Source organism: Corynebacterium sp. CCM 9203, from assembly GCF_041357675.1.
Taxonomy (GTDB): Bacteria; Actinomycetota; Actinomycetes; order Mycobacteriales; family Mycobacteriaceae; genus Corynebacterium.
On sequence record NZ_JAUERY010000003.1, the window covers coordinates 1 to 115,343 of the forward strand.

Genomic DNA, 115,343 nt, shown 5'->3' on the forward strand with positions numbered 1-115,343 from the left:
CTACGGCCCGCCGCGCTGACTCGAATGAATCTACACACACCACTCAACACACGCAAAACCCCAGGTAAAAGACACAGGAACCATTGTGTGGAGAGAATCAGGCCGCTGATGTATCCCGTATCTCCACTGCGGACAAGAATCGAAATCACACCATGAAATAAACCCCTACGCCACCGGGAACTCGGTAGACACAGGGGTTTCAGATAAACAGTGAACGGCGGGTTACGGCGTCCCGGTGAAGTGAGCACCTCCGAAGTTCTTCTTTCCTCGGCGCAGAATGAGCCAACTCCCGTACAAGAGGTCGGATTCTCTGGGTTCCCATCCCTCATCAGTAATCCGAATGTTGTTGGCGTACGCACCGCCCTCTTTGATGGATCGACGTGCCGCTCCCCTGGAATCAGTAAGCCCGGTAGCCACGAGAAGATCGACAATGGTCCTCGGCTCACCGGGGGCAACCTCGGCGACACCTGTCTCAGAAAGAGCACCTTCGAGGGTGCGTTCATCAAGAGCGCCCAATTCAGCTCGACCGAACAAAGCTTGGGCAGCAAGCTCAACAGCGACGGTCGCTTCCTCGCCATGGACCAGCGTCGTCATTTCGCGTGCCAGTCTGCGCTGTGCCTCACGCTTATGCGGGCGCTCGGCAACCTCGACCTCGAGTTGCTCGAGTTCATTCTTATCCAGGAACGTAAACCAACGCAGGAACTTGATGACATCGGCGTCGTTGGTGTTGAAGAAGTACTGGTACCAGCTATACGGGCTGGTCATTTCAGGATCGAGCCAAAGTTTTCCACCACCGGTGGACTTACCGAATTTGTTCCCCTCGCTGTCGGTCACCAACGGGACCGTCAGGGCATGGACACTCACGCCGTTGACGCGACGGTTGAGATCAACACCAGACACGATGTTGCCCCACTGATCGCTTCCCCCGATCTGAAGGACACAGCCGTGGGTCCGGTTGAGCTGTACGTAGTCGTTCGCCTGCAGAAGCATGTAGGAGAACTCGGTGTAAGAGATACCATCGGCGTCGAGACGCCGCTTGACGGTATCCCGGTTCAGCATGGTGTTGAGGGAGAAGTGCTTGCCGACGTCCCTGAGGAAGTCAATCACACTGAGCCCCCTGGTCCATTCAGCGTTGTTGACCATGACCGCAGCATTGTCGCCCTCAAAATCAATGAACCGGGCAAGCTGATTCTGGATCCGCTCAAGATTCCCGGCAACCGTTTCTTCGGTGAGCATCGACCGTTCACCAACGTCCCGTGGATCACCGATCATCCCGGTGGCACCACCGGCGAGAGCCACCGGCCGGTGTCCGGCCCGCTGAAAGCGGCGCAGGAGAAGGAGGGGAACGAGGTGTCCGGCGTGGAGCGAAGGTCCCGTCGGATCGAAACCACAATAGAGGGAAATCGGGGAATCGGTCTCCCCACGGAGCTTGTCCAGGTCAGTGGACTGGTTGATCAGCCCACGCCAGTTCAATTCATCAATGATGTTCATCGTCAGTTCCTCTTCGTTGAAAGACCGCTCGGATTCAGTGTCACAGGACATCACTCGGCGGACGGCCAGGAGACCGCCTCGTCGATGAGAAGCACGGGAATGTCGTCGTCGATGCGATAGGCGAGTCCGAGCCTCTTGTTGACCAGGAGCTGATCATCCTCGAGATACTCAAGGGGCCCTTTATCTTTCGGGCAGGCGAGCACATCAAGCAACTGTGGGTCGATACTCATAGCGGATAATTCTACCCGCTCAAATGATCCCAGCCTTTTCCGGCCTCGAGGCTACCCGCGAAGGTGTCCCCACGAACCGCCACATCAACCGTTTTCTGGAGGGATCGGCTACAGCACCAGCGGCCAACACCATGGGGCGATGACTTCTCTTACGGGGTGCAGGCGGCGGAGCACCCGAGGAACGGCGATGAAGGCATCCGCACCGTACGGATCGCCCTGACCAAGGCCGTCTCAGCCCCGTCACACCTCGTCATGCGGGTAGTGGCCTACAGTGACTGGACGACGAACAACCTGCACATCCGGCTAGACTTGATCCCCATGTCACGCCTCGTATCCCGACTCGACCATTTCCCGGAAACCATCTTCGCCACGATGACAAACCTGGCCGTCGAAAAAGGCGCGGTGAATCTCGGACAGGGATTCCCCGATGGCGATGGGCCCCGGTCGATGCTCGATGAGGCGATCCGCCAGATTCGGGAAGGAAACAACCAGTACCCTCCCGGGCGAGGGTTCTCGGGCTTGCGGGCTGCCGTAGCTGCCGACCGAGAAAGAAGTCTCGGACACAGACTTGACCCAAACTTCGAGGTACTGATCACGGTCGGAGCCACTGAGGCAATCGCGGCAACGGTTCTCGCGTTGGTGGAGCCCCGAAGTGAGGTGATCGTTATCGAGCCTTACTATGACGCCTATGCTGCAGCAGTCGCCCTCGCAGGTGCGAAACTCGTACCGGTTCCCCTACTCCCAGATGTCGACTCGGACACCGGTTGGCGGCTGGATCACCGAGCTCTCAGCAGCGCCGTGAGTACGTCCACCGCAATGATCATCATCAATACGCCGCACAATCCCACAGGCCACGTGTTCGACGCTGATGATTTGGGAATTATCGCCGAGCTGTCCTGTCGCCATGACCTCATCGTTTTGGCTGATGAAGTGTACGAGAAACTGGTCTACGATGGCCGCACGCACACCCCGATCGCGATGTTGCCCGGCATGCGGGAACGCACGGTGACGGTGTCTTCTGCAGCGAAGTGCCTGAATGTCACCGGTTGGAAGACCGGCTGGGCGATGTCCACACCGGAGATCATCGACGCCGTGACGAAGGCGAAGCAGTTTCTAACCTTCGTCGGGGTCGGTCACGTCCAGCCCGCTGTCGCACACGCCCTCGATAATGAACAGGCCTGGATAGCAGGACTCCGCGATGACATGCAACGGCGCCGTGATCTGTTGATCGACGGTCTGGATCGCGCGGGGTTCAGGGTAAAACCCTGTGCCGGCGGGTACTTTGTCATCGCGGACGCCACGCCACTCGGGGTAACCGACGCGGCAGAATTCTGTACCGGTGCGCTCATTGAGCGTGGAGTGGTCGGGATCCCGGTGTCCGCATTCGCAACGAGCGGGAACACCGGGCACCTCGATCCCCTGGTCCGTTTCGCATTCTGCAAGCGAGAGCACCTGATCCGGGACGCTGTCGCACGTCTCGTCTGACACCCTCGGCGCTGAGCTGAATGGAGCGAGGTCGTGATCAGCGCCGGATCGGCGTCCCGGCCCAGGAGCGGTACTCCGCTGACTTCGCCACAACGCGTTGACGCTGTTCGACCACCCGCACACCGGCAGTCCCGCCGCGCGTAGCCCGGGATGCAACGGCTCCTTCGACTGTGAGGACTCCCCGGACCTCGGGGGTGAGTCGGGCGTCGACACCCGCGAGTTCGTCATCGGTCAGCTCGTCCAGCCCGACGCCCCGGGCCTCGGCGATCCGGACGCAGGCTCCGGACGCCTCATGCGCCTCACGGAACGGAACGCCCTGGCGGACCATCCATTCGGCCAGATCGGTGGCTAGGGTGAACCCCGCGGGTGCCAGTTCCGCCATCCGCTCCGGATGGAAGGTGAGCGTGGAGACGAGGCCGGTCATGGCGGGCAGCAGGAGGTTGAGCTGCGCGACGGAGTCGACGATCGGCTCCTTGTCCTCCTGCAGGTCCCGGTTGTAGGCCAGCGGCTGTGCCTTGAGCGTCGCCATCAGGCCAGTGAGATTACCAATGAGACGGCCGGTCTTGCCTCTGGTGAGCTCGGCGACATCAGGGTTCTTCTTCTGCGGCATGATCGACGAGCCGGTGGACCATGCATCATCGAGCGTGACGTAGCCGTACTCGGGCGTGCACCAGTAGATGATCTCCTCTGCTAGGCGTGACATGTCGACGGAGATCTGCGCGAGCACGAACGCCGTCTCCGAGGCGAAGTCCCGGGAGGAGGTACCGTCGATGGAGTTGTCCGCCGCCGAGTCGAAGCCGAGCTCCTCGGCGATCGCCTCAGGGTTGAGGCTCAGGGAGGACCCGGCAAGCGCACCGGAGCCATATGGTGACACCGCGAGACGTTTGTCCAGGTCACGGATACGGTCAACATCCCGAAGCAGGGGCTGCGCGTGGGCGAGCAACTGATGCGCGAGGAGTACGGGCTGCGCGGCCTGCGAGTGGGTCTTGCCAGGCATGATGGCGTCGGGGTGCGCTTCCGCCTGTCCCACGAGGGCATCAACGAGATCGGTGACACCCAGGGCGATGTCCCGGACCGCATCCCGGACCCACATGCGGAACAATGTCGCGACCTGGTCGTTGCGGGAACGACCGGCACGGAGGCGACCGCCGACCTCGGGACCGACGATGCCGATGAGCCCCCGTTCCATGGCACCGTGGACATCTTCGTCGGTGGGTTCGGGTCCGAATTCACCTGCGGCGACCTTCTCCCCCAGTTCGTCGAGACCAGCAAGCATGGTCTCGAGGTCCGGGTCCGACAGCAGCCCGGCGGAGTTCAGGACCTTCGCGTGGGCCTTACTGGCCAGCACGTCATAGGGAGCAAGCACCCAGTCGAAGTGGGTGGACACGCTCAGTGCGAACATCGCTTCGGAGGGGCCCCCGGAGAAACGGCCGCCCCAGAGGGCACCTTCATTTGTCTTGTGCTGTTCCACGGTTATCGTCGGCTCCTTCGGGAGTGTGTTCTGGCGGTTTCTTGGGGTGATAATGCCCGATATGATTTCTGGTTACTGATCCGGCACGGCGAAAACCCTTCCGCTGGTGGCGTCATACCCGGTTCGGGTGACGTCATCGGCGGAAGGGCTCGTGCATGATCGTGGATTCTACTTGCCGGCCTCGCGGTCGCGGCGACAGGCGATCTTCGAGGACAGACCGTGCAGCTCGACGAAGCCGCGGGCGAGCGTCTGGTCGAAGGTGTCGCCGGTGTCGTAGGTGGCGAGGTTGAAGTCGTAGAGGCTCGACTCGGAGCGGCGGCCGTTGACCGTCACGCGGCCACCGTGCAGAACGACCCGGATGTCACCGGTGACGTTCTCCTGGGTGGACTCGATGAAGGCGTCGAGGGAGCGCTTCAGTGGCGCGAACCAGAGACCGTCGTAGACCTCCTCGGACCAGCGGGCGTCGATGAGACGCTTATAGCGGGCGAGTTCCCGCTCGACGGTGACATCTTCGAGTGCCTGGTGAGCGGTGATGAGAACCATCGCACCCGGGGCTTCGTAAACCTCGCGGGATTTGATGCCGACGAGTCGGTCCTCGACCATGTCGAGTCGACCAACGCCCTGGGCACCGCCACGACGGTTGAGCTCCTCAATGGCCTCCAGAACGGTGACCTTCTTGCCGTCGATGGCGACGGGAACTCCGCCTTCGAAGGAAATGATGAGTTCGTCGGGCGCATTGCCCATCGCCGGGTCCTCGGTGTAAGCGTAGAGGTCCTTCGTCGGCGGGTTCCAGAGATCTTCGAGGAATCCGGTCTCGACAGCACGCCCCCAGACATTCTGGTCGATGGAGAACGGTGACTTGGTGGACTGCTCGATCGGGAGGTTGATGTCCTCGGCGAAGGCGATGGCCTTGTCACGGGTCCAGGCGAAGTCACGTGCCGGGGCGATGATCTTCAGATCCGGGTTCATGTCCGCGAAACCGACCTCGAAGCGGACCTGGTCATTGCCCTTACCGGTACAGCCGTGGGCGACGTGGGTTCCGCCGTGTTCCTCGGCTGCCTCGACGAGGTGCTTGACGATCAACGGCCGGGAGATGGCGGAGACCAGCGGGTACTGCTTCATGTACATGCCGTTGGCCTTGATGGTCGGCAGGCAGTATTCCTCGGCGAACTCGTCCTTCGCGTCGACGACGACAGCCTCAACCGCGCCACAGTCGAGCGCACGCTGACGCACACTCTCCATGTCCTCGCCGCCCTGTCCGAGATCGAGGGCCACGGCCACGACCTCACCGCCGGTCATCTTGGCCAGATACGGGATGGCCACAGAGGTGTCGAGGCCGCCGGAATAGGCGAGAACTACGCGATCAGTCATGTCTTCTCCTTGAGAGGTGCTTCATCGTTTGTATGTGGGTTCTACCAGCGAAAATCCTGACGACTGGCGACTCAGGTGTGCACCACACCCTAACAGTACGGTTGGTGCAGGTGCAGCAGGCACCCGCGTGGCAACGCGGATCACTGCTCGACGTCCGCCACCCTAGCCTATTTATTCACTTGTGTGCAAATTATGCACAGGGCTGGGTTTTCATACCTCAGTGGGACCACATCTCACCAGCATCAGCGACGCTCGAACATCTCTCCGAGTTGCTGACCAGTTAACGGTTCACGGGCTATGACGAAGATCGTGTCATCACCCGCGATACAGCCCACAACCTCGTCCATCTGGACCCGATCAATGAAGCTAGCCAGGTACTGTGCTGCCCCCGGTGGAGTCCGAAGGACGGCGGTATTACCGGAGGAATCGACACTGACGAGGAGGTCATCGAGCATCCTCCGTAGCTTCTCAGCCGGACCGCGCATCTGCTCGGTGAGCGGCGCCTCGGCAGGTCCGATCATGTAGAACGCTCGCCCGCCGTCGGGCCGAACTTTCTTGGCGCCGAGTTCGTCGAGGTCTCGGGAGAGTGTGGCCTGGGTGATATCGATACCCTCGTCGAGAAGCAGCTCGGAGAGCTGGACCTGGGATGAGACCCGGTATTTGTCCAGGATCTCCACTATCCGCCCCTGCCGGGCAGCACGGGTCACCGGCGCCGGACGGCTCATCGTGCCGCACCACCGGGCTGGTTCTCCAGCAGCCACGCCATGAGCGCCTTCTGCGCGTGCAGTCGATTCTCCGCCTCGTCGAACACCACGGACTGTGGTCCGTCGATGACCTCCGCCGTGACCTCACTCCCCCGGTATGCGGGTAGACAGTGCAGGAAAATCGCACCGTCGGCGGCGCGTGCCATCACAGCGTCATCGACCTGGTAGGGGCGGAACACCGAAGCCCGGTCGATGCCGTCATTTTCCTGCCCCATGGACACCCAGGTGTCAGTGATGACGATGTCCGCACCGTCCACACAATCAAGGCTGTCGGTGACCCGGATTTCCGCACCCGTCTGCGTTCCGACCGCCCGGGCACGTTCGACGAAGCGCTCCTCGGGCTGGAACCCTTCCGGCGCGACGATCGTCATGTTCACACCGGCGGTGGCGAAACCGAGCAGGTAGGAATTGGCCATGTTGTTCGCTCCGTCGCCTAGGTACACAGCGCTTCTGCCTCGAAGACCAGCCGGTCCTTGTTCCGGTGAAAGCTTCTCGACACAGGTCTGTAGATCAGCGAGGATCTGGCACGGGTGCAGGTCATCGGAGAGCCCGTTGATGATCGGGACGGTCGCGGTCTCCGCCATCGCGAGCAGATTCTCGTGGGCGTAGGTCCGCCACACGATCATGGACACGAACCGGGAGAGCACCGATCCGGTGTCCTGATAGGTCTCGCCCTTCCCCATCTGGGTCTTGTCAGTGACCGCGACGATGGGATTGCCGCCGAGTGCAGCGATACCCGCGTCGAAGGAGAACCGGGTCCTAGTTGAGGTTTTGTCGAAGAGGACGGCGACAGATTGCGGTCCGGCGAGAGGTTTACGGGAGTAGGGGGCGGCCTTGAGTTCCGCGGCGAGGGTCAGGACCTCCGCCTGTTCCGCAGGAGTGAGGTCATCGTCGGCGAGGAAGTGGCGGACGTTCGGTGTGGTGGTCATGTCTCTTATCCTTCGGTGTTCTTCTCGGAGTCTCGGACCTCGGTCAGGACGGCTGCGATGCGCTCAGTGGCGGAGTCGAGCTGCTCGGTGGTGATCACGAGCGGCGGGGTGATACGGATGACGGTGTCGGACGGGGCATTGAGAATCAGGCCGTGCTTCAATCCACCCGCCACAGCTTTCTTAGCGACGGGCCGGTCGAGGACAAGACCAAGCATGAGGCCGCGTCCACGGACCTCGGTGACACCGTCGACGGATTTCATCGCTGCCGTGAAGTGTTCGCCCTTGGTCCGCACATCCGCGATAAAGTCTTCGTCGATCGTGTCTAGCACCGCGAGCGCCGCAGCGCATGAGACCGGGTTTCCGCCGAAGGTCGTGCCGTGGCTACCGACACCAAACAGTGTCGCGGCCTTACCGTGCGCGAGACATGCTCCGATGGGCAAGCCCGCCCCCAACCCCTTGGCCATGGTGACCACATCAGGCAAGATCCCCTCGTGAGCGTGGGCGAAGAAGTCACCGGTGCGACCGACACCGGTCTGCACTTCATCGGCGATGAACAGGATGCCGTGCTCGTCACAGAGGGCCCGGACTGCGGCTAGGTAACCGTCCGGAGCGGGAATTACTCCAGTCTCCCCCTGGATGGGCTCGAGAATGATCGCGGCGGTGTCTGCGGGGTTGATGTCCACCAGCTTCCGCAGGTAGTCGATGTCTCCATAGGGGAAGAACTCCACTCCGCCCGGGAGCGGTTCGAAGGCTGCCCGCTTGTCCGGTTGACCGGTGAGCGCCAGTGACCCCATCGTCCGACCGTGGAATCCATGCTTTGCGGCCAACACCCGGTGTCTTCCGGTGAGGCGGGCGAGTTTGAACGCCGCTTCGTTCGCCTCGGCACCGGAGTTGCAGAAGAACACACGGGTCGATTCCGCGACGGTGCTATCACCGTGGGCGAATCGTTCCTTGAGCTTTTCAGCCACCTCGACAACGGGGCGGGAGGCGAAGAGGTTGGATACGTGGGCGAACCTGCGGATCTGCGTCTCAACGGCCTCGATCACCGCAGGGTGCGCATGTCCCAGGGAGTTGACGGCGATGCCCGCGAGCAGGTCAAGATACACGGTGCCGTCGGCTGCGGTGACTTCCGCTCCCTCCCCCGAGACGAGATCGAGCGCCGGTACGTAGGTGTTCATCAGTGCTTCCGGCCACCGTCCGAGTGCGTCAAAATTGTCGGTCCTGGATTCGTTCATGGTTTAACCTTCTGGAACTCTGTGGGGGCTGGATAATCGTTGCGGTCGTAGGCGTCGGGCAGAACCATCGTCCCGATACCGCCTTCGGTGAGGAGTTCGAGCAGGACGGAGTGCGCTACTCGACCATCGATGACGTGGGCAGCGTGGACCCCCTGCCGTACGGCATTCAGGCAGGATTCCATCTTGGGGATCATGCCGGCGTCGAGTGATGGGAGGAGCGCTGATAGTTCCCCAACCGAGATTTTGCTGACCATCGATGACGTGTCGGGCCAGTCGGTGTAGAGACCGGGCACGTTGGTGAGAATGATCAGTCGCTCAGCACCGATCGCGCTCGCCAGAGCACCGGCTGCCGTGTCCGCGTTGATGTTGTAGATTTGACCCTCCCCGTCCGGAGCAATCGTGGACACCACGGGGATGCGCCCGGCGTCGATGATATCCATGAGCGAGGAGGCGTCAACGTGCGTGATGTCACCGACGAGACCAATGTCGGTGAGCTCCCCGGCGACATCCACCAATCGGCGCTCAGCGGTAAACAGCCCTGCGTCTTCACCGGAACAACCGACGGCATAGGGGCCGTGGCAATTGATGAGTCCGACAAGATCCCGACCTACCTGGCCGAAGAGAACCATCCGGACGATCTCCATGACCTCGGGTGTAGTAACCCGAAAGCCTCCCCGGAACTCGCCTTCGATTCCGAGTTTCTGGAGCATTGCGTTGATCTGCGGACCGCCTCCGTGGACAACAACGGGTTTCGCGCCGACGGTTCGGAGGAAAACCATGTCGGCAGCGAAAGCGGCGCGAAGGTTCTCGTCAACCATGGCGTTTCCGCCGTACTTGACCACGACGATTTTGTCGCGGAAGTGCTTGAGCCAGGGCAGCGCTTCGGCGAGCACGTTGGCCCGTACCTCGGGTGTGATGTCCTTCATCATGTCGTTCATGTCTCGTCCCGATTTCTGGGGTGTCGTGGAAGGGTCTCTATGCCGGTGGGCGGAGATTTTCTAAGTGGAGTAGGCGGAATTGATCTCGACGTAAGCGTGGGACAGATCGGTGGTACGCAGGGTAGCGGTTCCGGTGCCGCCGGTGCCGAGGTCGACAGTGACGTCAATGTCCCGCCCTGACAGGTCGACATCCCGGGCACCGGGCGCACCGCACGAGTCAAGGCAGACAGGTTGACCGTTGAAGTGGACGGAGATGTGCTCGGGGTCCATGTCCGCGTCCGCCATACCCACGGCGGCAAGCACACGCCCCCAGTTGGGATCGGAGCCAAACATCGCGCACTTGAACAACGGATCGCGGCAGAGAGTCCGGGCGGCATTGGTGGCCTGGGTGTCATCAGTGGTTCCGATCACGGTCACGGCGACGCGCTTGGTAACGCCTTCGGCATCCGACTGAAGCTGCTTCGCCAGATCAGTACACACCCGGAGAACCACTTCATTGAGGTCATCCTGGTCCGGGGTGACATCGGACGCACCGGACGCGAGGAACATGACGGTGTCGTTGGTCGAGGTGGACCCGTCGATGTCGAGGCAGTCGAAGGTCACTGCGGTAGCGGCCCTGAGCGCGATGTCGGCCATCTCCCGGGTGATCGCGGCGTCGGTAGTCAGACAGACGAGCATCGTCGCAAGCGACGGTGCCATCATTCCGACTCCCTTGGCCATACCACCGACGGTGTATCCGGCGCCGTGTCCGACCGACTGCTTGGCGACCGTATCGGTCGTCATAATGGCTTCTGCGGCGACCCCACCGTTGTCACCGTCGTTCACGGTGAGTCCGTCGACGAGCTTGTCCACGCCGGCGAGGACGATGTCCATGGGCAGCGGTTCCCCGATGAGCCCGGTGGAACAGGCCGCGACGTCCCCCGGCTCGACCCCGAGCAATTCCGCGACGCGTTCGATCGTCGCCGTCGCGTCGGCGTCTCCCCTGGAACCGTTGCAGGCGTTGGCATTTCCGGAGTTGTAGACGATGGCCTTGAGTCGGCCATCGGCGACATTGGCGCGGCTGACCTTCACCGGTGCGGCGACGATCCGGTTCCGGGTGAACAATGCCACCGCGGTCTGTCTTGGCCCGTGATTGACTACTAGGGCCATATCGGGTTTCCCGGAGTGTTTAATTCCCGCTGTCGTTGCGGCTGCGGAAAAGCCCTTCGGTGCAGTGATTCCTATGTCAGACATGGGGATGGTTCCTTCTACTGGGGTGTCAGTGCGGTGTCGGTTTTGACCACGGATCAGGGCGCCACCCCAGAGCGGGGAAGACCTGCGGTCTCATCCAGCCCGAGTGCGAGGTTCATGCACTGTACAGCGGCGCCGGCCGTGCCCTTGGTCAGATTGTCGATGACACTGGTGACAAGGAGCCGTCCGGCATCAACGTCAACCTCCACCTGTACCTGGCACATGTTCGACCCGAGCACACTCTGGGTCTGCGGTTGCACTCCCTCCGCAAGTACCGTCACGAAAGGCTCCTCCATGTAGGCGTCCCGGTAGACAGCCCGCGCCTGACCTGCACTGACCCCTTCGATAAGCGGAGCTGAGGCAGTAGTGAGTATCCCTCGGGGTAGTGGCGCCAGGACCGGAGTGAAGGAAACGGTGACCGGCCTGTCACAGTGGAGTCGGAGGTTCCTGGTGATCTCCGGGGTGTGCCGGTGTCGGCCTGCTGTGTTATATGCCTTGAGTGATCCCATGGTTTCACTGCCGAGCAGCCCGACCGATGCTTTTTTACCGCCACCGGAGACACCTGTGACGGACACGATCGAGATGTCCGGGACAATGAGTCCAGCAGCGACAGCAGGGAGCAGTGCGAGCGTCGCCCCTGTGGGGAAACAACCGGGGACGGCGACGCGTTTCGCCCCCCGCAGAACATCCCTGTTACCCGGCATCTCCGGGATTCCATAGGGCCAGGTGCCCGCGTGCTTCGAGCCGTACCACCGTTCCCAGTCCGCAGCGTCATCGAGCCGGAAGTCGGCGGCGCAGTCGATCACGACAACATCGGGACCGAGCTGTTCCGCGATGGCGGCAGAATGTCCGTGGGGCAGGCCGAGGAACACGACATCATGTCCCGCCAGCTCTTCGATGGTGGTCGGTGCGATAACCCGATCAGCGAGTTCGCCGAGGTGCGGCATGAGCTCACCGACAGTGCTCCCCGCAGTCGAGGAACCTGTCAGCGCACCGATCCGCAGCCCACCGCTCCGATAGTCAGGGTGACCGAGAAGGATCCTCAGGATCTCTCCTCCGGCATATCCGCTGGCACCTGCGACTGCAACAGTGATTGACATGCACGACAGCATATCATTTATGCGCACTAATGCAAATTATGCAGATTAGTTCCGTGCGGCAGCGCTCTACTCAACATCTCAGCGCGATGATCGTTCAGGAACCGTGCCCGTACCCGATCACCAGACAACGACCGATGCCAACAGTTGATGCAGCTTCTCAGCTCCACGGCATCCACCGGATACCACGAGCCACCAGCCTACGTGGGTTCCGATCGCGCCAGCGCCATGTCTCCCGGCCTGATCCAGCCTTTACGCCGCATGACTTCCGAAATCGCGAGAACCAGGACAGCCGGGCCGACGATGTTCAGACCGAGGATCATCAACGCGAGCGGAACAGCCGCATGCTCCGGAGACATGACGCTCCAGGTCATAATCTGACCGACAAGACCGGAGGTCCCCATTCCCGATCCAGCAGGGTTGTTCTCCATACCGAACACCGTCGTCGCGACGGGACCGAGAATCGCTGAGGCGATGATGGACGGCAGCCAGATCACGGGACGCCGGACGATGTTCGGCATCTGCAGCATCGAGGTGCCGAGTCCCTGCGAGACCAGTCCCGCCCACCGATTCTCTCGCCAGCTTGCAACGGCGAAGCCAACCATCTGACAGCAACATCCGACAGTTGCGGCACCTGCGGCGAGCCCGGAAAGGCCGAGGATGATCCCCAACGCCGCTGATGAGATCGGGAGAGTCAGGCAGACACCCATGATGACCGCGACGAGAATACCCATCAGGAACGGCTGCTGTTGCGCCGACCAGTTGATCATTGCACCCAGTCTCGTCATGAAATTCGAAATCGTCGGCCCGATCAGCAGCCCCACCGCAGACCCCGAGGCAATGGTCGCGAAGGGGGTGACAAGAATGTCGACGGGGGTCCGACCGGAGACGAACAGTCCGCATTCGACCGCGATGAACGCGGCAATGAATGCGCCCAGCGGCTCTCCGGGGCCAAGCAGTTGAAAAGACAGCCCCTCGACGACTTCTCCCCCCAAAATTTTCCCGGCGTGCGCCCCCACCATTCCCGCGACTCCGGTGCCTGCGATGACGAACGTGGATCCAGATAGTCTGTGGGCCACACCGATGCCAATGCCAAAGCCAGTCAGAACAGAGGCCACGGATCCTGTGACGACGAGGAATTCCCCGACGGTTCCCGGCACATAGCGCCCGAGCTGCACCATTATCGTTCCGACGATAAGGGTCGCGAAAAGGCCGAAGGCCATGCCTGTGAGCGCATCAATGAAAAAGAGGGAGGCCCATTTACGTAACAGTCGATTCACACGTCGTGACTTTAGTAACCATGAAACAACTTCGGTACTGTTCAGGCGTTGAACACAGCCACCGACACCCCCGATACATACCCCTCGCGCGGTGCGAAGAATGGCCCGGAGTCAGCAGATGATTCTGGGCCATTCCACAATCCACGGATCAGCTCCGGATGCGGGCACCGTGTTCCCGTGCGGCCGCGTCCGCCGCCGCAAGTCGGGCGGCCGAACACTCATCATCAGTCAACGTCCGGTCCGACGCACGGAAGCGCAGGGCGAAGGCAAGCGACTTCTGCCCCTCCCCGAGGCTCTCCGACCTGTAGACATCGAAGAGTTCAACGGTCTCGATCAGATCTCCGGCCGCAGCGAAGAGCGTCCGGCGCACATTCTCCGCAGGCACGTCCTCGTCGACAACGAGTGCTATGTCCTGCATCAGTGCCGGGAATGGCGACAGTACAGGCGCAGGAGCGGAAGGTGCGAACGGCAAGGCCGTGATGTTCAGCTCCATCGCACAGGTTCGCGGTGGCAGACCTGCACGTTCCAGAATCTGAGGGTGTAGCTCACCGGCGTACCCGACAACAGTTCCGTCGACACTCAACGCGGCGCACCGCCCCGGATGCCACGGCAGCCGTTCCGCCGAGGACACTTCGAGTTCAACATCGGCGGCCCTGGCGACAACCCGCGCGGATTCCACCGCGTCCGCCCACGTGTAGGCACGGGCTGACACGAGGGGTCCGGCAGTCTCGATATCTCCCACGCCGACTGTCGCCACATGCAACGGCTGCTTCGGCAATGACCCCAGTAGTTCCGAAATCATCTCATCTGACGGTCGGATACGGACGTCAGGCATCGGTGACCGGTCCACGTCACCGGCGATCGCCACCTGTTCGACACCATAGAGAGACACGTCCCGTTGTCCCCTCGATACGTTCCGGCGTACGGCATCCAGCATGTTCGGTAAGAGAGTCGTACCGAGAATCGATCGGTCAGCTTCAAGCGGGTTGAGGACTGCGACGACTCGCCGCCAGGGGTCATCAGCAGCCAGACCCCACAGATCGAAGACATCAGCCTCGATGAACGGGCTCGGGAGGATCTCGGTGTAGCCGCTGTACGCGAGAGCGTGTCCGACGGCCCGACGACGCCGTTGCGCCGGTGTGAGACCTCGACCGGCAGGTGCGGTGGGGACAATCGAGGGGATGTCTTCCAGGCCCTCCAGGCGCAACACCTCTTCCACGAGATCCGCATCCATCGTGATATCTGGCCGCCAGGTGGCAGGTGTAACTGTGAGCACGTTACCGTGACGCTCGACGGCGCAACCTACCTCCTGGAGCCGCCCAATCACCGTTTCGGGGCGGATCTCCATCCCTGCGATGCGTGCGGGACGATGAACATCCATCCGAACCGTCGGCATGACCGGCGTATCCCCGACCAGCGTACGACCGGACTCCACGGTTCCGCCCGCGATCTGGGCAAGCACATGGGCGGCCACGTCAAGAGCAACCTCGACGAGGACCGGGTCCACACCCCGCTCGAAGCGCCGCGACGCCTCACTCGACAATTTATGTCTACGGCACGTGCGGGCGACGGTGATCGGGTCCCAGTTCGCTGCCTCAAGGTAGACGTCGGTGGTTTCAGCGCTGATTTCAGAAGAGGCACCGCCCATGACACCGGCCAGGGAAAGGACACCGTTACCGTCGGCAATAACCACATCTTCGTGATCAAGGGAACGATTGACCCCATCGAGGGTCACGAGCTTCTCCCCTTGCGCTGCACGGCGTACGACAAGTGTCTCACCCGCGATCTGGGCGGCATCGAAGGCGTGCATCGGCTGGCCGAACAGCATCATCACGTAGTTGGTCACATCGGTCGCGGCATTGACGGGCCGCTGCCCGCAGAGCATCAGTTCACGTTGCATCCATATCGGGGACTCCGCCCCGGCAGCCACCCCAGTGACCCGACGGAGTCCGAACCTGACCGTCTTCGTCTCAGGGCGGAGGTCAACATTCAGAAGTTGACCCTCGACCGCCGGCAGCGCAACCTCCATACCAGCAACCGCGGGATCGGAGGCGGGGTCCACGAAGGTCAGGTCGAAGGCGCTCGCGATCTCCCTGGCCAGACCTCTGGCAGAAAGGGCATAACCACGGTCCGGTGTCACATTGACGTCAAAGACCGTGTCATCAAGGCCCATGATCTCGCGAGCGTCCGATCCGAGCTCATAGTCACCATCGGCGGGAAGAGTGATGATGCCCTTATTCTGCTGGGTGGTCAGTCCAAGCTCCGCCGCGGAACAGATCATGCCTGCGGACATTCGTCCGTACGTCTCCCGCGCCGCAATCTCGAAGTTACCGGGAAGCACGCACCCGGGCAGCGAGACCACGACGTAATCACCCTCGGCGAAATTGCGGGCACCACAGACAATGGACTGAAGCTCCCCAGTGCCGTTGGCGTCACCGACGTTGACGTAGCAATGCCGGATCGGCTTCTTGAATCCGGTGAGCTCCTCAATCGTCTCGACCCGGCCGACAACCAGTGGACCTGTGGTCTCTGGAATCGTGGAGAAACCTTCGGTCTCAAAACCGACCCGGACGAAACCGCTATCGAGTTCAGCATCGGTGACCGACCAGTCGGACTGGGAGGCGGCGGCTGAGCGCAGCAGTCTGGCGACCCAGTTCTTGGCGATGAGCATGAGGGGATTCTCCTGGAGTTGAATACAGTGTGAAAAGAGGGTGAGCGAAAACTCGGCTAGACCTGAACACCGAACGGCTGGGTGAAACGGATGTCACCCTCGACCATATCGCGCATGTCAGACAGCCCATTCCGGAACTGCAGCGTACGCTCCAGCCCCATACCGAAAGCGAAACCTGTGAACTCTTCCGGGTCAATTCCTGCGGCACGCAGTACGTTCGGGTTGACCATCCCGCAGCCACCCCACTCGATCCAGCCCGCGCCCCCCTTTTTGCTCGGGAACCACACGTCGACTTCTGCGGATGGTTCGGTGAAAGGGAAGTAGTTGGCGCGCATCCGGGTACGGGTATCCGGGCCGAACAAAGTTTGGGCAAGGTGATCCAGCGTGCCCCGGAGGTGTGCCATAGTCAGATCTCGGTCTACGGCGAGTCCTTCGATCTGATGGAAAACTGGAGTGTGCGTCGCATCGAGTTCATCTGTGCGGAACACCCGGCCCGGGCAGGCAATGTAGATCGGGACGTCCCGGGAGAGCATCGTGCGCATCTGCACCGGTGATGTGTGTGTCCGCAGTACCTGAGAGGAACCTTCAGGTGCGATGTGGAACGTGTCCTGCAACGTCCGCGCCGGATGGTCGGGCAGGAAGTTCAGAGAGTCGAAGTTGAAGTACTCCGCCTCAACCTCCGGGCCGTCGGCGATCTCCCACCCCATACCCACGAAGATGTCGGCGATCTGCTCACTCAGCGTGGTGATTGGATGCATCGCACCGGCCTGGATACGCGCGGTTGGAAGTGTGACATCCACTCGCTCCGCAACGAGCACCTCGGCATTGCGCTTCTCTTCCAACCTCGCTTTTGCCTCAGCGAATGCCTTTTCAACTCGACCACGCGCCATATTCACCAGTCGGCCAACATCCTTACGCTGGTCCTTCGGAAGCGTACCGAGCGAACGGCGTGCCTGTGGAATCGGCGCCTCGTCACCAAGGTGCGAGCGGCGGACGACAGCGAGTTCGTCGAGCGAGTCTGCGGCGGCGAAAGCTTCGAGTGCCTCCTCCGCAGCGTGGTTGAGGCTGGCTTCGTTCATTCGACTGTCAGTCACCGGGGTTCTGACTCCTTTACGTCGTTTGGGACATTCTGTTCTTGCGGGATTGTTAAGGGTGTACCCGGAAAGGAACACCCACTGACGTGGTATACCGGGACACGCGTGCTCAGGAGGATCTTACCTGTTGACATGATCGGAACCATCCTCCGGGCACAGCTCACCCGACATTCAGGAGAGGTACTGAGCGCGGGCGGACGCATACATGCAGATCGCCGCGGCCGTCGCGAGATTCAGTGATTCGGCACGCCCCCGAATCGGAATGTGCACCCGGTGGTCGGCGGCATCCATTAATTCCGATGAAAGCCCGCGAGCCTCGTTCCCGAACAGCCATGCTGTGGGGCGGGAAAGAAGTGAATCTGCTTCATCGAGATTGACTTCACCGTCCGCGGCCGTCGCTAGGATCTGCACTCCCCGCTCGCGCAGCTTCGAGACAACCTCGATCTGGTCGTGGTGCCGTACCACCGGCAGGTGGAACAACGACCCCGCTGAAGCCCGTGCGACTTTCCCACCGTGAGGATCCACGGTATCACCGGTAAAAATGACGGAATCAGCTCCGACTGCGTCCGCTACACGAATGACCGTCCCGGCATTACCCGGTTCAGAGGTCTCAACCGGAACCGCCACCAGACGGGTGTCGACTGTCACCGCATCGTCGAGATCCACGAGAATCGACCGACAAACGGCGACCAGCCCCGTCGGGGTAACGGTATCCGAGAGATTCCTTCCTGCTTTATCCGTCACCGGATGTAGGTGCACTCCACCGGAGGCCGCAACGTTCAGTAATGCCGCGAACCTACCAGCAGCCGATTCTGTGACGAAAATGTCCGAGACGACACCTTTCTCAACGGCTGCTTCGACACAGTTGACCCCTTCCACAAGGAAAAATCCAGCCTTCCTCCGTCCAGCACTGCGATGGAGTTTGACGGCGGAAATCACCCTGGGGGTACGTTCCGTCGAAGGTTCGGTGAAGTCAAGGTACATGCGTCCCAACCTAGCAGCGCTCCCCACCTGAGCCACAGTTCAGGATCCCGGAAACCAAAAACCGCGACCCATCCCCTGTTCAGGGACTGAATCGCGGAATACCGCAGAAGATTCGACAGTGCTACATGAGTGCACTGTCCTGATTCTCTACGTCAGGGTTGGAAGGTCAGGCAGCTTTAGGAGCGTTGACGTCCTCGGGAAGAGCAGCCTTCGCCGACTCGCAGATAGCGGAGAAAGCACCGAAGTCATTCACTGCGAGTTCGGCGAGAATCTTACGGTCAACCTCGATACCGGCGAGACGCAGTCCCTGGATGAGTCGGTTGTAAGTAATTCCGTTCATCCGGGCTGCCGCATTGATACGCTGAATCCAGAGGCGACGGAACTGACCCTTGCGTGCGCGACGATCGCGGTAGGCGTAGGTCATCGAGTGGAGCATCTGCTCCTTGGCCTTGCGGTACAGGCGCGAGCGCTGTCCACGGTAGCCCTTGGCTGATTTGAGTATGACGCGACGCTTTTTCTTGGCGTTCACAGACCGCTTGACACGTGCCACGGTAAAACTTCCTTACGAATCTTGGGGGTTTAATTACTTGAGAGGGGACCGCACGCCGCTGTCAGATCAGCGGCACGACGTCACGCCCGACCGAGAAGACGCTTGACGCGCTTGGTGTCGGCTTTCGCAACATCCGTGGTGCCCTTCAGGCGACGGGTCCGGGTGGAGGGCTTGCCCTCGAGGAGGTGCCGACGGTTAGCCATCTCGCGGCGCAGTTTGCCGGAGCCGGTGACCTTGATTCGCTTTGCGGTGCCCTTGTGGGTCTTCTGCTTCATGAGTTGACGTCCTTAAAAAAGCTAGTGTGTTTTACTTCTTGCCCTTGCGGAGCGGACCGATGACCATGGTCATGTTGCGCCCGTCCTGCTTTGGCTTGGTCTCTACGACACCGTATTCGGCGACGTCCTGCGCCAACCGATCCAGCAACCTGTAGCCGAGCTCAGGTCGAGACTGCTCACGGCCGCGGAACATGATGGTCACCTTGACCTTGGAACCTTTTTCAAGGAACCGGACCACATTACCCTTCTTCGTCTCGTAATCGTGGTCATCGATCTTCGGACGAAGCTTCTGCTCCTTGACAACAGTCTGCTGCTGGTTCTTCCGGGACTCGCGCGCCTTCTGCGCGGTCTCGTACTTGAACTTGCCGTAGTCCATGATCTTGCAGACCGGAGGCTTGGCGGTGGGGGCTACCTCCACCAGATCCAGATCCGCCTCATACGCAAGCTTGCGGGCGTCCTCGATGCGGACGATGCCCACCTGCTCACCACCGGGTCCGACGAGCCGGACCTCAGGAACTCGAATTCGCTCATTTATGCGAGCTTCAGCGCTGATGTGTACTCCTAGGGTTGCAGTGAATAATGCGTGATACCGCACCGCAACCTGGACATCCCACGTCTCGTGACGAACCTGGAAATAACGAAAACCCGTTATCCCATCTATCGATGGAAACAACGGGAGACCCAGGTACGTAGCCGATCATCGATGCTAAATGCAGCTAAACCAAACAATCCGGAGAAAACTCCGTCGAATGGTTAAACCGACAAGAGAAACGATCGGCGACTACGCGACAACCACTGTCCAACCCGGCGACAATGCCGAGCGGCTTATGGTGGGAGGGACCTCCACTTTGCGACCCTGCGCACTTCCGATATGGTACGCCTTCCACACTCAACTTCAGACACCCAGGCGTCTGATGATTTTTGCGACAGACATAACATGCAACACGAAAGCCCACAATGGGCGGTAGTGGTTTAAAGTATATCATGACTAGCTGCACCACCAAAGTGCACGCCCCTCACCCCGAGATCATGGACCCGAATCAGGGCACCACATAAACGACAGCATTGTCACCTCCCCTACATTCCCAGGCACCTGCCCCCTTCGGAGAACAGGTCATCCGGTATTTCTTACCGGTCACCGGTGACACCGCAGAAATTGCCCGGGTAGAATTACCTCCCTGATCGGCTATCTGCTTTCCGACGTTCATGGCGAACCCACAGCTAGTCACGTCGGTTCCGGCATAGACGCCAGAACGACCGGAGTCTCCGCAGCGCATGGCCCCGTCGGGAACTCCGAACCCGGACCGACGCTCAGTCGTCGTCGGTTTCCTGGAAGTTTCTGCTTTCGACGGCGTCGGCGATACTTCATCCGTTTCCTCCACAGACACACGTGCCCGCGGTGACTCCTTGGGGCTCGTGCCGGTGTTCGGGGAGCTCACAGGTGTAGATTCCGAAGGCGCCGCCGTCACCGTGACCACCGTCGTTTCCACGACCACAGCCTCTTCGTCCGTACGAGTGGTTGATTTGTCTCGCTCCGGGCTACCCCACCCCAGTACGGTGAAGCCGAGCACCAGCACAGATAGCGCTGCAATGATGACAACAACAAGGAAACCTATGACGACACCGGTCGCACCACGCACCGCTGGCCTCCCCGACGGGGCAGGCTGCGTCGACGGTATCTGCCGTGAAGTTCGCTGCCCCGCAGCCCCAGCACCGAGGGGCGGAAGCTGCTGGGTCGGAGCCGGATCCGAGGATGCACCTTTCCATGAGAGATCCGAGGTGCTCCCGGCATCGTGTGTGAAGACGTCGCTCTCCGGAGGGATTTCCGACCACGGGTCTCGTGAAACGGAACCGGCCTCATGTTCTGAAGCTCCACGGTCACCCGTTCCGCTGCCATTCGTTTCAGTCACTAGTGCACCTCATTCACTGTCTGCCGACGGAAAGAGAACCGGAGACTCCGGACTCCGGGGAGGATGGCTCGGCACATCACACTGTCGAGGATAGTGCGCCCGCGTTCAGCGGTTAGCCCCGTCATACCCCGGAACTACACACAGATCCGTCTCACCATTGGCGCCAGATGACAGATAGCACCCCCAGACATCGGAATGTTCTCGAACCGTCCAATCACTCTGTATATCGCAGTCTAGACTCTGGAATTATGCCCGCCGAAAAAAACGACCGTAAAGATCTGGTAGAGGCGCTGGTGAGCCTCACAAACGCCGAACAAGCGGTGCGTGAGGCCCGCGCAAAAGTGCAACACGCCCTGGAAGGTATTCCCGTCGCTTCCACAGCCCCGATCAGCTCCGGTGTCGACAATCATGCTTCACAGATTCCGTTACAGAAACAGGATCCTTTCGTCGATGGGGCCCCGGCCACAGGTCCCGTATCTGTATCGGAAAGTACACCCGTTGTCTCGCCCCACATTCCCGCAGTTAGGTCCCCGGAACCCAGATCAGCATCACTTCCCCGGGTACCGGCTGACACCCAGGATCCATGGTGGCGATCGGAGAACGCAGTCATCCGGTTACTGGCGATAGGTGGCACACTGATAACTCTCGGCGGGGTGGCACTATTAGTTGTCCTCGCCGCACAGAGCGGACTTCTCGGGCCACTCAGCCGAGTGCTCCTCGCTTATCTTCTGGCGGTCGGCCTCGGAGTCGGCGCAGCCGTGGCCCGGAATCGGCTCGATGATCGAGCTCAGAACACCCAGACGATTGTGTCCGCATTCCTGGTCACAGCGCTCCTCACCGCCCTTACCACGACCTGGTTCGTCGTATTCAGGTATGAGTGGTGGCCCGGATGGGTGGGTTCGACCTTCTGCATGGCGCTATTCCTTCTTCTCTCCATCACCTGCGCGCGCAAGTGGCGGATGGAACTTACGGGAATCGTTCTCACCATCGGCGCAAGCATTTTCGCGCTTCACTGGTCCTGGTGGCAGGCAGACATGGCTTTCACTTCCGCCGAATGGTCCTGGCCCTCGTCACTCCCGGGACTTCTACTGTTACTCGTGACCTTCGGTTTGGGTTGGCCCAGGGCCCGGATCACCGCTTCCGTCTGCGTGATCGGTGGTGCCCTGTTCAGCTCCCTGAATATCCTCCGTAGCCCGGTAGACGTGTATCTGTCTTTCGGTGTCGCGATCATCGTTTCCCTGGTGTTCACCGCAGCCGTCCTCTATGACCGCGTACCGACCTCGGCCACCGCCGAAAAACTAGCCTCCGCGTGGACACCACTCCTGGTTCTGTTCCTGGTGTTCTCCAACTTCTTCGCCTTGGAAGGACGCCTCCCTTCCGCCCTCTACTGGGCACCATTCGTGCTGCTCGTCTTGATGGCTGCCGCGGGATACCGGTCCTCGCTTCTCCCCCACCCCACGGGACGGTGCTCCCCTGCCCACTTCGTGGCTCCCACGCTGATCACAGTCGGAACCGCCGCAGCCCCTGTCTCCCTACTTCTCGTTGATTTCCAGAACCGAACGAAGCTCGACTACAACCAACCCGAACCTGCGGTCCTGGCCTACCTTCCGGTAGCCTTCCTCGCTTTCGCCATCCTCGCGGTTCCGGCCATGGCGCGTCTCCACTCGGGAAACGCACCATGGATCGCCTGGGCGCTCATGACGGTAATTTTCACCGCCCTACCTGCGACAATGGTGTTCGGACAGGGGGTTGATTCTCTCCGAAATATTCTCCCGTTGACTGAGGGGGTCCTCATAGCGATCCTCCTCTGCATCATTCCGGTGGCGCGGAAGCAGATCGGCGAGCTCTCCGTCCAGGTTCGGATACTGCTTGCCCTCGCAGGTCTTCACCTGTCGACGGTCGCAGTGGTTACAGTATCGACCTTCCTAGTGGGCATTTTCGGCAACGCTGAGCTTGGATTCCTCCTCGGCCATGCAACAGTTTCGATACTCTGGATCGCACTCGCCGCTTACGTACTACTCGGGGCACACAATATGAATGCACAAGCGTCGCTGGGTGCGGGCACGCTTTTGGCGGGCGCCGGCACCGCAAAATTGATTCTCGTCGACCTTGGAACCATCAGCGGTGTTCCGAGGGTTTTCGCATTCCTCGTATCAGGCATCGCACTCCTCTCCATCGCCGCATTCCGGACACAGCGTGAACGGACCGCCCCTGGAATTACGGATTCCGGAGGCGATGAGACGGTGATTGTCCCAAAGTCTGCGGCAGGAGACATCGAGAACACGTCAGGTGTCGACTCAACAACCTGAAGCAGCACCACGGCCTTTCCACTCAGTTCAGTAAAGGTTGGAGGAACTGCCCGGTGTGGGACTCCGCAACCAGCGCGACATCTTCCGGAGTGCCTTCCGCAACGACGCGACCGCCTCCCGCTCCCCCTTCCGGGCCCATGTCGACAATCCAGTCAGCAGCCTTGATCACATCAAGATTATGCTCGATAATGAGGACACTGTTTCCCTTGTCCACCAGCCCCTGAATGACGAGCATGAGTTTACGTATGTCTTCGAAGTGGAGGCCCGTTGTGGGTTCGTCGAGGATGTAGATCGTCCGCCCATTGGATCGCTTCTGAAGTTCGCTGGCCAGTTTCACACGCTGTGCCTCACCTCCGGACAAGGTTGTCGCCGACTGCCCGAGGCGAACATAGCCGAGTCCCACCTCCACCAATGTATTCAGGTACCGGTGGATGGACGTGATGGGACGGAAAAACTCCGCGGCTTCACTGATAGGCATGTCCAGAACCTCTGCAATGGACTTACCCTTGTACTTCACCTCGAGGGTCTCACGGTTGTACCGCGCGCCCTCGCACACCTCACATGGGACATAAACATCCGGGAGGAAGTTCATCTCAATCTTCAACGTTCCGTCGCCACGACACGCCTCGCACCTCCCGCCCTTGACGTTGAATGAGAAACGTCCGGGTTTGTACCCACGAACCTTGGCCTCGTTTGTTTCTGCGAACAGCATACGAATCTTGTCGAAGACACCGGTGTAGGTAGCAGGATTCGATCTGGGTGTACGTCCGATCGGGGACTGGTCGACCTGAACCAGTTTGTCGAGGTGTTCGATTCCGTCGACACGTCTCGCTTTACCCGGAACCTGGCGTGCTTTGTTCAACCGGTTTGCCAGAACACGGGCGAGGATCTGATTGATCAGTGTGGATTTACCAGATCCTGAAACACCGGTGATGCAGCACAAGACACCGAGAGGAAGGTTCACATCGACGTTGGCGAGGTTGTTCTCCCTGGCACCAACGACGGTGAGCATCCGGTCCCGGTCTATCGGTCGGCGTTCGTCCGGAACCCCGAGGGAACGTTCACCCGACAGGTATTGCCCGGTAAGAGATTCCGGGCAGTCGCGGATTCCCCCGGGATCCCCCTGATAGACGATCTCGCCGCCGTATTCGCCGGCTCTCGGTCCGATGTCGACGAGCCAGTCGGCGGCATTAATCGTGTCTTCATCGTGTTCCACCACGATCAGGGTGTTTCCTATGTCCCGGAGATGTTCGAGAGTGGTGATCAGACGCTGATTGTCACGTTGGTGCAGCCCGATAGACGGTTCGTCGAGTACGTAGAGAACTCCAGCCAGACCCGAGCCGATCTGGGTTGCGAGTCGGATTCGCTGAGCTTCCCCACCGGAGAGGGTTCCGGCCGCACGATTGAGCGAAAGATAGTTCAAACCGACATCGAGGAGGAATTTCAGTCGTGCCTGAATCTCCCGGAGAACAGCACCAGCGATCATCTGCTCCCGAGGCCCCAAGATCAGGGTGTCCAGAAACTCTGCGGCGTCCGCGACCGAAAGCTGCGTCAATCCCGCGATGGACTGCTCCCCGTGTCGGTTCGAGGCTAAACGAACTGCCAGGATCTCCGGCTTGAGCCGTGTTCCTGAACAGGTAGGACACGGAACTTCTCGCATGTAGGAGAGTATCCGGTCCTTCTGACTGTCGGAATCCGTCTGATCGAGTTTGCGCTGCAGATACGGCAGCACCCCCTCGAATGGCGCGGTGAAATTACGGACACGACCGTATCGATTCTTGTAGCGGACACTCACCTGATGTTTACTACCGTGGAGAACGGCCCGCCGTTGGGCCGCAGTGAGCTCACTGAACGGGGTGTTCTCGCTGAAACCCATCGCCTGCGCGAGCCCGGTCAAAAGTTTGGTGAAGTATTTGGTGTTGAAACCGGTGTTCCACGGCTGAATAGCCTCCACGAGAGGGACATCGACGTCGGGAACGACGAGATCGATGTCGACTTCCAATTTGGTACCCAGTCCATCACATGCGGGGCAGGCACCGTAGGGGGAATTGAAGGAGAAACTCCGGGGTTCGAGTTCATCCACTCCGAGCGGATGACCGTTGGGACACGCCATCTTCTCGGAAAATCGGCGTGTCCTGTTCTCGTCATCGTCATCCAGGCTGACGAAGTCGAGGATGACTACTCCGTCAGCGAGCCCAAGTGCGGTCTCCACTGAGTCGGTGAGCCTCTGCTTCTGCGTCGGTTTCACCTGGAGCCGGTCCACCACGACTTCGATGTCGTGCTTGACCTGCTTCTCTAGTTTCGGTGGATCGGAGAGTTGGTGAACCTCTCCGTCGACCCGGACCCGGGAGTATCCCTGTGCTGCGAGGTCCGCGAAAAGGTCGACGAACTCCCCTTTCCGCGTACGCACCACCGGTGCGAGAACCTGGAACTTCAGTCCCTGTTCCATGTCAAGGACCTGGTCGACGATCTGCTGCGGGGTCTGCCGTTCGATGACCGCATCACATTCCGGGCAATGTGCGGTCCCGGCACGAGCGTAGAGCAATCGGAGATAATCGTAGACTTCCGTGATCGTCCCGACCGTCGAACGGGGGTTCCGGTTCGTCGATTTCTGGTCAATAGAGACAGCCGGGGATAATCCCTCGATGAAATCCACATCAGGCTTGTCCATCTGTCCGAGGAACTGACGGGCATAACTCGAAAGAGACTCCACGTAACGGCGCTGCCCTTCAGCGAAGATCGTGTCGAATGCCAGGGAGGATTTCCCGGAACCTGAAAGGCCGGTGAACACGACCAGGGTGTCGCGGGGCAGATCGATGTCTACCCCCTTGAGATTGTGCTCGCGCGCTCCGCGCACGATGAGCCGATCAGCCACTGGCCTCAGTACCTTCCGGTTGAACGTGTAGAGGGCAAACAGTATCGAACATATCAACGACTGGGGTGATTAGCTAGTCTGTGCACATGACCCATGATGTCACTCTGCGCTCCTTGTCCGTGTCCGAGATGGACAACAACTGCTTCTTCCTCATCGCCGGTGATCGCGCTTTACTCATTGATGCCGCGGATGACGCCGACCGACTGATCTCCTTCGCCGCGGAATACGGCGCGACGATCACAGGTGTCGTCACCACGCATCGACACTGGGATCACGTTCGAGCACTTCCGGAGGTGCTCGAACGGACCGGCGCGATCCACTACTCCTCTTCCCTCGACGCCCCGGCACTGCCCGCTCGAGTTGACGTCGAGCTCGACCACGGTGCGGAACTTCAGTGGGAGCAAATGAACTTCCCGGTGTTCGTCCTCCGCGGACACACACCTGGAGGCCTCTGCATAGAGGTCACCATTGACGGAACCACGCATCTTTTCGTCGGGGACAGCCTGTTCCCGGGAGGAGTCGGGAAAACCAACGGCGACAGTGATTTCCGGAGGCTTCTCTGCGATGTTTCCACCCGAGTCTTCGACGTCTACTCCGATGAGACGGTGGTGCATCCCGGACACGGTCGGGACACGACCGTCGGTGCTGAACGTCCGCATCTGAAGGAATGGAGTGAGCGTGGGTGGTGACCCTAATGCTCGCTCATGTGCACGTATCCCGGGGAAACCGGTAGGATTACCGGACAGTCGCACGTCGTAACCCTATTTACCGGTTTTTCACGGGACAACGGGTTGCCACGTGCCGGACCCGGTACTCAACCAAGGAGCCAAGTAACCCATGATCCGCAAGCTCGCCCGACCGATGCTCGCCTCCGTGTACATCGCGGACGGCGTCGACACCCTCGCCAATACCGAGGCCCATGTGGAAGGCACCGAGTCTGTCATCACCCGACTGCGTGGCGTTCTTCCACGGCAATACGCCGCATTCGTGCCGACTGATCCGGAGCTCGTCGCCCGAGGTCTTGGTGCCACCAAAGTGGGTGCAGGCAGTATGCTGGCACTCGGAAAGTTCCCGCGACTGTCCGCATTCACCCTCGCGTTGACGTCCATCCCGACGATCCTCGCACGTCACGCTTTCTGGGATGCGGAGGACAATCAGGAAAAGAGTGCACGTCGTTCCGGCTTCCTCACCTCCATTGCTCTCCTCGGAGGACTGTTCATCACCACCGCCGACACCCAGGGTAAGCCCGGTATCGCCTGGCGCACGAAGCACGCCGCGAAGGTGACCAACAAAAAGGTGCAGAGGGCACTGCCCACAAAGTCTGAGACGGAGAAATTCGCTGAATCCGCCTCCGAGCAAGCTTCCGCTCTTGCTCACTCCACCCGGGGATTCCTCGGCGACGCCGGTGAGAAGGCAACCGAATACTTCGGCGCCGCCCAGGACTACTTCGAGGACAACAGGGACGACTGGCTGAAGGCTGCCGAGTCCAATGCGAAGATCGCCAAGAAACGGGCTGTGAAGCTCGCCAGCCAGGCGCAGAATCGCGCTGATGAAGCCCGTAAGACTGCCTCCAAGAACGCCGAGAAGTACCAGAAGCAGGCGGACAAAGCTGCAAAGAAGGCACAGAAGAAGTGGGGTCGGAAGCTGGACCTCTGATCCTCTGCCCTGCCCGCCCTTCGACACGCCCCGCCCACCGCCAACCGGTCGGCGGGGCGTCGCATGTGCTTCGTCTGCCCCCCTGGGGATGGACCCCCGCTTCCAGCAGAACTAGAGTTTCCCTTACCATTCCTCGCGCCAATCCCGACCGAACAACGGGATCCCGAGCGTGAATCTCCCCAGGAGTACTGACCGTGCAGCATCGATCCCGTTTTTCTTCTCCACTCCCCAGCAACGGGAATCCGGAGATCGCCACGGAACAGGCATACACCGATATGCTCTTCGCGCGACTTGATGCGGAGGTGGCACAGTCGACTGAGCGGCTCCGTGGAGTGATGAAGCGTGTCGACGCCGCCAATCCCGACGCCGAGGCTCTCGTCGAGAGAGAGACGGAGTACCACGCACTCAACGCCCGTCTTGACCGGTTGAATCTCGCTCAACTCGGTCTCGTCTTCGGAAGAATCGATGTTCGGGATCCTGATGCGGAGAACCCGGTACCGGAGTTTCCCGAGCTGGACCGGCGATACATCGGAAGGATGGGACTCGATGCCAGGGAAGACGGATATCGCACGTTGTTGCTCGACTGGCGCGCCCCGATGGCCAGGCCGTTCTATCTCGCGACAACCGCGCAACCGGAAGGTGTGACCGTCCGCAGACACATCCGCACGAGTGGCCGGACGGTGACCGGTATCGATGATGAACGTTTGTCCGTCACACCGGGTACACCTGAATCGGTGTTACGCAGCGGCGTCGGAAGCGAATCTGCCCTACTCCCCGTGCTCACCGCACCACGCACCGGCCACATGGTGGATATCGTTGAGACGATCCAGCGTGAGCAGGATGTCATCATCCGCGACCGGACCCGCGGGGTCATGGTCGTAGAGGGGGGGCCTGGCACAGGGAAAACAGCGGTGGCACTGCATCGTGTGGCCTGGTTGCTCTACACGTGGCGCGAACAACTCGCAGCGACCGGTGTGCTCATCATCGGACCGAACCGGACGTTCCTCGATTACATTTCCCGTGTTCTACCGGAGCTCGGTGAAACCGGTGTTGTCCTCTCCACCATCGGTGAGCTCTACCCCGGTTTCAGTCCCGAGGCCTCGGATAACCTGTTGACCCGAGAGATCAAGGGATCAGAGGAGATGGTCACGATTCTCGCGGAAGCGGTCAAGGCCCATCAGACACTCCCCGATGCCCCCGTCAGGATCAAGGTGGAGGGACTCGATCTTCTCCTCACACCGACGATGGTGAAGAAGGCCCGCACACGGGCACGTCGTTCGCGCCGACCACACAATCTCGCGCAACCGGTGTTCCGGGAGCATCTCATTGAACAACTCACGGACCAATTGGCAGAGAAGATCGGAGCTGACCCGCTTGGTGGCCGAAATCTACTCAGTGGCGGTGATATAGCGCAGTTGCACGAGGACCTCATGGAGGAACCGTCTGTCCTCGCCACCGTGGACGCATACTGGCCGGTGCTCGACCCGGAATCTGTGCTGAATCGACTACTCAGCGACCGAATCGCAATCGCCACAGCAGCCGCCGACTACGACGATGAAACCCGCGACGCACTGTACCGGGAACCCGGCTCCCCGTGGACGGAATCCGATGCGGCACTCCTTGACGAACTCGCGGAACGCTTGGGGATGCCCGATCCTGACGCCGCCCGGGAGGCAGCCGAACAGAAATGGCGTGAACAAGTTGAGGACGCCCAGGAGGCCCTGGACATCCTGAGTTCATCAGCCTCCTCCGATCTCGATGATGGGTTCGAGGCTGAGGTGCTTTCCGCGCACGATGTCATCGACGCAGAAACACTAGCGGAACGGCAACGTTTCCGTGACACCCGGACGACAGCAGAACGCGCCCGCATGGACCATACGTGGGCTTACGGGCATGTGATCGTCGACGAAGCCCAGGAACTCTCCCCCATGGAATGGCGTATGGTCATGCGCAGATGCCCCTCCCGGTGGATGACTCTCGTCGGCGACACAGCACAAACTGGTTCACCCGCAGGTGTGGATTCCTGGACCGACACACTATCCCCCTATGTGCACAGTCGCTTTCACCGGCACGAGTTGACGGTCAACTACCGCACACCACGGGACATCTCGGATGTCGCGGCGCAGCTTCTACCGATGATCGCGCCTGAACGTACTCCGGCGACAGCCATCCGGGATACCGGTTGGGGAGTCAGGTTCCTGCCCGATGAAACTGATCCGACAGAGGTCATCCGCACGCTACACGACCGATCTCCTGAACGGACGAGTGTCCTCATTGCCCCAGATGACGCCCAGGTAGCGGGGAGCGTCACGGTGAACGCGGTTAAGGGACTCGAGTTCGACCATGTTGTCGTTCTGGATCCGGCCGCAATAGTCGGACAGTCCCCCCAGGGCTGGCAGGATCTCTACGTCACATACACCCGTGCTACGCAGTCCCTCACCGTGATCGGGCGGCCTCCCCACCCAGTGGAATGACCGCCGCAGAATACATCCCGTCAGCTCACGGTGTGCACGATCATAACGTCGCACTGGGACTGGCGGGCTACATCAGCGGGAACAGAGCCGAGTAGACGACCCGTCAGTGAGTTGATACCCCGGTTTCCAACGACGAGCAGATCAGCCTCGTTCTCGTTCACGATCGCCATCAACGCCTCCACCGGAGTACCCGGTTTGATGGCGGTCTCCACCTTCGCGCAGCCGATCTTCCTGGCTGCCGCGGCTGCCGCATCAAGGTTACGCTGAGCCGGATCATCGCCGAGAACAGTGACGGAGTCCTTGCGCAGTGTCTTCAGCGCCTGTTCCTCGGACTCGTAGTACGCACAGCCGACGATCAGAGTGGCATCGAATGCGGCAGCCATCGCCGCCGCCCGCTCAACCGCCAACATCGACGACTTCGAGCCGTCCGTTCCAACGACGATCTTGGTGTAGTCACTCATAGTGAACCTTCCGGTGAGAGATCAGGATATCGTGCTCTGATTATCCGGCACTGAATACAGCACACAGACAACCAAACCTTCTGTCATTCTTCCTGTCCATTGTAGGCAAAAGGAACACCGCCCCCGTGGATCACCCCTGCACAATGGGTCAGGTCAATCAGATACCGGCCTCTTTCATTCCACGAAGTTCCTTCTTCAAGTCCGCTATCTCATCCCGGAGACGGCCCGCGAGCTCAAACTTAAGCTCCCGCGCGGCCACCGACATCTGTGCCGTCAGATCAGTGATCAGATCCTGCACTTCCTGTCGCGGCATCGAAGCGACGTCGGGCCTCTCAACAAGCGCGGCGTCACCACCAGCGGAGCCCACCTGATCCCGATTATCGCCGACATTCTCGTAAACCTGGTCGAGAATGTCGGCGATCTTCTTCCGCAGGGGTTGCGGATCCACGCCGTGAGCCACGTTGTAGGCGATCTGTTTTTCCCGACGCCGCTCCGTTTCGTCGATGGCCCGCTGCATGGATTCTGTGATGGTGTCAGCGTACATGTGTACCTCACCTGCGACGTTTCTCGCCGCGCGGCCAATAGTCTGAATGAGAGATGTCGTCGAACGTAGGAATCCCTGCTTGTCGGCGTCAAGTATCGACACGAGAGACACCTCCGGAAGGTCCAATCCCTCACGGAGAAGGTTGATCCCGACGAGAACATCGTATTCGCCGAGGCGCAACTGCCGAAGCAGTTCCACACGCTGCAACGTGTCGATGTCACTGTGCAGGTAGCGAACCCGGATGCCGTGCTCCAGAAGATAATCAGTGAGATCCTCCGACATCCGTTTGGTCAGCGTGGTCACCAGGATCCTCTCCTGCTTCGCGGTACGCTGATTGATCTCGTCGATCAGATCATCGATCTGTCCCTTCGTCGGTTTGACAACGATCTTCGGATCAACCAGCCCCGTGGGCCGAATGACCTGTTCCACGAACTCACCCCCCGACGCCGTCAGCTCGTAAGTACCGGGCGTCGCGGACATGTAGACACACTGCCCCTTCCTGGAATCGAACTCCTCCCAGGTCAGAGGGCGGTTGTCCAGAGCACTCGGAAGACGGAACCCGAAGTCCACTAGGTTCCGTTTCCGGGACATGTCCCCCTCGAACATGCCGCCAATCTGCGGAACCGTGACGTGGGACTCATCAATAATGGTGAGAAAGTCCTCCGGGAAGTAGTCGATCAGCGTCGCCGGTGCAGATCCCGCCTCACGGCCATCTATGTGTCGGGAGTAGTTCTCGATACCGGAGCAGAATCCGACCTGCTCAATCATTTCCAGATCGTATTCGGTGCGCATCCGGAGCCGCTGCGCCTCCAGGAGCTTGCCTCGGTTCTCCAGATCAGCGAGGCGATCCGCCAACTCCGACTTGATGGCGGCAACCGCCTTCTCCATACGCTCTGGACCCGCTACGTAGTGGGTGGCCGGGAAAATTCGCAGCTCATCCACATTCCGTACCACATCGCCCGTCAGTGGGTGGATGTAGTACAACGAATCGATCTCGTCACCAAAGAACTCGACACGGACCGCTAACTCCTCATAGGCGGGGATGATGTCCACGGTGTCACCCTTCACCCGGAAAGTCCCCCGGGTAAACGCGACGTCATTACGCGCGTACTGGATGTCCACCAGCAACCGAAGAAACCGGTCTCGGTCAATCTCATCCCCCACCCTGAGAACCACGGACCTGTCCAGATAGCTTTGCGGCGTACCCAGACCGTAGATACACGACACCGAACTCACCACCACAACATCCCGGCGGGACAACAGCGCCGACGTCGCAGAGTGACGGAGACGCTCGACATCCTCGTTGATGGACGAGTCCTTCTCAATGTAGGTGTCAGTCTGCGCGATGTACGCCTCGGGTTGGTAGTAGTCGTAGTAACTCACGAAGTACTCAACCGCATTGTTCGGCAACAACTGCCGGAGCTCATTCGCCAACTGTGCAGCAAGTGTCTTGTTCGGGGCCATAACGAGTGTCGGGCGCTGAACTTTCTCGATCAACCAGGCTGCCGTCGCCGACTTACCGGTTCCTGTTGCTCCCAGGAGCACCACGTCCCGTTCGCCCCTGTCCAACCGCTCCGCGAGTGCCATGATCGCAGTAGGTTGATCTCCAGCCGGTTGGTAATCGGAAATAACCTCGAACGTCGCCGCCGAACGCTCAATATCACCAACCGGACGGTGCTCGGAATGGGAGAGTACAGGTTGTTCAGCAGCAAAAGCCATGACCATGAGTTTACCCCCGGTCACAGGCTCACCCGAACGAGCATCAGTGAAGAGGCTTCGACCTCTGTCGCCAACTAGCGAGTGAGACGATCTCCGGCTAGCGTGTAGCACATGAGTGAAGCAGCAGCCGGTCGACACATGCGGAGACACGTCACCACACTGGCTGCTCTCGCGGTGACGGGGCCGTTCCTCATCATCGCAGCACCTCCCACCACGGCAATCGGTAGCCCCTGCGTGAACAATCTCCGCCAGGAACCACTGCAGGAGAAACCCGTCGGATTGCTCGAATCCCTAACCTTCCGTGGTTCCACCGGAATCCCCCGGGTCCAAGGCACTGTGAACGGCACGCCCGGAGACAACGAAGACAGCTCAAATCCTCCATGGCTGAAGGGGCGGCCTGGGCAACTTCCAATCATCAAGGGCCACACCGAGGCACTCCATCTCGTCACCGGGCCTGGATCCCCAGCCCGAACCGACCGTGCTTTCGGAATCGCCGGGACAGATCTCGGTGTCGCGCTGAAAGATGCTGAAGGACACCTGATGCTCATCTTTGGCGACACCGTGGCCTGCGATGATTCTTCCTCCGACTGGCGCAGTAACACCATCGTTCGAACCTCCGATCTCGACTACGCCGATGGGCTTGAAATTGAAGAGGCCCTCGCGCGGGACGGATGGACTTCCCGGGGGCGGGCTGTCGAATTCATCGATTCCCTCAAAGATCCCGGACACGAGCACACCACCATTCCGACTGCGGCGATCACCATCAATGGAATGCACTACGTCGACTACATGTCCATTCGTGAATGGAGTGAACCAGGCCGGTGGAAGACCAACTACGCTGGGACGGTCCGTTCGCGGGACGGTGTAACCTGGTCCGTCGTTAAAGATTCTCTCCGCACGAACAAGCGCCCATCCCTGACCAAAATCACGGGTTTACCTTCCTACAGAGAAGGTAATGAGAAGCTCCAAATGTCGTCGTTCGTCGAACATGATGGTTTCGTTTACAGATTCAGTACACCATCTGGAAGGGACGGTTCCGCGATCCTCGGACGTGCCCCGGTATCTGAGTTCCCCGACGAATCCGCATTCAGATTCTTCGATGGAACGAGTTGGTTCTCACCTGGCGACAGAAAGAGGAATCCTGATGGAGATGACGGTCCGTACACCCTCGAGGATGCAGTCACCATTTTCGATCGCCCGGTATCCGAGCTCTCTGTGACATGGAATGATCATCTCTCCAAATTCATCACCTTGTTCACCACCGACCGGGGATTGGTACTACGTACAGCGGAAAGTCTGACGGGTCCATGGGAACAAGAGCACATGATTGTGGATACCGGAACCGTGAATGATCTCTACGGCGCTTCCATCCTTCCTGCAGACGGAGGTCGGGATCTCTACTTCATCGCTACAACCTGGAGCAACTACAACGTCCTACTGATGCGTACGAACCTCGATGAACTCTTGGGGCGCGTTCCGACTGACACCGACTCACGGGTTTCGCATCCCGATCCACGTCCATCTGCTGATGAAGATTACGATCCCACCGAAGATGACGGTCTCGAGGTCGTCGGAGTGGTCGACTACAGGAATCAGTGAGATGACGAACGTCGCCGCTCCGCATCAATTAACGGAGCGACGATACTCTTCACTTGAGGTTCGAGTGCAGTGAGGGGGCCGTTGTTGTCGATGATGATGTCCGCCCCGTTGCGGCGTTCTTCGTCGCCGATTTGTGCAGCCATCCGGCGTCGTGCGTCGGCGGCGTCAATTCCCCGGTTCCGAGTCAGTCTCCGCACTCTTTCTTCGCTATCCACGTCAACAACGATCACTGTGTCAAACTGATCAGCCTGCCCGGTTTCGAAGAGCAGCGGCATGTCGTATACCCCTGCAACGGCACCGTCGGCTTCCGCCGTGTCCAGGCGACGTGCAGCTTCCGAGATAATCCGCGGGTGCATGATCGCGTTAAGCCGCTCGGTGGCTGCACCGTCCCCGAAGGCGCGCTGAGCCAAAAGTTTTCTGTCGAGGTGTCCGTCTTCCCCCAGAATATCCTCTCCGAACTCACGAACTAACTCAATGAGGGCGGGCTGACCCGGTTGAACAATATCCCGCGCGATAGCATCAGCGTCAATCACGGCTACTCCCTCAATGTCCGCGAGCGCCGCGGCAACTGTCGACTTGCCGCTGCCAATCCCGCCGGTTAATCCGATTCTCAACATATTCCTAAGTGTATCGTTCCCCACGCATCCTCGACATACGGGGTCACACGTTATGTTCGGGAATAAACCGGTTCTGTCATCAGATACGCGAAAACTCCTCCCGCCGCACTGTGAAATGTGGCAGGAGGAGCTTTCAGTTTTCAAGCAGTTGTTACAGGTCCCCGGGAAAACCGCCGGGGCGAGATTACTACTTGGCAGTCACGGTGATGATCGTGGCGTTTGCATCCACGGAATCAGCGGTGTGGCCTTCCACAGAAGCAAACTTACGGTGGTTCTGAACAACAACCGGGGTGATGAGGGGCTTGCCCGCGGCAGTGATCACCTCGGGGTCAAAGCTCAGCAACGGGTCGCCTGCACGGACGCGCTGCTTCTTCTCGACGTGCGAAGTGAAGCCGGTTCCGTTTAGCTCGACGGTGTCGAGTCCCACATGGACCAGCAGTTCGATGCCATTGTCCAGTCGGAGACCGACAGCGTGCGGGAACAGAGCCAGGATCTGTCCGTCACCGGGAGCAGTAACCGTGGTGCCGGTCGGGATGATGGCGAGGCCCTTACCGACATTGCCGCCGGAGAACATCGGATCCGGAACCTCACTCAGCGGCACAGCGCGGCCAGCCAGTGGAGAGGTGATGGTGGTGACAGCGCCGGGACGCAAAGCGGTCTTTTCCGTGGTGGCCGGTGCCGGAGCTTCAGCAACCGCGACAGAACCCGCACCAGCGGACGATGCACCTGCGGTGCTGCCGGTGGACGCGACATGTGCCTCATCTTCAGCAAGTTCAGCCATCGCGCGCTCATACTCTTCAGCAGCTTCGCGAGCATGGATCTTCTCTTCTTCCGACCGGTAGTCGAACAGGATGACAAGGAAGAAGGAGGTGAAGAACGCCACGGCGATACCGAGGATGTAGAGACCGATCGAGTTGAAGGCAAAGACCGTCAGCAACGAGGTGAAGACGAAAGCGTTTGCGGTGACAGGCTCGATCGGAGTGATCTGAGGAACGAGACCCATCACGAAACCACCGGCGAAACAACCTGGCAGCAGACGCATGTAGCTCTTTTTGAACCGCAGCATGACACCGTAGAGCGAGGGTTCGGAGATACCACCGAGAAGACCAGCCATCATACCGCCCAGGGAAACCTGGCGCATCTGACGATCACGCTCACGCATGGCAACAACCATGACGCCGGTGACCGTACCGAAGCAGGCGAAGTTCCAGGCACCCATCGGGCCCTGGATGAAATCGTAGCCCAAGGTCGCGATGTTCTGGATCATGATCGCATTCAGCGGCCAGTGCAGACCCAGCGGAACCAGGAACGGGTACAGCAGCGGGATGATGATAGCGAGAATCAGCGGTGAGAAGGTGTTGACCGCATCAAGCATGCTGGAGATACCGTTACCGATGTAGATGCCGAACGGGCCGAAAACGAAGGCGGTCGCGGGAATCAGGAACAGCAAGGAGAAGAACGGCACGAACACCATGTGCACAGAAGAGGGGATGATCTTCTTCAGGCCCTTTTCTGTCCAGAACAGAGCAATCGCAGCGATCAGTGGCGGGAACACCTGCCCGGAGTAACCATTGAGCACCATCGGGAGGCCGAAGACGTAAACCTTGTCTCCTGCTTCACCCATGGCGATGAACGTCGGGGTGAGCAAAGCACAGGGAATAGCTGCGCCGACCCACTCGTTCGCACCGAGCTTACGGGCGGCGCAGGCGCCAACCATGACGGGCAGGAAGTAGAACACCGACTGCCACATGGCATGCATGAAGGCGAAGGTCGGGGGCTGGTCCGGAGCACGGAAGTCCTGGATGTTGAAGGTATCGAAGAGCACCAGGAGCGTGATGATCAGCGAGGCTCCAAGCAGGGCCCAGAGGATCGGACGGAAAGTGTCGGACAGGAACTCGAAGGCGTAATCCACCCACGAGTACTTGCCACGGACACCGTCGTATTCTTTCTTGCCCGTCTTCTTAGCAGCGCCTTCACCCATGCCGGGCTGGCTGATAATGCCCTGGTAATACTCAGCTACTCCGCCGCCCATGACGACCTGGAGGCCAGTCGTTCCCTGGGGAACAACGCCGAGCACATCAGGGTTAGAGTCCAGCGCCTTCTGATCAGCCTTGGACTGATCGTGAAGCTGGAAGCGCAACCGTGTCGCGCAGTGGGTCAGGTTGGCGACGTTCTCGGCGCCACCCACCTTCTCCAGAATGAACTGTGATGTCGTCATTGTTTTAGACGCCATGTATGAACCTTTCTTACATCACCACCGCCTATAACGCGGGGTGAATCCTCATCCGGCGCAGGCGTATTCCTGCCCGGCTCTACCGCGGTCATGTAACCGGCCAACCCGCTAAGCAAACACCATCGGATGCTTAACTTAATCTATGAAAAACCTGGGAGGCGGTGATGTGTTTGCACAGAATCAAGCGTGTGGTGCAACAGTGATCGAGGCCATACATGCCCGAGTTTGCGGTGAGTCCCCACAATCATATGTCTAGTCTTGCGGGTTCTCCAACTTCCAACTGCCCGAACGGCATGAAAATAGACCCGTTTATCACCCATTCGAGTGATATTTCGCCCGGTCCGCACACGTACACGTCGAACAAAACAGACATTTGTAAGTTAACTCACATCTTAGCCGATGATAACCGTAAAACACCAACATTCTGTGAATGAACCCACAATTTTAAGTAAGAAAGAAGGAGACAGATCGAACATCACGGCGATGGGCACTCATTTTCCAGCCCCATACCACACATAAGATGGACGTTTTTGGGCTCCGGATGGCTCGGGACGCGGACGAGACTGCTCTGGCGACAAACAACCCCTCGATATTTCCGGTGAGCGATCTTTCCGGCGATGAGAAGATTGTCATGAACTCTTCAGGCCCTAGAGAACCCATACACAGCACAGAAAAGGTCCGTCCGCTCCAGAGAGGAACGAACGGACCTTTTACACAGGATGGTAGCTCTCAATCTGCTGAGCTACCACTCTGCTTTCATCATTCTTCAGACAATCATCGTCATCAGAAATTGGAAGGGAACCTAGTTTCCGGCAAGCTTCTCGCGCAGTGCAGCGAGCTGCTCATCGGAGGCGAGAGAACCACCGGTGGTCTCCACGTCGCTGGCAGCGGCAGCAGCCGGTGCAGCGTCGGAGGACTCGGAGGAGTAGTTGGTGGCGCCGGCCACGGCAGCCTCTTCGGCAGCGGCGCGGTGACGCTCGATCTGAGCGGTGTGAAGCTGGAAGCGACGCTCGGACTCCGCATAGCGGGCCTCCCACGCCTGACGCTGCTCATCGAAGCCTTCAAGCCACTCGTTGGTCTCCGGATCGAAGCCCTCAGGGAAGATGTAATTGCCCTGCTCATCGTAGGAATCGGCCATACCGTACTTGGACGGATCGAATTCCTCAGTGTAGTCCTCATCAGCCTGTTTCAGCGACAGGGAGATACGACGGCGCTCGAGGTCGATGTCGATGACCTTGACCATGGCCTCTTCACCGACTGTGACAACCTGGTCCGGAACCTCGACGTGGCGCTCAGCAAGCTCGGAGATGTGGACGAGACCTTCGATTCCCTCTTCCACGCGAACGAACGCACCGAAGGGAACGAGCTTGGTGACCTTGCCCGGAACGATCTGGCCGACCGCGTGGGTACGGGCAAAGACGCGCCAGGGGTCTTCCATGGTCGCCTTCAGAGAGAGGGAGACACGCTCACGGTCCAGGTCGACGTCGAGAACCTCGACGGTAACCTCGTCGCCGACGGTGACAACCTCGGACGGGTGATCGATGTGCTTCCACGAGAGTTCGGAAACGTGGACAAGTCCGTCAACGCCGCCGAGATCAACGAACGCACCGAAGTTGACGATCGAGGACACGACGCCCTTGCGGACCTGGCCTTTCTGAAGCTGATGCAGGAACTCGGAGCGAACCTCAGACTGGGTCTGTTCGAGCCATGCACGGCGGGACAGCACAACATTGTTGCGGTGCTTATCCAGCTCGATGATCTTCGCCTCGATCTCCTGGCCGATGTACGGATCCAGGTCACGGACACGACGCATCTCGACGAGGGAAGCAGGCAGGAAGCCACGGAGGCCGATGTCCAGGATGAGACCACCCTTGACAACCTCAATGACGGTACCGGTGACGGGCTCGTCGTTCTCCTTGAGGGCCTCGATGGCACCCCATGCACGCTCGTACTGGGCGCGCTTCTTAGACAGGATCAGCCGGCCTTCCTTGTCCTCCTTGGTGAGGACAAGTGCATCGATTTCGTCGCCGACGGCGACGACCTCGCCCGGGTCGACATCATGCTTGATGGACAGCTCACGGGAGGGAATGACACCTTCCGTCTTGTAGCCGATGTCGAGCAGAACCTCGTCGCGATCGACCTTGACGACGGTACCTTCGACGATGTCACCGTCGTTGAAGTACTTGATGGTTGCGTCGACTGCAGCGAGGAAGTCCTCAGCGGAGCCGATGTCGTTGACGGCAACCTGAGGGGCGTTGTTGGTGGGCATATGTTTGAGTGCTCCGAAATGGATAGGAATCGAAAGTGGACAGGGAATGTGTGCCGTCCCTGGAACACACCGCCTTTACCTGCGCAGATCATGAAACGCGGAAAGCGGGGTACCGGACAAACCTTGGGACCCGTAATGACGTTTTCCCGACACCACCCTCCTATTGTGAGTGGCATCTTGTCGCCCGTACAGACACACGTGATCAACAATAACCGGCTTCTCATGATCCGGCAACCGAAGCGCTTATCATGGGACGATGACCGAAGTGACACCTGAGCCAAGGAACCACCCCAACCATTCTCTTGACCCACTCGCACAATCACTGGTCACCGACGCTGAATCTGCGGCGGCGAACCGTTCCTGGTGGGATCACGATGCTGCCACTTACCACCGTGAACATTCGACGTATCTCGGCACCAGGTCCGCCACGGGGGAGTTTCACTGGTGCCCGGAAATGCTCCATGAGAAAGACGTACGGCTCCTCGGTAACGTCCACACCGCCCGTGTCCTCGAGATCGGGTGCGGATCAGCCCCTTGTTCCGCATGGTTGGCCGCAGATGGTGTCGGATTCATCACCGCTTTCGATATTTCCAGAGGCATGCTCAACCAAGGAAGGAGTCGCGCTTGGGATGACAATGGCGTGGCCCTTGTCCAAGCCGATGCCACCCACTTTCCGTACCGTGACAATTGCATGGATGTAGCGTTCAGCGTCTTCGGGGCCATCCCTTTCGTCGTTGACAGCGCCGGTCTGATGCGCGAGGTAGCCAGGGTCCTGGTGCCCGGAGGCCGGTTCGTCTTCGCGGTGACTCACCCGATGCGCTGGATCTTCCCGGACGACCCAGGAGAAGACGGACTGACCGCATACAGCAGTTACTTTGATCGTTCGGGGTACGTCGAACGCGACCCGGAGACCAGGACAGTCACTTACTCCGAACAGCACCGGACCATCGGAGACCGCATCAGGGAACTCATCGGCGCCGGATTTATCCTGGATAACCTCATCGAACCAGAATGGCCCTCCGATCTCACCGAAACCTGGGGACAATGGTCACCGCTACGCGGAAAGATATTCCCCGGTACCGCGATTTTCGTCGCGCATCTGGCGCAGTGACAGGCGCCGCGCCAGATCAGTGTGCTGCGGTGTCCCAGTTTTCACCGGAACCGGCCGAGACCTCGAGGGGTACATCCAGGGTGATGGCTCCGTCCATCTCCCGCTCAAGAATCTCCCGCACCACCGACAGTTCCCCGTCCGCGATTTCCACGACGAGTTCATCGTGGACCTGAAGCAAGACCCTGCTGCGAACGGCTGCGTCCCGGAGCGCGGCGTCGACACGCAACATCGCAACCTTGATGATATCTGCCGCAGTTCCCTGGATCGGAGCATTCAGGGCGGCCCGTTCGGCATTCTCACGAGCGACTCTGTTCGTTGACGACAACTCGGGGAGGTAGCGGCGCCTCCCGAAGAGAGTTGATGTGTAACCGTCTCTGCGAGCGGTATCGACCACCGAATCCAGGTAGTGCTTCACACCCCCGAACCGTTCAAAGTAGTTACCCATGATCCGCTTCGCTTCACCTGCGGAAATATTCAACTGCTGAGACAGACCGAAGGCGCTGAGCCCATAGACGAGACCATAGGACATCGCCTTCACGCGGCGCCGCAGCTCCGGAGTGACTTGATTCACCGGAACGTCGAAAACCCGGGAACCGACGAAGTTGTGCAGGTCCTCACCATTCTGATAAGCCTCGATCAGCCCCCCGTCCCCAGAGAGATGAGCCATCACACGCATCTCGATCTGGGAATAGTCCGCAGTCAGCAAGGTCGAGTACCCGTCACCCACAACGAAAGCCTTGCGAATGTCCCGGCCCGCGGGGGTACGCACTGGGATGTTCTGCAGATTCGGGTCCGTCGAACTCAATCGGCCGGTCGAGGTGACGGTCTGATTGAAGGTCGTGTGGATTCGACCATCTGCTGCAACGGCTTTGATCAGACCATCGAGGGTCGTCTTCATCTTCTGGTACTCACGGTGAGCGAGCAGATGATCCAGGAACGGATGCGGGTGTTTGACCGCCAGTGCCTCGATCTCCTTCGCGGCTGTCGAGTACCCGGTCTTGGTTTTCTTCGTCTTCGGCATATCCAGGGTGTCAAACAGCACGACCTGCAACTGCTTCGGACTGGACAAGTTCAGAGTTTCATCACCGGCGATCTCACGTGCGGCCGCTTCCTCCGCTTCAACCTTGGCAATGAACTCATCCCGCTGCCGTTCCAACCTGTCGGTGTCCACGGCGATACCAACGTGCTCCATACGGGCGAGAACGGATATCAAGGGAAGCTCCAGCTCCCGATACAGCGCGAAGGAATTGATCTCCTCCAGAGCTTCCGTCAGTACCGCCGCAAGATCAGCGACGGCCTCCGCCTCCGCAAGTAGTCCGGTGTGATCCTCGTGCACATCCAGAAGAGAGAGCTGACCGGCCCCATTTGCGGAGTGCGATCCGTCGAGTTGACGCTGTAGATGCCGCTGGAGAACATCGCCCAATGCGTAGGTGCGCTGCCCAGGGCGCAACAGATACGCCGCGATCGCCGTGTCGTGTTCTATTCCCTCAAGCTCCATGTTCCGGCCGGCGAACATGTGCCACGCAGCTTTCGCTCCGTGCAGATACTTGGGGGCATTCGAGGACACCCATTTCGCCAGCGCCGACTCCTCCTCCGGAGACAGATCCGCCACCTCCACGACGAGTGCCTTACGCTCCGCATCAACAAAAGCGACTGCATCAATGTCACCCGCCCCGGGAGTTGGAGTACCGGCCACCGCCACCGCCAGCCCCTGATTCTGCCGGGCAGAGAGCCACACATCAAGGGGCTCCGCTTCCACCGTGAGCTCCGGACCTTGCCCGGAACCGATCTGCTCCGCGTCCACCCCGTCATGTTTCACAGCGCCGAGGATGCGTTCACGCAAGCTTGTTCCGAACTGCAACTCATCGAACCTCTCAGCGACCCGTCCCACACTCGCGGGCGAGAGTTCCAACTGATCCGGAGCGTAGGGCAAGTCCATGTCCTTGACCATTTCGGTCAGCTCTCGGTTCATCCGCACCTGATCAAGCCGTTCGCGGAAGTTCTCCCCCGCTTTGCCCTTGATCTCATCGGCGTGCGCCAGCAGTTCCTCAAGGCTCCCGTACTGCGTGATCCACTTGGTTGCGGTCTTCTCCCCCACCCCGGGTATGTTCGGGAGATTGTCGCTCGGATCCCCCCGCAACGCAGCGAAGTCCGGGTACTGCTCAGGGGTGAGGCCGTACTTCTCCTCCACAGCGGCAGGGGTGAAGCGGTGGAGATTGGAGACGCCACGCATCGGATACAGCACCGTGGTGGTGTCATTCACCAACTGGAAGGAATCCCGGTCACCGGTGACGATGAGCGTATCGAAGCCCAACGGCCGCGCAGCGACCGAAAGGGTGGCGATGATGTCATCGGCCTCGAAGTTCTCCTTCTCTATGGTCACGATACCGAGAGCCTCCATGACCTCCTTGATCAGGCCAACCTGCCCTTTGAACTCCTCCGGGGTCGCATCACGCTGTGCCTTGTAGGCGGGGAACTTCTCGCTCCGGAATGTCTGGCGCCCCACATCGAAAGCCACGGCCACATGGGTGGGTTTTTCATCTTTGAGGAGGTTCGCCAGCATCGAGATAAATCCGTAGACGGCGTTCGTGTGCTGCCCACCCGTCGTCGAAAAGTTCTCCGCGGGCAGCGCGAAGAACGCACGGAAAGCCATCGAATGGCCGTCGATGAGCATCAATCGTTTACGGTCTCGGGACTTGTCTACAGAGGCACTCACGACACCCGAGTGTACTGCCTACCCCCGACCACTAGGCACCCCGACGCCGGCCGACGACGCGGAACAGAGCCTCATCGGAGGCCACTACCCAGGCCATTCGGGTAGTGGCCAGGTGATCAGGTATCATCGTCTATCATCATCACGTACGCCCCCGTAGCCCAATTGGCAGAGGCAACGGATTCAAAACCCGTCCAGTGTGAGTTCGAGTCTCACCGGGGGCACCATGAGATAACAGCACCGAATAGACGCCACTCGCATTTAAAGTGGCGTCTTTTTTTCATTCCATACACCACCGGATGTCGGTGGTCGATCTTCACCTGATCACTCCAACCGAGGTAAGAACGGAACATATCCGGCGAACATCGGAGATAACGCTTCTGGAGTACCTCCACTGTCATCCGCCAGACACCCGCAGACGGTAGAACTCAGGCATACGCCGCGGTCCGGCACTTCAGGTCCTGAGCTGAATACCCCCGTTCTCCGCCACAGCAGGTGACGGATGTGGTGTTACCGCACGACTTCTGAATGTCGCATCGTTCGTGTCCCGGCCCGATGCCCCAGAACAGGCCCCCGGGGGTGGTTTCCCAGCTATCCGAAAATGCGCAGACTTCGTTCGTTGCGCGCGACTGTATCACCGGAAATCCCCTGTGAACTGCGAAGTTACTTCCGAATCGCTGTGGCGCGGGGACAAGATTGAGACTTCACAACTATTTCATCGTTGCATGGAGGTGGGATAAATCTGGGGCAATGATGAAGTACATGTTCACCGATACTTAAGATGTCCTCATGAACTCTGTGCTTATCGCGGTCATACTGGTGCTCCTGTTGGCTGTGTTACGTGTCCACGTGGTGCTTGCGTTGTTGATCGGCGCGGTACTCGGCGGGTTGCTCGGCGGTCTGGGCTTCACCGGAACGATGGTCGCTTTCCAGGACGGGTTGGGCGGTGGTGCAACGATTGCGCTGTCGTATGCTCTCCTGGGCGCATTCGCCATGGCAGTGGCCAATGCCGGGTTACCCCGGTTGTTGGCCCGGTGGATGGTGGCCCGAATATCCGGGGGCCATACTGCAACAGACTCCGGTACCGAGCCGACTGCTGCACAACGACGTGCGACGACCATCACCGAATATGGGTTGATCGGCGGGATCCTCGCCATGGCGGTGATGAGTCAGAATCTGATCCCCGTGCACATCGCCTTCATCCCGTTGCTGATTCCGCCGCTGCTGCGGGTCATGAACACTCTCCAGATGGACCGTCGGCTGGTTGCCTGTGTGCTGACCTTCGGACTGGTCACCACCTACATGTTCCTGCCTATCGGTTTCGGGCGCATTTATCTCGAGAACATTCTGATGGGCAACATCAGTGAAGCCGGATTAGATACAACCGGTATCAGTGTCATGAGCGCGATGTGGATTCCGGCGCTCGGCATGGTCTCCGGACTCCTGATCGCGGTGTTCATCTCGTACCGCAAACGTCGGGTCTACCGGGACATCCCGCTGGCCGATGTAGTCGGTGGAGCCTCCGTGCAGAGAACCTCCGGAGGATCTGTATCGGAGGCGAATGTCACCTCCGGAAGTGACGATATCTCCCGTTACAAGATCATCGTGTCCATTGTGGCAATCCTGGCTTGTTTCAGTATTCAGCTTGTCATCAACGCACTGGCGATAGACGCTGATTCGTTGCTGACAGGTGCGCTGGTGGGTCTCGCGATCTTCATGGCCTCCGGCGCCGTCAAGTGGAATGAAGCAGACGATGTCTTCACGGCTGGTATGCGCATGATGGCACTGATCGGTTTCATCATGATCACCGCCCAGGGCTTCGCTGCGGTCATGACGGCGACGGGGGACATTCCTGAACTCGTGAAGTCGGCGGCTGATCTGTTCGGGGGCAACCGTCCCGCTGCTGCCCTGGCAATTCTCTTCGTCGGTCTCGTGGTGACGATGGGTATCGGATCATCGTTCTCCACGTTGCCGATCATCACCGCGATTTACGTCCCGTTGTGCATGTCGATGGGATTTTCTCCCCTGGCGACGATCTCCATCATCGGCACCGCAGGTGCTCTGGGTGATGCCGGTTCACCGGCCTCAGACTCCACCCTCGGGCCCACCTCCGGTCTGAACGCCGACGGCCAACACGACCACATCCGCGACACAGTCATCCCCACCTTCATCCACTACAACCTCCCGCTCCTCGCCGCAGGGTGGGTCGCGGCAATGGTTCTGTAGCCATTTTCCTGCACGCCGCAGGCTGCGGTTGTCGTCTTCTCTTCCACCATCGGCCAACCACGTCCGATCACCGTGGACAGAGAAGCGGTCGGCTCACATCGATTCCCGTGCGCGGCGGACAGGCAGGCGCTCTCTCGGGTTAGCTTTTTCGTGGAGTACCCCGATCAGTTGTCGGTATCCCTGATGGAAAGCTCAGAAAACGCGTGTACGCTTTCCCCGGACACCGGCACGCCGGAGCCAGAATCGCACGAACGTTCAAACCCGAAGGAAGCGCCGCAACCATGAGCCAGTCTCACTCCTCCGCACGCACCGGGACCGGTGCCGCTGAAATCCTCCTCAATGTCATCCGAGGTGGCCTGATTGCCCTGGCAGAGCTCGTCCCGGGCATTTCAGGGGGTACGATCGCACTCGTCGTGGGAGTCTACGAACGGGCGCTCGACGCCGGAAACGATCTCATCACGCTGGCCAAATCCCTGGTCACAGACCGGGAAAATGTCCGGAAGAATGCGCATGCCGTCGACTGGGGGTTGATCCTCCCCGTGGGGATCGGCATGCTCCTGACCGTTTTCGCTCTCGCCGGGGTGATGAAGAGCTTCGTGGAAAATCAACCACAGATCTCCAGAGCCCTTTTCCTCGGAATGGTCGCTGCATCGATCATGGTCCCTCTGCGTATGGTGGATCGTCGCGATCTGCAAACCAAGACCATTCCGGCGGTCATGCTGTTTATCGCGGCAGCCGTCGGCACCTTTTTCCTCACGGGGCTCACTGCAGCGGAGAACACTGATCCGGCACTCCCCTTCGTCTTCGTAGCAGCGGCTTTCGCTGTCTGCGCCCTCGTTCTTCCCGGTGTCTCCGGGTCCTTCCTGTTACTGGCTCTCGGTCTCTATGGTTTCGTTCTCGGCGCTGTCCACGACCGGAATCTGACTGTGATATTGGTTTTCGTCGCCGGAGCCGGTACCGGAATTATCCTGTTCATCCGGCTCCTCGGGCACCTGATGCACCGCCATCGCACACTCACTCTGATCACAATGGGCGGTCTCATGCTGGGTTCACTGCGGGCGCTCTGGCCCTGGCAGACCGCAGACGCTGACCTTCTCGCGCCTTCCGGCAACGTGGCGTTGCTAATCCTGTGCATCGCCATCGGTGCGACCGCAGTCATCGGCACCCTCTGGACCGAAGAAATGACGCAGAGACGTACCAAACAGGTGAAGGCTCTGCAGAAGCAGCGTTGAATGGATAACGAGCGGAACTAAAGCAATCGTTAACTGTAAGTTAGAATTGCTTCATGCTTTCTTATCTGATCCGCTTTGGCCGTACCCGGAAGCGCCTCACTGCGGTGCTCACGGTGTCGGCACTCGCGCTCACCGCCTGCGTGACCAATGAAGAGACCGGCCACCCCGAGGGTTGGCAAGAACTCGAGATTGCCGCTGTGCCTGAGATCGCGGCGTTGGTTCCGCCCGATATTGCCGAAAAAGGCACGATCACCGTCGGCACCAACGTCCCTTATGCTCCAGCGGAGTTCAAGGACTCCGACGGGAACATCATCGGATTCGACATCGATCTCGCCCGCGCCGTCGCACATGTGCTGGGGCTTGAGCTTGAGATCGCCGACCAGGATTTTGCCCTGATCCTCCCTTCCGTCAGCGCCGGTACTGTCGATTTCGGGGCATCCAGCTTCACCGACAACGAGGAACGCCGACAGAGCTACGACTTCGTTGACTATCTGTACGCGGGCATTCAGTGGACAGCTCAGACCGGACATCCTGTCGATCCTGACAATGCCTGCGGCTTGACGGTCGCCGTCCAGCGGAACACCGTCAGTGAAACCGATGACGTGAATCCAAAATCAAAGGCCTGTACAGAGGCAGGTCTTCCTCCGATCACCAAGCTTGCCTACGATTCTTCCGATGGTGCGGCAACAGCACTCGTCCTCGGTAGAGCGGACGCGATGTCGAGCGACTCTCCGGTAGCCGCATTCGCCGCCGCCCGTTCCGACGGGAGAATCAAACCCACCGGCGAGCTCTTCGATGCCTCACCATACGGCTGGCCGGTCCCCAAGGAATCACCTCTCGGTCCTGCGCTCGCTGCCGCTCTCCAACACCTGATCAACTCAGGAGACTACGAACGAATACTCGGATTTTGGGGTATTCAAAAGGGACTCATCGACACCGCGCAGATCAACGGTGAGCCGTACTCGCCTTAATTCAGATTCCGTTCCCGTCCCTCCACACGTTCCTGCCCCAGATACAGAGGATATCCATGTCACACACCACCGCCACGACACCGAAACCGATCGAGGCGAAACAACTGCGTCATCCCGGCCGATGGATCGCATCAGTGCTACTACTGTTGATCGCTGCAGGCGTCATCTACTCGGTAGCCACCAATGAGGCGTTCTCCTGGGACGTCTACCGTAGTTATGTCTTTGACACCCGTATTCTGACCGCTGCGGGCCGCACCATTCTGCTGACAATTCTTGCGATGATCATTGGTGTCGTGCTCGGAGCATTCATGGCTGTCCTCCGGATGTCACCTAACCCAGTCATGCGTTCAATTTCTTGGGTTTACCTCTGGGTGTTCCGGGGAACTCCGGTCTACGTGCAGCTTGTTTTCTGGGGACTGTTGGGAACCCTGTACCAGTCCATCAACGTCGGCATCGCTGAAATCGACGTCGCTACACTACTACAGAACACCTTTTTCCTCGCCGTAATCGGGCTCGGCCTCAATGAGTCCGCGTATATGGCGGAAATCGTCCGCGCAGGTATCCAAGCTATTCCAGAAGGACAAACCGAGGCGTCCAAGGCGCTTGGGATGAGCTGGTGGCAGACCATCCGAAGGACGATTCTCCCCCAGGCGATGCGGATCATCATCCCCCCGACGGGCAATGAACTGATCTCCATGCTGAAGACCACCTCACTCGTCATCGCGGTGCCTTATTCCCTTGAACTCTTCGGCCGCTCCATGGACATCGCGAACAGTCTCTTCCAGCCCGTACCCATGCTGATGGTCGCGGCGACCTGGTATCTCGTCATAACCTCTATCCTTATGGTCGGCCAATACTATCTCGAGAGGTACTTCGCTCGAGGATCATCCCGTGAACTGTCATCCCGTCAGCTTGCAGCACTCGCCGACGCCGAAGGCGTCCCGCCCAGTAACATCACCGTCTCCCCCACCACGAAGTAGGACATGCCCCATGACTGACCTCATGATCGACGCACAGCAGGTATGCAAGAGCTTCGGACAGCTCCAGGTACTCAAAGGGATTGATCTCCAGGTACCGCGGGGTTCCGTGACCTGTCTCATAGGCCCTTCCGGCTCCGGCAAATCAACGATGCTGCGCTGCGTCAACCATCTAGAGAAATTCAACGCGGGACGTCTCTATGTTGACGGGGAACTGATCGGATACCGCGAGCGCGATGGCGTACTTCACGAGATCTCCGAGAAAGAGGCTGCGCGGCAACGCGCGGGCATCGGAATGGTCTTCCAGAGTTTCAATCTCTTCCCCCACCGCACCGTCATCGAGAACATCATCGAGGCGCCTATCCAGGTCAAGCGTGTACCCGCAGCCCAAGCTCGGAAGAAGGCCCTGGAACTGTTGGATCAGGTGGGTCTCGTCCACAAGGCCGACGCCTATCCGGTTCAGTTGTCCGGTGGTCAGCAGCAGCGTGTCGCTATCGCCCGCGCTGTGGCGATGGACCCGAAGTTGATGCTTTTCGACGAGCCGACCTCCGCGCTGGATCCTGAGCTCGTCGGTGAGGTTCTCGGTGTCATGAAACAGCTCGCGGCCAATGGCATGACTATGCTCGTCGTGACACACGAGATCGGGTTCGCCCGTGAGGTCGCCGACCAGGTCGCGTTCATGGATGCCGGTGTCGTCGTCGAGGCGGGTCCGCCCTCACAGGTGATCTCAGCACCGCAACACGCACGGACCCAGGAGTTCCTCTCCTCAATCCTGTGAGAGTTTCGTACCGCGTCAGCAGGTGGCCGGGACTGGGTGACAGTCATGAGGAAAGCACAGCACAACAACGTATACCCATGACGCCGACCGGCTACCATTCCTCCTTCGTGCACCTCGTCGCGGACAACATCGTTATTAGTTGGATACACCGGACCAGTCCGTCTCCGCCCAGTATGAGCCCGGCTCCACAGCTCCGGGACACACATGGTGCAGTAACCGCACTACTTGGTAGATCTTCGCCTGTACACAGAAGGTCAATCATCATCTCGTAGTGACCTGCGCCATAACATCACTCTCTCACATCACGGGAAGACCACACCGTGACGGCATTTCGCCGTTTCTCAGTAAGCAAGGGAGACGATCCCCTGAGTGATCGCGGTGATCCCTCCGAGCCCCGCGACAGATAACGCGGTCCTACGCGCGATTTCCCTTGGTATAACACGCGACAGCATGGTTCCGCTGAAGATGCCGACGAGCATACCCACGAAAGCGACGGGCCAGAGGGCGGGGGGTACGGCGGTGACGGAACTCGCTCCAAGAAGGATCTTCAGGATGAAGGACAACCCGCCCGAGATCACGAAGATCGGTTGCAGCGTAGCGGCAAGCATCTGGTGCGGCCACCGTGCGGCCTGCGCGTAGACAGTGACCGCAGGACCCGCTGCACCCGCCAGGGTGTTCATGAACCCGGCAATAACCCCCGCGCTGAACAAGCTACCGTTGCCCGAGATGTGCGGAATGTGGCGCCGTCCACCGAGGACAACCGCGAGTGCAACGAGGAGGAGGACACCGACGATGATCTGCAACGGTGCCGCGTTGATCGCACGGATGAGAAATACTCCAGGAATGGCACCAATGAACAGGGGAAACGCCAGCAGCCTGACTTTCCGCCAGTCAACGTACTCTCGAACCGTCCAGGTGGTCAATGCAGCGTTCACCGCAGCAAGCGCGTTCACGACGAGAACACCGTCCGCCGGGCCCAGGAGTATCGCGAGGACCGGGACGACGAGGAGACCAAATCCCATTCCCGAGATACGCTGCAGGCAGGACCCCAATATGACGATGACCACCGTGATCAGCACGGTTGATAGCACAGACATAGGGGGAGCGTACACCGCTCACCATGATTCGGTGAATCACATTTCACATCCCGCACCGAGAATAGATCACCTCTTTATTCTCGGCCTTCGCGGGCGCAGTCACCTGATCTGAACCGGTGAACGATCCATACCTGAGCTTCTCCTGACGAAGAAACTGTTTAACTGGACACCTTGATAAAGCCCTAGACCGCCTCTTCCATAGGAGCCAGGATCGCGAAAACTCCTCCAGTCCGCTCCATGGGAATCCAATTAGACCAGAAAGATATGCTTTATCGCGTTCCCGCATCCGGATAGTGTGTATCGACCTGGTCGCGCAAGTATCTATCCTGCTGGGTGGGAGATCCAACTCGAGTTCGGCCGGAAGAACCGGGCCACTCCGTAGATCGCACCGGTTCTGTTGTCCTGGGTGATCCCGACGGTCACGTAAGCGTAGGCGTTGTCATGCATAATCTTGTGATGGCCCCGTGAGTGGTTCCAGAGGTCCACCATCCGTGCTGCGGTTGTATCGTTGAGCTGATGGAGCATCACGATGATCTCCCCATCAAATCCGCTTGACGCATGATGGAGCCTGCCTGCAGCGGCATTGACCTCCGCCCAGTTCTGTGCTCCCCCATTGTGCGCCTGTGCCCAGATCACCGGGCGTTGTCCATCATGGATCCGGGTGCGATTGATCTCCTCCACCAGTTTTGCACGCTGCCAGTCCAGATTATTCCAGTCACCGGGCCCAGAGGGCAACGGATTCGAAGGCATCGGCCCAGTCGGAGGCATCGGGGGCGTTTTAACGGGACCTCCTGAGAATGAATTCGTGAACCCAGCATTCTCCAGAGCAACACGCACTGCCCCCACGGGATCCAGGACCGGACTAGGACTTGCCCCGGCGGGGCTAACGGCACCCAGAAGGACTCCGGCACCTATAATTAAGGCAGTCATTGTTTTTCGTACGGTGTTTCGCATTTTCCGATTCTCCTGAGGATCTCAGTAGTTCCACGACGGTGAAGCACGGGCAGAACATCGTTCACACTGGCATGTTGTTTGTTTTTCAAAACCATATGGTTTCGAAATCAACACTACATCAGCCATACAGATAAAGGATTTCCCACACTCCCGTCGGCACACCCCGGCCAGGGGGCCGCCTCCCACTCCCCCTACCAAAATCTCGCCCCATAAAGAGCGGGACCCGCCAATCGGAGAACTCCACCCAAAAGCCCACCGCCACCCCCGTCAAACATGTGCTACCCAACACATGTCGACTCCCCAGGCGTCACCATCACGCCCCACCCCGACAATCGGAACAGCCACATCCCGAATGCCGTATCCCATGACAGATTCCGTTGATCAGGAAATACAGGCACCCGGCGAGGCAATCAAGCTCCCCCACACCCCGCAAGAACAGCCAATCACCCCACCACCCCCCAATAGGGAGACCTCCCACCCCCAGCATCCGGAATGGATCGACCCGGCACGTCATATCAGATCCGCCATGAAGAATTCCCGACCGAGAGCAACGCCGTCTTTACATACAAGGAAAAAACGATACGGCCAGAGCTTCACAGATCGTGAATAAAATTACCGGAAGGAGCACTCGCAATAACATTCCCACCACACACCGAGGCCCAGCACCGTCGACACTTAGGAATCACGCACGGCAGCAAATTTCTCCGTGATTGCCGCCACCACATCCGGTGGCAGCAATCCTGAAACATCTCCCCCATGCCTCGCAACCTCCTTGCAGAGAGTCGAGGAGATGTAGCCGTACTTCGGGTCCGTAAGCAGAAAAAAGGTGTCCACACCGGAAAGCCTGCGATTGATCTGCGCCATTGGCAGCTCATACTCATAGTCAATACCGGAACGCAGACCCTTCACCAAAGCAGTCACCTGATGCCGGGTGGTGTAATCGACAAGCAGACCGGACCATGTGTCAACAGTAATCCCTGGAATCCCGACAACCGCCTGCTCGATGAACACCACCCGCTCCTCCATCGTGAACAGGCCCTGTTTTTTCGGGTTCATCGTGACAAGAACGGTTACCTCCCCAAACTGAGCTGCGGCACGCCGGAATATATCCAGATGCCCCATCGTCACAGGATCAAAGGAACCAGGGCAGACAACGCGCATGATCTACTCCCCCAGGCGGTCTGCCGTCGGTTCCGGAACCAGGTCGGCGTGAAAAACCGCCATATCCATTCGGGCCCGACCGTAGGTACGTTTCTTGAGCTTCTGGGTCGTGGGTACGTAACAAACGGGCCACGCCGTTTCCGGAGAGTCGACATGACGTTCCACCACAACGGCTGCGCCGTCCACAAGCGCGGGGATCAGCGCAATCAACATCTCCTCAACGGCCTCATCGGCAAGTTCATACGGAGGATCCGCAAGAACCATGTCAAAGTATCCACGAGGCGCACCCGCGACATAAACAGATGCCTTCATTTCAGCCACTGTGACACCGGGATGCCCGACAACCGTTGCGTTATGCCGGATGATATCCGCGGCCACGCGATTATTCTCCACGAGAACCACCTCTTCAGCACCACGGGACGCCGCCTCAAGTCCGAGCGCCCCAGATCCCGCGAAGAGGTCGAGAACATGTCGCCCCGCAAAACCGAACCGCACTTGCAACGATGAGAAGAGTCCCTCACGTGCGCGGTCACTGGTCGGCCTCGTTCCGGTTGGCGGAACCTTGATTTTACGCCCCCGGGCCTCTCCGGAAATGATGCGGGTAAGACCCATGTCAGTTCTCCTCCAGTTCAAGCAACAGATCCCCACCGGTCACGTCCGCATAATCGACGAAACCAAGGACTCCGACCACCCCCGGACCGGGGGCAATAACGGCAGACTCCAGTTTAACGGTCTCAACGACCGCAAGAACGCACCCCGTCTCGACGCATTCGCCTTCACGCACTCTGTAGCGGACGATACCGGCAAACGGTGCGCATATTCTCATTCCACAACTCTAACGCAGGACTACACCATCACCCGGCCAGACCCCCTGAATCAATTGACACGGAGAATACCGCCCAACGATCCAGCAGCGTCACACGACATCTCCCATGAAGTGACTTAGGTAACAATCACCCCACTGAATGGGGGTATGCTACTGGTGATGATGACCACATGACATCAGATTTTCTATCTCGGGACCTTGTAAAATGCGCAACCACCTGCGTGTTTTCTACAAAGTTACGCTTTTCCCTAATCCACCGGGTCCCGGTCACCCGCCGGGGTGCAACAGTTGGCGTAGCGTCGATACCGGAAACGCGATGAGCACACCGTTCAGCGACCATGGAACCTGATTCATCTCCCCTGGGGCATGCTCCACACCGTTTTCGAGGTCGCACGACGCAATGATGCGAACCTCCGAAAAGCACCGGTGAAGCTCGTCCGCGCAACTGACGCACAGTACAGCTTTCACCTGTCATGGAAAGGTCTGAGAAAATCGTGACCACCTTCGCCCCCGCACCCACCGGCACTGACTCCTCGTGGGAGGGATTCGAGCCCGGCCGCTGGTGCGACCACATCGACGTCCGCGACTTCGTCCAGCGGAACTACACCCCTTACACCGGTGACGCGGCCTTCCTCTCCGGCCCGACTGCCAAGACCCTACGGGTCTGGGAGACCCTGGAAAAAGAGTACCTCTCGGAAGAACGCAAGCGCAGGGTCTACGACGTCGATACACGTACTCCCGCCGACATCGACGCTTTCCCCGCCGGGTACATCTCGGATGACGATGACGTCATCGTTGGGCTTCAGACAGATGTTCCCCTGAAGCGTGCGATGATGCCCAATGGCGGCTGGCGAATGGTCGAACAGGCGATCCGTGAGGCGGGAAAGGAACCCGATGAGCGTATCAAGGAGATCTTCACCCGCTACCGGAAGACCCACAACGATGCCGTCTTCGAGATCTACACCCCGAGAATCCGTGCCGCCCGTTCCTCCCATATCGTCACCGGACTTCCCGACGCCTACGGCCGTGGCCGTATCATCGGTGACTACCGCCGTGTCGCTCTCTACGGCGTCGACCGTCTCATCGAGGACAAGGAGGCCGCGAAGCACGCGGTCGGCTCGAACCCATTCAGTGAACACTGGTGCCGCTATCGGGAGGAGCACTCCGAGCAGATCAAGGCCCTGAAGAAACTGAAGAAGATGGCGGCCGACTACGGCTTCGACATCTCGCACCCGGCGACCACCGCACAGGAGGCTGTGCAGTGGACCTACTTCGGCTACCTCGCCTCGGTGAAGAGTCAGGATGGCGCCGCCATGTCCTTCGGCCGTCTGTCCCCGTTCTTCGACATCTACTTCGAACGTGACCTCGCCGCAGGCCGAATAACTGAGGAGGATGCCCAGGAGATCATCGACCAACTGGTCCTGAAGCTCCGGATCGTCCGTTTCTTGCGCACCATCGACTACGACCAGATCTTCTCCGGCGACCCCTACTGGGCTACCTGGTCAGACGCTGGATTCGGCGAGGACGGACGCCCGTTGGTGACTAAGACAGGCTTCCGTCTGCTCCAGACCCTCCGAAACCTCGGCCCGGCCCCCGAACCGAACATAACGGTGTTCTGGGATCCGGCACTGCCCGAGGGATACAAGGAGTTCTGCGCCGCGATCTCCATCGAGACCTCATCCATCCAGTACGAGTCGGACCAACAGATCCGGTCCCACTGGGGTGATGATGCGGCGATCGCCTGCTGCGTCTCCCCCATGGCCGTCGGCAAGCAGATGCAGTTCTTCGGTGCGCGTGTCAACGCGGCCAAGGCCCTGCTCTACGCCATGAACGGCGGACGCGACGAGGTCTCCGGCAAGCAGGTCGTCGAGGGATTCACCCCCGTCGAGGGCGATGGCCCGCTCGATTTCGACGAGGTGTGGCACAAATATGAGGACATGCTGGACTGGGTGATCGGCACCTATGTCGAGGCCCTGAACATCATCCACTACTGCCACGACCGCTACGCCTACGAGGCGGTGGAGATGGCGCTCCACGATTCGGATATCCAGCGCACGATGGGCTGCGGCATCGCCGGTCTGTCTATCGTTGCGGACTCTCTCTCCGCGATCAGGTATGCGAAGGTCTACCCCGTCCGCGACGAGACCGGGTTGATCGTCGACTACCGCACCGAGGGCGACTTCCCCATCTACGGCAACGACGACGATCGGGCCGACGACATCGCGGCAACGATCGTGCACACCGTGATGGCGAAGATCAAGGAGATCCCGATGTACCGGGACGCCATTCCGACCCAGTCAGTGCTGACCATCACCTCAAACGTCGTCTACGGCAAGGCCACCGGGTCTTTCCCTTCAGGACACAAGGCCGGTACACCGTTCGCCCCGGGCGCGAACCCCGAAAACGCACTCGACTCGCACGGCATGGTCGCCTCGATGCTGTCGGTGGGCAAGCTCGATTACAACGACGCCCTGGACGGCATCTCGCTGACCAACACCATCACCCCGTCCGGCCTCGGCCGTACCCCGGACGAGAGAATCCGCAACCTCGTGGGTGTTCTCGACGCCGGTTTCTACATCGACGAGACCGACTGACCCCTCTCACCCGCCACAACTGTAAAGGAGCACCACAATCATGTCCTCTCTTTCCTTCGACGAGCGTCTCGCAGATATGAAGGCGAACCGCGCCGCCACCCACTCCGGTTCCGGTCTCTACCACGCGAACATCAACGTCCTCGACCGTTCGACTCTCGAGGACGCGGTGGAGAACCCCGATAAGTACCCGAACCTGACGGTACGGGTGTCGGGCTATGCCGTGAACTTCGTGAAACTGACGAAGGAACAGCAACTCGACGTCATCTCACGTACGTTCCATGAGGGTGCCTGACACCGCCACCGGGATCATCACCCGATAAAGAACGGAAGTACCGCAAAGGAGCTGCACCACCATGTCTGACGGCATCAACTCCCCAGTCATCATCGCCCCCTCGGAGGGACCGAAGGTGCGGGGAACCGCCGAGGGCATCGGTGGTGCTCACTCCGTACTCCCCGATGACGCCGAAGGCCGCAGAAAACTGTTAGCGGCCCGGCGTACCGGTGACATCGGCCTGGTCCACTCCTGGGAGCTGGTAACCGCTGTCGACGGTCCCGGAACCCGAATGACGCTATTCCTCTCCGGATGTCCGTTGCGCTGCCAGTATTGCCACAATCCGGACACGATGGAGATGCGAACCGGAACCCTGGAAACAGCGGACGACATTATTGCCAAGGTGAAACGCTACCGGGGAGTTTTCCGCGCATCCGGAGGTGGACTTACAATTTCAGGCGGTGAACCGCTGTTCCAGATCGCGTTCGCACGGCGCGTATTCACCGCCGTCCACGACGCCGGGATCCATGTCGCTGTGGACACGTCCGGGTACCTCGGTTCCCGATTGACGGATGCAGACCTGGATTCGATTGACCTGTTTCTCCTCGACGTGAAATCCGGCGATCCGGACACGTATCGTCGAGTGACCGGCCGCGAACTGCAGCCGACGATCGATTTCGGTGATCGCCTCACGGCCGCGGGTAAGAAGATCTGGATCCGGTTCGTCCTGGTCCCCGGATTGACCGATGATTCGGAGAACGTGGAGAAGGTCTGTGACATCGTCTCCCGGTGGAAAGACAGCGTCGAGCGGGTTGAGGTGCTGCCGTTCCACAACATGGGCCGGGACAAATGGCACGAACTGGGCATGCACTACACCCTGGAGGACACCAAGCCTCCCTCCCCGGAGGCCACGGAGGCGGTACGCAACCGTTTCCGATCACGTGGTCTGACCGTGTACTAAGGTTCGGTTCCTACGTCTTATCGATGAACTCCTGTTCCTCGACCTCCACGTCACTGACCAATTGCTCCGCGAGTTCCCGATTCCTCTCGACGAGGGCAGCGGCATCCCGCGACGCGCGTTCGATCACCGGGGCGTCGTCAATCAGGTCGAGGAACTGGACACGACGGCGGCCACCGGACTGCGCTGTACCCAGGACATCTCCTTCCTGCCGTGAGCGCAGATCGAGTTCGGCTAGCCGGAAACCGTCCGACGTTGCCGCAACCGCAGTGATCCTCGCGAATGAGCGTGAGTCTTCAGGTTGGTCGGTGTGCAGAAGGCACAGTGAGGCGTGACCACCGCGTCCGACACGACCCCGGAGCTGATGCAATTGGCTCACACCGAAGTTTTCCGACTCCCGGATATACATGACGGTGGCATTGGGTACGTCGATACCCACCTCGATGACAGTGGTGGATACGAGAACATCGATGCCGCCGGCAGCGAAGTCGGACATGACCTCATCCTTGTCCTCGGGATGCATCCGTCCGTGAAGCAAACCAACGGTGAGCTCAGGGAAGATCTGTGTGCTGAGGGTCTCGAAGGTCTCGGTCACCCCACCCTCTCCGTCAATACGAGGACATACGACGAACGCCTGATGGCCTGCCGCCACTTCCTCGCGGATGCGCTCCCACGCCCGATTCACCCACGCAGGCTTGGCACCGGGAACCACAGCGCTGCTGATCGGGCGTCTACCACCGGGGAGTTCGCGGAGGGTTGACACCATGAGGTCACCGAACGCGGTCATCGCAATGGTCCGGGGAATGGGAGTCGCCGTCATGACGAGAAGGTGCGGGGTGATCCCGTCTCTTCCCACGACGCGCAACCGGTCCCGCTGTTCGACGCCGAAGCGGTGCTGTTCGTCGACAATGACGAGTCCGAGGTCAAAAAACTCGACGGTATCCTGGATCAGGGCATGGGTACCGACGACGATGTCGGTCTGCCCGGAGACAATATCAAGCAATGCCTGCCGACGTCGTGCCGTGGGCATCGATCCCGTCAGGACCGTCACGGTGGCGGGGACACCGGCTTCCATGAGCGTCGTGGTGATACTCCTCGCATGCTGGATAGCGAGCACCTCGGTCGGGGCAAGCAGAGCACACTGTTTACCGGAATCGACGACCTGGAGCATTGCCAGCAATGCGACGATTGTTTTACCTGAGCCAACCTCGCCCTGCAGCAGCCTACTCATCGGTACGGGAGCAGAAAGTTCGGCGGAGATAACGGAATTGACCGCCTGCTGCCCTTCTGTGAGTGGGAAGGGCAGATTCGCCAGCATCGAAGCCTGCTGGCCTTCCGCGTGTTCGGGGCACGCTGGGGCTATCCTGGCAGAGACATCAGCACGGCGAAGCGCCATGACGAGTGCGAGTGACAGAGCCTCATTGTACTTGAGACGCTCGATGAACGGTTCGGGTCCGCGGTCGTCAGGCTGGTGAATCCCCCGGACCGCTTCGTCAAAACCAACCATCCCCTCTGGAACGGCATCGAGTGGCTCGGGGATCGGGGGGGTCTGTGTCAGTACCGCATTCACCGCACCGAGCAGCGCCCAACTGGTCGCCCCTTTCCTCGCTGGATAGACTGCGAGGTACTCAAGCTGGGACAGCAGTTCTTCCAGTTCCTCCGGGGAACCGAATTCTCCGAGGGTGCGCAGGGAACCCGTGGCGAACTGTTTTCGTCCTGGCTCGGGGAGGATGACGTACGCCGGATGAGAGATTTCGGCCTGTCCCCGGTAGATCCGGAGTTTGCCGGAGAACATCGCCCGGACCCCGGTCTTGAGCTGACGGGCCGGTAGTTTCGCCTGGAAGAATGTGGCTGAGAGTGCGTTCGATCCATCACTGATCATAATCCGGTGCATCTGTTTCCCGGTGGATGTGTACCCGGTTTTCGCGGAGATCACGGTGCCGACGCAGGTGACGGTGTCACCGACTTCAGAATCATCGACATTCACCCCCGCACCATGATGCGACCAGGCGCGGGGAAAATGCAGGAGAAGTTCATCGACGGTAGTGTATCCGAACGCCTTCTCCAGCGATCCCGCGACCGTCTTGGGGACGAGGCCATCTATTCTCCGGGGATCCCGCCAGCCGAGCATCTCTTTACTCCACCCCAACCTCGGCCAGGTGGTCGAGCCCCTCCGCGGGGTAGACCATCACCTCAATATCACCGTTACTGACTCCATCAAGGTGGTCGGTGAATCGAGCGAGGTCGAGTTCTGCGGCGGCAGTGTCGGTGAGCAGCAGAGTAACCAGTTCACCACCACGACCGAGGAGTCGGATGCAGGTCTGTTCAAGTGCCGCCTGGAGATCATCAGCGACGAAAAGTATCCCGCTTCCGCTGGTTACCAGGATGTCCCCCCGCGCGCAGGGGCCTGCGACGGTGAGTGCGGCCTTTTCCGCCCGCTGGAGAACTGCAGTGCGCATGGATCCTGCGGCCTCGGCCATCGCGTAGGAATCCACCGCAACGGGTTGATCCGGATCATGGACCGCCAGCGCCGCGATACCACTGACGAGGCGGGCCGTCGGAAGAATCGTCATGGTACGTTCCGCCGCATGCGCCGATAATTCCGCGGAGACCATCTCTCTACGGGTGAGCAGGCCGTTCGGAAGCAGAATCACTTCACCGATACCCCGCATACGTAATTCCGCGAGAATCCTGGAGACGATGTCGGTAGTTCCGTCCACTCCGTCATCGATGTTTCGCGGCGTCGGCGTGACGACAATCGCACCAGCCTGCTGGTAGAGCTGAGCAAGCGGCCCCTCCGGGGCGACCGCCAGAACCGCCCGGCGCCTCGTCTCGACATGTGGGGTCTCCGGAAGTATCTCGAGCCGCAGATCACTCACTTCCCCGGCGCGAAACAATTCCTCGATCACGGGTCCGGGTACATCAGTGTGAATGTGGACCGTGACCGCATTCACGGAGTCGTCCGGAGATGCGGCAACCGGAGCGAGAATGAGGCTGTTCCCCATCGGTAACAGGGTTTCCCGGAGCTTCTCTGGTCGGATATGTTCTGCGAACCGGAGGAAGCACATGACCTCGAGCTCACGACTGTTTGCCCGTCGGTTGTCGCATCCCGATGGCTCCGGGGTATGTTTCTGTTTTCCGGTACTTCCGAAGGAGTCCACGACATCTTCTCCCCTGACTGTTCCCTCGATTTCATCGAGCAGCGCCTGCAGGAGGATGACGAATCCGGCACCACCTGCATCGACGACTCCGGCCGAGCGCAGAACTTCGAGCTGGGACGGAGTCTTCATCAGTGCGGTGCGCGCTGCACTGACGGCAGCGGTGGCGGTCTCCCGGAGTCCTTCTCCTGCTTGGGCCGCTGCAACGGCCGTCGCCCGGAGAACAGTGACGACGGTTCCTTCTACGGGCTCCGTGATTGCTCTGTCCACCAGGCGTACCGCGATCGCGAGGGAGTTTTTCAGACATCTCCCGTCGATGCTCCCGCTGGCTGCGGCCTGCGCGATTCCGCTCAGAACCTGGCTCAGCACCACACCCGAGTTCCCCCTCGCGCCACGAACCGATCCTGCGGCGAGAGCCGCGGCAACGGAGTGTGCGCTGTCCTGCTCCCCGTCATCCAACCTCGTTGCCTCGGAGAGCGCTGCCTCCATCGTGTACGTCATGTTCGAACCGGTATCCGCGTCAGGGACCGGGAAAACGTTCAGATCGTTGATCTCTTCCCTGCGGGTGGACAGCGCATCCACCGCCCGTTCCGCCCAGGACAGGAGGGCGGTTCCGTCGAGGGATACGTCAGAGGCCATGGTTGACTAGTCTACAGTCGCCAGTCCACGGGTTGTGCACCCTGCCCGGCGAGAATCTCGTTGGCACGACTGAACGGGCGCGAACCGAAGAAACCCCGGTGGGCCGAAAGTGGCGACGGGTGCGGTGAACATATACAGGGGGTGTTCCCGAGGAAACGCTGCGTGTTCTGCGCGTCACGTCCCCACAGAATGGCGACGAGGGGGCGGTCTCGTTCGGCGAGCGCCGTGATCGCCACTTGGGTGATCTCCTCCCATCCCTTACCACGGTGGGAGGCCGCGGCACCGGGCCTCACCGTCAAAACACGATTGAATAACGCGACCCCCTGCCTGGACCAGGGGGTCAGGTCACCGTCTTCCGGGATCGGTAGCCCGAGGTCGTCAGAGTACTCCCGGAAGATGTTGGCTAGTGACTTCGGCAATGGCCGGACACCAGGCTGGGTGGAGAAGGACAGCCCCATGGCATGGCCGGGAGTCGGGTACGGATCTTGCCCGACGATAAGCACCTTGACCTCATCAAAGGGGTAGGTGAAGGCCCTCAGCACATCGACACCCGCGGGTAGATAACCACGACCGGCTGCGTTCTCCGCGCGGAGAAAGTCTCCCATGCGATGGATCGCAGGTTCCACAGGGGAAAGAACCCGCTGCCAACCTTCTTCAACGGGGAGGGCACTGTGATCGGTGGACGGGGGCATGGGAATGTCTGTGTCACTCATGGCGTCACCAAGTCTATGTTCCCAGTGGTACCCCGGGGAAACTGTCCCACCCGACACTATGTGCCGGAGCTTCGGAATCAACGCTCACTACGGGGCAGGACGTCGCGCGGTGCCGGTGAACCGCCCCGATCACCCGGAATCCGCTGGGAGCGTCCTTTGATGTCGTCCCGATGAGGGTGTGATCCTCACCACCGGAGAGTATCCATCTCCACGGATCCTCCCCGAGGAGTTCTCCCGCTGCGGTGAGCGCAGAGTCCGGTGCGATGGCGAGCGAGGCCAGATCGATCGCCACGTCACTGCGCTGGGCGAGAGTCGTGAGATCGGCGATCAGACCGTCGGAGTTGTCCGTCATCGATGAGGCCCCCGCAGCACGGGCGATCACGCCTCTACCGGGATCAAGTGCGGGGGCGACGTGGGCATCGACCAACGCGGAGAACTCGGCGGGGACGTCATCTCTCCCGAAATGTCGCAAGAGTGCGAGGCCAGCAGCCGAGTATCCGATCCGTCCGGCGGCGATCACGGCTTGCCCCGGCCTGGCGGCATCCAGGGTCAACGCAGGCATACTTCCGCCGAGATGTCCGATGGCGCTCATGCTGACCACCAGGCGGTCTCCACAGGTGAGATCACCACCCGCGAAGTCCGCACTGTAGTCAGAAACCCGTTCACTGACGCCTCGGGCCAATTCCGTGATGAATTCGACAGGGGTATGGTCCGGCGCGGACAGCGCCAGCACGACGGCTACCGGCCGGGCGCCCATCGCCTCGATATCGGCGAAATTCTGTATCACAGCCTTCTGCCCGATCTCAGCGGCTGAGGACCAGTCGAGTCGAAAATGCCGTCCCTCAACGAGCATGTCCGTGGTGACCACAGTGCGGGTGTTCGGGTTCGGCATCGGGAGAACAGCGGCATCATCACCGTTCCGGTGCGATGGTGCTGCCTCGAGAATCGCACGAATCGTCCCCTGTTCCCCGATATCGGCAACGGTCAAGCCACTGTAGTGGAGGGGATATACGGTGGACACGGTGTCAATCACTCTTTTTCGGTGGTGGGTACGAGCAGGGGCTGGAGGCGACCGGACGGCTAGGATGGGGTTCCATGACCGCCGAGCAGTCCACTCCATTTAACCGTGTTCCACTGTTCATTGCCCTCGGACTCTCCGTGGCACTGGTGATCGGCACCCTTATCGGCGCCCGGATCGTCTATCAGCGCGCCGCCCTCCAGCCTGTCTCGATGAGCATGATCGACTCACCCGAGGCTGATTCCCCGGAGTGTGCACGCCTCACCGACACACTGCCCGACGAACTCCTCGGACACCCCCGAGCGGAGCTCACCGAACCGGCTCCCCCGGGTGCTGCGGCCTGGCGCTCCAACTCCACCACGCGGATCACCATCCGGTGCGGAGTCTCGCTACCGCTGCAGTACACGACGCTCTCCAGGCCGACAGAGGTCGACGGCACCCACTGGTTCCGAGTCGATGATGCAACCACCGGTTCATCACTGCGAACCTGGTTTTCCGTGGACACCTCCCCCGTTGTCGCCGTCACCGCAGATGACAAGTCCCTCAGCGGTACTGATCATCCCCTCGCGGAACTGTCCGGTGTACTCGGGTCCCTGCCGCACAGGAATCAAGAAGCCGCGCCGCCGCCGCTGGCAGACCTCGCGCCGGGATCATCCGACACTGACTGCGACAAACTGCTCCTCTCTCTTCCGGAGCGACTGGCCGGGGATACCGGATACGCCCGGCTCGATGATTCCGGTATCAAAGCATCAGGCCTTCCAGCGGGATCAGCAGCGTGGATCGCACCGGGGGTGGAACCCGTCGTTCTCCGATGCGGCGTCGCGGACTCCCCGTCCTACGAACCGGGTGTCCAGGTACAACAGGTCAACGACATCGCCTGGTTCGAGGATCCCAGGTTGGCGAACGGTACCACTGCGGGAGTCTGGTATGCCCTGGGGCGGACCACCAATGTCGCCGTCTCGATGCCACAGACTGCGGGGAACACCGCGATCGTCGTCATCGGTGATGCCATCACCCGCAACATTCCCGGGAAAACTGGCGCCCAGTAACCCCGGCGCCGGACTTCGCTGTTCCGTGCTTTTCACCGTTCCGTTTCCGAGGAAGGACCACAATGACCATTCTCCACAGCGGGCGACCGGATCTCCCCGGTTTCGACAGCCACGGTGGCGTCTATTCAAACCCGGAGTGGTGTGCCTTCGTAGATTCGGATGACCCCACCATGGAGCCCGCGTATTTCTCGGATGCAGCCGGAACTTTTCTTATCGCCCACTACTGCCCCGCAGAACCTCCACCGCACTATCCCCGAGGTCTCGTTTTCGGTGGGCGGGGAGGATGTACCTCCCGTCTGCTCCTTGCAGACGGTACTTCGGCTGAGCGGATTTCGGACCTGATATCCGCTGCCGTCGACATGTTTCCAGACTCCCGGGGGGCCTGGTCCTGGCCATTCCTTCCGGGAGACGATTCCGGGAGGCTCATCCGGGCCTTGGGGATCAGTGCCTCCCAGCTTCGGCTCGCCGGCGCGGACTGCACGGTCCGTGTTACCCCCGGCGGCGTCGAGGCACATATCGCCGATGCACTGCAGTCCCGCGAAAGACGGGAGGATGTACGTTCTGAACTCACAGAGTTCGCCAAAGGACCTGTCCGAATATCCGCTACCCCCGGCACAGACCCGGCGTCCCCCTCTCCTGATGTCCTGGCGCCACTGTTCCACGCGGTGGAACGAGCACACGGGCACCCCATCACAGAACTCAGGGCGCTCGAACTGCTCCGGCGTCGGCATGAGTTCCTGGCAAGATCGACAACGGTGTTCACCGCGACCGACCCCGCCGGTACCGTTACGGGATTCAGTGTGCTACGTCACGTCGGAGATGAGGCGACCGTGGACATCGTGGGACTGGCAGATCCAACATACGATTCAGCGGCTGGTCCACTTTATTCACACCTCGCGTTCTGGGCACCGCTGGAGTGGTGCGCGACACAGGACAACAGAATTCACACGCTCCATCTCGGGATGCAGGCCTTCGAAGCGAAGACCAGACGCGGGGCGGCGATGCGCTCACTGTGGACCGTCACGGTACCCGCGGAAAACATCTGTTGATTCAGTGCAATGCACGAGCTACCAGGATGTCGAGAAGCTCACTATAGGAGACCCCTGATGCGGCAAGAACCTGCGGATACATGGAGATCTGGGTGAATCCGGGCAACGTGTTCACCTCGTTGATCACTGGCCCGTCGGGGGTGGCGAAGAAATCGACCCGGGCGAGACCGTCCGCGTTCACTGCGCGGAACGCCGCGACGGCCATCCGGCGGATCTCCTCCGTCGTCGGCTCATCCAGTGGAGCCGGGATCTGCGGGGTGACCGCATCATCGAGGTACTTCGTGTCGAAGCCGTAGAAACCCTCATCTCCTGATTCAGTCCCCTGTAGCTGTGCCGGAACGGAGGCAAACAGTTGGCCGTCCGGGTACTGCAGGACACCGACCTCGACCTCTGGGCCGGTGATCTGGGATTCGACGATGACCTTATCGTCCTCTGCGAATGCCGTGTCAAGGGCCGCCGCGAAGTCACCCCAGTCCGTCACCCTGGACACCCCGATCGATGAACCGCCCTGGGCGGGTTTCACGAACACGGGCAGCCCCAGCCTCGCCCGCTCATCGGGATCGAGCTCCCGGCGTTCTCGGAGGATGATCTCCGGTGCGACGACGAGACCCGACGCCAAAAGCAGCTTCTTCGTGTACTCCTTGTCCATGCAGCACGCTGACGCCAGAACGCCGCAGCCCACGTACGGTACCCCGGAGAGCTCGAACATCCCCTGGACGGTTCCATCCTCGCCGAACCGGCCGTGCAGTGCCGGGAAGATCACGTCCACCTCGGCGTGCACCTGTCCGGCACGCTCCCCGTCAAGGATCATCAGGCACCCCCGGGACTCCGGATCGAGGGAGAGCTGGAGACGTTCCCGCAACTGCACCTCCGGCAGGCTGCGCCCGGATATGGTGAGCACCCGAGGATCGGGTTCGCCGATCGTCCACACCCCCTCGCGGGTTATTCCGACCGGCACGATCTCGTAGCGTTCCGGATCGAGGTGGGACATGATCGCGCCGCCGGTCACGCATGACACGGAGTGCTCGGAGCTGCGGCCCCCGTAGACGACCGCGACGCGGATGCGGCGATCAGATCCGGGGTTGCCCCATGCTGGGGCGGTACTGGGTTCAACGGGTGAAGTCACGACCGTCATCGTACCGAGCGCCCTGCTCGGTGTCCTCTTCCGCCCTATTCCGCCTTCTTCGAACGTCCCATCAGCGCACGGATCATGGTGTCCACGTCCATTCCGCCGTGACACACCCCAACGACCGCCTGAGTGATCGGCATCTCGACGCCATGTTCGCGGGCGAGCTGCCAGACGGACTGGGACGATATGACACCCTCGGCGACCTGGCCGTGGGTTGCCCGGGCAGCATCCTCGAGGGAGTCACCTCTACCGAGGCATTTTCCGAAGGAGCGGTTCCTGGACAGTGGCGAGGAGCAGGTCGCGATGAGGTCACCGATGCCGGCGAGACCGGCGAAGGTCCGCGCATCCGCTCCGAGGGCCTCACCGAGCCTGGAGATCTCCGCGAGGCCCCGAGTCATCAGCGAGGCGAGGGAGTTCTCCCCCAGTCCTTTCCCTGTCGCCATTCCGCAAGCCAGGGCGATGACGTTCTTGCACGCGCCGCCGATCTCACAACCGATGACGTCGTCGTTGGTGTACGGGCGGAAGTAGGGTGCAGCGAGTGCCGCCTGAACCACTTTCGCGCGCTTTTCGTCGGTGCACGCTATGACCGTCGCCGCAGGCTGTTCGAGGGCGATCTCGCGGGCGAGGTTCGGTCCCGAGAGAACGGCGATACGGTCCGGATCAACCCCGGCGACCTCGGCGATCACCTCCGTCATCCGGAGGTGCGTGCCCCGCTCGATACCCTTGGCCAGGCTCAGCAGGGTCGCTTTCTCCGGAATGAGTTCCCGCCATTCGGAAAGATTCTCCCGGAGCGTCTGGCTCGGGACCGCTAGCACAACGATGTCAGCGTCCTGCAGTGCCTTGGCAGGCCCGGACGTCGCCCAGATCTCCCTCGGCAGGACGAGCCCCGGGAGGTAATCGGTGTTCTCTCGGCTGATCTGGATGGTACGGGCGACCTCGCTGCGGCGGGCCCAGAGTGTGACGGCACTCCCGGCGTCCGCGAAGACCTTGGCGAGGGTGGTGCCCCAGGAACCGGCGCCCATGACTGCGACTCTGACCATGATCGTTCTCCTCGTCCTCGGTGTCCGGTGCGGCGAACCCCTCCGCCGACGGTTCCCAGAAAACCCTCACCCGATTCTAACGCGTACGATCCGGTCCCCCACCTTGGGGACATCCGGGAATCCTCAAGCGGCCGACCCGTGGTTTTGCGTTGCAGCAGGCATCTGACTTGACTCAGCTTCGCGTGACACCTTTCATATTGACCCGGTAACCAGTGGGAAAAGATTTCGCCGAAGCGAACTGTGTTCCCTAAGACAATAACGGCTGTCTGTAATGTTAATCACGTTTGCCGGCATGTAATTTAGTTCCTTATTAGGCTCGGAGAAGTGGAGGGGCCAAGCCTCTCCAAACTCTGAACATCCCGGCCCGGTTTAAGGCTTATCCGGCATGAGGATTAGATACGAAGACAAGTCGTGTAATCGGAGAAACCTTCAATGACACGTACTCTAGGATTAACTGTCTCACTCGTATTGCTTCTTTTGGGATCACCGACCGCCGTCGCTGACCAGCCAGAAGATTTGCAGGCACTGTCGAGAATCTCGCCAAAAAACCAAGACCCATTTCCAACAGAACGGCCCCTTGGTGCACAGCGCCTTGAAGACAGGCTGAGCGCCATCGAACCCCTTTACACTGACCGGGAAGTGGCCGAGTTGACTGTTTTTGGCTTTGGCAGAGCGGCTGAAATGAATCCTGAGCTTGCCCGCTTGTTCAGACGAATAATCCTCAACAGGTTCACCCTACTGAAGAGCAAGTTACGTTTGTTTACGACAAACTGCTCGAAAAAATCCCGGATTACCATGATGAAGTTTCGCTCAAACTGCAGAGCGGAGACCCGTATCTTACGCAGCAAGCAATTGTGACCACTGCACAGGCTCTTCGTGAGATCGAGAGGGAATACAGCCACACATCAGGAGAGAACCAATATACACCGTACGGCTGGCATGATACTCACGCCTATGTTGAACTCAATGGTACTGCTGTTTTAAATGCTGCGGTATATGCAAATATGGCTGTAGCGACTGAGGTAGCCTTCGTTCTTTACATTGTACCCGGAGCTGTCAGTTATCAGTTCCCCATGATGGCAAATACGCTGGACGGCAACCTCTTCATTGCTCAACTTTGTGAACAATTCAGAAAGTGATATCAGGTCGCAGATGACTAAGAAAATCTCATTTTTTCTCGCATTTGCTGTTTTTCTGGCGTTTAATATAGCAGGCTTATTTGCAGGTATACCCACTAACGCTGCAGCTTCACGGCAACAGGACAGTCTGCACTGGTTTTTGTACACCTTCGCTCCGCAAAACTGGGCATACTTTACCAAAGATCCCGAATCATCGGAACTGATTGTTGTCGACGGTGATTCTCTCCAAAGCCTGATGCGAACCCCTCAAAACCGTCCGTCAAATTATTTTGGCATATCTCGGAATCAACGCGCTCAAGGCCCTGAGATTGCTAAGCTTGTCTCACAGATACCAGACGACAAATGGAGGGACTGCGTCGATAGTTTCTCGTCATGCCTCAAAGATGCGCAAAAAATAACTCCTGAAGAAATTAGGAACACCTCATCACTGCAAACAATATGCGGAGACGTGATAATCACCTTGAGTCATATCACCCCTTGGTCTTATCGATCACTAACTACAGATGAATACAGGATCGAAAAGGCCGCAAAGGTACGAGTGATATGTGATGACTGATCAAAATGTGCCAATAATCAAAGAAGAATCACCGGCAAAACTCAACGCTATAATTGGATCTGCGAATATTCAATCTAAGTTCATTTCAATTGGCAGAGCAATCATCGCTGTCGCACAATTGAGCTTCATTCTCTTCACCTCGCAAGAGGCGCGATTTGCGGAGGTTGGTCCGCAACCGTTCGGACCGCGATGTCAAAGTTGGAATCAGGCCGGTCTGTACTGCGTGGTTGGTAAGGAGCATTTTACCCTGGCTGACGTGGCGATTGCGTTTGGGCTGATCCTGGTTATAAGCGGTTTCTACCCGCGTTGGACCGGAATCCTACATCTCTACATTACCTACACAATATCGACTGCAGTCACTCTTCCAGACGGCGGAGAATCTGTAGCGCTTATTTTTGTTGGCCTTCTTGCGGTTGTGAGCTTGAGTGATAACAGGCGTAATTGCTACCTCACAAACCTTGATGTCGATCTTATTCCGGAACCTTTACAGGGAGTCAGTCAGGCCGCGATCATTTTTGGGCGAGTTCAGTTGTGTTATCTTTACACTGATGCTGCGATTGCCAAGCTCGGCGTTGCCGATTGGGCAAATGGAACCGCTCTCTACTATATCGAGAAGAATGCTTTATTTGGTGATTGGTTCCAGGTTCTCGAGAGATCTGAAATTTTCGAGCATGGCTGGCTTTTAGCAGCGGCTACATGGATGCCCATAGCACTGGAATTGTTGATTGCGATTAATGTTATCGGCACCGCTAATATGCGGCGATTTGCATTCACCTTAGTTGTTATCCTGCACGGCGGTATTATATTTAATATGGGTCTTGTTAGTTTTGCCCTTATTATGATTGGCTGCTGCCTATCCATAATTACACCGCCTAATCGCTACACATATATTTCTGTTCTCTCCACATCAACAGATTCCGCTGACGTGGATGATTTCGTGGCGGTCAAGGCCGACATTCGTCCGCACCGTTTCGTTTCCCTTTTCAGATTCCACCAGGCGTTTACTCGTCCTGTGGTGTGCTGCGGGGGGGTGTCCACACAAGCCCGTTGGGGAGGTGATCTCGCTCTTGTGAAGATCGGTGAACCAGTAGAAGTACGGATGCGCTACAAGCTGACGAACAAGCTACTGAGCCACAGTCCAGAGGTAGTGGTCCACGATAGGAGAGATATGATCTCCGCCCGCCTGGGCCTGCTGAACGGGTCTCCATTCAAAGTTGAGGTCATCCCTGGTGGCAGCTCGGATCCCGGGTAGTTTTCAACCTACCGATTGCCTGGCGGGGGACCACTGTAGCAAACACTTCGCCGCTTGGTTGAGCCCGGAAATCTTATTCTCGCGTCCAAGGAAGAGGGGCTGAAGTCGCCATTCGAACAGTCGTGGGGACGGAAACATCCTCTCGATCATTTAGTCTTGCCGTGTCGCTCAAGATAACTGCTTTCGTCGGTGTCCTCCCGGTAGATAGAGGCCCATAAGCTTGAGTGACCCCGGCACTACGTTGGATGTAAATGTATCTGCTGTCCCATCTACTACGTATAGTAGGTGGGACTTTTATTTCTTTACTGACCCAGATGCACACGAAAAGAGCCCGGACACAGTAAACGGTGTGGGCCGAGCGGGTTTACTGGGGCTTTCTCGTTGCAAGAGGGGATCGCCTGTGGTGATGATCTACCGGGTGGTTTCTGCCTTTCTACGTGCCGTTTTCTTCCAGTAAACGTGGTTACATCACCCCGGTTTCGCCCACACGACACTCCGGGATGGACAATGATGAGGAAAGCACCCGTAAAACCAGCCAAGGAGAGTGGAAGCCAGATGGCAAAGAAATCGAGCGAGTCCGACAAGGACCGCAGTAATGCGCTGAATGTGACAGGGCGTTATCAGTCTATCCCGGCTCATCCCGCCGATGAGTTCCGCCGTTGCACACTTGCCTCCGGAGCTGTGCTGTGGCGCGGCGAGCTCACCGATCCGGAGAGCGTCGAGGTAGCGGTCATCCACCGTCCGCGCTACGACGACTGGTCGTTGGCCAAGGGAAAGGTTGATCCGGGCGAGTCCCTGCCTCAGACCGCCGCCCGCGAGATCGTTGAGGAAACCGGTTACGAGGTCCGGTTGGGGAAACTCCTCGGCCGAGTGACCTACCCGGTCGCCGACCGAACCAAGGTCGTTTACTACTTCACCGCGAAGGTCACCGGTGGGGAATTCACCACCAACGATGAGGTCGATGAGGTCCGCTGGCTGCCGATAACGCAGGCCCGCGGCCTGCTGAGCTACGACGTCGACCGGCAGGTCCTGGACAAGGCGGCCAAGCGGCTGGCGGTCCCGGTGGACACCCGTCTTCTTCTGGTTCGGCACGCACACGCCTTCGCGCGCCGCACCTGGTCCGGCAACGATGACGTCCGCCCACTGGACAAGAAGGGCCGCCGCCAGGCGACTGCTCTGACGGAGTTACTCGCCCCCTACCGGCCCGACCGCATCTACTCGGCTAAACCTGACCGCTGCGTCGCCACGGCAGAGCCCCTCGCCGCGCACCTCGGCCTCGACATCGAGTCCGATGTGCTGCTGGGCGATGAGGGGTGGATCACCGCGATGAAGGAGTCGAAGAAACGCTTCCGGGAGGTCATCTCCGGTGGTGGAACCCCGGTGGTGATTTCCCAGGGACTCACGATTCCTGATGTCGTCGCGTGGCTGTCCGCCGAGGGGCGACTGCCCTTGCATGAACCGGAGGCGAAGAAGGCCTCGGTGTGGGTTCTCACCTTCACCACCGACGGCGAGCTCACCGGGGCGGACTACCTCGTGAGTCCCCTGCCCTTAAAATAGGGCGTACATTTCCCGCCGCGGGGCATCTGATTGGCCACCATCGGCAGCTCCCCGCTACACAGTTCGCAAGGAGACCCCATGGATATCGGCCTCAAGATCAAACAGTCACTCGCCTCGTATTTCGGGGTGCTCCATCCCGGGATCGATCGTCCGACGCGACTGACCGGAACGACACTGGCAGCTATCGTGTTCTTCGTCGCCAGCACCCTCTACGGCGTCTGGATCTCCACCCCGGAGCAGCATCGCGTCGAGGTGATCCAGTGTATCGTCATCGTCGTTCTGATCGTTGGCATCCATCGCTTCGCGCAGGCAATGGACGACGACGATTTCACGTACCTCTGAGCGGCGGGTCCGCAGTGCACCCCCAGGTCACGCCCGGCGGGTCACCGGTTTGAACGCCGGCCGCGCGGCTTCGAAGCGGCTGATCGCGGGTTCGTCCCGCAAGGTCAACCCGATGTCGTCCAGGCCTTCAAGTAGCCGCCAGCGGGTGTAGTCGTCGACGGAGAAAGGCAGGACGTGGGATCCGGCGGTCACGGTGCGTTCGACGAGATCCACGGTGAGTTCCATGCCTGGATCGGCGTCCATCAGTTTCCACAGGAGATCGATGTCGGTCTGTTCCATCTGTGCGGCGAGCAGCCCGGATTTACCAGCATTGCCACGGAAGATGTCGGCGAACCTGGATGAGAACACGACCCGGAACCCGTAGTCGATGAGCGCCCACACGGCGTGTTCTCGTGAGGAACCGGTCCCGAAGTCGGAGCCCGCGACGAGAATCGATCCGTTGCGGAACGCATCGTGGTTGAGCACGAACTCGGGGTCTTTCCGCCAGCCTTCGAACAGCGCATCCTCGAATCCGGTGCGGGTGACGCGTTTAAGGTAGACGGCGGGCAGGATCTGGTCCGTGTCTACGTTTGAACGTTTCAGTGGAACTCCGACACCTGTAAATTCAGTGAACTTCTCCATTTTCTCTCCTGCGGCGCTCAGGCACTCGCGAGTGCGGGCACGGGCTCGAGGTCGGACGGCGCGGCAAGATGCCCCGACACGGCGGTAGCTGCGGCGACCTGCGGGGATACGAGGTGAGTTCGCCCACCAGGCCCCTGTCTGCCTTCAAAGTTCCGGTTCGATGTCGACGCCGCCCGTTCGCCTGGCTGGAGTTTATCCGGGTTCATCGCCAGGCACATGGAACAGCCGGGTTGGCGCCAGTCGGCTCCCGCAGCGCGGATAATCGCGTCAAGTCCCTCAGCCTCGGCCTGCGCCCGCACCGCGGCGGAACCGGGGACGACGAGCATGCGTACCCCGTCGGCGATGCGACGACCGTTGAGAACTGCAGCGACCGCACGCATGTCCTCGATCCGGCCATTGGTGCACGAGCCGACGAACACAGTGTCGACGGAGATCTCGCGCAGCGGGGTCCCCGGAACAAGATCCATGTAGGTTAGGGCTTTCTCAGCCGCTGCGCGGTCCGTCTCGTCGGTGAAATCCTCCGGGTACGGAATAGACCCATCGAGAGGTAGCCCCTGGCCGGGGTTGGTACCCCAGGTGACGTAGGGGGTCAACGCAGAGCCGTCGATCTCGATGACGGTGTCAAACTCAGCTCCCTCGTCGGTGCGAAGGCTACGCCAGTAGTCGACAGCAGCGTCCCAGTCCGCTCCCGTCGGTGCGTGTCGACGCCCACGAAGGTAGTCGAAGGTGACCTCGTCAGGGGCGATCATGCCCGCCCGTGCACCAGCTTCGATAGACATGTTGCACACGGTCATACGTGCTTCCATCGAGAGTTTCTCGATGGCCTCACCCCGGTATTCAATGATGTGCCCTTGTCCGCCACCTGTTCCGATCTGGGCAATGATAGCGAGAATTAGGTCCTTGGCAGTGACATCGTCCCGGAGCGTTCCCGAGACGTTGACGGCCATGGTTTTGAATGGACGGAGCGACAGCGTCTGGGTGGCCATGACATGCTCAACCTCGGAGGTACCGATGCCGAAGGCAATCGCCCCGAACGCCCCGTGGGTCGCGGTATGACTGTCCCCGCAGACAACGGTCATACCGGGCTGTGTCAAACCCAGTTGTGGACCCGCGACGTGAACGATCCCCTGTTCTCTAGTCCCCATGGGAAAAATGGGGACACCGAACTCCTCACAGTTTTTCCGCAGGGTGTCGACCTGGGTACGGGAGATGAGATCCGCGATCTCGATGACCGCACCAGTCGTAATACCTGCGGTAGGCACGTTGTGGTCTTCGGTCGCGAGCGTGAGGTCCGGTCGACGAAGCCTACGCCCAGCAATCCGCAGTCCGTCGAACGCCTGCGGAGACGTCACCTCGTGTAGGAGGTGCAGATCGATGTACACCAGATCTGGATCATCACCGTCCCCTTTCGCCACGATGTGATCCGACCAGACCTTCTCCGCGAGGGTGCGTGGGCCGACTACCGTAACAGCGGTGGCAGCGACATCATTCGGGCCGGTCATGTCGGAGAACCTCCGTGCGTGAAAAACTGTGGGTGGCGCGGAAAGCTCCAACACTTCCCCTCGCCTTCCCACAACATGGGATGTTAGTATCAGAATATGGGACAGTATAACGCACCGGACAGTGCCGAAGGAAGCGGGATCAAGGTCCTCGACCGCGCAGTCCTGATCCTCAGCACTGTCGCCGAACACCCTCGATCACTGGCGGAACTCTGCGAATCGACAGGTCTCCCCAGGGCCACAGCACATCGGCTCGCCACAGCCCTCGAGGTCCACAACATGCTGACCCGCACCACCGACGGCAAATGGTCCATCGGGCGAACACTCACCACGCTCGGCGCACATGCCTCCGATAAGCTCATCGATGCCGCCCGTCCCGTAATGAGCGGCCTCATGGAGACCACCGGAGAATCTGTCCAACTTTACCGGCTCACCGGCACCACCCGAACCTGTATTGCCTCGCTCGAGCCCCCGTCCGGACTCCAGAACACGGTCCCGGTGGGCTCCAGAATGCCGCTCACGGCCGGTTCTGCAGCCCGTGTCTTCATGGCCTACGCCTCCCCGCAACTCCGCGGAATCATCCTCCCCGAGGCCGCGTTTACCACCGATGACCTCGAACGCGTGCGTCGCCTGGGATACGCGGAGTCAGTCAGTGAACGTGAGGCGGGGCTCGCTTCTCTCAGCGCACCAGTATTCGAAGACGCCGCAATGGTCGCGGCCTTGTCCGTCTCAGGACCTGCGGAACGCCTCCGCCCACACCCAGGACAAAAATGGGGCATGGAGCTCAGTCGGGCAGCACGCGACTTGTCGGCAATGCTGTAGATACCGATCATCCAAACACAACCGCTGCCAAGGACCCCCACCCTGATAGGTTCCTCCGCAGATTAACCATGCCGCTCCCTGCATCCACTATCACCCTCATGAGGAAAACAGAGCGCAAAAACACACCGTCAATAACCAAACCATCGGAACTCTCCTCACCTGGGTCCGCACCGGAGAAATATCCATCCCAGAGATTAAACGGCCATTCGTCTGACCAACCACAAAGTTCGTGATCTACTCGACTCACTCTATAAAGGCTATCCCATCGGTTACATCATCACATGACACAACCCCGATGTAGGCGCCAAAGACGGGAAAATTTCCGCCGACCGTAAGGTTATCATCGACGGTCGGCAACGAATAACGGATCTTACCGCCGCCATTGTCGGACACCCGGTAGTAAAGAAAGATTACAGTGAAACTCAAATCCGAATCTCATTCAATCCACTGACCGGATAGTTTGCGACACACACTCCAGCTATCGCAAAAAACAAAGAGTGAATCGAAAATATATCAACAATTCTGTCAGAAAAATCGAGAATATTTTCCCCTGCCGAGATTATCTAAGACGAAACCCACATGCCGATGAATACTTGACACAGGAGAATATCGAATATCTGCGCGATATAAAAATAGTCCGGTAGGTGTTGTCGAGCTAGAGGGAGAACTCGACATTGAAACCGTTACCGAAATATTTATCCAAATAAACTCCAAAGTCATGGTGCTCGGACCGGTAGATTTTGTGATGTCCAAAATCGCCCCCTACGGACAGTTCGTAGCCATGCTCCGAAAGCTAATAGATTACTTCTTCCACCTCTCTGAGAACCTAAACTTTTACTGCACCATCGTAGCTAATGATAAAGAATTCACCGACAGTGTCTACTTGTCAAAAATAGAGTGGCCCAGGAACGAAAATGACCAATTATACATTCCGTCATATGCAGATATAACCAGGGTTGCTTTTATGAAAGAGTTCGAACGAGGAAAGGTAACTGAACCGGCAAACCTCCTCTCCGGAAGAAACTTTGAGACACGAAGTATCGAAAAGGACATCGAAGAGAGTCATTCAAAAAGCTTGAACATGGAATTTTGAGCTTCGTCAACGAACACAACTTCAAACAGTTCTTGATGATAATCCGCTCAACAGGATTCATCACTCCATCGATGATTACATCAAAGACTGCGCTAAATTTTTCATACACATGAAATCTCATCCTCCGAGACTCCGATGTGGAGATGAACAAGATTCAACCCATCATTTGACGATGGTTCGTCTCAAGTCTCCTGACCGGACGCTATACCAACTCTCCAGAAACCACCATGAACGCCGATCTACGCACCATTGCACAGCGGGGTACAGAAACGGTGTTGGACGGAATCGAAAAGGCACAGTTATCCAACGCATTCTGGAATGTCGGAATACTCCAGAGAATGGAGAAAACATTGGTCCAGAACCCGATTCTCAAAACATTCTGGGCCGCCCAGGTAAGAAATGGCGACAAAAGATTTTTATCCTCAGACACCGACATACGTAGCATACTGGAGCAGCGCGGCGACATTCACCACATCTTCCCGAGAAACTACCTAAAAAACAGGGATTCTCCGATCAGAATATCAAGCAGATAGCAAATTACGTCTACACAGAAACCTGGGTGAATATACGCATCAATGACGCCTCACCGCAAGAGTACTTCGGAGAAATAAAGAAACAGATACGTGAAGGAAAACCCATACACGGAGCGATTATTGACCATAATAAGATTATCGAAAATCTCTGCCAAAACTATATTCCGAAATCAGTACTTGACATGGATGCCAACAGCTACGCAAAATTTCTCATTTTCCGCCACACACTGATAGCACAAAAACTACGCACCTACTACGAAGCACTCTATCTAGCACCTGGGCCAACAACCATCAATCAGTAATTCTGGATTCCGGCTCGGGAAGATCAAAAAAGAAGTGGCAGAGACCCTTTACGGATCTCTGCCACTTTTTGTACCCCGTACGGGATTTGAACCCGTGTTACCGCCGTGAGAGGGCGGCGTCCTAGGCCCCTAGACGAACGGGGCGTGCCTCGTGGACCCACCCTACTCTATGCGACCAGACCAGATGAACCAAATCGCCTGTACAAGACTAATTTTGACATCCCCAAACACCGTCCCGCCACCAAAACCCCGGGGCAGACATCAAGACCTTTACACAACCTCAACCAAAATGCTAAATTATGTTTACGATTATTTTAGGGTAGACTAATTTAAGGAGACAGATGACTAGCTCCCCCCACCTTTACCCACATCAGGATATTCTCGAGGTCAGGGAACTCCGCTGCTTACGGGGCGAGAATGAGGTTCTCCAGAACGTTGACCTGACGATCCCCTCCGGAGGTATCCTCGCTGTTCTCGGTGCGAACGGCGCCGGCAAGACTACGTTGATCAACGTCCTGAGCACACTCATTCCGTTCTCTTCCGGCTCAGTGAAAGTGGCCGGCCACGATCTCGCGACCGACAGCGCCGGAGTGCGGGAAGCCATATCACTCACGGGCCAGTTCGCCGCTGTCGACCATGAGCTCACCGGGATGGAGAACCTGATCTTCTTCGGACGCCTCGCGGGGCTGTCCAGGAAATCAGCGCATGATCGCGCGGTAGAGTTGCTCGACGAATTCAACCTGAGTGACGCCGCGAACAAGCGCCTGTCCGATTATTCGGGAGGGATGCGTCGCCGCCTCGACATCGCCGCGTCACTCGTCGTACCACCAGCGCTTCTGTTCCTCGACGAACCATCAACGGGACTCGACCCGGAATCTCGGGAGGCACTGTGGACACAGATTCTCGATCTCCGTGATCACGGGATGTCGATTCTATTGACAACCCAATATCTGGAGGAGGCAGATCGTCTGGCGGACCGGGTCGCGTTACTCAAGGGGGGCCGGATCGTCGCCGTCGACACCCCACACAATCTCAAATCGGAGTACGGACGCCACCGGTGTTCCGTTGCCTTTCCCGACCACAGCTCAGCAGCCACCGCAGGACAACTGTTGATCGCCCGGGGTTACACCGATGAGGACAACGATCTCGTGGTGAATGACACCGTCGTCAAACTTCTTGTGAGCGGGGGTTTCACTGAACTCAATCCGCTGCTCCAAGCGATTGATTCCGCAGGACTCACCATCACGGACGTGGGAATGACTCCCCCATCGTTGGATGACGTCTACTTCGCACTGGCCCGTTCGGGCACTGCGCCGTCCCGCGGGACAGACAGGAGCAACCGATGAATACCATCACCGCCCTATGGGCCAGAGGGGTCGTGCGCATCCTCCGAAACCGTGCGGCGGTGATCTCAGCGACATTCATACCCGGTATCTTTCTCGTGTGCTTCTACAGCGTGTTTTCTGATGCCACCGCTATCTTCGGGATCGACTACGCGACTTTCCTCTTTCCGGCGGCGGTGATGCAGGTGATCATCTTCACTGCCGGTGGCTCCGCGCTTGAGGTGGCACTCGACCATGAAAACGGAATCCACGCACGACTGGCGACGATGTCGATCCACCCAAGCCAGATCGTCACCGGAAGACTCTTGGCCGACACCACCCGAGCGATCATCTCCGGTGGCATCGTCACCGCTGTCGCGGCGTTTCTGGGCGCGGGCGTGGATGACGGAGTGTGGCGGATCGGCGTAGTGTTCCTCATTTTCCTCTTGCTCACGCTCGCTTTCTGCGCCGGATTCTGCGGGCTGAGTCTGCTCGGGCGCAAACCGACGTCCACAGCGCTGCTGATCCAGTCACTGGTCATGCCATTCATTATCTTCTCCACGGCATTCATCCCGGCGGAAGCGCTTTCCTCCAGTGTCCGACCCTTCATCACTCACATGCCACTATCTCCGATCCTCGATAGTGTCCGCGTAATCATGACCGGTTCCGACCTTGATCGCGGGACGACCATCGAGGCGGCTGTCTGGCTGGTCGTCCTCGCGATTCTCGCGATCATCGGTTTCTCTGCGGCTTTCTCCAAGGAGCGTAAGTGACCATGACGACCATTTCCCCCATCTTCGCGCATGTCCATCGTCTTTCCCTCGGCTGGCGCCGAACACCATCCGCTGTCGTTGGCACTCTCTGCGTGCCGGTTTTCATGATGCTTATCACTCGGGCCATGTTCGGGGACCTCATCCGCGCTGTCAGCCCTGACAACGAACTCGACCTCCTCCCATTGACGATCATGATGATCTTTGCCGTGGAGTTCATGTTGACGATCTCCACCTCCGCAGAGATGATCCGAGAGAAACGGCTCGGATTGGCAGCCCGATTCGCCACCACCCCATCCGGGACCCGAGCCTTCATGACCGGAAGCCTGGTTTTCAGCACCTGCCGGATGATCGTCGGCGGTCTCCTTGTGGTCGTGGTCGGATTACTCTGCGGACTGCGGATCCACACCACCGAAGCCTGGTTGTGGCTCGCCCTCTTCATCGTGTTTTGCGGCCTTGCAGCGGGATCTCTGTCAGCACTGATCGGTTCAGCATTCACGACACCGGAATCGGCGATGGCGGTTGCCCCGATAATCATGATCCTGCAGTTCTTCAACGAGGGTCTCATGCCCGCAGACAGATTCGTCGAGGTCGTCCGCCCTCTAGCGGTGAACTCACCCGTCAGTCACGCCGTCCGCACAGCTACCGGACTGAATGATGGAACGGGTGTCGGTGATTCCCTGTTGTTCTGCCTCATCTGGTTCAGTGGTGCTCTCATTCTGTTCGCGTGGGGGGCGCTCCGGGTCTCCCGAAAGAATTGCTAACGCTGTTCCATTTCCCACCTGGATGTGCATTCTGCGGTCCCCCGACGAAGTTTCCGTTGCTACCCTCGGTGCCATGTCCGCATACCCTTTCTCCCATTTCCTCTGGATCACGTTCATCTTCGCGGTCGTCCCCTCGGCCGTGTGGGGCGGGATTCTCGCGATTCTCGCATGGCGGTTCCCCGATGACCGTTCCGCATCCGGAGCTGGTCTCTGGATGACGGGCCTCCTTGGATTCTTCTCCGGGATCTTTGCGGCCGTCGGCTGGTTGAGCTGGTCGGCGGACGACCACGGAGACTTCACGGCGCCCGGGTTCCCGCCACCGACCAACTTCCCCTCCTGGCAGATCGCGGCCTGCGCCCTCACGGTCGGTGTTCTCTGGTTTTTGGCTGCCCGATTGTTCGCGTGGCGAAAGCTCGGCGGGTTCAGCACCGCGATCGGGGTGACCGCGGGGCTGGTCACCGCGTTCTGCATCGCGGCCGCGACGGACACCACGGGCCAATCGGGGGTCGGCGCCATGTTCCTCGGCGCCGGCGCCAGTGTCTCGCTGACGTTCTGCGCCGGCATCCGGGCGACTACTCTGGCGAGTCAGTCGAGAAACTCTCCCGCTTCACGCTAACCCGCTCAGATCACCGCAGTTCGATGACTTTGTCTGCGTCCCCGAGATGTTCGCCGAATCCAACAAGCACGATGAACACCGCGCCAAGGAGAAACGCGAGTGTGATCCATAAACCGTGGAACCGCGGGCCACAGAGCCGGGCGAACGAGGCCCCGAGAAACGCCCCCAGTGTGTTGAAAAGCAGATCAGTGACGTCCGAGTGCCCGAGGACGAGGACGTACTGCACTATCTCGATGCACAGACTGACTGCCACACCGACCAGGGTAACCCTCCGAAGTGCATGGTGATGATCCCCGATTAGTATGTACAGGAGCACACCGAAAGGGACGAAGAACGCGATATTACCGACCCCATCGAATACTGGCGCGAACCAACTTGTACCCCTGAATACCTCCGCGAACGGCATGAATTCCAGTGAACGGACACGCTGATTTTCCGGCCGCCACAGCAGCCCGATGACAAAAAATGCCTTCAGCATGGTTAAAGAAACCATGACTCCGCTGTAGATGATGAGAGCCACCAGCGCGGCCGCCTGCTTCCGTCGCACTATCTGCACGATTTTCCTTCCGAGCCGGAGACCACTGACCAGGAAATGCTAACACCATGCGGAACTTCATCCCCGGTGAGCGATCCACGCCACGAATGACCTCACACAAAAATCCGGTGAAACACCCTTATCGGATGCCTCACCGGACCGGAGCTACAGCGTCACGTTGTGCCGCCACTCACGATTACATCGCGAGTTCAGTCCACTCTTCAGCGGTGATGCGGGTCAAAACCTTGAAGCCATCACCCTCGGGCTTGACGATGTACGCAGTGCCCTGCGGCTCCGGGTAGATGCCAGTGGCCGCATCGAAGACGTCGTCGTGGCCGACGATGACGTTGTTCTTGCCGTCTTCGGGCTTCGTCTCGAGGAATGGGGTGATGTTGTTCTTCATCGTTTCGATCTGAGCGTCGGTGTATTCCTCGGCAGGCTCGAAGTTCAGCTTCGAGGTCTTCTCGTAACGACCGAACGCGAGATCGGCGGTGTTGTACGCACGGCAGTATTCACTGGAGACGACGTCGCCGACCGGGATCTCGAGCTTCTCGAAGGCTTCGCCGATTTCCTTGGCCTGCTTCTTGCCCAGGTCATCGAGCTGACGCTGCGTGGAGCAGTCATCGAGCTTCATGTTGGGATCTGCCTGATCGGCATAATCCTTGGCAGTGTGACCGTGCCGGATGAAGATGACGTACCCGCCGTCTTTCAGATCCTTGACGATTTCCTCGGCCGGAACAACGTTCTCGAACGTATCAGAATCGTCGTCACTCTCGGCTTCGGTACTGGTCGCCGTCGAGGACTCCTTGGCCTCATCTATGGCAGATGCTGCCGCAGAGGTAGCTTCCGCAACCTTCTCTTCGGCTTTGTCGGAACTACAGCCCGACAGCGAACCGGCCACGACCATGATGCTGGCGGTGGCGACGAGGCCGATACGACGGATCTTAGAAATCTTCATGCTTTTATACTCCTTGATTTGGCGAATGCTTATTTAGCATATCCTATCCTCTTCATTTTTGCACAGATTGTCGACCCATTCGGCCATCTCCCACCAGAACAATGGGCGGGGCCAACCTCGTCCGACCTATGAAAACGACCGTCCATTACGCACTAAAACTGCCTTTATACAGCGTTAATGCTACACATGGCCAGGTTAGCAATCCGCTAACAGTGATCTGTCTCTCGCACTGTAGAGAGATACATCACTAACCCCTCTCAGAGAAACAACCGGGACCAGAAAAGAAGAGACATGTTTGTTCTAACATCATTTCCAACGCCGTCACCGCGAACGCCACACAATGCCACCGAAACAGCTACATACAGGTGAACGCGACTACCAGTGCGACAATCGTCAGAGTCAATATTCTGGCCAATATGATTGGTCATACCTGATGATGCGTAACCGATGGCAGACGATGATCATGCAGAATCCCGCCAAGATGGTAAATGAACGATCCCAATCGATCCGCAGCGATACCGAACAGCGTTATAAATATGCACATACCCGCGGCATACAAACTGATCATGATTCCGGTCAAGGTGGGGCCGTGCCGCAGTCCGCGGAAAACGTTGATGACATGATGGTCACCATCGCGGAATATGCCATTCCGTAAGGACCGCTATCACTGCAGCCGGGGCGGGCGGGCGTCCAATAACTGCACCACCCCAGATACCGATACACACATTTCTCTCACCGGCGTCAGATCCTACGCAGCCAACTGACACATCGGGAACCATTCGGGGAACAGCGTTCCGAGAATACAAATAATCCCCACACCTCAACGAAGTGTGGGGATTATTTTTCATTTGTACCCCGTACGGGATTTGAACCCGTGCTACCGCCGTGAGAGGGCGGCGTCCTAGGCCGCTAGACGAACGGGGCTTAAAGGACGCGGAAATCATCTCCGCTGCTGGCCTACCAGGACTCGAACCTAGAACGACGGTACCAGAAACCGCTGTGTTGCCAATTACACCATAGGCCATCGTTTCACAAGCAACCGGTCGGCTTATCACCAACCGATGCGCTGTGCAACGAGGAACACTATAACCTTATTTCTCGACTACGGACAAATCTGCAGGTGGACGGCAGATTACTTCGGCCGGCCCCGGCGAGGGCACCGGGGAGACTCACCTATCTCATCACTGACTGGCCGGGGTCACCGGGGTGATCGCCCGGGCGGCACGCAGCCGCGCCAGTGTGGAGTCCTTTCCGAGAAGCTCCATCGACTCGAACAGCGGCGGGGATACCTGGCGCCCGGACACCGCGACGCGCAACGGGGTGAACGCTTTACGTGGTTTGAGCTCGAGTTCTTCGATCAGTGCCTTCTGTAGTGACTTCTCGATGACTGGGGTCGTCCAATCCTCGACGGCGTCGAGGGCACTGATGGCGGCGTTGAGCGGAGCGACCGCATCATCCTTGAGGTTCTTCCGCGCGGCCTTCTCGTCCAGCTCAAGGTCATCGTCGGAGACGACGAGGAACTCGAGCAGATCCCAGGCATCACCGAGGGTTTTGATGCGGGTCTGCACCTGCTCGGCGGCGAAGGCGAACTTGTCGGCCGGGTAATCCGAAGGGAAGCCCTTGTACTCCTCAAGGTAGCGGCGCAGACGGTCGCGGAAATCCTCGGGTTCCAGCAGTCGGATGTGGTCAGCGTTGATCGCCTCCAGCTTCTTCTGATCGAATCGGGCCGGATTGGCAAGCACATCGGTGACATCGAAGTTGGCGACGAGATCCTCGACGCTGAAAATATCCTGGTCTTTGGACAGCGACCAGCCGAGCAGGGCGAGGTAGTTGAGCATCCCCTCGGGGATGATGCCCGCGTCCCGGTGGTTGAAGAGGTTGGACTGCGGATCGCGCTTGGACAGCTTCTTGTTGCCCTCCCCCATCACGAAGGGAAGGTGACCGAACTCGGGGGTGCGATCGGCTATGCCTATACGTTCAAGAGCGGCGTACAGCGCGAGCTGACGTGGGGTCGAGGGAAGAAGGTCCTCGCCCCGCAGGACGTGGGTGATGCCCATGAGCGCATCATCGACGGGGTTGACCAGCGTGTAGAGCGGTGCACCGTTGGAGCGGGCGACGACGAAGTCCGGCTGAGTCGCCCCCTTGAACTCGATTTCACCGCGCACCAGGTCGTTCCAGGACCAGTCCTGATCAGGCATCCGCAGGCGCCAGACCGGCTTACGGCCTTCGGCCTCGAAAGCGGCGATTTGTTCCTCGGTGAGGTCCCGGTCGAAGTTGTCGTAGCCGAGTTTCGGATCGCGCCCGGCAACACGATGGCGTTCCTCGACTTCCTCGGCGGTGGAGTACGCGGGGTAGATCTCCCCGGCTTCCTTCAGTTTCCTCAGGACATCGAGGTAGATGTCCATCCGGAGGCTCTGCCGGTAGGGCTCGTGAGGGCCACCGACGACAACCCCCTCATCCCAACCGAGACCAAGCCATTCGAGGGAATCGATGATAGCCCGATACGACTCCTCCGAGTCGCGGGCAGCGTCGGTATCCTCAATCCGGAAGACCAGTTTCCCGCCGGTGTGACGGGCGTGCGCCCAGTTGAACAGGGCGGTGCGAACCATACCGACGTGAGGGGTCCCGGTGGGCGATGGGCAGAATCGAACGCGTACATCAGACATGGTTCTCCATGGTAGTCCAGAGAACCCTGGGTAGACTGTTTCCACATGCCCCATTCACGTCCCGTGACCGCCCCTGACTTCCTTCTCTCCCGGGCGCACGGTTCGGTACGCACCCAAGGGGTAAAGGACACCTTCAACGATCCGTGGGATGCAGTCACTGCGCTGAGGAAGGGACGCCACGACATGATCGTCGGCGCACTACCCTTTGATCCGGAGGCCCCGTGTGCACTGACAGTCCCGGAAACGGTCGTCCGCTCAGACTCACCGCTGGAACCCCACGCTTACTACCGTTTCGGCCCGGGTAGCGAATTGAATGCCCGCCTCGTCGGCCTCGACCCGGACGAGAAGACCCACCTGTCCCGTGTGTCGGCGGCGGTCCGAACCATCGCCCGCACCCCGTTGGAGAAGGTCGTGCTGGCCAGGGCGGTCAACATCGCCTTCGATCCCCCCGTCGATCCGCTCCTGGTGGCGGCGAGACTCATCGACCATTCCGCCAACCGTGACGGTTTCATCGCTGATCTCTCCCCCGCCGGAGGCCATTTCACAGGTAGGACACTCGTCGGCTCATCACCCGAAGTACTGGTCCGGAGGTGCGGGTCCACAGTAAGCGCCTACCCGCTGGCCGGGTCAGCAGCCCGGCTTCGGGACCGCGACCGGGATTGCCTCGTGGGTCAACAACTCCGGACCTCCACCAAAGACCTCGCGGAGCACCGCTTCGTCGTTGACGCACTCACCGCGGCGTTGTCGCCCCTGTGTTCTTCGCTTGATGTTCCGGTTCGCCCGGAATTGACCCGCACAAATGAGATGTGGCACCTGGCGACACCGATCAACGGGAGGCTGAAAGACAGCCGTACAACAGCACTCGAACTCGCTCTCACTGTGCATCCGACGCCTGCCGTCTGCGGAACCCCCACTGAAGCAGCCCAAGCTGTGATTAGTGCGGCAGAACCCGATCGAGGGTTCTACGCCGGGGCCGTCGGATGGTGCGATTCGACAGGAGACGGCGAATACGTAGTGTCCATCAGGTGTGCCGAAGTCTCTGCGGATGGGATGTCTGCCCACGCATGGGCGGGCGGAGGCATCGTCGGTGACTCCGATCCGGAGTCAGAATTGGAGGAGACCAGCGCGAAACTGCGGACGGTGCTCCGTGCCCTAGGAATCATCTGAGCACCCTCCGTGCCTTGAGCACCTGGTCCGGGTTGTCGGGGCGCGCGTTACCGCCCGGGACGGTTCCGCATTCCTCAACCGAGAAGCAGCAGTCATCGAGAAGTTCCGCTATCTCCAGGGGCCGAATGAGCTCCTCAACGTCGACGCGCAATCGGGCCGCCTGCGCTGAGGCGTCGGTATGGTGTACCACGATCAGGGTTCCACCCGGTGCGACGAGTGCCAGGAGCTTGTCCAGTGCTGCCGTTCCACGCCTCAGCGGAACGTAGCAACAGGTCACCAGATCGAAGGTTCGCCCGGTAACTGAACGCATGCCACCGGTGATCACCTCGATGTCCACCCCGGCGGATGCTGCCGCCGCTGCGGCTCTGCGGGTAGCGGTGGCGACGATGTCGACCCCCGTGACCCGCCACCCATTCTCCGCTAACCACACACAGTCCGCACCCTCACCACAGCCCACGTCGAGAGCGGTTCCGGGGCGCAGGCCAGCAGCGAGATGGGTCAAGGCATAGTTAGGACGGCCACTCCAACGCCGGGCACGGCCAACGTAGAGATGTTCCTCACCGGAGGCGGCATTGGGATGATCTGCCATCGTGATCCTCTCAGCTCGTCGCGGGCAGTGCCCGCCGTAGGCGAACAACAGGAATGTACACGGCGGTGGCTACCACGGCGTCGATGACGTTGACGATGAAACGGCTCAGGGAATCGTCGATGAACCCAGACCAGGTCACCGCAGTGAACACCAGCATCACGAGGGTGACCAGGACAGGTATCCGCAGACCACGGTGCGGAAAGTGCATCTCCACGCAGATCCCGGAGAACACCGCCGCGACGACCGCCAGCACCAGCAACGCAAGATGTATCCCGGAGAACGACGGCGTGCTATCGGGACTGAAGAAAGGCCCGAAGGCTCCCGCGTACCAGAAGATCGGGGCGAGGCTGATCACGAGCACCTGCCAGCTCGACATCTGGAGCCCCGGGAAGAATCGACGTCGGGTATCGGTCATGATTTCAAGATTAATCCGTCAGGACGGCCCCCGCCCAGTGGACGGGGCTGAGCGGATGGCGATCAGGCGCGTTCGACGGGGTTGCCGAGTCGACCGATGCCCGGAATTTCGATCTCGATGAAGTCACCCGGCTCCATCGGCGCTGTACCGGCCGGCGAGCCGGTGCAGATCACGTCGCCGGGCAGCAGCGTGATGGACGCGGTGATGAACTCGATGATCTCACCGATGTTCATGATCATCTGGTTGGAGTTGGAGTCCTGCTTCGTCTCCGTCGAACCGTCACGGGTGAGGTGCGCCTTGATCGGCAGGTTGGTGGTGTCGATGGAGTCGAGGTCCGTCTCCATCCAGGGGCCGAGCGGGCAGAAGGTGTCGATGCCCTTGGCACGGGCCCACTGTCCGTCAGCGAACTGGAGGTCACGGGAGGACACGTCGTTGACGATGGTGAATCCGCGGATCACGGACTTCCAGTCGGCAGCCTTGATGTTCTTGCAGGGCTTGCCGACGACGAGGGCGAGTTCGCCCTCGAATTCCACGTTGGTGGCGAACTCGGGGATCCGGATGGCCGCGCCCGGCCCGATCACCGCGGTGTTCGGCTTGATGAACAGGGTCGGCGGCAGTGATTCCGCGGACTTCTTGAACACCTCGGCGACGTGGTCGGCGTAGTTGCGGCCGATGGCCACGACCTTCGACGGGAGCGAGGGTGCCAGCAGACGAACCTCCTTCAGGGGCCACTGGCGGCCGGTAAAGGAGGGCTCGGTGAATGGGGTGCCCTCGACCTCACGGCACACCGTTGCATCGCCGTCGCCCTCCACGACCGCGAAGCACAGACCATCAGGGGTGGCAATTCGTCCAAAACGCATGCGGACGATTCTAGCGCCACGGACAACGGGGGGAGACATCGGGGCCGCACCTGTGCTGTCCACGGTTCCCCGGGCCCGCGACAACGGATCACCGCACCCGTGACATATGACAGTGTCCGTACGGTGCGACGTACCGTTTAGTGGGTGCATGAACGCTACGGATCCGTGCACCCCCAGACTGTCCCCCACCCACCGGAGGCCACCCCGTGACGACAACAGATGAACGTTTCCGATCGAACGCGATCACCGCCGCGCCGGCACTGCTGACGCTCATACCGGGCGTCGTCTACGGTCCGGAGTATCTCCCGTACACGCTAAGCCCCTGGATCCTCTATCCCTGCGTCATCGCGCTCCTGGTGGCGTACGGCGGGTTGTTCCTCTGGCTGTTCCACCGCGGCGGACGCCATCTCGCACTCCGCCGGCGGGTGTGGGGCGCGGGAGGACTGACGGCCATCGCCGGGCTGATGCTGCCGCTGAACCCGGATTCGTCGGCGGCGGGATTCTTCCTCGCCGCGCTCTGGCTCGTCTGTTCCTGTCCGTGGCGCGTCTGGTTGCCTGGCTGTGTCCTCTTCGTCGTTCTCGAGATCGTCGCCCAATTCTCGGCCCTAAAGTTGATGGGCGTCGGGATGGGGATTATCTTTCTCTACCCCGGTGCGCCGCTCATCCTCATCATCGGGGCCATCCGGGTGTTTACGGGAAGGCAGCGCCGGGGAAGCCTGGAGATCGCGGGAGCGGTGACCTCCGAACGCTCCAGATTGGCGCTCGACATCCACGACACGGTGGGGCAGACACTGACCGCCGCGGTAGTGAAACTGCAGGTCGCCGGGCAGCTCTTCGATTCCGCGTCCTCGAATGGAGCGAGCGCGGATGACCTCGGCGCTCGCGCCCGCAGGGAGATGGATGAATCGGAGGAACTCGTCCGCCGCGCACTGACGGAGCTGCGGGCGCTCATCGGTGATCTCCACGATTCCGGTCTCGCTCGGGAACTCGATCACGCGGAAGACATCCTCACCGCCGCCGGAATCACCCCGGTGATCCCCCGGCGCGGTGTGGAGCTGGTCCCGGAGTCGTTGAGCCCCGTGATGGGGTGGGTCGTGCGGGAGGCCGTGACCAACGTGGTCCGGCATTCCGGTGCGGATGAATGCCGGATCCGGGTTGAGTCGGACCGGATCATCGTCACGGACGACGGGCGGGGGCCCGGTGCGACGGATGCCCCCGGCACCGGGACAGCGTCGATGACGAAACGTGTCCGGCATTCCGGTGGGACACTGCGGATCACCGCAACCGAACCAACCGGAACCCGCGTCGAGGCACGGTGGTCATGACCGGGCGGATACGGATCATCATCGCCGACGATCAGGCACTCGTCCGGGGCGCGGTCGCCGCGCTGCTGTCCCTGCAGGCCGACATCGAGGTCGTCGCCGAATGCGCGGACGGCGCCGAAACCGTTGACGCCGCGCGACGTCTGGAACCCCACGTGTGCCTGCTCGACATCGAGATGCCCGGCATGGACGGACTCACCGCGACGCAGGCGATCCGTGCGCTCCCGAACCCGCCGAAGGTACTCATCGTCACCACCTTCGGGCGGATCGGGTACCTGAAGCGGGCTCTCGACGCCGGTGCCTCCGGGTTCACCGTGAAGACGGCACCCGCGGGCGAACTCGCGGAGGCGGTCCGCCGGGTCCACCGGGGGCTCCGGGCGATCGACCCCGTGCTCGCCCGGGAGTCACTTTCCTCCGGAACCAATCCCCTGACCGCACGCGAGTGCGACGTCCTCCGACTGAGCCTGACCGGAGACACCATCGCGGGAATCGCCGGACATCTGGGGCTTTCCCCCGGTACCGTGCGCAACCACATCAGTCACGCGATGGCGAAAACCCACGCCGTCACCCGGACAGAAGCCGCCGTCACCGCCCGCGAACACGGCTGGATCTAGTTCCGCACCCGATCAACGAGCCATGACATCTGTCACCGCCAGGTGGTGACATTCCGGGGATGTACACCATCACAATGACCAGTGAGATGGATGACATGAGAAGCACAGACCACACCACACCAGCAATCTCGATCACCGGAGTGACGAGGACCTTCGGTTCGGGTGATCGGGCGGTCCGGGCCGTCGACGACGTCACCCTGGAGATCAACGCCGGCGAGATCGTCGCCCTGCTCGGCCCCAACGGCGCGGGAAAAACGAGCCTCATCGACATGATCTGCGGATTCTCCACACCCGGGAACGGCTCCATCCGGGTGTTCGGCGGGCAGCCGTCAGCGGTCACCGGCAGCGGGCGGATCGCCTGCGTCCCCCAGTCAGGCGGGCTCAATCCTTACCTGACGGTGCAGAAGACCCTTCTACTCATCGCTGCCGCACAAGGGGTGGACACAGGACGCATCGACGAAGTCGCCGAACGGGCGGGGATCACCGGGCTGATGAAGCGCCGGGTGAAGAGCTGCTCCGGCGGGGAACAGCAGCGCATCAAGTTCGCGGTTTCCCTGATCGCGGACCCCGACCTGATCATCCTCGATGAACCGACCACGGGCATGGACACTGGTGCCCGGCGCGAGTTCTGGGCCGCGATATCCCGGGATGCGGACGCCGGGCGGACGATCATCTTCGCGACGCACTACCTCGCCGAGGCCGAAGAACACGCGGAACGCGTCGTGGTGATGGCACACGGGAGGATCATCTCCGACGGGTCGGTGCACGACCTCCTGGGGGCCAGGGCGCGGACGGTCACGATCACTGGAGCACCACCAGAGGCTGTGTCCCTCGCATGCACCGGTCTCGACGCCCGGGTGGACGGTGACCGCATCACCGTCGCACCAAACCACTCCGATGAACTCGCCCGTCGGCTCCTCCGGATCCCGGGCGTCCGGGACCTGATCATCCACCAGCCGTCCCTCGAGCAGGTCTTCCTCGAGCTCACCGCTGACTCCACGGCCCGAGCGACGGCTACGGGCGTCGACACGCACAGCGCACACTGAAAGGCAGTAGACCATGACGACCACATTCCTCAACCGTCTCCTCCGCTACACACTCACCGACATCTCCATCATGCTCGCCGCGGTATTCCTCCCAGTGGCTGTGTACCTGGGTGTCACCTTCGACACCGGACAGTGGAATACCCCTGCCGGGCCGGTCGCGAACCTGCACTTTATCGTCGCCATGTCCATCGCGCTCTACGGCACGGCGACCGTCGCCGCGAACGAGGGCGCGACGATCACGGCGGAACGGGACACGAACTGGCTGCGGACCATCGCCCTCACCCGCCTGGGGATGAACCGCTACATTGCGGTGAAGCTACTCATCACGTTGGTGGTGTCCGTCGTGCCGATCCTCGCGATCGCGGCGATCTCCCCACTGCGTGGTGCCGAGGCCCCGGTCAGCATGTGGTTCGCTGTCGGCACCTGCTGTCTCTTCGGCACCGTGGTCTTCGGTCTCTTCGGTCTCATGATGGGACTCTGGTTCTCCGGGTCCACGGTCACCCGCTACATGGGATTGATCATGATGCTCATCGCGTTCATGGGCAACCTCTTCCTGCCGCTCGAGGGCATGCTCCTGGACCTCGCGCGCTTCACCCCGATGTTCGGACCGGGCATGCTCACCCGCTCGGTCATCTGGTACCTGAGTCCCGACACCGGTGGCGGGGCGGACAACCAATTGTTCCCGCTGTGGCAACTCATCCTTAACATGGGGGCATGGACGCTCATCTTCGTCGCGCTCGCGTGGCTCGGTCACCGCAGAGGGCTGCGCAGGTGAACTCCACCACCAGTGCTGGCCGGCGGGACCTGATCTCCGTCCCCGCGGCGCTGACCACCGCCCTCTGGCTGGTATTCCTCGCCCCGGCCATCGCCGAGGCCCTCACCGGGGATCACCCGGTGTGGGTGCGGGTGGTATCCGTGACCATCATCCCCGTGTTCGGTGGTCTCTACGTCGCCCTGTACGGGTTTCTCCTGACGAAGCGGGCGTCCCCGATGACCCGGCACAGATCCCTCATGGGCCTGGCCGGTTTGCTCGGGCTCACGGTGCTCAACTGGCTCCTCATCGGCCCCACCGCGCTCGGCATGCTCTACTACCCGGTCGCGTGGGCCGGGATAGCGCTGCCGATCCTGGTCAGCGCACCTTTGATCGGCGGGTCCGTCGTGGTGTTCTTCCTGGCCGGGATGGAAAACCCGGTGCCGATGTCCATCGGGATCATCATCCTCGGCTGGGCGATGATACTGACGCAGCACTACCGGTACCTCGGACTGCGGGAGGCCGAGACGCAGAACAAGCTCGCGATCCTCACGGAGCGGGAGCGCCTCGCCCGGGACATGCACGACACCGTCGGGCAGACGCTGACCGCCGTCACCGTCAAACTCCAGCTCGCCGAGCGTCTCGTCGACACGGCACCGGAGGATGCGCGCGGTGAGATCGCGGAATCCCGTGAGCTGACCCGGCGGGCGCTGAACGAGCTCCGCAGCGTCGTGGCGGGACTGCGGGAGTCGTCGCTGGATTTCGAGCTGTCCTGTGCAGCGGACATCCTCGGGGCCGCGGGCATCCGCGCCGAGCTCCCCGAGAATCCGGCGGTCGACGAGGACGTGGAGAAACCGATGGCCTGGGTCGTCCGGGAGGCCACCACGAACGTCGTCCGCCACTCCCGGGCGCGCACCTGCCGAATCACCGTCGGCCCATGCAGGCTCGTGGTCGCCGACGACGGCACCGGGTTCCGGGCTGACCCGGAGCAGAGAGGTAACGGGCTGGGCTCGATGCAGAGCCGCGTCGAATCATCCGGTGGGACATTCACCGTGGATAGCGGGGAGAACTCGGGGACGACAGTGGAGGCGACATGGCCGTGACAGACAACAGCATCCGCGTCCTCATCGCGGAGGACCAGGCCCTCGTCCGGGGAGCGCTCGTGGCCCTGCTCAACCTCGAACGCGACATCGACGTCATCGCCGACTGCGGCGACGGCGCCACCGCCGTCAATCTCGCCGCCGACCACCGGCCCGACGTGTGCCTGCTCGACATAGAGATGCCCGGGACGGACGGGATCACCGCGACCCGGGAGATCCGCGCGCTGGATGATGCACCGCGCGTGCTGATACTCACCACCTTCGGTCGCGCCGGATATCTGCGACGCGCGATGGACTCCGGGGCCAGCGGCTTCATGGTGAAGGACTCCCCAGCGGAGGAACTCGCCGAAGCGATCCGCCGCATCCACGCCGGACTCACCGTGATCGACCCCGCTCTCGCCCGGGACTCACTCGCCGCCGGGCACAGCCCGTTGACCGAGCGCGAGGCCGAATTGCTCCGTCTGGCGCTCACCGGGGCGACAGTGGCCGACATCGCCGCAAGCGTGCACCTGACCCAGGGGACGGTACGTAATCACCTGAGTCGCGCGATAGCCAAGACCCACACCGCCAACCGGATGGAGGCCGCCGTCACCGCGCGGGACCTGGGGTGGATCTAGGGGAGGTCAATCAGCAGATCAGCGATGTGTTGCGGGTTCCCAGTAGCGGAAGATACTGCACACGTTCACTCCGTGACACAAGGGTCACGGCTGCATCGTCTTCATCGTGTCGCCCCGCGCGTTCGCCGCGAGCGCCAGATACAGCTCCGCGCACGCCAGTGCGTCGGTGAGTGCGTTGTGACTGCGGTAGAACGGCAGGCCGTAGCGCCCACGTACCCGGGTCAGGCGCAGATCCTCACCCCTCGGATAGGTGCCCATGCGTTCCATGTGGCGGCGTTCGACGGCGAAGGTGTCGACGACCGGGACCATCAGATCGGCACCGAACATCTGCCTGCACGCGTACCCGAGGAATCCCTGCTCCATGTGCGCGTAGTGGACGAGCATGGCCCGCCCCGCGAGTGCGTCCAGCAGCCGCGCCACCGCCACAGCCGGGTCCTCACCGGCGGCGACGGTGTCGTCCGTCAGACCGTGGACGGTCGCGGACTCCCCCACCGAATCATCCCCCTCGCCGCTGCGGAGCACGACATGCCCGGCACCGGACAAGTCGATGGCTCTGCCGTTGACGGGTACCCAGCCGATCGACAACAAGCGGTCCTGCCCCGGGGTGAGGCCGGTGGTCTCCACGTCGACGGCGAGCAACGGCAGTGTGTCCAGTTTGTCGGAGGGAACCGGGAAACTCGCGCGGTAGAACTCAGCGAGTGGTCCGGTCGCCGCCCGAATCGTGCGGGAACGTTTGTCCAGACCGAACATCAGATGCTCCTGATCGGATACTTCGTAGCCAGTGCGTTCTGCATGTTCTTAATGATCTGGAAGGCGTCGCGCAGATGCTCGGAGTCGAGTTTGCCCAGCGCCTTCGGGTTGATGTGGTAGTTCGGTTCCTCACCACGTCGAACCTGTTCCGTCTGCTGTTTGAGGGCGATGGTGTTGAGGAAGTCGAAGGCGTCGATGAGTTCGGCTGCGCCGCCAGTCGATACCGCTCCCTGCCCAGCGCTGAGTTTCAGGCGTTGGCGGGTGCCGACGGCGTCGATACCGCTGGAGAGGGCGAACAGGCGGGCCATCTGGACGATCGCGGCGGTACCGCCTTTCTTCACATCGAGGGTGTTCGCGTAGTCACCCGAGCGATCCACCACCAGCCCCCGGAAAAGTCCGAGCGGTGGTTCGCGGCGTGCCGCCAGTGCACCGAGGTGTGCGTGCATCCGCTGCGCCCCCTTGGCCTGCTGGACCGCGAACTCATGCACCTGTTCGGCGAGGCTCTCATCACCGTGGATCGCCCGGAAATCAAAGAACGTCTGGGCATGGAGCAGGGCGTCTGGTTCGGGTGCGGTGATCCAGTTGTGGAACGTGGAGATCCACGTCGAGACCGTCATCCGCCAGTCCGGGTTCATCGCCATCATGTTGCCTGGACAGAGCACCTGGCCAGCGGCGGCCAATCCTTCACAGACGTACGTCGCGAGATTAGCGAAATACTGGCCGTGTTCCGCTTCATCATAGGAATCATCCAGGACCATCGCATTGTCCTGATCGCTGGCCAGGCCCATGCCTCGGCGTCCCTGTGAACCGACGACGACGAAGGTGTAGGGCACGGGCGGGTCGCCGAACTTTTCTTCCCCCAGTTGCAGCAGACGCCGTGCGAGACCGTCCGCCGCGACAGTGAGCAGCCCGGTGACCTCCTCTGAACTCGCGCCGCGTTCGATGAACCGGACCGCGACGTCGTGGGCGTTGTCGTAGACCTCCTTCAGCTCATCCGGAGTGTTGCGTCTGGAGAGATCCGCTGTGAGGTAGATCGGGTCATGGCGTAGGAGCCGCATGATGTCCGAGGAACTTACCAGCCCCACGAGGCGGCCTGACTCGACGACCGGCAGGTGATGAACCCGGCGTTCAGCCATGAGCAGCATCGCCTCGAAAGCGGGCATGTCAGGGGTCGCGGTCTTCGGCCCTGCCGTCATGATCGAGCTGATCGGCCCATCCAGGTCGGTTCCCCGGGCGATCCCACCCCGCATGTCGCGGTCGGTGACGATCCCCGCAAGATTCCCGGAGCGCGTGATCAACAGGGAAGATACTCGCTTATCCTCCATCTTTTGTGCGGCCTGTCTCATGGTCACGCCGTCCTCGACCGATACTGGTTCGGTAACCATGAAGTCCTCGACGAGGGTCCTGAGGACATCGGAGGCGGAGTCCTGCCGCAATGTTGCGGCGGCGGCAGCGATCCGGGCAGACTGACCGGAGTAGTACCGCTGCACTTGGGGATGTTCTTCGGCCAGCACCGCGAACGCCGCACGCGGAAGAATGAGAAGGAGTGTGTCCTCAACGGCGATCATGTCGTACCGTGAGGCCGCATTGTCCCCCACGAGCGTCGAATAGCCGAAGGTACGGCCTGCTCCGCGACGATCCAGAAGAATGCCGTCGGAATCCGTGATATCCACGGCACCTGACCGGATGAGGTGGAGCGCGTCGTTCGTGTCCCCCGTCCCGACGATCGTCGCCCCACGACGAACATAGCGCATCTCCATCTGCGCGGGCAGTTCGTCCAGTACGTCCTCCGGTAATTGCGCGAACGGATCGGTGGTGGCGAGGAAGTCGCGGACCTCGTCAAGTTCAACAGACATGAAGCCAGTCTATCTGGTGATAGACAACACAGTGACCCTTCCATCGTGATATGCAATATTATTTTACGGCAAAGATGAGCTCCGGACGATCACTTCACTCATGACGAGTTCCCGTGTGAGCCCTAGTATCGCGCCTCGAACTTTTGTACGCTGGCTACAATCAACCACTTACCTGCAGCAGACACTAGCGTCCCCCTTTTCATGTGGGACGCCCTCTGCATGCCTTTACACGTCATTCCTTGAGGTGATTTGCTTTGTCCACCCCTCCCGTTGAACCGGGTACCCGACCACGCCCCATCAGGAACAACTCGCTTCCTTTGGACACCGTCAGCGACGAGGTCCTCTGCGACGTAGCCTGCACCAACAGTCCCCGGTTCATCCGCCACGAGGACGGCTGGGCCCTCGTCCTGGCAACGACCCAGGGTGCGCCCGGACGCAGCCTTTTCGCAGATGTCTCGGGAATCACCGACCGGTCGCGTCTCGACGCCGGACTTATGCGCCCCCACCCCCGAGTTCCGAAGGTCAGGGCCTGCATCCTGAAGGTTCCCTCCGGATGGCGCGGCAGCGTCCGTTATCTCCCTATGGAAGGTGCCAATCCAAAGGCACCACTCGGTGCCGCGCAGCGGGCTTGGTGGAAAGACCTTGTCCGAGGCGCACTACTTCCCGAGGGGGAGGAAATCTACCACTCTGTCGGCCCCGCAACCGTGGTGTCCGCACCCGACGCGCCAACGGATCACGCAGCCGAGGAAAACCCGGACTGGGTCGCCCGAACGGTGAACATCGAAGCCCGCGAACCGCGCTGCATGCGACTCGTTGAAACCGGAGGAAGCGGAACGCCACTCATCATCTTCGACGGCCCTCTCTTTCATAATGCAGGCGCCATGGCGGCCCTCTCCACATTGGATGTGGTTCCCTCACACATCGCATTCATCATCCACGGTGGCGGAGTCGAGGGACGCAACCGTGATCTCCTCCGGAACGACGACTTCACAGCGGCGGTACTCGACACCGTGGCCCGAGAGACCGGCGCACAGCGGGGCGTCGTCGCAGGCTCCTCCTATGGCGGGCTGGGTGCTCTCTACGCCGCCGCAACCAGACCCGAGCAGGTCGCTGGAGTCATCGCACTATCCACACCGTTCTCCCGGTTCGAGGACTGGGAGCTGCTGGGCAAACTCCCGGAGCGGATCCGGGTCATCATCGACGGCGGCACGCTCGAGTGGCTGATGGCCCACGGTTTCGAACACGCGGAGGACCGCCTGCGCGAACTCGGTGTGAACCACATTGCCAGAAGGTTCGTCGGTGGCCACGACATCGCCTGCTGGCGGAGACGGATGGCCGAAGACTATAAGCTGATCGTGGAATAGAACACCGGACATCTCACCGGGCTCGGGTGTACCATTTCCCCGCATGATGGACACACCGCCCGACCCCGCACTCCCCATCAGTGAGTTCGCGTTCCCGGGACCGTTGCGCGATGCGCTGGTCGCGGCGATTCTCAGCGGGGAGAAAACCGCCACCTCCACTCTGCTCCGCGAACACGAGGCCGAAGGCACTGAGCCTCGGATGCTGCTGGGCACGCGCGAGGTCGTGGTCGACAGCGACAACCGGCCGGTGTGCGTCATCGAAACAACGGACGTAGTGATTCGCCGATTCGGCGACGTTGACGATGAGTTCGCCCGCGCCGAGGGCGAGGGGTTCGCGACCTCCGGGGAATGGGCGTCCGCGCACCGCGGGTTCTGGCACAGCACCGAATACCGCGAAGCGATCGGCGATCCCCACTTCACCGTCAGCGAGGACACACCCGTGGTGTGCACCCGCTTCCGCGTGGTGCGACGGTAGGGATTGTCGATAACGCATGCCCCGGTGAAACGTCCGTAGCCCCGTGACGCCGGGAATCCACGGAAACGGACCGGCGCAACAGGGGCATGGCGAAATCAGGACCCGGCGGGACTCCGCCCCACACCCGCCACGGGTTCCCCGCTAGAACTACCCCAGAGCCGCGACGATCCGGTCCCCCACCTCGCTGGTGACGACCCCACCGGTGCCTCGGGAGGCGACGTCCTCCGCGACGGCCTTCTCGATGCGTGCGGCGTTGTCCTCGTCGCCCAGGTGGCGCAGGAGGAGTGCAGCGGAGAGGATCGCGGCCGACGGGTCGGCGATGCCCTTTCCGGCGATGTCCGGCGCGGAACCGTGGACCGGTTCGAACATGGAGGGATTGACGCCCGAGGCGTCAATGTTGCCGGAGGCGGCCAGCCCGATCCCGCCTGTGACCGCCCCTGCAAGGTCGGTGAGGATGTCGCCGAAGAGGTTGTCGGTGACGATGACGTCGTAGCGGGAGGGGTCCGTGACCATGTAGATGGTGGCGGCGTCGATGTGGTTGTAGTCGACGGTGACGTCCGGGTACTCGGCGGCGACGGCGTCGACGGTGCGCTGCCACAGTCCACCGGCGTGGACGAGGACGTTGGTCTTGTGCACGAGGGTGAGGCGCCCACGGCGCGCACGGGCACGCTCGAAGGCGTCGCGGACGACGCGCTCCGCGCCGAAGCGGGTGTTCTGGCTGACCTCGCTGGCGACCTCGTGCTCGGTTCCCTCGCGGAGGAGGCCGCCGTTGCCAGCATAGAGGCCTTCGGTGCCCTCGCGGACGACGACGAAGTCGATCTCGCCCGGGTCCGCGAGCGGGCTGGCGGATCCCGGGTAGAGCTTCGCGGGCCGCAGGTTCACGTGGTGGTCGAGAGCGAAGCGCATCCTGAGCAACAGGCCGCGCTCGAGAACCCCGGGCGGGACCTCCCCGGGTGCGCCGACGGCACCGAGCAGGATCGCGTCGTGTTCCCGCAGGCTGGAGAGGTCATCGTCGGTGAGGGTCTCGCCGGTGGAGAGGTAGCGGCGTGCACCGAGATCGAAGTCGGTGGTCTCGATGTCGTCACGTACCGCACGGAGGACTTTGAGTGCCTCCGCCGTGACCTCTGGACCGATTCCGTCGCCGCCGATAACCGCCAGTTTCATTTGATGAGACTCCATTCCCACATAGTGAACTCTTGTGGGTGAGTCTAACACTTCTCCCCTGGACACACAGCCCCCGAACGGAGCCGGATCAGACCTGCCGGAGCACAGCCTTCAACTGTGACCCGGCACCGATGACACCTGCTCGGATCACAGCGTCGACCTGCGCGTCACTGACACCGGCAGCCACCGGGACACCGACCCGGGACACCAGCCACCACTCACCCGACTGCTGCACAGCACACACAGCAGCCGTGGTGGACAATGCGTTCGCATGGTTACAGACGTGCAGCAACTGCCCGGGATCTGGTTCACCGGTGGCGGGCACGCGGGCGGCTACGCGGATCACCACATGTTCGGGGTCAGCGAGAATGATGTCAACAGGGGTTCCATCCATGGCAAGGCACACCGTCGAGGTTTCCTCGTCGAAGGGCACCTCCTCCACACCCCGGGCAGCGAACCATCCGGTGATGCGTTCCCGGGTCAGGGGTGGCAGATCCTGGGTGGTGGAACGGATGCTGGACCGCCCCGGGGTTTTCCCGGTACTGGGAGCCGAATCAGGAACGGCCTTCGCCATCGTCTCGGCCAGTTCCTCGCCGATACACAAGGCGGTGCGGATGAGTCCGGCGATCTGTCCTCCGGTCACGCCCTCCCCGATCGGGAACACCAACCGGGCAGTGACATCAAGTGGTGCCGCATCCGCAGCAGAGGTGTTCTCACCCGGCGCGAGAACCATCCGCAGGGGTTCCCCACCCGGTGCCGAGAGGTAGGTGTGAGGCGCGCGGGGCGTGGAGTTGACAGCATTCGCGGCGACGAGGGCCGTGACATAGTCGGCTGCCGTGACGTTTCCGTTGTACTGAAGAAGGGCGATAACGCAGGGCTCGTCACTGTCTCCGCTGATGCTGACGGTGAGAGTGACGGGACCATGGTCGATGGTGACATCGGCACCGGGGGCAGCGGCCCTGGGTTCAAGGCCGATGCTGCGGGCAGCGGACTGCACCATGGCGGTGTCAGGCAAGGTGGGTGTGTTCATGAGCGGAACTGGTTGCTTTCTCGGTTCGATCAGGGTCAATCCGGGTTGAACCTGGATTGAATCAGGGGCGCTCAACGCCGTCTTCTTCTCTATCCAACCTACGCCACCGGACAGCGGGATTCCGGAATGAGTCACATTACTGTTTCCTTTTGTACCGCAATACCGCTAAAATAAAATCTCTGTGTGCCCGATCGGATAGCGCTATGCGCCCGGTCGGGCTTTTCCTTACATCAGCCGCGTCTTCCCCGGACGACCGCAGGAAAGCCGTGGACTGACCCGCGAACCGCGCATCCCGGGCATCGGGAAGCGTCACGCTGATACCCTATGATCCATCGAAAGGCCCCCATGCCGCTTGAGCGCTCCGCCGTGAACGACACCCACGGAGACATCAGTATCCCGGCTTCCTTCCGGGCCGCCTTCTCTTCCCCACGCCGATTGCGCATCGAGGTCCTCGCGGGCCTCGTCGTCGCCCTCGCGCTCATCCCGGAGGCGATCAGCTTCTCCATCCTCGCGGGTGTCGATCCCAGGGTCGGGCTGTTCTCATCCTTCATCATGGCGGTGACCATCGCGTTCGCCGGTGGGCGTCCGGCAATGATCAGTGCGGCGACGGGTGCGGTAGCCCTGGTCATCGCTCCGCTCGTCGCCTCACACGGACTGGATTATCTCATCGCGGCGGTAATCCTCGCTGGTATCCTCCAGATCTTGCTCGCCGCGACGGGCGTGGCGAAGCTGATGCGCTTCATTCCGCGTTCGGTGATGGTCGGCTTCGTCAACGCCCTGGCGATCCTGATCTTCATGGCGCAGATACCGCACCTCTACAATGTCCCGTGGGTGGTGTACCCGCTGATGGCGGTCGCCATCGCGATCATGGTGTTCCTGCCCCGTGTGACGACGGCAGTTCCGGCACCACTCATCGCGATCATCGTGCTCACCGCAGTGGCAATGCTCGGCGGGTTCAAACTCCCCGATGTTGCCGACCAGGGTGAGCTGCCTTCGAGCCTGCCGCACTTCCTCATCCCGGATGTCCCGCTGACGCTGGAGACTCTGAAGATCATCGCTCCCTTCTCGCTCGCGATGGCGCTCGTCGGCCTGATGGAGTCGCTGATGACGGCGAAGCTCGTCGACGATCTCACCGAGACCCGCTCGGACAAAACCCGCGAGGCCTGGGGTCAGGGCGCGGCGAACATCGCCTCCGGCTTCGTCGGCGGCATGGGTGGCTGCGCGATGATCGGCCAGACGATGATCAACGTCAAGGAATCCCGCGCCCGTACCCGCCTGTCCACCCTGCTCGCCGGCATCTTCCTGCTCATCCTGGTGGTCACCCTCGGCGACATCGTCGGACAGATCCCCATGGCCGCACTGGTGGCCATCATGATCATGGTCTCCGTCGGCACCTTTGACTGGCACTCCATCGCACCCCGAACCCTCACCCTCATGCCCTGGTCCGAGACCGCGGTCATGCTCGTCACCGTCGCGGCAACCCTGGCCACCCACAACCTCGCCATCGGCGTAGTCACCGGCGTGATCATGGCGATGGTCATGTTCGCTCGCCGCGTCGCCCACCTGACCACCGTGGAAAAGATCGCCGACGTCGACACCGACGACGACGGGCGGGTCAACCTCCGCACCTATCGCGTCGTCGGCCAACTGTTCTTCGCCTCGTCGAACGATCTGGTCTACCAGTTCGACTACGACAACGACCCCGCACAGGTCGTCATCGACCTCACCGACGCGGAAGTGTGGGACGCCTCGACCGTCGCCACCCTCGACGCCATCACCCGCAAGTACGCGGCGAAGGGGACGGAGGTGCAGATCATCGGCCTCGACGGCGCGTCGAAGCGGCGCTTGGACCGGCTCACCGGCGAACTCGTCTGACCCGGCGGCTGTGGCTCCACGGCGCCCCTCCGGCGGGCCTGCCTTGTTACCCGGTCAGTGACCGGACGCCGTTTCCCCGTGCGTACACGGGGCTGACTTCTTCGAGGAGCCGGATGCACACCAGCGACGACCTCGCCACCTCCGGGACCACCACCGGCGGATTCTCCATCCGCCGCTGCCTGAACACGGCCGTGGACACCTTCCTCACGAACATATGGGGATGGCTCGGATACGGGATCATCGCGATCCTGTTCCCGCCGCCGACCCTCCGGAATGAGGACTCCGAAGGGGGGGCAGCGCTAACGCCGAAACAGTCACCGGCGCAGTCATCAACGGTGCGATATCCACTGCGTTGTTCGCGCTCGGGTTCACCTTCATCATCCGGGCTGCACTCCGCGACACAGCAGGAGACAGGGACAACACCGACAGGGAATACGGAAACGCCTTCCCCGTGCTCCTGCTGATTGGCACCGCGTTTCTCACGGTTCAGGCGGCCGCGATCCACGTCGCGGGCCTTTTGGGGCCGGAGTGGGCGCTCATCGACGGGCCGTGCTACTTCCGCCTGCGGCTCACCGCCCTGATCACCGCGGCCGTGAGCGTTCTGCTGCTGCCCTTCGTGCTGTTCGCCCCGTTCCTCTGCACCGACGGCGCGCCGGTCGGTGAGTCCCTCGCACGGGGCTTCGCCATGGGCCGGGCGCACTATCCCAGGATCGTCACGCTGCTGCTCGTCTGCATCCCGGTCATGATGTCCGGTGCGCTCGCGCTCGGGGTCGGAATCCTCGTCACAATCCCAGTAACGATCCTCACCGTCACCGCCGCCTACCGGCAACTCACCTGTGACGGTCGGGAGATGCCTTACAGCGCCCGCCCCTGAACGCCCCGGGACGCACCCCGCACACCCGGAAACCTTGACACCCGATGGAATCACACAGACACGCAGGTGCGTCACCATGGTGTCACCACCCACACGACACGGGAATGAGTTAAAGGCGTTCGGTAACACACCCCCGCTGCCTGCACACGCCAAGTAACAACGTTAGTTTGGGAGACATGAAACCCCGAACCATCGGCGTGACAGAAGTAGCACTGCGCGATGCACACCAGTCCCTCATGGCAACCCGCATGGCACTGGAAGATATGGTCGGCATCTGCGAGGAGATCGATAACGCGGGCTACTGGTCCGTCGAATGCTGGGGCGGAGCGACGTTCGACGCCTGCATCCGATTCCTCAACGAAGACCCTTGGGAGCGCCTGCGCACCTTCCGGAAACTGATGCCCAACTCGAAACTCCAGATGCTGCTGCGCGGCCAGAACCTCCTCGGCTATCGCCACTACGAGAACATGGTGGTGGACAAGTTCGTGGAACTGTCCGCAGAGAACGGCATGGACATCTTCCGCGTGTTCGACGCCCTCAACGACCCCCGGAACCTCGAGCACGCCATGGCCGCCGTGAAGAACGTCGGCAGACACGCCCAGGGGACGATCTGCTACACCGTCTCCCCGCTGCACACCGTGGAGGGCTACGTCGAACAGGCCGGACGCCTGCTCGACATGGGCGCGGACTCCATCGCGCTGAAGGACATGGCCGCACTGCTCAAGCCGCAGCCCGCCCACGACATCATCCGGGGCATCAAGGACACCTACGGCGAGGACACGCAGATCAACGTCCACTGCCACTCCACCACCGGCGTCACCCTGGTCACCCTGATGAAGGCCATCGAGGCGGGTGCCGACGTCGTCGACACCGCCATCTCCTCAATGTCCCTCGGCCCTGGCCACAACCCCACAGAATCACTGGTGGAGATGCTTGAAAGCACCGGATACACCACAGACCTGGACATGGAGCGACTCATCACCATCCGCGACCATTTCAGGAAGGTCCGCCCCAAGTACGCCGAGTTCGAGTCGAAGACGCTGGTGGACACCAACATCTTCCTCTCCCAAATCCCCGGCGGCATGCTGTCCAACATGGAGTCCCAGCTCAAGGCCCAGGGTGCGGGCGACCGCATCGACGAGGTCATGCGGGAGGTCCCCGTCGTACGGAAGGCCGCAGGCTACCCGCCGCTGGTGACCCCGAGCTCCCAGATCGTCGGCACGCAGGCCGTGTTCAACGTGCTCATGGGCCGCTACAAGGTGCTGACCGCAGAGTTCGCCGACCTCATGCTCGGCTATTACGGCGAGTGCATCGGTGAGCGCGACCCGGAGCTCATTGAGCAGGCCAAGAACCAGACCAAGAAGGAACCCATCACCTGCCGCCCGGCGGACCTGCTCGACCCTGAGTGGGATGAACTCGTCACCCAGGCCACGGCCCTCGAGGGAGCTGACGGCTCCGATGAGGACGTGCTGACCAACGCCCTGTTCCCGGGCGTCGCACCCGGTTTCTTCACCACCCGCAACGAGGGCCCGAAGTCCGTCGGGAAAACAGCCGAACAACTCGCGGAAGAGAAACGCGAGGCGGGCACACACGGCGCACCGATCCGCGAACCCATCACCTACCGCGTCAGTCTCGGCGGCCGCAGCCAGACCGTCCGCGTCGAACCCGCCTAAATCCCTCCAGCCACCCCACGAAGGAACGGTCCCCCAACCCCATGGCCCACGACAGCATGGACGCCCACCTCGCCGAACTCGCCGAACGCCGCGCGATAATCTTCGCCGGCGGCGGTGAGAAGAAGATCGCCGCACAACACGAACGCGGCAAACTCACCGCCAGGGAACGCATCGACCTCCTCGTCGACCCCGACACCTTCCAGGAGACCGGAGCCTTCACCACCCACCGCTCCACCCGCTTCGGCATGGACAAGGCGGCACTGCCCGCCGACGGCGTCGTCACCGGTTCCGGCGCCGTCTTCGGCAGACCCGTGCACATCGCCTCCCAGGACTTCACAGTCATGGGCGGGTCCGCCGGTGAAGAACAGTCCATCAAGGTCGCCGCGATGATGCAGGCCTCCGCCACCACCGGCACCCCCTTCGTCCTGATCAACGACTCCGGCGGCGCCCGCGTACAGGAGGGCATCGACTCACTCTCCGGCTACGGCAAGGTCTTCTACAACAACGTCCTGCTGTCCGGGGTGGTACCGCAGATCTCCATCATCGCCGGCCCCTGCGCCGGAGGTGCCGCCTACTCCCCTGCACTCACGGACTTCGTGATCCAGACCCGCCGCGCCACCATGTTCATCACCGGCCCCGGAGTCATCAAAACGGTCACCGGCGAAGAAGTCACCGCCGAGGAACTCGGCGGCGCCGACGCGCACATGACCAAGTCCGGAAATATCGACTTCATCGCCGAGGACGACGAACAGGCTATCCTCCTCGTCCAGAAACTGCTCAGCTTCCTGCCGCAGAACAACACCGAGGAACCACCGATCATCGACCCCGATGACATCGTCGAAGACGACCCCGAACTCCGCGACATCGTCCCCGTCGACGGCCACCGCGGCTACGACGTCCGCGACGTCATCGGACACATCATCGACCACGGCGACTTCCTCGAGGTCCAGGCCGGGTTCGCCCGCTCCCTCGTCGTCGGCTTCGGACGCATCGTCGGCCGCACAGTCGGGTTCATCGCCAACCAACCCAGCGTCATGTCCGGAGTACTCGACATCGACTCCTCCGACAAAGCCTGCAAATTCATCCGCTTCTGCAACGCCTTCAACATCCCCCTCCTCACCCTCGTCGACGTCCCCGGCTTCATGCCCGGTGTCTCCCAGGAACACGGCGGCATCATCCGCCACGGCGCGAAGGTTCTCTACGCCTACTCCGCCGCCAGCGTCCCGAAAATCACCGTCGTCCTCCGCAAAGCCTACGGCGGCGCCTACGTCGCAATGTGCTCGAAAGACCTCGGCGCCGACAAAGTCTTCGCCTGGCCGACAGCCGAGATCGCCGTCATGGGCGCCGAAGGCGCAGTCAACGTCGTCTTCCGCCGCGAAATCGCCGAAGCCGACGACCCCGAAGCCCGCCGCGCGGAACTCGTCGAAGAATACCGCGACACCTTCTCCACCCCCTACATGGCCGCCAGCCGAGGCCTCGTCGACGAGATCATCGACCCCGCCGCCACCCGCAGAGAAGTCGCCTACGCACTCGAACTACTCGCCGCCAAGCGGGTCCACCGGCCAGCGAAGAAACACGGGTTGGGACCGGTGTAACTGAACCGACCCCCACGCACCCGACACCGACAGGCCCCAGGAGAACACAGTGAACCGCACGACACATCCATCAGAACAACCACCGGAACGAGAAAAACAGCTCGCCGACCTCGCCTCCCGACTGGCAGCCACCGACGAGACCATCAGAGCCATGAGCGCACGCATCGACGCCCTCGAACGTGAACTCGAGGAGCTGCGCCACCGCTCGGACGTGGAGATACCGGAGGACATCCTCATGGCGATCTCCGCTGCGGTATCGGCCTACCTCGGCAACTCCGGCAAGGTTCGCGCCGTCAGGTTCCACCGCCACCAGACATGGGCGCAACAGGGACGCCGTGCCGTCCAGGTCCATCACGGAAACCAGATCTAACCCCACCAGCCCATTTTCCCGTTGACCGAACCGCGCGCCCACACCGCCACAACCCCACCTGATCGCCCAAAAGGAGCACACCGCACATGAAACTCAAGGTAACCGTCAACGGCGTCGCCTACTCCGTGGACGTGGAGGTCGAGGATGAGCAGCGTCCACGCGGAGCACTGCTCTCCACGGGATCAGCTTCCGGCGCCGTCAACACCCCGGCGGCACCGACCACCGCATCCGTGCAAGGCGTGTCCTCGAATGCGGTCGTCGCTCCCCTGGCAGGCAGCGTGTCCAAGGTCCTGATCAACGAGGGCGACACCATCGAGCAGGGCCAGGTTCTCCTCGTCCTCGAGGCCATGAAGATGGAGACCGAGATCACCGCCCCTGCAGGCGGAACCGTCGCGACCTTGACTGTCAGCGTCGGCGAATCCGTACAAGGTGGACAGGTGCTGGTGGAGATTGGTTAGTTCGGGGCTTGGGGTGAGGTGTTGAGCGGTTGACGTTGAACTGAGAGGGGTCGGGCTGCGCGCAACGCAGTCCGACCCCTCTCACATTCACTTTCAGGCAATTGCTATGCTGCGACCAATGTCTCAGGCTTCGCTCGTTCGTTGGTCGTCGGTTTCGGACGCATCGTCGGCCGCACAGTCGGGTTCATCGCCAACCAACCCAGCGTCATGTCCGGAGTACTCGACATCGACTCCTCCGACAAAGCCTGCAAATTCATCCGCTTCTGCAACGCCTTCAACATCCCCCTCGTCACCCTCGTCGACGTGCCCGGCTTCATGCCCGGTGTGTCCCAGGAACACGGCGGCATCATCCGCCACGGCGCGAAGGTTCTCTACGCCTACTCCGCCGCCAGCGTCCCGAAAATCACCGTCGTCCTCCGCAAGGCCTACGGCGGCGCCTACGTCGCAATGTGCTCGAAAGACCTCGGCGCCGACAAGGTCTTCGCCTGGCCGACAGCCGAGATCGCCGTCATGGGCGCCGAAGGCGACGACCTCGAAGCAAACTAACTAAACGAAAAACCGTCGTGGGATTAAAGAACTATAGCGAATAGGTATGTGGGGAACACGGAAAACTAAGTGGACGATATAATTTATTACGAACAGACACTCTTCCAAAACTTTATTGAAGTTGATAAACAGTAGAAGAGAAAATCAGGGAGCAAACAAGTACCCAATAAGCGATTATTCTTATAAACTCCCAGTGATCCACAATCTCAAAACTAGAACTATAAACGGCACTCGCCACCTCGAGAAAATCACCGAATTAAATATCTGAAATACGTCAGCAGCCCGACTTTTCCGCAGGTCCAGGCACGAAAAATCATATCCTTCATTTTCAGATTACTTATCCAACAATCTTGGATTTACCGGAAAATATTCCTAAGCCAAACCGCCAAACATTCCAAAGCCGGAATTATTGCTGCGGAATCAGCTTCGGACTTGAAGTGCATAACTGAATTTCGAGCAAGCCTCGCATCATTAATGCTACGTATTACTTTTTCTTTCAACTCGGAGCGATCATCGGACAAGTCCCCTACCAGATCATGGATATAACTATCCCATATATCATTATCTGCCACACATTTAATATACTCAGCAAAAGTCAACTTATCAATCTCAGCCAACGACTCATCATTAGCGCTAATTTCATCGAAGGAGAAGTTCTTACCTTGGCCGTCGAGGTCAATTTCATTAAGTCTAGCCCCCCTAGCTTTTTTAATTTTTTCGTCAGGAACATCCTTAAGTAAATTCCTCATCAATTCTTCAACTTCATTTAGTCTGATGAAGCTCGACGTAATAGTCGCCAAGTACTTGGCAACGTCTTTCGCAGTATATATCTGAACAATCTCCTTTTTCTCATTCCTTCCATAAATAAACCCTTCCCGGATTATTGTAGGAATCCAATCAAATAGATTCTCATCTGTACCCACTACGGGAACCTGATGAAGCGCTTTTTCATTCAGTTTTGAGCCTTCCCCTACCGAGTCGTAAACTAAATCAAAAATTGAAACTGTACCAACCAAGGTTGACTTTTTTTCACAGAAAAACAGGGGAAGTTTCGTCCTTCCTTTTTGCTTCATAAGTTCACTGGCATCGGATATCGTTTGTCCATACACAAGATAGTCAAGCTCTTCTCCGTCTTGCTTGAGCTTCGACAGAACCCATGTATTCTGACCATCAAGAATCTCATCGACTTTATCCTCAGGAACATGTCCGCCCGGAACACTATCCAAAGCTAAACTATCCGGCGACTTTATGGCCGTAACCCTAACAGTCCCATAATAGTCAGCATTATCTATACTAGGAATCATTTCTAGGCGATTTTCACCCAACCATTTATTAATCTTCTGGTTAACAACAGGACCACGGCGCTCACGTTTAAACAAAGACAAAAGGTCAATGGTGTCAATATATGCATTTTCACTACCCCTTACCCGTTCTAAGAGACTTTGAAGGCTCCGTATCGGACGATCAGCACTGTTTTCCGCACTAAAACCTTCAGGAAATCTTGAATCATTCAACGATTCATCCTCAGAATATCCATCACAAAAGTCATCCTCTACATAATCGCACACTTGTATCATTTCCTTTCCGTTAATAACTAGGGAACAATTAAGTAACAACTGAAAATAATTACCCCTGACAGTTCCACCTATCATGCAAATTCAGCACTTGAAAGATTTTCTCGCACATATATCAAAGGTGTCCTCTCTTCGTCGCTACCACATTCCCGAACATTCGCCGCAATGATATTGCGGCCACCTCCTTCGTACCACGAATCTACCACCCCAAGGAACCAAGCGACAGAACCTTTGATAAAGGGCACACCAATCTTCCCTCGGCGTTCATTTTCAACCTCCGCGAAACGGTCCTCCACGTGTCGGGCAAACTGCACCGCTAGTTCGAGCTGATCCGAGGCGAGCACAGAGATTCCGACCTCACGGCGACAGCCAGCTTCGACAAGGACTTGGATTTGTTCTCGATACACACGACCACCATTGCGGGTTCCAGGGACAGTGGCGCGAAGGCATTGACCGTCAGCCCGATGTCCATCCCTCTAGAATAGGTGGTCATCACCGTCACCCCGGAGGGGAAGTATCCACCAGCAGTACGTAGTTCGAGACCCGATACCGTTTCAGTCATGGTCCCCTATTCTCTCCCCCCCTTATGAGATAGCACATATGATACTGCGGGAAGTCGGTGCACCCTGCGAAGATACATTCTAGTAGTTGTTCTAAGAACGACGTTTCAAAATGTAACCTCTGGACACAAAATGAACCGCCACTCCACCGCACCTCCCCCATCAAGGGGAAGAAAAGGCGGAATGGCGGTTCGTTCAACGACCGGGTTATCAGACCCCGAAGTCCACCTGGAAGGCGGTTGCTTCGAGGTCAGCACTGATAGCTTCGACGATCTTCTCGGGTACCTCGGCGTCGACGCGGAGAATCAGCGTCGCGCCGGTGCCAGAGGCGTCCTGCGACAGGGCTGCGGCGACGATGTTGATGCCCTCCCCACCGAGGTGGGTACCAACCTTGCCCAGTGCACCGGGCTGGTCCGTGTAGTGGAGAAACAGGTTGCGGCCCTCGGCGCGCATGTCGAGGCCGCGTCCCTTGAGGCGGACGATCTTCTCCACGCGGTCGAGTCCGGCGAGAGTACCGACGACGGCGGCGGTGGCGCCGTCGGAAGCGATGGCCTTGACCTCGACGGTGGAGCGATGGCTGACGGCCTCGCTCTCGGTGTTGACGGTGACGTCGACGCCCCGTTCTTCGGCGATGCGGGGGGCGTTGACGAAGGTGACCTGCTCGTCGATCATCGAGGAGAACAGGCCGCGCATTGCGGACAGGCCGAGGGAGTCGACCTTCTCGGTGGACAGCTCGCCGCGGGCGGTGACCTCGAGGGCGACGGGGGCGGTGTCGAGGAGTTCACCGGCGACGAGGCCGAGTTTGCGGGAGAGGTCGAGCCAGAGGGCGACCTCTTCGCCGACGCGGCCGCCGGAGACATTCACGGCGTCGGGGACGAACTCGCCGGCAAGTGCCTTGAGCACGCTGTCTGCGACATCGGTGCCTGCCCGGTCCTGGGCCTCGACGGTCGACGCGCCGAGGTGCGGGGTGACCACGACCTCCTTGAGTCCGAACAGCGGGGAGTCAGTGCACGGTTCGGAAGCGTAGACGTCGAAACCGGCACCCCGGATGTGGCCGGAGGTGATGGCGTCGGCGAGCGCCTGCTCGTCGACGAGGCCGCCGCGGGCGGCGTTGATGATGATCTGTCCCTTCTTGGCCTTGGCGAGCAGCTCGGCGTCGAACATGCCGGCGGTCTCCTTGGTCTTGGGGAGGTGGATCGTGACGAAGTCACTGCGGCTCATGAGTTCGTCGAGTTCGACGAGTTCGACGCCGAGCTGCGCGGCGCGTGCGGGGTTGGCGTAGGGGTCGTAGGCGATGACGGTGGTCTCGAACGCGGCAAGGCGCTGGGCGAAGAGCTGGCCGATGTGGCCGAAGCCGACGATGCCGACGGTCTTGCCGAAGATCTCGACGCCCTGGAAGGATGAGCGCTTCCATGCGCCGTCGCGCAGGGTGGCGTCGGCGGCGGGGATCTGGCGGGCGGTGGACAGCAGCAGCGAGATGGCGTGCTCGCAGGCGGAGTGGATATTGGAGGTCGGGGCGTTGGCGACCATGACCCCGCGCTCGGTGGCAGCGGCGATGTCGACGTTGTCGAGGCCGACGCCGGCGCGGCCGACGATGGTCAGCTTCTTCGCCGCTTCGAGGACCTCGCGGTCGACGGTGGTTGCGGAACGGACGAGCAGGGCGTCGGCGTCGCCGACTGCGGCGAGCAGCTCGGGTCGGTTGGGTCCGTCGACCCAGCGAACCTCCACGCCGTCGCCGAGGGCGTCGACGGTGGACTGTGCGAGCTTGTCTGCGATGAGTACTACCGGGCGGCCATTCTGGCTCACGTTCTTACTCCTGGAGTGCTGGTTGCGTCCGCGTCCGGGCAGGCACGACCGCGTCGGCCCGGGGCGGGTCCACGCCGGCAAGATGTGGCGTGCGACTGTGCTTCAGTGTAGACCGCACTATCGGTGTGTCCACCGTGGGCACCCATGGTGGATCATTTGGTGGTGCAGAACACAGTTCGGAACCCCGAAAAGAGGGCTTCGGGGCGAGGCGAATGCACCAGACGCTACTGGTAGCTGACGAACCAGGGACGGGGATTGATGTCCATCGTCTGCTGTGGGGTGAACATCGGGGTGTCTTCGTCGATGAAGTTCTTCCACGCGATGAAGTACCTGGGATCGAGCTCCTGGCGGAGTACATCAAAAGTGGCGAACTTGTCTCCCGCTGTCCCGTGTCCGTCGGCGTGGAGCACGAAGGCGAGCTCCGGGTGTTCGAGGTTGATGTTCTCGCGGTTGCGGATCATCTGGAGCTGGAACTGGTGCAGCACGAACGCCTTCTGCGGGAGCTTGTTGTCTGCGGTGAGTTCGGCGAGCCAGTCGGCGACCTCGTTGATTTCCTCCGCTTGGACGTGGCCGACCTGTTGGAGAGGTACCTCGTCAGGCCCGAGTTTCCATTCGGCGTCGAGAGCGAGGCCGACGTTGGGGAGCTTGAGCAGGTCCGTGTAGATCTTTGCCTGGTCGATCAGGCGGGCTCGGCCCGGCTGGAGGTCGAGGACGGCGTAGCCGCCTGCGTCGGTGATGGCGTCAATGTAGGGACGCAGTTCTTCCGGATCGGCTTCGTTGGAGTAGTCGCCGTCAGGTCCGGGTGATGCGGAGGCCACGGTGGCGATAATCTCGAAGGCGGGGATCACGGGTTCCTCGGACAGCGGTGCGTACTGGGCGACGAGCTCGTTCAGGTGGGCGACGGATTCTTCGGGGCTCCGCTCCCCCATGATGCCGAGTGCGCCGCCGGAGGGATGCCCGTAGTAGGCGATCATGCGTCGCCCGGGGAAAACGAGTTGTCCGCCGCCGGGTTGTTCGGCGGTGACCATGGTGGCCCGCTCGGTGACGCGCGCGAAGTGCTCCGTGCTGCCGAACATCTCACCGAGTGCGATGACCGGATCACCGTCGAGGCCACGGATCAGATCAACGGACTCCCCGCTGATCCGCGGGTCTGCGTAGTCCAGAATCTCGACATCGGCTCCTGCGGCACGGGCGGTGGCCACTGCCGTGATACCGGTGCCGGGAGCCGCGAGGACGAGCGGTGCCCGGTCATTGTCTTTGGCCCGGGTTGGGAGCTTTTCCGTTGGGGCCGGGTCGGCGGCGGAGGTCGACTGGCTGATCGAGGATTCCTCAGTTTCCGGGGTCGCGTCCGCCGTATCGTCACCCGCAATGTCTACTTCCCGGCCTGCGGTCTCCGCTTCTGTTGCGTCGAGCAGATCCCCGGGGGTGAGTGCCGCGATCTGCCGGAGTAGTGCGGCCGGGGTGGTCTCGGGAGTGACCTGCTCCGGGTTCTTCCCGGTGAGTGTCTCGAATCCCGTGGTTGTTCCGTCATCGGTATGCACCGTCACGGTTTCAGGAAGTTTCACCACCGCTCCGCCGACGGTGACGACGATCTTCGCACCGAGTCGATTGATCTCGGTTGTGAGTGCTTCGTCATTGTTTCCGGTGGCGGTGAGTACGGGAAGCCCCGCTGTAACTCCAATACTTGCGGCACGCTGCTGAGATGCGGGATCGAGAGCGGTGACGATGACGGCAGGGGCATCGGGGAAAAACAGTGCGCTGACCTCGATACCGGAGAGATCCGTGTCCGGGAGAACGCGGGGTTCGGTCCCGTAACGCTCAGCGATCGGTGTTTTAGTCCGAGCGGATGAGGAACGAGCGTCGCCCTGCTCCGAATTTCCTTCGTTAGCACTGTCAGAGACACATGCGGCGAGTCCGGATCCTACGAGCATCGCTCCACAGATAAGTGCGATGATGCGGTGGCGGTTCGGTGTCAGGGCGCGGTGGTCATGCGGCATGAAGCTCAACCGTCTCTTTCATCAGATCATTGGGGGTCTTGGTGGAAGATACTAGGCACCGGGACGATACATCCGCGGTGCAGACCGGGTGTTCAGGAATCGGTGTGCAGCACATCGGGGGCCGGAACCTGGTCAGCGGTACCATCGCCATTGCGTTTCCTGGTGGTGTCGGATCGAACGGTGCAGGCGAAGGCATCAGGTCCTTCCTCACCGCCACCGAGATTCTCCTCATCGACGTCACGGATGACGGGTTTACCCATCGCTTCCTCGATCATGCCGATGAACCGGGTTCGCCGGTCGGCGAAGAAGGCAGCCGAGTCACTGTTCCGGAGGGTCTCGGGGTCAAGCAGGTGGCTGGCCAGAACCGCATCGAAAGCATCGTCTTCCATGAGCGACTTCGACTGCACCCGCGTGAGGTATCGGGCGGGTTCTGAGCCGTCGATGAACACTTCGGTCCGGAGGCTCAACGGTGTCCGGTTCAGCACACTGTCCGCGAGGGTCTGATTGACTCCGGTACGGCGGCAATACTGCGGCGGGAAGATCGGGTGGAAAACCTCCTCGCCCTCGACGAGATTCTTCGCGTCAAAGCGGTCACCGGAGCGCCAGTCCCGGGCCCCCCGCCCCATGAGCAGTGCGTGGATGCCCTTCCAGACTCCGGATTCGGCACCGACACTGAGCATCCGTGACTCCACGAAGCGGGCGCCGGAGATCGAGGTCGGCTCAGGGGAGGTGTCGCTCCCCTCTTGTGCGGCGCGAATCCAGGGGGTTACCTGTTCGACGTCCCGCCCGGTCCGGACGATAACGGAGGCCGATCCATAGAGTTCACCGAATACTCCCGACCAGAACCATCGGTTGAGGCGGTCCATCGCCTGTGCGCACTCGAATATCTCAGGCGTCTCACCCAGTAGGGAGAGGATCACCGCAAGCGGCGTGATCTGTGCGGCATACGGTATACGGGAGGAATCTGTGATGCACCGTTCCTCCAGGAACCGAGCGGCCGCGACAAAGGCATCAAGGGTGCGCTGTTCCGCAGGCCGGTATTCCGCGAGAGTGAGTCGGAGGATATCTTCGCGGTGGCCGCTGGCGCTTCCTTTTCCCGCAGTTATCAGCAGTGTGGCCGCCGTGAAGAAGGCGGTACGGTCAATGTCATCGAGAACGGGGTGTGCGCGCAACGCCTCCTCGATGGCGGTCCATTCGTCAGAGAGTCTGAAGTCCGGGTCTTCGCTCGCGAAAACAGCGGTCAGCAGATCGACGACGTCCATCTGCAGACCTGCCGAGTTCGCCTGGGAGAAGATCGACCCCACGCCGCCCTGCGCCGTCTCCCGGTCCAGTCGAATGATCGGAACGGAATAGCGGACGAGCGGTTTGGCGACGGTGTTATTGAAACGCTTCACCCGTTCCCGGGTCACCGGATCAGCGCCCTCAATGAAGTCGAAGAGCATGTCGGTGCCCTCATCCTCGAGCAGCGCGGAAACGGGGACGAGGCCGTGAGCACGAGCCGCCGCGCGATCGGGGAGGCCTCCCGGAATCTTCGGAGCGTAGTGGGATTTGATCTCACCGTTCGCGTCGGCGGACAGCACCGCTTCGTCGGGCATGATGTCCTCTGACACGGCTTTCTCCACGTCGACGTAGAAACGCCGCCTGATGCGCATCGAACGAAAGTCGACGGTGTCGACCAGCCCGTTTCCGCGCAGGCAGTGGTAGAGGGTGGTGAGGCGCTGCTGCCCGTCGAGAATGAGCATTCCCGGGTTCCGCCCGGTGTCGGGTGCCCCGGCAAGCGGACGAGGACGGAAGCGCATCGGCTCGTTGCGGGTATCCAGCGCCATGAGGCAGCCGATCGGATAACCGCGCAGCACAGTAACAATCAGGGAGCGGATACGGTCAACATTCCAACTGTAATCCCGTTGGAAATCAGGAAGTTGGACGTCGCCGCGGTCAATGCGGGCGAAGAGGTCGGTGAGGTCATAGCTCGGTGTGGTGAAACCCATGACGATGACTCTATCCCGGTTTATCAACATCTGCGCTACATCCGTAAGAAACCCCGGTGCCGACTGCCTGTCCACCACCGGGGCCGGGAACTGACACGTAGGTCAGTCGTGGACACTCGGTTCGTGTTCAGCGTG

Annotated in this window: 103 protein-coding genes, 4 tRNA genes and 1 pseudogene (1 of these 108 running past the window's edge); 49 read left to right on the plus strand and 59 right to left on the minus strand. The window is 60.3% G+C overall.

Translation table 11 applies throughout. The features are described 5' to 3' along the window. Positions 1–222: 222 nt before the first annotated feature. Both tyrS and QWU44_RS06745 read right to left on the minus strand, forming a co-directional pair. Entirely contained in the window at positions 223–1,497 is a 1,275-nt protein-coding gene (gene tyrS, locus QWU44_RS06740; protein WP_370915352.1) for a tyrosine--tRNA ligase, read from the minus strand. A gap of 44 nt (positions 1,498–1,541) precedes the next feature. Beyond that, positions 1,542–1,721 carry a Trm112 family protein gene (locus QWU44_RS06745; RefSeq protein ID WP_370914932.1) on the minus strand — a complete coding sequence of 60 codons (180 nt, stop codon included), beginning with the start codon at positions 1,719–1,721 and terminating at the stop codon, positions 1,542–1,544. Positions 1,722–2,039: 318 nt separating this feature from the next. On the opposite strand from QWU44_RS06745, the gene QWU44_RS06750 reads away from it, so the two are divergent. Beyond that, positions 2,040–3,206 carry an aminotransferase class I/II-fold pyridoxal phosphate-dependent enzyme gene (locus QWU44_RS06750; protein WP_370915353.1) on the plus strand — a complete coding sequence of 389 codons (1,167 nt, stop codon included), beginning with the start codon at positions 2,040–2,042 and terminating at the stop codon, positions 3,204–3,206. A 37-nt stretch (positions 3,207–3,243) separates the two neighbouring features. Here the strand turns inward: QWU44_RS06750 and argH are convergent, their stop codons facing one another. From argH to QWU44_RS06830, 16 genes are all read right to left on the minus strand, one after another. Then, a complete protein-coding gene (gene argH, locus QWU44_RS06755; protein WP_370914933.1) occupies positions 3,244–4,677 on the minus strand; it encodes an argininosuccinate lyase in 1,434 nt (477 codons plus the stop codon). A gap of 168 nt (positions 4,678–4,845) precedes the next feature. Further along, the gene (locus QWU44_RS06760) at positions 4,846–6,048 is read right to left on the minus strand and encodes an argininosuccinate synthase (RefSeq protein WP_370914934.1); all 1,203 of its coding nucleotides are present in this window, start codon (positions 6,046–6,048) and stop codon (positions 4,846–4,848) included. A 242-nt stretch (positions 6,049–6,290) separates the two neighbouring features. Further along, complete coding sequence (locus QWU44_RS06765; protein ID WP_370914935.1) at positions 6,291–6,773, minus strand: arginine repressor; 483 nt, start codon at positions 6,771–6,773, stop codon at positions 6,291–6,293. Continuing rightward, positions 6,770–7,741: an ornithine carbamoyltransferase gene (gene argF / locus QWU44_RS06770; protein WP_370914936.1), complete on the minus strand. Its 972-nt coding sequence runs from the start codon at positions 7,739–7,741 to the stop codon at positions 6,770–6,772. The genes QWU44_RS06765 and argF overlap by 4 nt, the downstream gene beginning before the upstream one ends. Positions 7,742–7,746: 5 nt before the next feature. Beyond that, the gene (locus QWU44_RS06775; protein ID WP_370914937.1) at positions 7,747–8,976 is read right to left on the minus strand and encodes an acetylornithine transaminase; all 1,230 of its coding nucleotides are present in this window, start codon (positions 8,974–8,976) and stop codon (positions 7,747–7,749) included. Further along, positions 8,973–9,914 (minus strand): acetylglutamate kinase, encoded by a 942-nt coding sequence (argB, locus tag QWU44_RS06780; RefSeq protein WP_370914938.1) that lies wholly within the window; start codon positions 9,912–9,914, stop codon positions 8,973–8,975. Before argB ends, QWU44_RS06775 begins: the two co-directional genes overlap by 4 nt. Before the next feature lie 60 nt (positions 9,915–9,974). After that, positions 9,975–11,147 carry a bifunctional glutamate N-acetyltransferase/amino-acid acetyltransferase ArgJ gene (gene argJ / locus QWU44_RS06785; RefSeq protein ID WP_370914939.1) on the minus strand — a complete coding sequence of 391 codons (1,173 nt, stop codon included), beginning with the start codon at positions 11,145–11,147 and terminating at the stop codon, positions 9,975–9,977. 53 nt (positions 11,148–11,200) lie between these two features. Then, a complete protein-coding gene (gene argC, locus QWU44_RS06790) occupies positions 11,201–12,244 on the minus strand; it encodes an N-acetyl-gamma-glutamyl-phosphate reductase (protein WP_370914940.1) in 1,044 nt (347 codons plus the stop codon). Between the two features lie 197 nt (positions 12,245–12,441). Then, entirely contained in the window at positions 12,442–13,521 is a 1,080-nt protein-coding gene (locus tag QWU44_RS06795) for a PTS transporter subunit IIC (protein WP_370914941.1), read from the minus strand. Between the two features lie 148 nt (positions 13,522–13,669). Continuing rightward, positions 13,670–16,192: a phenylalanine--tRNA ligase subunit beta gene (gene pheT / locus QWU44_RS06800; protein WP_370914942.1), complete on the minus strand. Its 2,523-nt coding sequence runs from the start codon at positions 16,190–16,192 to the stop codon at positions 13,670–13,672. Positions 16,193–16,248: 56 nt separating this feature from the next. Then, positions 16,249–17,271, minus strand: coding sequence for a phenylalanine--tRNA ligase subunit alpha (pheS, locus tag QWU44_RS06805; protein ID WP_370915354.1), 1,023 nt, complete (start codon positions 17,269–17,271; stop codon positions 16,249–16,251). 186 nt (positions 17,272–17,457) lie between these two features. Continuing rightward, positions 17,458–18,270 carry a TrmH family RNA methyltransferase gene (locus QWU44_RS06810; RefSeq protein WP_370914943.1) on the minus strand — a complete coding sequence of 271 codons (813 nt, stop codon included), beginning with the start codon at positions 18,268–18,270 and terminating at the stop codon, positions 17,458–17,460. A 166-nt stretch (positions 18,271–18,436) separates the two neighbouring features. Continuing rightward, positions 18,437–18,820 (minus strand): 50S ribosomal protein L20, encoded by a 384-nt coding sequence (rplT, locus tag QWU44_RS06815; protein ID WP_370914944.1) that lies wholly within the window; start codon positions 18,818–18,820, stop codon positions 18,437–18,439. Positions 18,821–18,900: 80 nt separating this feature from the next. Then, positions 18,901–19,095, minus strand: a complete 195-nt coding sequence (gene rpmI / locus QWU44_RS06820) for a 50S ribosomal protein L35 (RefSeq protein ID WP_370914945.1) — start codon at positions 19,093–19,095, stop codon at positions 18,901–18,903. A 31-nt stretch (positions 19,096–19,126) separates the two neighbouring features. After that, on the minus strand, positions 19,127–19,690 hold the full coding sequence (gene infC / locus QWU44_RS06825) for a translation initiation factor IF-3 (protein ID WP_370914946.1): 564 nt from the start codon (positions 19,688–19,690) through the stop codon (positions 19,127–19,129). Between the two features lie 445 nt (positions 19,691–20,135). Next, complete coding sequence (locus QWU44_RS06830) at positions 20,136–20,735, minus strand: hypothetical protein (RefSeq protein WP_370914947.1); 600 nt, start codon at positions 20,733–20,735, stop codon at positions 20,136–20,138. A 518-nt stretch (positions 20,736–21,253) separates the two neighbouring features. On the opposite strand from QWU44_RS06830, the gene QWU44_RS06835 reads away from it, so the two are divergent. Beyond that, the gene (locus tag QWU44_RS06835) at positions 21,254–23,314 is read left to right on the plus strand and encodes a DUF2339 domain-containing protein (RefSeq protein WP_370914948.1); all 2,061 of its coding nucleotides are present in this window, start codon (positions 21,254–21,256) and stop codon (positions 23,312–23,314) included. A gap of 22 nt (positions 23,315–23,336) precedes the next feature. On the opposite strand, the gene uvrA is transcribed toward QWU44_RS06835, so the two are convergent. Next, positions 23,337–26,189 (minus strand): excinuclease ABC subunit UvrA, encoded by a 2,853-nt coding sequence (uvrA, locus tag QWU44_RS06840; RefSeq protein WP_370914949.1) that lies wholly within the window; start codon positions 26,187–26,189, stop codon positions 23,337–23,339. Positions 26,190–26,275: 86 nt separating this feature from the next. Here uvrA and QWU44_RS06845 point away from each other — a divergent pair, with 86 nt between their 5' ends. The 3 genes from QWU44_RS06845 to QWU44_RS06855 all read left to right on the plus strand — a co-directional run bounded on the left by QWU44_RS06845 (position 26,276) and on the right by QWU44_RS06855 (position 30,319). Beyond that, positions 26,276–26,878: an MBL fold metallo-hydrolase gene (locus tag QWU44_RS06845; RefSeq protein WP_370914950.1), complete on the plus strand. Its 603-nt coding sequence runs from the start codon at positions 26,276–26,278 to the stop codon at positions 26,876–26,878. Positions 26,879–27,026: 148 nt separating this feature from the next. Continuing rightward, positions 27,027–27,845, plus strand: coding sequence for a DoxX family protein (locus tag QWU44_RS06850; protein ID WP_370914951.1), 819 nt, complete (start codon positions 27,027–27,029; stop codon positions 27,843–27,845). 188 nt (positions 27,846–28,033) lie between these two features. After that, positions 28,034–30,319, plus strand: coding sequence for a helicase (locus QWU44_RS06855; RefSeq protein ID WP_370915355.1), 2,286 nt, complete (start codon positions 28,034–28,036; stop codon positions 30,317–30,319). Between the two features lie 20 nt (positions 30,320–30,339). Here the strand turns inward: QWU44_RS06855 and QWU44_RS06860 are convergent, their stop codons facing one another. Together QWU44_RS06860 and uvrB are read right to left on the minus strand one after the other, a co-directional pair. Next, the gene (locus QWU44_RS06860) at positions 30,340–30,780 is read right to left on the minus strand and encodes a universal stress protein (RefSeq protein ID WP_370914952.1); all 441 of its coding nucleotides are present in this window, start codon (positions 30,778–30,780) and stop codon (positions 30,340–30,342) included. 157 nt (positions 30,781–30,937) lie between these two features. Beyond that, positions 30,938–33,043 (minus strand): excinuclease ABC subunit UvrB, encoded by a 2,106-nt coding sequence (gene uvrB / locus QWU44_RS06865; RefSeq protein WP_370914953.1) that lies wholly within the window; start codon positions 33,041–33,043, stop codon positions 30,938–30,940. Between the two features lie 111 nt (positions 33,044–33,154). Between uvrB and QWU44_RS06870 the strand changes: the two genes are divergently transcribed. Further along, a complete protein-coding gene (locus tag QWU44_RS06870; protein ID WP_370914954.1) occupies positions 33,155–34,642 on the plus strand; it encodes a DUF4185 domain-containing protein in 1,488 nt (495 codons plus the stop codon). Here the strand turns inward: QWU44_RS06870 and coaE are convergent. The 3 genes from coaE to rpsA form a co-directional block, all read right to left on the minus strand. Beyond that, a complete protein-coding gene (gene coaE / locus QWU44_RS06875; RefSeq protein ID WP_370914955.1) occupies positions 34,636–35,259 on the minus strand; it encodes a dephospho-CoA kinase in 624 nt (207 codons plus the stop codon). The two genes, QWU44_RS06870 and coaE, sit on opposite strands and share 7 nt — an antisense overlap. A gap of 187 nt (positions 35,260–35,446) precedes the next feature. Continuing rightward, complete coding sequence (locus QWU44_RS06880) at positions 35,447–37,492, minus strand: glucose PTS transporter subunit IIA (protein ID WP_370914956.1); 2,046 nt, start codon at positions 37,490–37,492, stop codon at positions 35,447–35,449. Positions 37,493–38,294: 802 nt separating this feature from the next. After that, complete coding sequence (gene rpsA / locus QWU44_RS06885) at positions 38,295–39,761, minus strand: 30S ribosomal protein S1 (RefSeq protein WP_370914957.1); 1,467 nt, start codon at positions 39,759–39,761, stop codon at positions 38,295–38,297. 256 nt (positions 39,762–40,017) lie between these two features. Between rpsA and QWU44_RS06890 the strand changes: the two genes are divergently transcribed. Beyond that, positions 40,018–40,872, plus strand: a complete 855-nt coding sequence (locus tag QWU44_RS06890) for a class I SAM-dependent methyltransferase (RefSeq protein ID WP_370914958.1) — start codon at positions 40,018–40,020, stop codon at positions 40,870–40,872. Positions 40,873–40,888: 16 nt separating this feature from the next. Here QWU44_RS06890 and polA read toward each other — a convergent pair whose 3' ends face one another. Continuing rightward, a complete protein-coding gene (gene polA / locus QWU44_RS06895) occupies positions 40,889–43,546 on the minus strand; it encodes a DNA polymerase I (protein ID WP_370915356.1) in 2,658 nt (885 codons plus the stop codon). Positions 43,547–43,735: 189 nt separating this feature from the next. Here polA and QWU44_RS06900 point away from each other — a divergent pair. From QWU44_RS06900 to QWU44_RS06925, 6 genes are all read left to right on the plus strand, one after another. After that, positions 43,736–43,812: transfer RNA gene (locus QWU44_RS06900), tRNA-Leu, on the plus strand. 562 nt (positions 43,813–44,374) lie between these two features. Further along, the gene (locus QWU44_RS06905) at positions 44,375–45,811 is read left to right on the plus strand and encodes a Na+/H+ antiporter family protein (RefSeq protein ID WP_370914959.1); all 1,437 of its coding nucleotides are present in this window, start codon (positions 44,375–44,377) and stop codon (positions 45,809–45,811) included. 281 nt (positions 45,812–46,092) lie between these two features. Further along, positions 46,093–47,043: a DUF368 domain-containing protein gene (locus QWU44_RS06910; RefSeq protein ID WP_370914960.1), complete on the plus strand. Its 951-nt coding sequence runs from the start codon at positions 46,093–46,095 to the stop codon at positions 47,041–47,043. Between the two features lie 53 nt (positions 47,044–47,096). Beyond that, positions 47,097–48,014 (plus strand): ABC transporter substrate-binding protein, encoded by a 918-nt coding sequence (locus QWU44_RS06915; RefSeq protein WP_370914961.1) that lies wholly within the window; start codon positions 47,097–47,099, stop codon positions 48,012–48,014. Positions 48,015–48,070: 56 nt separating this feature from the next. After that, positions 48,071–48,994 (plus strand): amino acid ABC transporter permease, encoded by a 924-nt coding sequence (locus tag QWU44_RS06920; protein WP_370914962.1) that lies wholly within the window; start codon positions 48,071–48,073, stop codon positions 48,992–48,994. Between the two features lie 10 nt (positions 48,995–49,004). Then, positions 49,005–49,769 (plus strand): amino acid ABC transporter ATP-binding protein, encoded by a 765-nt coding sequence (locus QWU44_RS06925; RefSeq protein WP_370914963.1) that lies wholly within the window; start codon positions 49,005–49,007, stop codon positions 49,767–49,769. Between the two features lie 341 nt (positions 49,770–50,110). On the opposite strand, the gene QWU44_RS06930 is transcribed toward QWU44_RS06925, so the two are convergent. The 5 genes from QWU44_RS06930 to QWU44_RS06950 all read right to left on the minus strand — a co-directional run bounded on the left by QWU44_RS06930 (position 50,111) and on the right by QWU44_RS06950 (position 53,807). After that, positions 50,111–50,866, minus strand: a complete 756-nt coding sequence (locus tag QWU44_RS06930) for a sulfite exporter TauE/SafE family protein (protein WP_370914964.1) — start codon at positions 50,864–50,866, stop codon at positions 50,111–50,113. Positions 50,867–51,187: 321 nt separating this feature from the next. Next, entirely contained in the window at positions 51,188–51,616 is a 429-nt protein-coding gene (locus tag QWU44_RS06935; protein ID WP_370914965.1) for a CAP domain-containing protein, read from the minus strand. An 879-nt stretch (positions 51,617–52,495) separates the two neighbouring features. Further along, the gene (coaD, locus tag QWU44_RS06940; RefSeq protein ID WP_370914966.1) at positions 52,496–52,981 is read right to left on the minus strand and encodes a pantetheine-phosphate adenylyltransferase; all 486 of its coding nucleotides are present in this window, start codon (positions 52,979–52,981) and stop codon (positions 52,496–52,498) included. Between the two features lie 3 nt (positions 52,982–52,984). Beyond that, a complete protein-coding gene (locus QWU44_RS06945; protein ID WP_370914967.1) occupies positions 52,985–53,593 on the minus strand; it encodes an RsmD family RNA methyltransferase in 609 nt (202 codons plus the stop codon). A 1-nt stretch (position 53,594) separates the two neighbouring features. Then, the gene (locus QWU44_RS06950; RefSeq protein WP_370914968.1) at positions 53,595–53,807 is read right to left on the minus strand and encodes a biotin/lipoyl-containing protein; all 213 of its coding nucleotides are present in this window, start codon (positions 53,805–53,807) and stop codon (positions 53,595–53,597) included. A gap of 494 nt (positions 53,808–54,301) precedes the next feature. On the opposite strand from QWU44_RS06950, the gene QWU44_RS06955 reads away from it, so the two are divergent. The 3 genes from QWU44_RS06955 to pflA all read left to right on the plus strand — a co-directional run bounded on the left by QWU44_RS06955 (position 54,302) and on the right by pflA (position 57,633). Then, positions 54,302–56,401: a pyruvate formate lyase family protein gene (locus QWU44_RS06955; protein WP_370914969.1), complete on the plus strand. Its 2,100-nt coding sequence runs from the start codon at positions 54,302–54,304 to the stop codon at positions 56,399–56,401. Between the two features lie 40 nt (positions 56,402–56,441). Then, positions 56,442–56,693, plus strand: a complete 252-nt coding sequence (grcA2, locus tag QWU44_RS06960) for an autonomous glycyl radical cofactor GrcA2 (RefSeq protein ID WP_370914970.1) — start codon at positions 56,442–56,444, stop codon at positions 56,691–56,693. A 61-nt stretch (positions 56,694–56,754) separates the two neighbouring features. Then, positions 56,755–57,633: a pyruvate formate-lyase-activating protein gene (gene pflA, locus QWU44_RS06965; protein ID WP_370914971.1), complete on the plus strand. Its 879-nt coding sequence runs from the start codon at positions 56,755–56,757 to the stop codon at positions 57,631–57,633. 10 nt (positions 57,634–57,643) lie between these two features. Here the strand turns inward: pflA and QWU44_RS06970 are convergent, their stop codons facing one another. From QWU44_RS06970 to QWU44_RS06985, 4 genes are read right to left on the minus strand one after another with little or no spacing between them, the layout of a single operon-like run. Beyond that, on the minus strand, positions 57,644–59,761 hold the full coding sequence (locus QWU44_RS06970) for an ATP-dependent DNA helicase RecG (RefSeq protein ID WP_370914972.1): 2,118 nt from the start codon (positions 59,759–59,761) through the stop codon (positions 57,644–57,646). 4 nt (positions 59,762–59,765) lie between these two features. Continuing rightward, positions 59,766–61,427 carry a DAK2 domain-containing protein gene (locus QWU44_RS06975; protein WP_370914973.1) on the minus strand — a complete coding sequence of 554 codons (1,662 nt, stop codon included), beginning with the start codon at positions 61,425–61,427 and terminating at the stop codon, positions 59,766–59,768. A gap of 11 nt (positions 61,428–61,438) precedes the next feature. Then, a complete protein-coding gene (locus QWU44_RS06980; RefSeq protein ID WP_370914974.1) occupies positions 61,439–62,140 on the minus strand; it encodes a uracil-DNA glycosylase in 702 nt (233 codons plus the stop codon). A gap of 13 nt (positions 62,141–62,153) precedes the next feature. Next, positions 62,154–63,128, minus strand: coding sequence for a thiamine-phosphate kinase (locus QWU44_RS06985; protein WP_370914975.1), 975 nt, complete (start codon positions 63,126–63,128; stop codon positions 62,154–62,156). 107 nt (positions 63,129–63,235) lie between these two features. Between QWU44_RS06985 and QWU44_RS06990 the strand changes: the two genes are divergently transcribed. After that, entirely contained in the window at positions 63,236–64,207 is a 972-nt protein-coding gene (locus tag QWU44_RS06990) for a DUF3515 domain-containing protein (RefSeq protein WP_370914976.1), read from the plus strand. 62 nt (positions 64,208–64,269) lie between these two features. After that, a complete protein-coding gene (locus tag QWU44_RS06995; protein WP_370914977.1) occupies positions 64,270–65,256 on the plus strand; it encodes a hypothetical protein in 987 nt (328 codons plus the stop codon). Between the two features lies 1 nt (position 65,257). Here QWU44_RS06995 and QWU44_RS07000 read toward each other — a convergent pair whose 3' ends face one another. Then, on the minus strand, positions 65,258–66,382 hold the full coding sequence (locus tag QWU44_RS07000) for a D-alanine--D-alanine ligase family protein (RefSeq protein ID WP_370914978.1): 1,125 nt from the start codon (positions 66,380–66,382) through the stop codon (positions 65,258–65,260). A gap of 44 nt (positions 66,383–66,426) precedes the next feature. Further along, entirely contained in the window at positions 66,427–67,425 is a 999-nt protein-coding gene (locus QWU44_RS07005; protein WP_370914979.1) for an NAD(P)H-dependent glycerol-3-phosphate dehydrogenase, read from the minus strand. 432 nt (positions 67,426–67,857) lie between these two features. On the opposite strand from QWU44_RS07005, the gene QWU44_RS07010 reads away from it, so the two are divergent. From QWU44_RS07010 to QWU44_RS07035, 6 genes are all read left to right on the plus strand, one after another. After that, on the plus strand, positions 67,858–68,283 hold the full coding sequence (locus QWU44_RS07010) for a hypothetical protein (RefSeq protein ID WP_370914980.1): 426 nt from the start codon (positions 67,858–67,860) through the stop codon (positions 68,281–68,283). Beyond that, positions 68,280–68,564: a hypothetical protein gene (locus tag QWU44_RS07015; protein ID WP_370914981.1), complete on the plus strand. Its 285-nt coding sequence runs from the start codon at positions 68,280–68,282 to the stop codon at positions 68,562–68,564. Before QWU44_RS07010 ends, QWU44_RS07015 begins: the two co-directional genes overlap by 4 nt. Positions 68,565–68,577: 13 nt before the next feature. Beyond that, entirely contained in the window at positions 68,578–69,120 is a 543-nt protein-coding gene (locus QWU44_RS07020; protein ID WP_370914982.1) for an SdpA family antimicrobial peptide system protein, read from the plus strand. Beyond that, positions 69,113–70,372 (plus strand): sporulation-delaying protein SdpB family protein, encoded by a 1,260-nt coding sequence (locus tag QWU44_RS07025; protein WP_370914983.1) that lies wholly within the window; start codon positions 69,113–69,115, stop codon positions 70,370–70,372. Before QWU44_RS07020 ends, QWU44_RS07025 begins: the two co-directional genes overlap by 8 nt. Positions 70,373–70,927: 555 nt before the next feature. Continuing rightward, complete coding sequence (locus tag QWU44_RS07030; protein ID WP_370914984.1) at positions 70,928–71,929, plus strand: NUDIX domain-containing protein; 1,002 nt, start codon at positions 70,928–70,930, stop codon at positions 71,927–71,929. A 78-nt stretch (positions 71,930–72,007) separates the two neighbouring features. Then, positions 72,008–72,271, plus strand: a complete 264-nt coding sequence (locus QWU44_RS07035; RefSeq protein ID WP_370914985.1) for a hypothetical protein — start codon at positions 72,008–72,010, stop codon at positions 72,269–72,271. Between the two features lie 27 nt (positions 72,272–72,298). Here QWU44_RS07035 and leuD read toward each other — a convergent pair whose 3' ends face one another. Both leuD and leuC read right to left on the minus strand, forming a co-directional pair. After that, complete coding sequence (leuD, locus tag QWU44_RS07040; RefSeq protein ID WP_370914986.1) at positions 72,299–72,892, minus strand: 3-isopropylmalate dehydratase small subunit; 594 nt, start codon at positions 72,890–72,892, stop codon at positions 72,299–72,301. 17 nt (positions 72,893–72,909) lie between these two features. Beyond that, entirely contained in the window at positions 72,910–74,394 is a 1,485-nt protein-coding gene (gene leuC / locus QWU44_RS07045) for a 3-isopropylmalate dehydratase large subunit (protein WP_370914987.1), read from the minus strand. Between the two features lie 96 nt (positions 74,395–74,490). On the opposite strand from leuC, the gene QWU44_RS07050 reads away from it, so the two are divergent. The 4 genes from QWU44_RS07050 (at position 74,491) to QWU44_RS07065 (ending at position 77,141) form a co-directional block, all read left to right on the plus strand. Continuing rightward, positions 74,491–75,213 (plus strand): IclR family transcriptional regulator, encoded by a 723-nt coding sequence (locus QWU44_RS07050; protein ID WP_370914988.1) that lies wholly within the window; start codon positions 74,491–74,493, stop codon positions 75,211–75,213. A gap of 718 nt (positions 75,214–75,931) precedes the next feature. Then, complete coding sequence (locus QWU44_RS07055) at positions 75,932–76,306, plus strand: hypothetical protein (RefSeq protein WP_370914989.1); 375 nt, start codon at positions 75,932–75,934, stop codon at positions 76,304–76,306. A 227-nt stretch (positions 76,307–76,533) separates the two neighbouring features. Continuing rightward, positions 76,534–76,839 (plus strand): hypothetical protein, encoded by a 306-nt coding sequence (locus QWU44_RS07060; protein WP_370914990.1) that lies wholly within the window; start codon positions 76,534–76,536, stop codon positions 76,837–76,839. Between the two features lie 26 nt (positions 76,840–76,865). Further along, complete coding sequence (locus QWU44_RS07065; RefSeq protein WP_370914991.1) at positions 76,866–77,141, plus strand: hypothetical protein; 276 nt, start codon at positions 76,866–76,868, stop codon at positions 77,139–77,141. 71 nt (positions 77,142–77,212) lie between these two features. Here QWU44_RS07065 and QWU44_RS07070 read toward each other — a convergent pair. After that, positions 77,213–77,285 (minus strand) — tRNA-Glu (locus tag QWU44_RS07070). A 197-nt stretch (positions 77,286–77,482) separates the two neighbouring features. Here QWU44_RS07070 and QWU44_RS07075 point away from each other — a divergent pair. The 4 genes from QWU44_RS07075 to QWU44_RS07090 all read left to right on the plus strand — a co-directional run bounded on the left by QWU44_RS07075 (position 77,483) and on the right by QWU44_RS07090 (position 80,613). Then, a complete protein-coding gene (locus QWU44_RS07075; protein ID WP_370914992.1) occupies positions 77,483–78,487 on the plus strand; it encodes an ATP-binding cassette domain-containing protein in 1,005 nt (334 codons plus the stop codon). Next, complete coding sequence (locus QWU44_RS07080; protein WP_370914993.1) at positions 78,484–79,236, plus strand: ABC transporter permease; 753 nt, start codon at positions 78,484–78,486, stop codon at positions 79,234–79,236. Before QWU44_RS07075 ends, QWU44_RS07080 begins: the two co-directional genes overlap by 4 nt. A 2-nt stretch (positions 79,237–79,238) precedes the next feature. Further along, positions 79,239–79,997 carry an ABC transporter permease gene (locus QWU44_RS07085; RefSeq protein WP_370914994.1) on the plus strand — a complete coding sequence of 253 codons (759 nt, stop codon included), beginning with the start codon at positions 79,239–79,241 and terminating at the stop codon, positions 79,995–79,997. Positions 79,998–80,070: 73 nt separating this feature from the next. Beyond that, positions 80,071–80,613, plus strand: coding sequence for a hypothetical protein (locus QWU44_RS07090; protein ID WP_370914995.1), 543 nt, complete (start codon positions 80,071–80,073; stop codon positions 80,611–80,613). 10 nt (positions 80,614–80,623) lie between these two features. Here QWU44_RS07090 and QWU44_RS07095 read toward each other — a convergent pair whose 3' ends face one another. Beyond that, a complete protein-coding gene (locus QWU44_RS07095) occupies positions 80,624–81,160 on the minus strand; it encodes a VanZ family protein (protein ID WP_370914996.1) in 537 nt (178 codons plus the stop codon). Positions 81,161–81,344: 184 nt separating this feature from the next. Further along, positions 81,345–82,106 (minus strand): histidine phosphatase family protein, encoded by a 762-nt coding sequence (locus QWU44_RS07100; protein WP_370914997.1) that lies wholly within the window; start codon positions 82,104–82,106, stop codon positions 81,345–81,347. A 340-nt stretch (positions 82,107–82,446) separates the two neighbouring features. On the opposite strand from QWU44_RS07100, the gene QWU44_RS07105 reads away from it, so the two are divergent. Further along, complete coding sequence (locus QWU44_RS07105; RefSeq protein WP_370914998.1) at positions 82,447–82,761, plus strand: hypothetical protein; 315 nt, start codon at positions 82,447–82,449, stop codon at positions 82,759–82,761. A gap of 196 nt (positions 82,762–82,957) precedes the next feature. Here the strand turns inward: QWU44_RS07105 and QWU44_RS07110 are convergent. The 3 genes from QWU44_RS07110 to gltX all read right to left on the minus strand — a co-directional run bounded on the left by QWU44_RS07110 (position 82,958) and on the right by gltX (position 84,772). Continuing rightward, a tRNA-Glu gene (locus QWU44_RS07110) sits at positions 82,958–83,030 on the minus strand. A gap of 28 nt (positions 83,031–83,058) precedes the next feature. Beyond that, positions 83,059–83,130 (minus strand) — tRNA-Gln (locus QWU44_RS07115). Positions 83,131–83,287: 157 nt separating this feature from the next. Further along, positions 83,288–84,772 (minus strand): glutamate--tRNA ligase, encoded by a 1,485-nt coding sequence (gltX, locus tag QWU44_RS07120; RefSeq protein ID WP_370914999.1) that lies wholly within the window; start codon positions 84,770–84,772, stop codon positions 83,288–83,290. 45 nt (positions 84,773–84,817) lie between these two features. Here gltX and QWU44_RS07125 point away from each other — a divergent pair, with 45 nt between their 5' ends. Next, the gene (locus QWU44_RS07125; RefSeq protein WP_370915000.1) at positions 84,818–85,939 is read left to right on the plus strand and encodes an isochorismate synthase MenF; all 1,122 of its coding nucleotides are present in this window, start codon (positions 84,818–84,820) and stop codon (positions 85,937–85,939) included. On the opposite strand, the gene QWU44_RS07130 is transcribed toward QWU44_RS07125, so the two are convergent. From QWU44_RS07130 to QWU44_RS07140, 3 genes are all read right to left on the minus strand, one after another. After that, positions 85,932–86,528: a class I SAM-dependent methyltransferase gene (locus QWU44_RS07130; RefSeq protein WP_370915001.1), complete on the minus strand. Its 597-nt coding sequence runs from the start codon at positions 86,526–86,528 to the stop codon at positions 85,932–85,934. The two genes, QWU44_RS07125 and QWU44_RS07130, sit on opposite strands and share 8 nt — an antisense overlap. A gap of 10 nt (positions 86,529–86,538) precedes the next feature. Continuing rightward, positions 86,539–86,943 (minus strand): hypothetical protein, encoded by a 405-nt coding sequence (locus tag QWU44_RS07135; RefSeq protein ID WP_370915002.1) that lies wholly within the window; start codon positions 86,941–86,943, stop codon positions 86,539–86,541. A 62-nt stretch (positions 86,944–87,005) separates the two neighbouring features. Continuing rightward, on the minus strand, positions 87,006–87,803 hold the full coding sequence (locus QWU44_RS07140; protein WP_370915003.1) for a fumarylacetoacetate hydrolase family protein: 798 nt from the start codon (positions 87,801–87,803) through the stop codon (positions 87,006–87,008). A gap of 206 nt (positions 87,804–88,009) precedes the next feature. On the opposite strand from QWU44_RS07140, the gene QWU44_RS07145 reads away from it, so the two are divergent. From QWU44_RS07145 to QWU44_RS07170, 6 genes are all read left to right on the plus strand, one after another. Further along, a complete protein-coding gene (locus QWU44_RS07145; protein WP_370915004.1) occupies positions 88,010–89,128 on the plus strand; it encodes a sensor histidine kinase in 1,119 nt (372 codons plus the stop codon). Continuing rightward, positions 89,125–89,739 (plus strand): response regulator transcription factor, encoded by a 615-nt coding sequence (locus tag QWU44_RS07150; RefSeq protein WP_267173364.1) that lies wholly within the window; start codon positions 89,125–89,127, stop codon positions 89,737–89,739. Before QWU44_RS07145 ends, QWU44_RS07150 begins: the two co-directional genes overlap by 4 nt. A gap of 74 nt (positions 89,740–89,813) precedes the next feature. Next, entirely contained in the window at positions 89,814–90,785 is a 972-nt protein-coding gene (locus tag QWU44_RS07155) for an ABC transporter ATP-binding protein (protein WP_370915005.1), read from the plus strand. 13 nt (positions 90,786–90,798) lie between these two features. Continuing rightward, positions 90,799–91,560 (plus strand): hypothetical protein, encoded by a 762-nt coding sequence (locus QWU44_RS07160; RefSeq protein ID WP_370915006.1) that lies wholly within the window; start codon positions 90,799–90,801, stop codon positions 91,558–91,560. After that, entirely contained in the window at positions 91,557–92,639 is a 1,083-nt protein-coding gene (locus tag QWU44_RS07165) for a sensor histidine kinase (protein ID WP_370915007.1), read from the plus strand. Before QWU44_RS07160 ends, QWU44_RS07165 begins: the two co-directional genes overlap by 4 nt. After that, a complete protein-coding gene (locus tag QWU44_RS07170) occupies positions 92,636–93,253 on the plus strand; it encodes a response regulator (protein ID WP_370915008.1) in 618 nt (205 codons plus the stop codon). Before QWU44_RS07165 ends, QWU44_RS07170 begins: the two co-directional genes overlap by 4 nt. 84 nt (positions 93,254–93,337) lie before the next feature. On the opposite strand, the gene QWU44_RS07175 is transcribed toward QWU44_RS07170, so the two are convergent. Both QWU44_RS07175 and QWU44_RS07180 read right to left on the minus strand, forming a co-directional pair. Next, positions 93,338–94,003, minus strand: a complete 666-nt coding sequence (locus QWU44_RS07175) for an exonuclease domain-containing protein (protein WP_370915009.1) — start codon at positions 94,001–94,003, stop codon at positions 93,338–93,340. After that, positions 94,003–95,859 (minus strand): DUF294 nucleotidyltransferase-like domain-containing protein, encoded by a 1,857-nt coding sequence (locus QWU44_RS07180; RefSeq protein ID WP_370915010.1) that lies wholly within the window; start codon positions 95,857–95,859, stop codon positions 94,003–94,005. The genes QWU44_RS07175 and QWU44_RS07180 overlap by 1 nt, the downstream gene beginning before the upstream one ends. Before the next feature lie 254 nt (positions 95,860–96,113). On the opposite strand from QWU44_RS07180, the gene QWU44_RS07185 reads away from it, so the two are divergent. Next, positions 96,114–97,223: an alpha/beta fold hydrolase gene (locus tag QWU44_RS07185; protein WP_370915011.1), complete on the plus strand. Its 1,110-nt coding sequence runs from the start codon at positions 96,114–96,116 to the stop codon at positions 97,221–97,223. Between the two features lie 43 nt (positions 97,224–97,266). After that, on the plus strand, positions 97,267–97,698 hold the full coding sequence (locus tag QWU44_RS07190) for an ASCH domain-containing protein (RefSeq protein WP_370915012.1): 432 nt from the start codon (positions 97,267–97,269) through the stop codon (positions 97,696–97,698). Between the two features lie 147 nt (positions 97,699–97,845). On the opposite strand, the gene QWU44_RS07195 is transcribed toward QWU44_RS07190, so the two are convergent. Both QWU44_RS07195 and QWU44_RS07200 read right to left on the minus strand, forming a co-directional pair. Continuing rightward, on the minus strand, positions 97,846–98,862 hold the full coding sequence (locus tag QWU44_RS07195) for a 3-isopropylmalate dehydrogenase (protein ID WP_370915013.1): 1,017 nt from the start codon (positions 98,860–98,862) through the stop codon (positions 97,846–97,848). A gap of 88 nt (positions 98,863–98,950) precedes the next feature. After that, positions 98,951–100,027: a YbjN domain-containing protein gene (locus tag QWU44_RS07200; RefSeq protein WP_370915014.1), complete on the minus strand. Its 1,077-nt coding sequence runs from the start codon at positions 100,025–100,027 to the stop codon at positions 98,951–98,953. Positions 100,028–100,237: 210 nt separating this feature from the next. On the opposite strand from QWU44_RS07200, the gene QWU44_RS07205 reads away from it, so the two are divergent. Continuing rightward, positions 100,238–101,767 (plus strand): SulP family inorganic anion transporter, encoded by a 1,530-nt coding sequence (locus tag QWU44_RS07205; protein ID WP_370915357.1) that lies wholly within the window; start codon positions 100,238–100,240, stop codon positions 101,765–101,767. A gap of 46 nt (positions 101,768–101,813) precedes the next feature. On the opposite strand, the gene QWU44_RS07210 is transcribed toward QWU44_RS07205, so the two are convergent. Further along, a complete protein-coding gene (locus tag QWU44_RS07210) occupies positions 101,814–102,008 on the minus strand; it encodes a hypothetical protein (RefSeq protein ID WP_370915015.1) in 195 nt (64 codons plus the stop codon). A 111-nt stretch (positions 102,009–102,119) separates the two neighbouring features. Between QWU44_RS07210 and QWU44_RS07215 the strand changes: the two genes are divergently transcribed. From QWU44_RS07215 to QWU44_RS07240, 6 genes and pseudogenes are all read left to right on the plus strand, one after another. After that, positions 102,120–102,641, plus strand: a complete 522-nt coding sequence (locus tag QWU44_RS07215) for a hypothetical protein (protein ID WP_370915016.1) — start codon at positions 102,120–102,122, stop codon at positions 102,639–102,641. 176 nt (positions 102,642–102,817) lie between these two features. Beyond that, positions 102,818–104,314: a methylmalonyl-CoA carboxytransferase subunit 5S gene (locus QWU44_RS07220; protein WP_370915017.1), complete on the plus strand. Its 1,497-nt coding sequence runs from the start codon at positions 102,818–102,820 to the stop codon at positions 104,312–104,314. 41 nt (positions 104,315–104,355) lie between these two features. Further along, complete coding sequence (locus QWU44_RS07225; RefSeq protein ID WP_370915018.1) at positions 104,356–105,909, plus strand: acyl-CoA carboxylase subunit beta; 1,554 nt, start codon at positions 104,356–104,358, stop codon at positions 105,907–105,909. 151 nt (positions 105,910–106,060) lie between these two features. Next, entirely contained in the window at positions 106,061–106,279 is a 219-nt protein-coding gene (locus tag QWU44_RS07230) for a hypothetical protein (RefSeq protein ID WP_248168363.1), read from the plus strand. A gap of 86 nt (positions 106,280–106,365) precedes the next feature. After that, a complete protein-coding gene (locus QWU44_RS07235; RefSeq protein WP_370915019.1) occupies positions 106,366–106,737 on the plus strand; it encodes a biotin/lipoyl-containing protein in 372 nt (123 codons plus the stop codon). A 123-nt stretch (positions 106,738–106,860) separates the two neighbouring features. Beyond that, positions 106,861–107,262, plus strand: a pseudogene (locus QWU44_RS07240) (carboxyl transferase domain-containing protein); the annotation flags it as partial. A 377-nt stretch (positions 107,263–107,639) separates the two neighbouring features. Here the strand turns inward: QWU44_RS07240 and QWU44_RS07245 are convergent. The 7 genes from QWU44_RS07245 to QWU44_RS07275 form a co-directional block, all read right to left on the minus strand. Continuing rightward, a complete protein-coding gene (locus QWU44_RS07245) occupies positions 107,640–108,851 on the minus strand; it encodes a hypothetical protein (protein ID WP_370915020.1) in 1,212 nt (403 codons plus the stop codon). An 80-nt stretch (positions 108,852–108,931) separates the two neighbouring features. Further along, entirely contained in the window at positions 108,932–109,264 is a 333-nt protein-coding gene (locus tag QWU44_RS07250; protein WP_370915021.1) for a flavin reductase family protein, read from the minus strand. Beyond that, positions 109,174–109,419, minus strand: coding sequence for a flavin reductase (locus tag QWU44_RS07255; RefSeq protein WP_370915022.1), 246 nt, complete (start codon positions 109,417–109,419; stop codon positions 109,174–109,176). Before QWU44_RS07255 ends, QWU44_RS07250 begins: the two co-directional genes overlap by 91 nt. Before the next feature lie 208 nt (positions 109,420–109,627). Then, positions 109,628–111,223 (minus strand): phosphoglycerate dehydrogenase, encoded by a 1,596-nt coding sequence (gene serA, locus QWU44_RS07260; protein ID WP_370915023.1) that lies wholly within the window; start codon positions 111,221–111,223, stop codon positions 109,628–109,630. Positions 111,224–111,447: 224 nt separating this feature from the next. Then, entirely contained in the window at positions 111,448–113,220 is a 1,773-nt protein-coding gene (locus QWU44_RS07265) for an MBL fold metallo-hydrolase (RefSeq protein ID WP_370915024.1), read from the minus strand. 92 nt (positions 113,221–113,312) lie between these two features. Then, positions 113,313–115,208: a DUF262 domain-containing protein gene (locus QWU44_RS07270; protein WP_370915025.1), complete on the minus strand. Its 1,896-nt coding sequence runs from the start codon at positions 115,206–115,208 to the stop codon at positions 113,313–113,315. A 102-nt stretch (positions 115,209–115,310) separates the two neighbouring features. Further along, a protein-coding gene (locus QWU44_RS07275; protein WP_370915026.1) for a cation diffusion facilitator family transporter crosses the window boundary here: on the minus strand, positions 115,311–115,343 show its final stretch. Its footprint extends 957 nt past the window's final position; the window shows 33 of its 990 coding nt (coding positions 958–990); the start codon falls outside the window, past its right edge; it ends in the stop codon at positions 115,311–115,313.

What these genes read in the sequence shown, in the direction of transcription:
- QWU44_RS06915 (WP_370914961.1), top strand. Translation starts at nt 47,097, where the DNA reads ATGCTTTCTTATCTGATCCGCTTTGGCCGTACCCGGAAGCGCCTCACT.
- QWU44_RS07140 (WP_370915003.1), bottom strand. Translation starts at nt 87,803, where the DNA reads ATGCGTTTTGGACGAATTGCCACCCCTGATGGTCTGTGCTTCGCGGTC.
- QWU44_RS07130 (WP_370915001.1), bottom strand. Translation starts at nt 86,528, where the DNA reads ATGGCAGATCATCCCAATGCCGCCTCCGGTGAGGAACATCTCTACGTT.
- QWU44_RS07155 (WP_370915005.1), top strand. Translation starts at nt 89,814, where the DNA reads ATGACCAGTGAGATGGATGACATGAGAAGCACAGACCACACCACACCA.
- QWU44_RS06760 (WP_370914934.1), bottom strand. Translation starts at nt 6,048, where the DNA reads ATGACTGATCGCGTAGTTCTCGCCTATTCCGGCGGCCTCGACACCTCT.
- QWU44_RS06870 (WP_370914954.1), top strand. Translation starts at nt 33,155, where the DNA reads ATGAGTGAAGCAGCAGCCGGTCGACACATGCGGAGACACGTCACCACA.
- pheT (WP_370914942.1), bottom strand. Translation starts at nt 16,192, where the DNA reads ATGCTCATCGCCAAGAACTGGGTCGCCAGACTGCTGCGCTCAGCCGCC.
- argC (WP_370914940.1), bottom strand. Translation starts at nt 12,244, where the DNA reads ATGTCAATCACTGTTGCAGTCGCAGGTGCCAGCGGATATGCCGGAGGA.
- QWU44_RS06910 (WP_370914960.1), top strand. Translation starts at nt 46,093, where the DNA reads ATGAGCCAGTCTCACTCCTCCGCACGCACCGGGACCGGTGCCGCTGAA.
- QWU44_RS07270 (WP_370915025.1), bottom strand. Translation starts at nt 115,208, where the DNA reads ATGGGTTTCACCACACCGAGCTATGACCTCACCGACCTCTTCGCCCGC.
- leuD (WP_370914986.1), bottom strand. Translation starts at nt 72,892, where the DNA reads ATGGAGAAGTTCACTGAATTTACAGGTGTCGGAGTTCCACTGAAACGT.
- argF (WP_370914936.1), bottom strand. Translation starts at nt 7,741, where the DNA reads ATGACCACCACACCGAACGTCCGCCACTTCCTCGCCGACGATGACCTC.
- QWU44_RS06845 (WP_370914950.1), top strand. Translation starts at nt 26,276, where the DNA reads ATGACCCATGATGTCACTCTGCGCTCCTTGTCCGTGTCCGAGATGGAC.
- QWU44_RS07060 (WP_370914990.1), top strand. Translation starts at nt 76,534, where the DNA reads ATGAACGCCGATCTACGCACCATTGCACAGCGGGGTACAGAAACGGTG.
- QWU44_RS07255 (WP_370915022.1), bottom strand. Translation starts at nt 109,419, where the DNA reads ATGACTGAAACGGTATCGGGTCTCGAACTACGTACTGCTGGTGGATAC.
- QWU44_RS06980 (WP_370914974.1), bottom strand. Translation starts at nt 62,140, where the DNA reads ATGAGTGACACAGACATTCCCATGCCCCCGTCCACCGATCACAGTGCC.
- QWU44_RS07175 (WP_370915009.1), bottom strand. Translation starts at nt 94,003, where the DNA reads ATGTTCGGTCTGGACAAACGTTCCCGCACGATTCGGGCGGCGACCGGA.
- QWU44_RS07090 (WP_370914995.1), top strand. Translation starts at nt 80,071, where the DNA reads ATGTCCGCATACCCTTTCTCCCATTTCCTCTGGATCACGTTCATCTTC.
- rpsA (WP_370914957.1), bottom strand. Translation starts at nt 39,761, where the DNA reads ATGCCCACCAACAACGCCCCTCAGGTTGCCGTCAACGACATCGGCTCC.
- leuC (WP_370914987.1), bottom strand. Translation starts at nt 74,394, where the DNA reads ATGACCGGCCCGAATGATGTCGCTGCCACCGCTGTTACGGTAGTCGGC.
- QWU44_RS07035 (WP_370914985.1), top strand. Translation starts at nt 72,008, where the DNA reads ATGGATATCGGCCTCAAGATCAAACAGTCACTCGCCTCGTATTTCGGG.
- QWU44_RS06950 (WP_370914968.1), bottom strand. Translation starts at nt 53,807, where the DNA reads ATGAGAATATGCGCACCGTTTGCCGGTATCGTCCGCTACAGAGTGCGT.
- QWU44_RS06750 (WP_370915353.1), top strand. Translation starts at nt 2,040, where the DNA reads ATGTCACGCCTCGTATCCCGACTCGACCATTTCCCGGAAACCATCTTC.
- QWU44_RS06920 (WP_370914962.1), top strand. Translation starts at nt 48,071, where the DNA reads ATGTCACACACCACCGCCACGACACCGAAACCGATCGAGGCGAAACAA.
- QWU44_RS06945 (WP_370914967.1), bottom strand. Translation starts at nt 53,593, where the DNA reads ATGGGTCTTACCCGCATCATTTCCGGAGAGGCCCGGGGGCGTAAAATC.
- QWU44_RS07220 (WP_370915017.1), top strand. Translation starts at nt 102,818, where the DNA reads ATGAAACCCCGAACCATCGGCGTGACAGAAGTAGCACTGCGCGATGCA.
- QWU44_RS07195 (WP_370915013.1), bottom strand. Translation starts at nt 98,862, where the DNA reads ATGAAACTGGCGGTTATCGGCGGCGACGGAATCGGTCCAGAGGTCACG.
- QWU44_RS07125 (WP_370915000.1), top strand. Translation starts at nt 84,818, where the DNA reads ATGCCCCATTCACGTCCCGTGACCGCCCCTGACTTCCTTCTCTCCCGG.
- grcA2 (WP_370914970.1), top strand. Translation starts at nt 56,442, where the DNA reads ATGTCCTCTCTTTCCTTCGACGAGCGTCTCGCAGATATGAAGGCGAAC.
- coaE (WP_370914955.1), bottom strand. Translation starts at nt 35,259, where the DNA reads ATGTTGAGAATCGGATTAACCGGCGGGATTGGCAGCGGCAAGTCGACA.
- rpmI (WP_370914945.1), bottom strand. Translation starts at nt 19,095, where the DNA reads ATGAAGCAGAAGACCCACAAGGGCACCGCAAAGCGAATCAAGGTCACC.
- QWU44_RS06745 (WP_370914932.1), bottom strand. Translation starts at nt 1,721, where the DNA reads ATGAGTATCGACCCACAGTTGCTTGATGTGCTCGCCTGCCCGAAAGAT.
- QWU44_RS06935 (WP_370914965.1), bottom strand. Translation starts at nt 51,616, where the DNA reads ATGCCTTCGAATCCGTTGCCCTCTGGGCCCGGTGACTGGAATAATCTG.
- QWU44_RS07010 (WP_370914980.1), top strand. Translation starts at nt 67,858, where the DNA reads ATGACACGTACTCTAGGATTAACTGTCTCACTCGTATTGCTTCTTTTG.
- QWU44_RS06925 (WP_370914963.1), top strand. Translation starts at nt 49,005, where the DNA reads ATGACTGACCTCATGATCGACGCACAGCAGGTATGCAAGAGCTTCGGA.
- QWU44_RS07080 (WP_370914993.1), top strand. Translation starts at nt 78,484, where the DNA reads ATGAATACCATCACCGCCCTATGGGCCAGAGGGGTCGTGCGCATCCTC.
- QWU44_RS07020 (WP_370914982.1), top strand. Translation starts at nt 68,578, where the DNA reads ATGACTAAGAAAATCTCATTTTTTCTCGCATTTGCTGTTTTTCTGGCG.
- QWU44_RS07180 (WP_370915010.1), bottom strand. Translation starts at nt 95,859, where the DNA reads ATGTCTGTTGAACTTGACGAGGTCCGCGACTTCCTCGCCACCACCGAT.
- QWU44_RS07190 (WP_370915012.1), top strand. Translation starts at nt 97,267, where the DNA reads ATGATGGACACACCGCCCGACCCCGCACTCCCCATCAGTGAGTTCGCG.
- uvrB (WP_370914953.1), bottom strand. Translation starts at nt 33,043, where the DNA reads ATGGCTTTTGCTGCTGAACAACCTGTACTCTCCCATTCCGAGCACCGT.
- QWU44_RS07230 (WP_248168363.1), top strand. Translation starts at nt 106,061, where the DNA reads ATGAGCGCACGCATCGACGCCCTCGAACGTGAACTCGAGGAGCTGCGC.
- QWU44_RS07150 (WP_267173364.1), top strand. Translation starts at nt 89,125, where the DNA reads ATGACCGGGCGGATACGGATCATCATCGCCGACGATCAGGCACTCGTC.
- QWU44_RS07085 (WP_370914994.1), top strand. Translation starts at nt 79,239, where the DNA reads ATGACGACCATTTCCCCCATCTTCGCGCATGTCCATCGTCTTTCCCTC.
- coaD (WP_370914966.1), bottom strand. Translation starts at nt 52,981, where the DNA reads ATGCGCGTTGTCTGCCCTGGTTCCTTTGATCCTGTGACGATGGGGCAT.
- QWU44_RS06765 (WP_370914935.1), bottom strand. Translation starts at nt 6,773, where the DNA reads ATGAGCCGTCCGGCGCCGGTGACCCGTGCTGCCCGGCAGGGGCGGATA.
- pheS (WP_370915354.1), bottom strand. Translation starts at nt 17,271, where the DNA reads ATGAACGAAGCCAGCCTCAACCACGCTGCGGAGGAGGCACTCGAAGCT.
- QWU44_RS06775 (WP_370914937.1), bottom strand. Translation starts at nt 8,976, where the DNA reads ATGAACGAATCCAGGACCGACAATTTTGACGCACTCGGACGGTGGCCG.
- QWU44_RS07025 (WP_370914983.1), top strand. Translation starts at nt 69,113, where the DNA reads ATGACTGATCAAAATGTGCCAATAATCAAAGAAGAATCACCGGCAAAA.
- QWU44_RS07235 (WP_370915019.1), top strand. Translation starts at nt 106,366, where the DNA reads ATGAAACTCAAGGTAACCGTCAACGGCGTCGCCTACTCCGTGGACGTG.
- QWU44_RS07225 (WP_370915018.1), top strand. Translation starts at nt 104,356, where the DNA reads ATGGCCCACGACAGCATGGACGCCCACCTCGCCGAACTCGCCGAACGC.
- QWU44_RS06890 (WP_370914958.1), top strand. Translation starts at nt 40,018, where the DNA reads ATGACCGAAGTGACACCTGAGCCAAGGAACCACCCCAACCATTCTCTT.
- QWU44_RS07205 (WP_370915357.1), top strand. Translation starts at nt 100,238, where the DNA reads ATGCCGCTTGAGCGCTCCGCCGTGAACGACACCCACGGAGACATCAGT.
- pflA (WP_370914971.1), top strand. Translation starts at nt 56,755, where the DNA reads ATGTCTGACGGCATCAACTCCCCAGTCATCATCGCCCCCTCGGAGGGA.
- QWU44_RS07265 (WP_370915024.1), bottom strand. Translation starts at nt 113,220, where the DNA reads ATGCCGCATGACCACCGCGCCCTGACACCGAACCGCCACCGCATCATC.
- QWU44_RS06990 (WP_370914976.1), top strand. Translation starts at nt 63,236, where the DNA reads ATGACCGCCGAGCAGTCCACTCCATTTAACCGTGTTCCACTGTTCATT.
- QWU44_RS07100 (WP_370914997.1), bottom strand. Translation starts at nt 82,106, where the DNA reads ATGAAGATTTCTAAGATCCGTCGTATCGGCCTCGTCGCCACCGCCAGC.
- QWU44_RS06835 (WP_370914948.1), top strand. Translation starts at nt 21,254, where the DNA reads ATGCCCGCCGAAAAAAACGACCGTAAAGATCTGGTAGAGGCGCTGGTG.
- QWU44_RS06860 (WP_370914952.1), bottom strand. Translation starts at nt 30,780, where the DNA reads ATGAGTGACTACACCAAGATCGTCGTTGGAACGGACGGCTCGAAGTCG.
- QWU44_RS07050 (WP_370914988.1), top strand. Translation starts at nt 74,491, where the DNA reads ATGGGACAGTATAACGCACCGGACAGTGCCGAAGGAAGCGGGATCAAG.
- argJ (WP_370914939.1), bottom strand. Translation starts at nt 11,147, where the DNA reads ATGTCTGACATAGGAATCACTGCACCGAAGGGCTTTTCCGCAGCCGCA.
- QWU44_RS07075 (WP_370914992.1), top strand. Translation starts at nt 77,483, where the DNA reads ATGACTAGCTCCCCCCACCTTTACCCACATCAGGATATTCTCGAGGTC.
- QWU44_RS06880 (WP_370914956.1), bottom strand. Translation starts at nt 37,492, where the DNA reads ATGGCGTCTAAAACAATGACGACATCACAGTTCATTCTGGAGAAGGTG.
- QWU44_RS06930 (WP_370914964.1), bottom strand. Translation starts at nt 50,866, where the DNA reads ATGTCTGTGCTATCAACCGTGCTGATCACGGTGGTCATCGTCATATTG.
- QWU44_RS07055 (WP_370914989.1), top strand. Translation starts at nt 75,932, where the DNA reads ATGGTGCTCGGACCGGTAGATTTTGTGATGTCCAAAATCGCCCCCTAC.
- QWU44_RS06970 (WP_370914972.1), bottom strand. Translation starts at nt 59,761, where the DNA reads ATGCTCGGCTGGCGGGATCCCCGGAGAATAGATGGCCTCGTCCCCAAG.
- QWU44_RS06850 (WP_370914951.1), top strand. Translation starts at nt 27,027, where the DNA reads ATGATCCGCAAGCTCGCCCGACCGATGCTCGCCTCCGTGTACATCGCG.
- QWU44_RS06905 (WP_370914959.1), top strand. Translation starts at nt 44,375, where the DNA reads ATGAACTCTGTGCTTATCGCGGTCATACTGGTGCTCCTGTTGGCTGTG.
- QWU44_RS07210 (WP_370915015.1), bottom strand. Translation starts at nt 102,008, where the DNA reads ATGATCCCGTATCCGAGCCATCCCCATATGTTCGTGAGGAAGGTGTCC.
- QWU44_RS07105 (WP_370914998.1), top strand. Translation starts at nt 82,447, where the DNA reads ATGCCACCGAAACAGCTACATACAGGTGAACGCGACTACCAGTGCGAC.
- QWU44_RS06995 (WP_370914977.1), top strand. Translation starts at nt 64,270, where the DNA reads ATGACCATTCTCCACAGCGGGCGACCGGATCTCCCCGGTTTCGACAGC.
- QWU44_RS07005 (WP_370914979.1), bottom strand. Translation starts at nt 67,425, where the DNA reads ATGGTCAGAGTCGCAGTCATGGGCGCCGGTTCCTGGGGCACCACCCTC.
- QWU44_RS06975 (WP_370914973.1), bottom strand. Translation starts at nt 61,427, where the DNA reads ATGGCCTCTGACGTATCCCTCGACGGAACCGCCCTCCTGTCCTGGGCG.
- gltX (WP_370914999.1), bottom strand. Translation starts at nt 84,772, where the DNA reads ATGTCTGATGTACGCGTTCGATTCTGCCCATCGCCCACCGGGACCCCT.
- QWU44_RS06810 (WP_370914943.1), bottom strand. Translation starts at nt 18,270, where the DNA reads ATGTACCTTGACTTCACCGAACCTTCGACGGAACGTACCCCCAGGGTG.
- QWU44_RS07160 (WP_370915006.1), top strand. Translation starts at nt 90,799, where the DNA reads ATGACGACCACATTCCTCAACCGTCTCCTCCGCTACACACTCACCGAC.
- argB (WP_370914938.1), bottom strand. Translation starts at nt 9,914, where the DNA reads ATGAACGACATGATGAAGGACATCACACCCGAGGTACGGGCCAACGTG.
- QWU44_RS07135 (WP_370915002.1), bottom strand. Translation starts at nt 86,943, where the DNA reads ATGACCGATACCCGACGTCGATTCTTCCCGGGGCTCCAGATGTCGAGC.
- QWU44_RS07030 (WP_370914984.1), top strand. Translation starts at nt 70,928, where the DNA reads ATGGCAAAGAAATCGAGCGAGTCCGACAAGGACCGCAGTAATGCGCTG.
- polA (WP_370915356.1), bottom strand. Translation starts at nt 43,546, where the DNA reads ATGCTCATCGACGGCCATTCGATGGCTTTCCGTGCGTTCTTCGCGCTG.